At 41.0% G+C, this 115343-nt stretch carries 124 protein-coding genes and 5 pseudogenes (2 of these 129 running past the window's edge); 39 read left to right on the top strand and 90 right to left on the bottom strand.

From position 1 onward, the window contains the following. Positions 1-392 carry the 5' portion of a phage tail assembly chaperone gene (locus ACTJJQ_RS09020; RefSeq protein WP_008344099.1) on the bottom strand. 49 nt of this gene lie to the left of the window's left edge, so the window shows 392 of its 441 coding nt (coding positions 1-392); its start codon is at positions 390-392; its stop codon lies off the left edge, out of view. Between the two features lie 152 nt (positions 393-544). Here ACTJJQ_RS09020 and ACTJJQ_RS09015 point away from each other — a divergent pair, with 152 nt between their 5' ends. Further along, positions 545-634, top strand: a complete 90-nt coding sequence (locus tag ACTJJQ_RS09015; RefSeq protein WP_074041930.1) for a putative holin-like toxin — start codon at positions 545-547, stop codon at positions 632-634. 276 nt (positions 635-910) lie between these two features. Here the strand turns inward: ACTJJQ_RS09015 and ACTJJQ_RS09010 are convergent, their stop codons facing one another. From ACTJJQ_RS09010 to ACTJJQ_RS08925, 18 genes and pseudogenes are all read right to left on the bottom strand, one after another. After that, positions 911-1354 (bottom strand): phage tail tube protein, encoded by a 444-nt coding sequence (locus ACTJJQ_RS09010; RefSeq protein WP_003213309.1) that lies wholly within the window; start codon positions 1352-1354, stop codon positions 911-913. A 1-nt stretch (position 1355) separates the two neighbouring features. Beyond that, on the bottom strand, positions 1356-2702 hold the full coding sequence (locus tag ACTJJQ_RS09005; RefSeq protein WP_440600123.1) for a phage tail sheath family protein: 1347 nt from the start codon (positions 2700-2702) through the stop codon (positions 1356-1358). A 3-nt stretch (positions 2703-2705) separates the two neighbouring features. Next, positions 2706-2918, bottom strand: a complete 213-nt coding sequence (locus ACTJJQ_RS09000) for a hypothetical protein (protein ID WP_008344108.1) — start codon at positions 2916-2918, stop codon at positions 2706-2708. Further along, a complete protein-coding gene (locus ACTJJQ_RS08995; RefSeq protein ID WP_047946736.1) occupies positions 2905-3360 on the bottom strand; it encodes a phage tail terminator family protein in 456 nt (151 codons plus the stop codon). The genes ACTJJQ_RS09000 and ACTJJQ_RS08995 overlap by 14 nt, the downstream gene beginning before the upstream one ends. 4 nt (positions 3361-3364) lie before the next feature. After that, entirely contained in the window at positions 3365-3862 is a 498-nt protein-coding gene (locus ACTJJQ_RS08990; RefSeq protein ID WP_056702586.1) for an HK97 gp10 family phage protein, read from the bottom strand. Then, positions 3859-4215 (bottom strand): YqbH/XkdH family protein, encoded by a 357-nt coding sequence (locus tag ACTJJQ_RS08985; protein WP_056702588.1) that lies wholly within the window; start codon positions 4213-4215, stop codon positions 3859-3861. Before ACTJJQ_RS08985 ends, ACTJJQ_RS08990 begins: the two co-directional genes overlap by 4 nt. Beyond that, the gene (gene yqbG, locus ACTJJQ_RS08980) at positions 4212-4595 is read right to left on the bottom strand and encodes a protein YqbG (RefSeq protein WP_440600122.1); all 384 of its coding nucleotides are present in this window, start codon (positions 4593-4595) and stop codon (positions 4212-4214) included. The genes ACTJJQ_RS08985 and yqbG overlap by 4 nt, the downstream gene beginning before the upstream one ends. Before the next feature lie 13 nt (positions 4596-4608). Next, positions 4609-5532 (bottom strand): phage major capsid protein, encoded by a 924-nt coding sequence (locus tag ACTJJQ_RS08975; protein WP_008344119.1) that lies wholly within the window; start codon positions 5530-5532, stop codon positions 4609-4611. Positions 5533-5554: 22 nt separating this feature from the next. Continuing rightward, a complete protein-coding gene (locus ACTJJQ_RS08970; RefSeq protein WP_440600121.1) occupies positions 5555-6646 on the bottom strand; it encodes an XkdF-like putative serine protease domain-containing protein in 1092 nt (363 codons plus the stop codon). Between the two features lie 35 nt (positions 6647-6681). After that, a complete protein-coding gene (locus tag ACTJJQ_RS08965; RefSeq protein WP_440600120.1) occupies positions 6682-8139 on the bottom strand; it encodes a phage portal protein in 1458 nt (485 codons plus the stop codon). After that, positions 8136-9437: a PBSX family phage terminase large subunit gene (locus ACTJJQ_RS08960; protein ID WP_440600126.1), complete on the bottom strand. Its 1302-nt coding sequence runs from the start codon at positions 9435-9437 to the stop codon at positions 8136-8138. The genes ACTJJQ_RS08965 and ACTJJQ_RS08960 overlap by 4 nt, the downstream gene beginning before the upstream one ends. An 8-nt stretch (positions 9438-9445) precedes the next feature. Next, the gene (gene terS / locus ACTJJQ_RS08955) at positions 9446-10093 is read right to left on the bottom strand and encodes a phage terminase small subunit (protein WP_327862420.1); all 648 of its coding nucleotides are present in this window, start codon (positions 10091-10093) and stop codon (positions 9446-9448) included. A gap of 152 nt (positions 10094-10245) precedes the next feature. After that, positions 10246-10762 (bottom strand): annotated as a pseudogene (locus ACTJJQ_RS08950) (sigma-70 family RNA polymerase sigma factor). Between the two features lie 124 nt (positions 10763-10886). Continuing rightward, positions 10887-11072: an XtrA/YqaO family protein gene (locus tag ACTJJQ_RS08945; protein ID WP_370648332.1), complete on the bottom strand. Its 186-nt coding sequence runs from the start codon at positions 11070-11072 to the stop codon at positions 10887-10889. A gap of 17 nt (positions 11073-11089) precedes the next feature. Beyond that, positions 11090-11494, bottom strand: coding sequence for a hypothetical protein (locus ACTJJQ_RS08940; protein ID WP_017358980.1), 405 nt, complete (start codon positions 11492-11494; stop codon positions 11090-11092). A 102-nt stretch (positions 11495-11596) separates the two neighbouring features. Then, positions 11597-11791: a hypothetical protein gene (locus tag ACTJJQ_RS08935; RefSeq protein WP_226650593.1), complete on the bottom strand. Its 195-nt coding sequence runs from the start codon at positions 11789-11791 to the stop codon at positions 11597-11599. Then, complete coding sequence (locus ACTJJQ_RS08930; protein WP_017358977.1) at positions 11769-11921, bottom strand: hypothetical protein; 153 nt, start codon at positions 11919-11921, stop codon at positions 11769-11771. Before ACTJJQ_RS08930 ends, ACTJJQ_RS08935 begins: the two co-directional genes overlap by 23 nt. Positions 11922-11939: 18 nt before the next feature. After that, positions 11940-12179, bottom strand: coding sequence for a helix-turn-helix transcriptional regulator (locus ACTJJQ_RS08925; RefSeq protein WP_017358976.1), 240 nt, complete (start codon positions 12177-12179; stop codon positions 11940-11942). Between the two features lie 159 nt (positions 12180-12338). On the opposite strand from ACTJJQ_RS08925, the gene ACTJJQ_RS08920 reads away from it, so the two are divergent. The 3 genes from ACTJJQ_RS08920 (at position 12339) to bioB (ending at position 14454) form a co-directional block, all read left to right on the top strand. Next, positions 12339-12716 (top strand): helix-turn-helix domain-containing protein, encoded by a 378-nt coding sequence (locus ACTJJQ_RS08920; protein ID WP_007500560.1) that lies wholly within the window; start codon positions 12339-12341, stop codon positions 12714-12716. 243 nt (positions 12717-12959) lie between these two features. Next, on the top strand, positions 12960-13310 hold the full coding sequence (locus ACTJJQ_RS08915) for a hypothetical protein (RefSeq protein WP_003213146.1): 351 nt from the start codon (positions 12960-12962) through the stop codon (positions 13308-13310). 148 nt (positions 13311-13458) lie between these two features. After that, positions 13459-14454, top strand: a complete 996-nt coding sequence (gene bioB / locus ACTJJQ_RS08910; RefSeq protein ID WP_367637500.1) for a biotin synthase BioB — start codon at positions 13459-13461, stop codon at positions 14452-14454. A 40-nt stretch (positions 14455-14494) separates the two neighbouring features. Here bioB and ACTJJQ_RS08905 read toward each other — a convergent pair whose 3' ends face one another. The 4 genes from ACTJJQ_RS08905 to ACTJJQ_RS08890 form a co-directional block, all read right to left on the bottom strand. Further along, complete coding sequence (locus ACTJJQ_RS08905) at positions 14495-14968, bottom strand: hypothetical protein (protein WP_008344156.1); 474 nt, start codon at positions 14966-14968, stop codon at positions 14495-14497. A gap of 171 nt (positions 14969-15139) precedes the next feature. Next, entirely contained in the window at positions 15140-15973 is an 834-nt protein-coding gene (locus ACTJJQ_RS08900; RefSeq protein ID WP_024719699.1) for an undecaprenyl-diphosphate phosphatase, read from the bottom strand. A 127-nt stretch (positions 15974-16100) separates the two neighbouring features. Further along, complete coding sequence (locus ACTJJQ_RS08895; RefSeq protein WP_440600119.1) at positions 16101-17243, bottom strand: AI-2E family transporter; 1143 nt, start codon at positions 17241-17243, stop codon at positions 16101-16103. 65 nt (positions 17244-17308) lie between these two features. After that, positions 17309-17701, bottom strand: coding sequence for a DoxX family protein (locus ACTJJQ_RS08890; protein WP_041507688.1), 393 nt, complete (start codon positions 17699-17701; stop codon positions 17309-17311). Between the two features lie 200 nt (positions 17702-17901). Here ACTJJQ_RS08890 and ACTJJQ_RS08885 point away from each other — a divergent pair, with 200 nt between their 5' ends. Continuing rightward, the gene (locus tag ACTJJQ_RS08885) at positions 17902-18891 is read left to right on the top strand and encodes a Gfo/Idh/MocA family protein (RefSeq protein WP_019743561.1); all 990 of its coding nucleotides are present in this window, start codon (positions 17902-17904) and stop codon (positions 18889-18891) included. A 55-nt stretch (positions 18892-18946) separates the two neighbouring features. Here the strand turns inward: ACTJJQ_RS08885 and ACTJJQ_RS08880 are convergent, their stop codons facing one another. The 8 genes and pseudogenes from ACTJJQ_RS08880 to ACTJJQ_RS08845 all read right to left on the bottom strand — a co-directional run. Beyond that, positions 18947-19471, bottom strand: a complete 525-nt coding sequence (locus ACTJJQ_RS08880; protein WP_008344162.1) for a type 1 glutamine amidotransferase domain-containing protein — start codon at positions 19469-19471, stop codon at positions 18947-18949. 90 nt (positions 19472-19561) lie between these two features. Next, complete coding sequence (gene tlpB / locus ACTJJQ_RS08875; protein WP_025207884.1) at positions 19562-21550, bottom strand: methyl-accepting chemotaxis protein TlpB; 1989 nt, start codon at positions 21548-21550, stop codon at positions 19562-19564. A gap of 164 nt (positions 21551-21714) precedes the next feature. Beyond that, a complete protein-coding gene (locus tag ACTJJQ_RS08870) occupies positions 21715-22662 on the bottom strand; it encodes a methyl-accepting chemotaxis protein (RefSeq protein ID WP_407708023.1) in 948 nt (315 codons plus the stop codon). Continuing rightward, positions 22654-23550, bottom strand: a pseudogene (locus ACTJJQ_RS08865) (HAMP domain-containing protein); the annotation flags it as partial. The pseudogene ACTJJQ_RS08865 and the gene ACTJJQ_RS08870, both read right to left, overlap by 9 nt. Positions 23551-23867: 317 nt before the next feature. Further along, complete coding sequence (locus tag ACTJJQ_RS08860; protein WP_370529239.1) at positions 23868-24818, bottom strand: methyl-accepting chemotaxis protein; 951 nt, start codon at positions 24816-24818, stop codon at positions 23868-23870. After that, positions 24813-25700 (bottom strand): annotated as a pseudogene (locus ACTJJQ_RS08855) (HAMP domain-containing protein); the annotation flags it as partial. The gene ACTJJQ_RS08860 and the pseudogene ACTJJQ_RS08855, both read right to left, overlap by 6 nt. Positions 25701-25982: 282 nt before the next feature. Beyond that, positions 25983-26810, bottom strand: coding sequence for a methyl-accepting chemotaxis protein (locus tag ACTJJQ_RS08850; RefSeq protein WP_370539193.1), 828 nt, complete (start codon positions 26808-26810; stop codon positions 25983-25985). A gap of 114 nt (positions 26811-26924) precedes the next feature. After that, a pseudogene (locus ACTJJQ_RS08845) lies at positions 26925-27791 on the bottom strand (cache domain-containing protein); the annotation flags it as partial. Between the two features lie 339 nt (positions 27792-28130). On the opposite strand from ACTJJQ_RS08845, the gene ACTJJQ_RS08840 reads away from it, so the two are divergent. Next, entirely contained in the window at positions 28131-28871 is a 741-nt protein-coding gene (locus ACTJJQ_RS08840) for a protein-glutamine gamma-glutamyltransferase (RefSeq protein ID WP_008345763.1), read from the top strand. 21 nt (positions 28872-28892) lie between these two features. Here the strand turns inward: ACTJJQ_RS08840 and ACTJJQ_RS08835 are convergent, their stop codons facing one another. The 6 genes from ACTJJQ_RS08835 to ACTJJQ_RS08810 all read right to left on the bottom strand — a co-directional run bounded on the left by ACTJJQ_RS08835 (position 28893) and on the right by ACTJJQ_RS08810 (position 33070). Next, positions 28893-29141: a hypothetical protein gene (locus ACTJJQ_RS08835; RefSeq protein ID WP_035389233.1), complete on the bottom strand. Its 249-nt coding sequence runs from the start codon at positions 29139-29141 to the stop codon at positions 28893-28895. Between the two features lie 24 nt (positions 29142-29165). Continuing rightward, positions 29166-30197, bottom strand: a complete 1032-nt coding sequence (locus ACTJJQ_RS08830; protein WP_440600118.1) for an NAD(P)H-dependent flavin oxidoreductase — start codon at positions 30195-30197, stop codon at positions 29166-29168. 14 nt (positions 30198-30211) lie between these two features. Then, a complete protein-coding gene (locus ACTJJQ_RS08825) occupies positions 30212-30613 on the bottom strand; it encodes a secondary thiamine-phosphate synthase enzyme YjbQ (RefSeq protein ID WP_008345770.1) in 402 nt (133 codons plus the stop codon). 135 nt (positions 30614-30748) lie between these two features. After that, positions 30749-32041 carry a hemolysin family protein gene (locus ACTJJQ_RS08820; RefSeq protein WP_007500537.1) on the bottom strand — a complete coding sequence of 431 codons (1293 nt, stop codon included), beginning with the start codon at positions 32039-32041 and terminating at the stop codon, positions 30749-30751. A gap of 48 nt (positions 32042-32089) precedes the next feature. Next, positions 32090-32764: a zinc metallopeptidase gene (locus ACTJJQ_RS08815; protein WP_024719711.1), complete on the bottom strand. Its 675-nt coding sequence runs from the start codon at positions 32762-32764 to the stop codon at positions 32090-32092. An 81-nt stretch (positions 32765-32845) separates the two neighbouring features. Beyond that, complete coding sequence (locus tag ACTJJQ_RS08810) at positions 32846-33070, bottom strand: hypothetical protein (protein ID WP_008345775.1); 225 nt, start codon at positions 33068-33070, stop codon at positions 32846-32848. 126 nt (positions 33071-33196) lie between these two features. Here ACTJJQ_RS08810 and ACTJJQ_RS08805 point away from each other — a divergent pair, with 126 nt between their 5' ends. Then, entirely contained in the window at positions 33197-34183 is a 987-nt protein-coding gene (locus ACTJJQ_RS08805; protein WP_242730989.1) for a potassium channel family protein, read from the top strand. Here ACTJJQ_RS08805 and ACTJJQ_RS08800 read toward each other — a convergent pair. The 5 genes from ACTJJQ_RS08800 to ACTJJQ_RS08780 form a co-directional block, all read right to left on the bottom strand. Continuing rightward, positions 34180-34581, bottom strand: coding sequence for a YugN-like family protein (locus ACTJJQ_RS08800; RefSeq protein ID WP_008345780.1), 402 nt, complete (start codon positions 34579-34581; stop codon positions 34180-34182). The two genes, ACTJJQ_RS08805 and ACTJJQ_RS08800, sit on opposite strands and share 4 nt — an antisense overlap. 29 nt (positions 34582-34610) lie before the next feature. Continuing rightward, positions 34611-34829: a spore germination protein gene (locus ACTJJQ_RS08795; RefSeq protein ID WP_008345782.1), complete on the bottom strand. Its 219-nt coding sequence runs from the start codon at positions 34827-34829 to the stop codon at positions 34611-34613. A 115-nt stretch (positions 34830-34944) separates the two neighbouring features. Next, complete coding sequence (locus ACTJJQ_RS08790) at positions 34945-36300, bottom strand: glucose-6-phosphate isomerase (RefSeq protein WP_017367943.1); 1356 nt, start codon at positions 36298-36300, stop codon at positions 34945-34947. Between the two features lie 126 nt (positions 36301-36426). Further along, positions 36427-37599: an iron-containing alcohol dehydrogenase gene (locus ACTJJQ_RS08785; RefSeq protein ID WP_058213663.1), complete on the bottom strand. Its 1173-nt coding sequence runs from the start codon at positions 37597-37599 to the stop codon at positions 36427-36429. 119 nt (positions 37600-37718) lie between these two features. Beyond that, entirely contained in the window at positions 37719-38882 is a 1164-nt protein-coding gene (locus tag ACTJJQ_RS08780; protein WP_017358962.1) for an iron-containing alcohol dehydrogenase, read from the bottom strand. 144 nt (positions 38883-39026) lie between these two features. Here ACTJJQ_RS08780 and ACTJJQ_RS08775 point away from each other — a divergent pair, with 144 nt between their 5' ends. Beyond that, positions 39027-39263 (top strand): DUF378 domain-containing protein, encoded by a 237-nt coding sequence (locus tag ACTJJQ_RS08775; RefSeq protein ID WP_008345792.1) that lies wholly within the window; start codon positions 39027-39029, stop codon positions 39261-39263. A 66-nt stretch (positions 39264-39329) separates the two neighbouring features. Here the strand turns inward: ACTJJQ_RS08775 and yugI are convergent, their stop codons facing one another. The 3 genes from yugI to ACTJJQ_RS08760 form a co-directional block, all read right to left on the bottom strand. Then, positions 39330-39722, bottom strand: coding sequence for a S1 domain-containing post-transcriptional regulator GSP13 (yugI, locus tag ACTJJQ_RS08770; protein ID WP_007500519.1), 393 nt, complete (start codon positions 39720-39722; stop codon positions 39330-39332). A gap of 198 nt (positions 39723-39920) precedes the next feature. After that, positions 39921-41114 (bottom strand): aminotransferase, encoded by a 1194-nt coding sequence (locus tag ACTJJQ_RS08765; RefSeq protein ID WP_039169726.1) that lies wholly within the window; start codon positions 41112-41114, stop codon positions 39921-39923. After that, positions 41115-41615: an Lrp/AsnC family transcriptional regulator gene (locus tag ACTJJQ_RS08760; RefSeq protein ID WP_007500517.1), complete on the bottom strand. Its 501-nt coding sequence runs from the start codon at positions 41613-41615 to the stop codon at positions 41115-41117. Positions 41616-41793: 178 nt separating this feature from the next. On the opposite strand from ACTJJQ_RS08760, the gene ACTJJQ_RS08755 reads away from it, so the two are divergent. After that, entirely contained in the window at positions 41794-42618 is an 825-nt protein-coding gene (locus tag ACTJJQ_RS08755; protein WP_017358960.1) for an alpha/beta fold hydrolase, read from the top strand. On the opposite strand, the gene ACTJJQ_RS08750 is transcribed toward ACTJJQ_RS08755, so the two are convergent. Continuing rightward, on the bottom strand, positions 42615-42875 hold the full coding sequence (locus ACTJJQ_RS08750) for a YugE family protein (RefSeq protein ID WP_216896023.1): 261 nt from the start codon (positions 42873-42875) through the stop codon (positions 42615-42617). The genes ACTJJQ_RS08755 and ACTJJQ_RS08750 overlap by 4 nt on opposite strands. Before the next feature lie 83 nt (positions 42876-42958). Here ACTJJQ_RS08750 and ACTJJQ_RS08745 point away from each other — a divergent pair, with 83 nt between their 5' ends. Continuing rightward, complete coding sequence (locus ACTJJQ_RS08745) at positions 42959-44134, top strand: MalY/PatB family protein (protein ID WP_168948556.1); 1176 nt, start codon at positions 42959-42961, stop codon at positions 44132-44134. A 133-nt stretch (positions 44135-44267) separates the two neighbouring features. Then, positions 44268-45560 carry a sensor histidine kinase gene (locus ACTJJQ_RS08740; RefSeq protein ID WP_008345807.1) on the top strand — a complete coding sequence of 431 codons (1293 nt, stop codon included), beginning with the start codon at positions 44268-44270 and terminating at the stop codon, positions 45558-45560. Here the strand turns inward: ACTJJQ_RS08740 and ACTJJQ_RS08735 are convergent, their stop codons facing one another. Further along, a complete protein-coding gene (locus ACTJJQ_RS08735) occupies positions 45561-45737 on the bottom strand; it encodes a hypothetical protein (RefSeq protein ID WP_008345810.1) in 177 nt (58 codons plus the stop codon). 97 nt (positions 45738-45834) lie between these two features. Between ACTJJQ_RS08735 and ACTJJQ_RS08730 the strand changes: the two genes are divergently transcribed. After that, on the top strand, positions 45835-46227 hold the full coding sequence (locus ACTJJQ_RS08730; RefSeq protein ID WP_081114723.1) for a kinase-associated lipoprotein B: 393 nt from the start codon (positions 45835-45837) through the stop codon (positions 46225-46227). On the opposite strand, the gene kapD is transcribed toward ACTJJQ_RS08730, so the two are convergent. Further along, positions 46224-46841 carry a 3'-5' exonuclease KapD gene (gene kapD / locus ACTJJQ_RS08725; protein ID WP_008345814.1) on the bottom strand — a complete coding sequence of 206 codons (618 nt, stop codon included), beginning with the start codon at positions 46839-46841 and terminating at the stop codon, positions 46224-46226. The genes ACTJJQ_RS08730 and kapD overlap by 4 nt on opposite strands. A 218-nt stretch (positions 46842-47059) precedes the next feature. Here kapD and ACTJJQ_RS08720 point away from each other — a divergent pair, with 218 nt between their 5' ends. The 3 genes from ACTJJQ_RS08720 to ACTJJQ_RS08710 all read left to right on the top strand — a co-directional run bounded on the left by ACTJJQ_RS08720 (position 47060) and on the right by ACTJJQ_RS08710 (position 50678). Then, on the top strand, positions 47060-48238 hold the full coding sequence (locus ACTJJQ_RS08720; protein WP_241698631.1) for an MFS transporter: 1179 nt from the start codon (positions 47060-47062) through the stop codon (positions 48236-48238). A gap of 109 nt (positions 48239-48347) precedes the next feature. Further along, positions 48348-50249 (top strand): transglycosylase domain-containing protein, encoded by a 1902-nt coding sequence (locus tag ACTJJQ_RS08715; protein WP_440600117.1) that lies wholly within the window; start codon positions 48348-48350, stop codon positions 50247-50249. An 18-nt stretch (positions 50250-50267) separates the two neighbouring features. Continuing rightward, a complete protein-coding gene (locus ACTJJQ_RS08710) occupies positions 50268-50678 on the top strand; it encodes a thiol-disulfide oxidoreductase DCC family protein (protein ID WP_058336862.1) in 411 nt (136 codons plus the stop codon). Positions 50679-50721: 43 nt separating this feature from the next. Here the strand turns inward: ACTJJQ_RS08710 and ACTJJQ_RS08705 are convergent, their stop codons facing one another. Continuing rightward, entirely contained in the window at positions 50722-51279 is a 558-nt protein-coding gene (locus ACTJJQ_RS08705; protein WP_017367952.1) for a YufK family protein, read from the bottom strand. Between the two features lie 185 nt (positions 51280-51464). Between ACTJJQ_RS08705 and malK the strand changes: the two genes are divergently transcribed. From malK to ACTJJQ_RS08670, 7 genes are all read left to right on the top strand, one after another. Then, on the top strand, positions 51465-53066 hold the full coding sequence (gene malK / locus ACTJJQ_RS08700; RefSeq protein ID WP_017367953.1) for a malate sensor histidine kinase MalK: 1602 nt from the start codon (positions 51465-51467) through the stop codon (positions 53064-53066). Continuing rightward, positions 53059-53766 (top strand): response regulator, encoded by a 708-nt coding sequence (locus ACTJJQ_RS08695; protein WP_050826562.1) that lies wholly within the window; start codon positions 53059-53061, stop codon positions 53764-53766. The genes malK and ACTJJQ_RS08695 overlap by 8 nt, the downstream gene beginning before the upstream one ends. Positions 53767-54161: 395 nt before the next feature. Further along, the gene (locus ACTJJQ_RS08690) at positions 54162-55244 is read left to right on the top strand and encodes a BMP family lipoprotein (RefSeq protein WP_017358951.1); all 1083 of its coding nucleotides are present in this window, start codon (positions 54162-54164) and stop codon (positions 55242-55244) included. 159 nt (positions 55245-55403) lie between these two features. Continuing rightward, positions 55404-56939 (top strand): ABC transporter ATP-binding protein, encoded by a 1536-nt coding sequence (locus ACTJJQ_RS08685; RefSeq protein ID WP_017358950.1) that lies wholly within the window; start codon positions 55404-55406, stop codon positions 56937-56939. Further along, positions 56932-57978 carry an ABC transporter permease gene (locus ACTJJQ_RS08680; protein WP_440600116.1) on the top strand — a complete coding sequence of 349 codons (1047 nt, stop codon included), beginning with the start codon at positions 56932-56934 and terminating at the stop codon, positions 57976-57978. The genes ACTJJQ_RS08685 and ACTJJQ_RS08680 overlap by 8 nt, the downstream gene beginning before the upstream one ends. After that, positions 57979-58938, top strand: coding sequence for an ABC transporter permease (locus ACTJJQ_RS08675; RefSeq protein ID WP_008345835.1), 960 nt, complete (start codon positions 57979-57981; stop codon positions 58936-58938). A gap of 179 nt (positions 58939-59117) precedes the next feature. Beyond that, positions 59118-60455: a 2-hydroxycarboxylate transporter family protein gene (locus ACTJJQ_RS08670; protein WP_017367956.1), complete on the top strand. Its 1338-nt coding sequence runs from the start codon at positions 59118-59120 to the stop codon at positions 60453-60455. Positions 60456-60527: 72 nt separating this feature from the next. Here ACTJJQ_RS08670 and ACTJJQ_RS08665 read toward each other — a convergent pair whose 3' ends face one another. Beyond that, entirely contained in the window at positions 60528-60737 is a 210-nt protein-coding gene (locus ACTJJQ_RS08665) for a hypothetical protein (RefSeq protein WP_019744044.1), read from the bottom strand. A 219-nt stretch (positions 60738-60956) separates the two neighbouring features. On the opposite strand from ACTJJQ_RS08665, the gene ACTJJQ_RS08660 reads away from it, so the two are divergent. From ACTJJQ_RS08660 to mnhG, 7 genes are read left to right on the top strand one after another with little or no spacing between them, the layout of a single operon-like run. Continuing rightward, positions 60957-63368, top strand: coding sequence for a Na+/H+ antiporter subunit A (locus ACTJJQ_RS08660; RefSeq protein WP_440600115.1), 2412 nt, complete (start codon positions 60957-60959; stop codon positions 63366-63368). Next, positions 63365-63796 carry a Na(+)/H(+) antiporter subunit B gene (locus tag ACTJJQ_RS08655; RefSeq protein WP_008345843.1) on the top strand — a complete coding sequence of 144 codons (432 nt, stop codon included), beginning with the start codon at positions 63365-63367 and terminating at the stop codon, positions 63794-63796. Before ACTJJQ_RS08660 ends, ACTJJQ_RS08655 begins: the two co-directional genes overlap by 4 nt. Further along, a complete protein-coding gene (locus tag ACTJJQ_RS08650) occupies positions 63796-64137 on the top strand; it encodes a Na(+)/H(+) antiporter subunit C (protein ID WP_003213576.1) in 342 nt (113 codons plus the stop codon). Before ACTJJQ_RS08655 ends, ACTJJQ_RS08650 begins: the two co-directional genes overlap by 1 nt. Further along, on the top strand, positions 64130-65608 hold the full coding sequence (locus tag ACTJJQ_RS08645; protein WP_019744043.1) for a Na+/H+ antiporter subunit D: 1479 nt from the start codon (positions 64130-64132) through the stop codon (positions 65606-65608). Before ACTJJQ_RS08650 ends, ACTJJQ_RS08645 begins: the two co-directional genes overlap by 8 nt. Before the next feature lie 6 nt (positions 65609-65614). Next, positions 65615-66094: a Na+/H+ antiporter subunit E gene (locus ACTJJQ_RS08640; RefSeq protein ID WP_008345848.1), complete on the top strand. Its 480-nt coding sequence runs from the start codon at positions 65615-65617 to the stop codon at positions 66092-66094. Continuing rightward, entirely contained in the window at positions 66094-66375 is a 282-nt protein-coding gene (locus ACTJJQ_RS08635) for a Na(+)/H(+) antiporter subunit F1 (protein WP_008345849.1), read from the top strand. The genes ACTJJQ_RS08640 and ACTJJQ_RS08635 overlap by 1 nt, the downstream gene beginning before the upstream one ends. Next, positions 66359-66733 carry a monovalent cation/H(+) antiporter subunit G gene (mnhG, locus tag ACTJJQ_RS08630; protein WP_003213369.1) on the top strand — a complete coding sequence of 125 codons (375 nt, stop codon included), beginning with the start codon at positions 66359-66361 and terminating at the stop codon, positions 66731-66733. Before ACTJJQ_RS08635 ends, mnhG begins: the two co-directional genes overlap by 17 nt. Positions 66734-66823: 90 nt before the next feature. Here the strand turns inward: mnhG and ACTJJQ_RS08625 are convergent, their stop codons facing one another. The 6 genes from ACTJJQ_RS08625 to degQ form a co-directional block, all read right to left on the bottom strand. Further along, positions 66824-67213 carry a hotdog fold thioesterase gene (locus ACTJJQ_RS08625; RefSeq protein ID WP_017358943.1) on the bottom strand — a complete coding sequence of 130 codons (390 nt, stop codon included), beginning with the start codon at positions 67211-67213 and terminating at the stop codon, positions 66824-66826. A 23-nt stretch (positions 67214-67236) separates the two neighbouring features. Next, a complete protein-coding gene (locus ACTJJQ_RS08620; RefSeq protein WP_007500477.1) occupies positions 67237-67878 on the bottom strand; it encodes a response regulator transcription factor in 642 nt (213 codons plus the stop codon). 80 nt (positions 67879-67958) lie between these two features. Beyond that, positions 67959-70271: an ATP-binding protein gene (locus ACTJJQ_RS08615; protein ID WP_144626085.1), complete on the bottom strand. Its 2313-nt coding sequence runs from the start codon at positions 70269-70271 to the stop codon at positions 67959-67961. 53 nt (positions 70272-70324) lie between these two features. Then, positions 70325-70495 carry a competence pheromone ComX gene (comX, locus tag ACTJJQ_RS08610; RefSeq protein ID WP_074041927.1) on the bottom strand — a complete coding sequence of 57 codons (171 nt, stop codon included), beginning with the start codon at positions 70493-70495 and terminating at the stop codon, positions 70325-70327. Beyond that, positions 70492-71406: a polyprenyl synthetase family protein gene (locus ACTJJQ_RS08605; RefSeq protein ID WP_440600114.1), complete on the bottom strand. Its 915-nt coding sequence runs from the start codon at positions 71404-71406 to the stop codon at positions 70492-70494. The genes comX and ACTJJQ_RS08605 overlap by 4 nt, the downstream gene beginning before the upstream one ends. Before the next feature lie 151 nt (positions 71407-71557). After that, positions 71558-71698 (bottom strand): degradation enzyme regulation protein DegQ, encoded by a 141-nt coding sequence (degQ, locus tag ACTJJQ_RS08600; RefSeq protein WP_003213123.1) that lies wholly within the window; start codon positions 71696-71698, stop codon positions 71558-71560. A gap of 505 nt (positions 71699-72203) precedes the next feature. On the opposite strand from degQ, the gene ACTJJQ_RS08595 reads away from it, so the two are divergent. Beyond that, complete coding sequence (locus ACTJJQ_RS08595; protein WP_017367963.1) at positions 72204-72557, top strand: hypothetical protein; 354 nt, start codon at positions 72204-72206, stop codon at positions 72555-72557. A 36-nt stretch (positions 72558-72593) separates the two neighbouring features. Here ACTJJQ_RS08595 and ACTJJQ_RS08590 read toward each other — a convergent pair whose 3' ends face one another. The 9 genes from ACTJJQ_RS08590 to ACTJJQ_RS08550 form a co-directional block, all read right to left on the bottom strand. Next, complete coding sequence (locus ACTJJQ_RS08590) at positions 72594-73820, bottom strand: EAL and HDOD domain-containing protein (protein ID WP_035701209.1); 1227 nt, start codon at positions 73818-73820, stop codon at positions 72594-72596. Between the two features lie 140 nt (positions 73821-73960). Next, positions 73961-75430 (bottom strand): nicotinate phosphoribosyltransferase, encoded by a 1470-nt coding sequence (locus tag ACTJJQ_RS08585; protein ID WP_440600113.1) that lies wholly within the window; start codon positions 75428-75430, stop codon positions 73961-73963. Positions 75431-75447: 17 nt separating this feature from the next. Then, positions 75448-75999, bottom strand: coding sequence for a cysteine hydrolase family protein (locus tag ACTJJQ_RS08580; RefSeq protein WP_008345872.1), 552 nt, complete (start codon positions 75997-75999; stop codon positions 75448-75450). Between the two features lie 60 nt (positions 76000-76059). Next, positions 76060-76467 (bottom strand): YueI family protein, encoded by a 408-nt coding sequence (locus ACTJJQ_RS08575; protein WP_440600112.1) that lies wholly within the window; start codon positions 76465-76467, stop codon positions 76060-76062. 27 nt (positions 76468-76494) lie between these two features. Continuing rightward, entirely contained in the window at positions 76495-76743 is a 249-nt protein-coding gene (locus tag ACTJJQ_RS08570) for a YueH family protein (RefSeq protein WP_024719734.1), read from the bottom strand. A 95-nt stretch (positions 76744-76838) separates the two neighbouring features. Then, positions 76839-77060 carry a spore germination protein gene (locus ACTJJQ_RS08565; protein ID WP_008345878.1) on the bottom strand — a complete coding sequence of 74 codons (222 nt, stop codon included), beginning with the start codon at positions 77058-77060 and terminating at the stop codon, positions 76839-76841. 101 nt (positions 77061-77161) lie between these two features. Continuing rightward, positions 77162-77383, bottom strand: coding sequence for a spore germination protein (locus tag ACTJJQ_RS08560; protein ID WP_008345880.1), 222 nt, complete (start codon positions 77381-77383; stop codon positions 77162-77164). A gap of 68 nt (positions 77384-77451) precedes the next feature. Then, entirely contained in the window at positions 77452-78555 is a 1104-nt protein-coding gene (locus tag ACTJJQ_RS08555) for an AI-2E family transporter (RefSeq protein ID WP_050826566.1), read from the bottom strand. A gap of 184 nt (positions 78556-78739) precedes the next feature. Continuing rightward, positions 78740-78976 (bottom strand): YuzF family protein, encoded by a 237-nt coding sequence (locus ACTJJQ_RS08550; RefSeq protein ID WP_003213721.1) that lies wholly within the window; start codon positions 78974-78976, stop codon positions 78740-78742. 180 nt (positions 78977-79156) lie between these two features. On the opposite strand from ACTJJQ_RS08550, the gene ACTJJQ_RS08545 reads away from it, so the two are divergent. Next, positions 79157-80641 (top strand): esterase/lipase family protein, encoded by a 1485-nt coding sequence (locus tag ACTJJQ_RS08545; protein ID WP_440600111.1) that lies wholly within the window; start codon positions 79157-79159, stop codon positions 80639-80641. On the opposite strand, the gene ACTJJQ_RS08540 is transcribed toward ACTJJQ_RS08545, so the two are convergent. From ACTJJQ_RS08540 to ACTJJQ_RS08505, 8 genes are all read right to left on the bottom strand, one after another. Continuing rightward, positions 80638-81171: an HD domain-containing protein gene (locus ACTJJQ_RS08540; RefSeq protein ID WP_007500462.1), complete on the bottom strand. Its 534-nt coding sequence runs from the start codon at positions 81169-81171 to the stop codon at positions 80638-80640. The genes ACTJJQ_RS08545 and ACTJJQ_RS08540 overlap by 4 nt on opposite strands. Positions 81172-81315: 144 nt before the next feature. After that, the gene (locus ACTJJQ_RS08535) at positions 81316-82059 is read right to left on the bottom strand and encodes a (S)-benzoin forming benzil reductase (RefSeq protein WP_440600125.1); all 744 of its coding nucleotides are present in this window, start codon (positions 82057-82059) and stop codon (positions 81316-81318) included. A 99-nt stretch (positions 82060-82158) separates the two neighbouring features. Next, positions 82159-82656 (bottom strand): type VII secretion protein EssA, encoded by a 498-nt coding sequence (essA, locus tag ACTJJQ_RS08530; RefSeq protein ID WP_440600110.1) that lies wholly within the window; start codon positions 82654-82656, stop codon positions 82159-82161. Next, a complete protein-coding gene (gene esaA, locus ACTJJQ_RS08525; protein WP_440600109.1) occupies positions 82637-85534 on the bottom strand; it encodes a type VII secretion protein EsaA in 2898 nt (965 codons plus the stop codon). Before esaA ends, essA begins: the two co-directional genes overlap by 20 nt. After that, the gene (essC, locus tag ACTJJQ_RS08520) at positions 85531-90006 is read right to left on the bottom strand and encodes a type VII secretion protein EssC (protein ID WP_440600108.1); all 4476 of its coding nucleotides are present in this window, start codon (positions 90004-90006) and stop codon (positions 85531-85533) included. The genes esaA and essC overlap by 4 nt, the downstream gene beginning before the upstream one ends. Positions 90007-90057: 51 nt before the next feature. Then, positions 90058-91371, bottom strand: coding sequence for a type VII secretion protein EssB (essB, locus tag ACTJJQ_RS08515; protein ID WP_008345895.1), 1314 nt, complete (start codon positions 91369-91371; stop codon positions 90058-90060). 14 nt (positions 91372-91385) lie between these two features. After that, positions 91386-91625, bottom strand: coding sequence for an EsaB/YukD family protein (locus tag ACTJJQ_RS08510; RefSeq protein WP_008345897.1), 240 nt, complete (start codon positions 91623-91625; stop codon positions 91386-91388). A gap of 95 nt (positions 91626-91720) precedes the next feature. Then, positions 91721-92014: a WXG100 family type VII secretion target gene (locus ACTJJQ_RS08505; RefSeq protein WP_003213769.1), complete on the bottom strand. Its 294-nt coding sequence runs from the start codon at positions 92012-92014 to the stop codon at positions 91721-91723. A 407-nt stretch (positions 92015-92421) separates the two neighbouring features. Here ACTJJQ_RS08505 and ACTJJQ_RS08500 point away from each other — a divergent pair, with 407 nt between their 5' ends. From ACTJJQ_RS08500 to ACTJJQ_RS08490, 3 genes are all read left to right on the top strand, one after another. Then, entirely contained in the window at positions 92422-93651 is a 1230-nt protein-coding gene (locus tag ACTJJQ_RS08500; protein WP_008345900.1) for a PucR family transcriptional regulator, read from the top strand. Between the two features lie 110 nt (positions 93652-93761). Continuing rightward, positions 93762-94898 (top strand): alanine dehydrogenase, encoded by a 1137-nt coding sequence (gene ald / locus ACTJJQ_RS08495; protein ID WP_317327953.1) that lies wholly within the window; start codon positions 93762-93764, stop codon positions 94896-94898. A gap of 116 nt (positions 94899-95014) precedes the next feature. Then, positions 95015-95611 carry a biotin transporter BioY gene (locus tag ACTJJQ_RS08490; protein ID WP_008345905.1) on the top strand — a complete coding sequence of 199 codons (597 nt, stop codon included), beginning with the start codon at positions 95015-95017 and terminating at the stop codon, positions 95609-95611. Between the two features lie 47 nt (positions 95612-95658). Here ACTJJQ_RS08490 and ACTJJQ_RS08485 read toward each other — a convergent pair whose 3' ends face one another. Together ACTJJQ_RS08485 and ACTJJQ_RS08480 are read right to left on the bottom strand one after the other, a co-directional pair. Beyond that, positions 95659-96987: a Na+/H+ antiporter family protein gene (locus tag ACTJJQ_RS08485; protein WP_440600107.1), complete on the bottom strand. Its 1329-nt coding sequence runs from the start codon at positions 96985-96987 to the stop codon at positions 95659-95661. A 336-nt stretch (positions 96988-97323) separates the two neighbouring features. Then, entirely contained in the window at positions 97324-98814 is a 1491-nt protein-coding gene (locus ACTJJQ_RS08480) for a leucyl aminopeptidase (RefSeq protein WP_046344402.1), read from the bottom strand. Positions 98815-99140: 326 nt separating this feature from the next. Here ACTJJQ_RS08480 and ACTJJQ_RS08475 point away from each other — a divergent pair, with 326 nt between their 5' ends. After that, on the top strand, positions 99141-99617 hold the full coding sequence (locus tag ACTJJQ_RS08475) for a divergent PAP2 family protein (RefSeq protein ID WP_008346791.1): 477 nt from the start codon (positions 99141-99143) through the stop codon (positions 99615-99617). Between the two features lie 40 nt (positions 99618-99657). On the opposite strand, the gene ACTJJQ_RS08470 is transcribed toward ACTJJQ_RS08475, so the two are convergent. The 4 genes from ACTJJQ_RS08470 to ACTJJQ_RS08455 all read right to left on the bottom strand — a co-directional run bounded on the left by ACTJJQ_RS08470 (position 99658) and on the right by ACTJJQ_RS08455 (position 102283). Continuing rightward, positions 99658-100302, bottom strand: a complete 645-nt coding sequence (locus tag ACTJJQ_RS08470; protein ID WP_159145085.1) for a 3D domain-containing protein — start codon at positions 100300-100302, stop codon at positions 99658-99660. Positions 100303-100401: 99 nt separating this feature from the next. Beyond that, on the bottom strand, positions 100402-100722 hold the full coding sequence (locus ACTJJQ_RS08465; protein ID WP_003212933.1) for a YuiB family protein: 321 nt from the start codon (positions 100720-100722) through the stop codon (positions 100402-100404). A gap of 81 nt (positions 100723-100803) precedes the next feature. Continuing rightward, entirely contained in the window at positions 100804-100929 is a 126-nt protein-coding gene (locus ACTJJQ_RS08460) for a YuiA family protein (RefSeq protein WP_008346797.1), read from the bottom strand. 136 nt (positions 100930-101065) lie between these two features. Further along, positions 101066-102283, bottom strand: coding sequence for an NAD(P)/FAD-dependent oxidoreductase (locus ACTJJQ_RS08455; protein ID WP_160758061.1), 1218 nt, complete (start codon positions 102281-102283; stop codon positions 101066-101068). 390 nt (positions 102284-102673) lie between these two features. Here ACTJJQ_RS08455 and yumC point away from each other — a divergent pair, with 390 nt between their 5' ends. After that, the gene (yumC, locus tag ACTJJQ_RS08450; RefSeq protein ID WP_007500433.1) at positions 102674-103672 is read left to right on the top strand and encodes a ferredoxin--NADP reductase 2; all 999 of its coding nucleotides are present in this window, start codon (positions 102674-102676) and stop codon (positions 103670-103672) included. 46 nt (positions 103673-103718) lie between these two features. On the opposite strand, the gene ACTJJQ_RS08445 is transcribed toward yumC, so the two are convergent. Then, positions 103719-103925 carry a hypothetical protein gene (locus ACTJJQ_RS08445; RefSeq protein ID WP_008346803.1) on the bottom strand — a complete coding sequence of 69 codons (207 nt, stop codon included), beginning with the start codon at positions 103923-103925 and terminating at the stop codon, positions 103719-103721. Between the two features lie 210 nt (positions 103926-104135). Here ACTJJQ_RS08445 and ACTJJQ_RS08440 point away from each other — a divergent pair, with 210 nt between their 5' ends. Beyond that, positions 104136-104552, top strand: coding sequence for a hypothetical protein (locus ACTJJQ_RS08440; RefSeq protein ID WP_242731003.1), 417 nt, complete (start codon positions 104136-104138; stop codon positions 104550-104552). A 122-nt stretch (positions 104553-104674) separates the two neighbouring features. On the opposite strand, the gene erpA is transcribed toward ACTJJQ_RS08440, so the two are convergent. The 3 genes from erpA to ACTJJQ_RS08425 all read right to left on the bottom strand — a co-directional run bounded on the left by erpA (position 104675) and on the right by ACTJJQ_RS08425 (position 106472). Further along, positions 104675-105037, bottom strand: a complete 363-nt coding sequence (erpA, locus tag ACTJJQ_RS08435) for an iron-sulfur cluster insertion protein ErpA (protein WP_008357254.1) — start codon at positions 105035-105037, stop codon at positions 104675-104677. A gap of 73 nt (positions 105038-105110) precedes the next feature. Next, positions 105111-105965, bottom strand: a complete 855-nt coding sequence (dapF, locus tag ACTJJQ_RS08430) for a diaminopimelate epimerase (protein WP_041091838.1) — start codon at positions 105963-105965, stop codon at positions 105111-105113. 270 nt (positions 105966-106235) lie between these two features. Beyond that, positions 106236-106472 (bottom strand): YuzB family protein, encoded by a 237-nt coding sequence (locus tag ACTJJQ_RS08425; protein ID WP_008346813.1) that lies wholly within the window; start codon positions 106470-106472, stop codon positions 106236-106238. Between the two features lie 255 nt (positions 106473-106727). Between ACTJJQ_RS08425 and ACTJJQ_RS08420 the strand changes: the two genes are divergently transcribed. Then, on the top strand, positions 106728-107795 hold the full coding sequence (locus ACTJJQ_RS08420; RefSeq protein WP_047945358.1) for an NAD(P)/FAD-dependent oxidoreductase: 1068 nt from the start codon (positions 106728-106730) through the stop codon (positions 107793-107795). A 48-nt stretch (positions 107796-107843) separates the two neighbouring features. Here the strand turns inward: ACTJJQ_RS08420 and ACTJJQ_RS08415 are convergent, their stop codons facing one another. Both ACTJJQ_RS08415 and ACTJJQ_RS08410 read right to left on the bottom strand, forming a co-directional pair. Then, positions 107844-108074 (bottom strand): hypothetical protein, encoded by a 231-nt coding sequence (locus ACTJJQ_RS08415; RefSeq protein ID WP_008346816.1) that lies wholly within the window; start codon positions 108072-108074, stop codon positions 107844-107846. Positions 108075-108174: 100 nt separating this feature from the next. Continuing rightward, positions 108175-108504 carry a YuzD family protein gene (locus tag ACTJJQ_RS08410; protein WP_008346819.1) on the bottom strand — a complete coding sequence of 110 codons (330 nt, stop codon included), beginning with the start codon at positions 108502-108504 and terminating at the stop codon, positions 108175-108177. Positions 108505-108625: 121 nt separating this feature from the next. Between ACTJJQ_RS08410 and ACTJJQ_RS08405 the strand changes: the two are divergent. Further along, a pseudogene (locus ACTJJQ_RS08405) lies at positions 108626-108925 on the top strand (NifU family protein). Positions 108926-108969: 44 nt separating this feature from the next. On the opposite strand, the gene ACTJJQ_RS08400 reads toward ACTJJQ_RS08405, so the two are convergent. The 5 genes from ACTJJQ_RS08400 to ACTJJQ_RS08380 form a co-directional block, all read right to left on the bottom strand. After that, positions 108970-110943, bottom strand: coding sequence for a S9 family peptidase (locus ACTJJQ_RS08400; RefSeq protein ID WP_242731005.1), 1974 nt, complete (start codon positions 110941-110943; stop codon positions 108970-108972). Positions 110944-111045: 102 nt separating this feature from the next. Next, complete coding sequence (gene thrB / locus ACTJJQ_RS08395; protein ID WP_007500423.1) at positions 111046-111978, bottom strand: homoserine kinase; 933 nt, start codon at positions 111976-111978, stop codon at positions 111046-111048. Further along, positions 111975-113039, bottom strand: coding sequence for a threonine synthase (gene thrC, locus ACTJJQ_RS08390; protein WP_171465723.1), 1065 nt, complete (start codon positions 113037-113039; stop codon positions 111975-111977). The genes thrB and thrC overlap by 4 nt, the downstream gene beginning before the upstream one ends. Continuing rightward, positions 113039-114340: a homoserine dehydrogenase gene (locus ACTJJQ_RS08385; protein WP_017358915.1), complete on the bottom strand. Its 1302-nt coding sequence runs from the start codon at positions 114338-114340 to the stop codon at positions 113039-113041. The genes thrC and ACTJJQ_RS08385 overlap by 1 nt, the downstream gene beginning before the upstream one ends. A gap of 222 nt (positions 114341-114562) precedes the next feature. Continuing rightward, a protein-coding gene (locus tag ACTJJQ_RS08380) for a 2-hydroxyacid dehydrogenase (protein WP_017367983.1) crosses the window boundary here: on the bottom strand, positions 114563-115343 show its 3' portion. Its footprint extends 188 nt past the window's final position; 781 of the gene's 969 nt are visible here — the last part of the coding sequence; the start codon falls outside the window, past its right edge; it ends in the stop codon at positions 114563-114565.

Genomic DNA, 115343 nt, shown 5'->3' with positions numbered 1-115343 from the left:
TTGATTTCAATCGCTTTGTTTAACCAGTTTGCATATTCACCGCCGACAGATAAAACACGTTTTGCAACTTCAACTGGATCTTGTGTGCTGTAGGCTTCTCTTAATTCCTTTGAGCGGAAATCTGGATAAATCGTCGATTCAATGGCAATTCGTGCATAGAAGCGCTGGCTGTCTAAGTCTTTTACGCGGCCTCTGCCTTTGACATTTTTGAACGTGGTGTTTTCTTTTTCCAATTCATCAATACGTTCCGTGGTAATCGCTTTGAAGACAAAAGGAATGACATTCCCTTTTTTATCAACAAAACGCTTAGAAATTGGTACTTTGACCTCTTCTGCTTCTACTGTTTGTCCTGGCATAAAAAATGAAAGATCAAATGTTTGTTTTTCGCTCATGTTTAAAAACTCCCTTTTGTTTGTTTTTTTGAATACAAAAAAGCACATCCATTTTTTGAATGTGCTTTCCAATCTTTTCATGTATAATATAACTCGTACAATTGAACGGCTTGCTCAAGGGTGTCTGGCTCATCCCCGATAGGAAGGGGGTGATGCTCATGTCAACGTTCCAAGCGATTTCCCTAATGCTTTTATTCGGGATGTTTATCCTTGCTTTGTTGACGTATATAAACAAAAAATAGACTCCCCTTGAGCTTTGGTAGGTGAAAGGGAAAGTCTATCCTTAAAACTATCTAATTGATAAGCCAGCCCCTTGAAGGGCCTCATTGTACATTGCCGGGATGTTAGCGCATCCTGGCTTCTTTTTATTGTATGCAAATCTCTTTGCATGTAAACATAATTTTGTGTGTCATTTATTGCAATGTGCATTACAAATGCATTCATTTTTCATTACATTTGCATTATAGCATATTTGGTTTTTATTTAGCTAATTAATTAGCTAATTTCCTCCGCATTTCTTAGAAAGAATTCTTCAGCTTTTCAGGCAGATCAAAGTCTTCAAATGTAAATGGAACTTCTTCTTCAAGTGCCTCTGAATCGACATCTAGTCCAGCAATTTTAGCTGAATCAAAGTTGACATCGAATAATGTCACACGCTCTGTGCCTCGGCCTGATGATTTATCATCAATTACCGCTTGAAGAGTGAAATAAGGATCTTCCCCTTTTTTCACATAGTTGAGCATGAGTTGAACGAAACGTGACGTAACTTTATAGAATGTTGCCGTTCCTGTTCCGTTTGCCCCAGTTGTTTTATGGCCAGTCATTCGGCGGCCCATTACGTTCACTTCTGATTTATTTTTCTCCACGTTTGCTTCAAACGTTTTGATAAAGGCAAGTTCCTCACCTTCTAAGAAAAGACGACCTTCTTTACCTGAGATTGTATTTTGCGCTTTAAAAGCCATCTTACTTCACCTCCACATTGAAATAGAATTTTTCTGCTGCGTCTACTGGCTGTACTGCTAAATCGATGATAAATCCATCACGATCTTCATTGAGGCCAATGACGATGTCTGTTTCTGAGTTAAAGCCTGTAATACCGCTGCCATCTTGAAGTTGTGTGAGATACTGTGTAATCAGTGTTTTCACAAGCTGCACTCCATCATCAGATGCTGGAATGTCATTGCCATTGGCTTTGCGTAATTTAATCAAATTTTTCAGTTCAAATGTTAAATCATTGTTGATTGCATCTAGCACACGGATGATTTTGTTTTTCGCCATTTGCTGGTTCTTTTCAACCGTGAAGCTTGTCAAAGAGTTAATATCTTTTTCAACGCTCACCGTGCGGTCTCTTGCATCGAAAGTGAAAAGAAACTCTCCTTGTGATAAACGGTATTCTACTTGATCATTATCAAGACGCTCTAATGTATCGACTGCGCCTTCGTATTCAACAAAGGTCAGTGACTGATTAAAAGTCGCTCCTGCACTTGCTCCCGCGACCCAAGCTGTTGTTTGAGCAGGCGCGAGTTCTGTTCCGTCTTCTAAAAAAACACCGCTTGTGACATTGATGATACCTTCTTGATCAGCTGCATAGTTAGCCACAACGCCTTGCACCTTACGTCCTTGCTTATTACGTAAACGCTCAATAAATGACGCGAATGTTGCTTTTAATTGCTCACTATTATCGACTGGGAGTGCAATAACATCAAAGTATTCCGTTTCAGCTGCTTCTAGGAAAGCTGTATAATCTGCGACACTTGCCACACCGTTTTTCCCGCCGCTTAAAGCCGCTCCAGCAGTAATGACCGCTTCGCCTTCACCAGAAAATTGAACGTATTTGTTTTTCACAAGATCTTTGACATCTGTGACCACCTGTTTATCGACAATATCTGTTCCAAGATAGGTGATAACGTCACGTTTTGTGCTGTCGAGTACATTTTCTGCCACTTGAATGGTAATCTCATTTCCTTTTTGACCACCATAATTGGCTGTGACCACAAAGTTTTCTGTGATTTCCGCTTTGGCTGGCTCTCCTTCGTTTAGGCGGTAAAGCAAGACCGTTTGCGCTTTTTTCTTCGCTTCACGGAAAAGAAGAAGTGACTTATCATCAATGTTGAGCCCGACCTTTTTATTTAAGTCTTCCATATCGGAAACGGAAATAAAGGTTTTTGGTTCTCCCCAGCTCATGACAAGAGGAAGTGCAACTGTTCCTCGCTCGCCTAAAGTAATTCGCTGCTCTGCTGTTGTTTTAAAATTAAAGTAAATGCCAGGACGCTTTTTCTCTGTACCTGGTGTAAAAGTGCCTCCGTTCATCCTTTAAACCTCCTTGGACAAAAAAGCATCGATGTGCTTCTTTGCTTCTGTTTTTGTAATTGGTTGATGTTTGATATAAAAAAGAGCACCTTCAAGGATTTCTGGTTTTACCCCAAAAAGATCCTTACTGTGCTCTTTTAAGGCTTCAAATGAAAAGCCAAATTCTTTTTCTTCGCCCGCTGTTTGATCGAGCTGTGTTTTTTTAGTCTTGCTCACGTTTGATCACCCCATCTGAAAAATTGATATCTTCTAGGCTTGGCTGTTTATCTCGGTTGTACCAATAGCTGCTATCCCATGTCAGGACAATCGCTGCTACACCTTGATCTATGATTCTTGTTTCCACTCTTTTTATGCGGACATAATCATCAAGCACCTCTCCATCTTCACTGATCATCTGAATGATTTGACGATCAGCAAGCAATGCATCGACGACTGTTTCCGCCGCATCATGCGCTTTTTCTGTATCCATATGAAACACTTTCACTTGCAGCGAATAAGATTTCATAAAAGTAGACACTGTATCTGGACCACTAATGACAGTCACTGGCGGCACATAAACAGATGGCACTTGAAAACGCTCTGGCAGAAGACGATCATACATTTTCACTGGATAGCGTGTGTATATATAATGCATGATTGCCCCGACTTCTTGATTCATTCCATCACCTCCCAAAATGTCGATCGATCCAGCTTTGAAGCTTTCGATCCAGCGAGTGTTCAAACATTTGTTCATAGAGCATGACGGCATGATCCCAGTACCCATTTCCTTCAATCCATTGAGATGAAAGCATCATGCCAGTACTGGCATTCGGATCATATTCAAAGCGGTTGCCGTTCCATCTGCCAGGCACCCATCTTCGTTCTCCATTTGAAGAAATGGCATGTCCATCATTCACGTAAGAGGCATAATCGAGCTGTGTCCCTACTTCTAGCGTGAGCCCGCCTCGGGAAGTGAGAAAGTGATTCTCCTTGTCACCTTTTTGAAAGGAATTGAGGAGACGGCCTGTATCAACAGCCTTTTCTTTGATGATTTCATCTTGAATGATGTCTAAAAACTGTAAGCCCATTTCCTGTAACCACTCTTGATATTGCGCCGTTAAGCCGCCACTATTTGCCTGTTGGAGCTGGGATAGCAGCCGGTCAAGTCCATCAATTTTCATAGGTTTTCCTTTCTGACGGCCATCACTTCCATGTGATGATTTTTCACTCTTTTTGGCTGCTGCAATTTGAGTGAGATGCCGTTCCACACCATTTTGTCATGCAAGCGAATGTCGCTTGCTAAAGGGAAATGGACGAGATAGGACTGATAGATGACTGTATTCGGTTCTTCTTGCACGAGTGACTGGCTTTTTTCTACAACATAGCAAGACACATCTCTCATACTTGGTGTATCAGGATAAGAAATGTCCGTTTGCAGATCTCCTGCTGGTATACCAAATTTGCCGCGGACTGCCTCTTCATTCTCTAAGTGAAAAAGATCACAGCGATCCGTTAATAGAGAATCATAACTCATAATGATCTCACCTTTAAATTGGCGCTGCCGCCAGTTAGTGAAGGTTCAATATAATCAACAAGAAGGGCATACACATAAGGTCTGCCTTTCACTTTGTCCGCTGCCTTTGCATATGAATAATCACCCATTTTTTCTGAAGTCAATCCTTTTATCATGGATTCATCATCATTCAGCATGGCAAAATACTGGGCCATTTTTAATAAGGCGATCCTTGCTTTTTCAGGAATGGGCTGATATTTTTCATGTGTAAAATCGTGCCCGACCATTTGAAATACCGCTGCTTCTGCTTCAATAATATCTGCCGCTAGTCTCTCTACAGAACGATTTTTCACGCGATCAAATACAGAATAGGCTTGTAGTTCCTCAGCAGAAATGATCATAGCCTGCTGTCACCTACTCTTTCACTTTCATTACTTTGGCTACAGCATCCTCTTCCTCAAATTTGCTGTCGAGCTTCGCTGTCAGAACAATGATAAACTTACGGCTGCGAATATCTTTTTCTACTTCAATACGAATATTGCGAGAAAACCCTACGATAATGTTTTTCGGATGTGTCAGTAAAATATCTGATACGTCTGTTCCTTCTTCATCATATGGCTGCATATTGGCAAGACCTTTGACCGGAACACCGAATGCAGAAGAAAGTCCGCCTTGAATCGCCGCATCTCCGAGACCGGTCTGACGGTTTGCTACTTGGTCTTTCCACTCGACCTCTAAACTTGGGGATGTATAAAAACGGAAATCCTGAGGTACACGTAAATATTTTGACGGCATCGCTTTATAGGCTTGTTTGAACATTTGACGGCTAATTTCCGCTCCATTCGCATCGACAATATGAGAAACTGCCTGTTTTCGTACGCCATCCATTTGAGCTAAAAATGGATCTTGTGATGTTGTATCACCGTTGACGATCAGTTCTTCAATATCGACTGCCGCTCGTTCCGCCAGCATTTGCATAATGGTCTGCTGAATCCCGTCTTTTTCAATGTTGTTTTCAATGCTGTCGTACGTCATATGGATCTCAGCAATGACTTCTTTTGCATTGAGCTGGACAGTGCTTGTCGCTGGGACAACACGGTCTTTTGCATCAAGCGCTTTGCCTTCTTCTGCTGGGCGTAAAATGCGCTGACCGAAGCCGATTTTTTCGATTTTTTGTGAATCACTTTCCATTGGAATGATACGTGCATCATTTAAAACGGTTGGTGTATTTTGCATCATTCTAATGAATGTGTTGGATTGGGCTGCGTTCATGAGACCGCCTGTTTTTAAGCTGGCAAGTGTCATTTCAGCCTTGCGAATCAACTCTTGATTTCTCACACTTTTTCCTCCTTATTTAGGCTTATAGTAAGCCATCCCATATGGGCTTTGTCATATCATTTTGTGTATCGTGATTTGTTTGTTTAGAAATGCCCCGCGCTTTTTCAAGCATGTGTATCCGCTCTGAAATAGGCAGTAGCTGTTGCTGAAGCACTTCCTGAATCGCTGCTTTTTCTCTGCCTGCTGATTTCTCTAAGGAAGAGAGCTGATGACGAATTGGCGCAACCACTTGCTCCAGCACTTTTTGTACAGGTTCTTCTTCACCTGTTTGATCTGTCCCTTGTTTATCCGCTTGTTGTAAAACGTTGTCGATGGCCATTTTTGCTTTTTCTAGTTCGCGTACTTGATCAGTCGTTAATCCGGCATCTTGCTTTTGAACGGATGCTGGTCTTTCGCCAATCGTTTGGAGGACATCATTTGTTTTCAACACATCCTGCACAATTGGAATCAATTGTTCAAGTGCCGCTCTTACGCTAGACTCATCACCATCACTTGACTGCAACGTTTCCAGCAGATGATCTAAAACGCTCCAAAATTGTTGTGGCATATCTGCACCTTCCTCTTTCAAAAAGAAATTTTTCAGCAAAGAAAAAAGCCCTCTCTCGTTCGTTTCTTGAGATAGGAGCTGATCGTGTTCCTCTATTGCGATGATGTCTGCTGTTCCAGCCATTGAGTAGCCTGTAATATGGCCTTGCTGAATTTGGTCCCAAATATCTTGTGATGCCTTTGTCACAAGTACCCAAGATCCTTTTTGAATCAGCTCCCCGCCTACTTCAAAATCCGCTGGGGCAATGTATGATTCGACGACTTCGCCAACACCGTCTTGAAAATCATGCTGTTTATCAATGTGACGGGCATCTTTCATAAAACCGTGTGCTGCTCTTTCAACTTCTTTGGCCGACATAAAGTCTTGATGTGCATCAGGTGTATTTGGTTCATACACGACGCCATATACGAGGCGATGCGCATCCTCTGCCTTCGTCAGGACACTGACTTCTTTTTGAAAGTCAGGCTGCTTTTTCTTTGCTTTCATCAAGAAGAATTTCTTTTGGTTGGCGGCCTTGTCCACATAAGAAACATGTGTAATTTTTGCGTTTTTTAATTCCCTTGGCATATGTTCACCCCCTTTCAAAAAAAGCTCACGTCCTTTTATTTCTCCAGCTGGTTTGACTCGGATGGAGACAGCCCATCAGCTGTTTTTATGCGGCTTTCTAAAGGTCGGTGGTAGAATTCTTCCGGCCATTCCTCTAACGTCTTACCAAGAATACGCCCCGCAAGATCTCGTAAATCATTTGGCGATACTGCCCCAGCCTGAATAAATGGTGTCAGAACCTTCGCTATCTCTAATGGATCTCTAAAGTCAGGACCATTTAATAGAAAGCGGACATGCCATATATCTAAATCCGGGAGAAAAAGAGTATTGAGTTTCCCTGTAATAAGATGCCGCTCTGGCTGAAACACTTGCTCCTCCGTTGTTTTTCGTGCGGTATCTGCTGTAGCCTTGTTATAATCTTGTGACTCTCCTGTGTAAATAGGTGGCAGACGAAAAGCGGAGCGGATTTTGTTTCTCGTCTTTTCATCGTATTCTAAAAAGAGCGCATCCTCTTGCAGGATTTCCGCCAAGGATTTAAAGTTCACTTTGACATTTGATACATCTTCTTCCCCTGTTAATCCTTTTTCTGTCGGAAGTCCTTCTACTTCAAGCAATAAAAACTTATGCGCATGATCAGACCCTTCAATATCATCCATATAATCTTGTAGCTGCTGATAAGAAGTCTCTGACAGCATGCCGTTTTCAACAATGATGGCACCAGGTACATGCCTTCCTTGCTTAAAATAAAGATAATTCAGCTCTTCTGCTTTTCGTGCGCCATACATATTGACGATGTTGCCAATCCAGCGGGGAATCCCATACGTCCCACTGCCAATTTTAAAATGAATGACTTCTGTTGCTTGAAGTGGTTCTGGTGTAGCATCATCGTACTTGCCTGTTTCACAATTTAATATGCGCGGATCACCATACTCCTTGAAAAAGACTTTCTTCTCATTGATGACCTGTACATATTTTCGGAATCGTTTCTTGCGATTCATCGTCTTTAATTCGCCGTTTTCTGTGTAGCGGAATTCGACGTCGACTGGCTCACTCAGCTTGCAAATGCGGATATGGAGTGCATCCAAATACTCGATTCCTGCCGGCTTTCCTTGTCCATCCCGCAGCACCTCTAAAAAGCCATTTCCTGTTTTCTCCCGGTCTTCTAGGACATAACCAAGAATCACGTCAGCAGACTCATCATAGTTCATGTATTTCGTAAACTCTTCGAGTCTTGTCCATTCCTTCTCGGCTGTCTTCTTTTTGACCGGTTTCACATCTTCCGCATTAAAATCAAAGGCGTATTCCACCCCAAAGCCAAAGCCTAAAATGTTTGTTCGATACGCATCTATACATTGCTGAAGAATCGTTGAGTATTCTGCCATGCTTTTTAATTCATTGATATGGTAGGGCGGCGGGACAATGTCATCTGTTTCGTATGAAAATTCATCCTCATACATTTGTTTTGTATGATCAGATATGTTGGCCTTCATAATCGTTGCTTTTAATTGTTTCATTGTATGGACCTCCTCTCTCGGTTTGGACGGACACGCTCTGAAGCAGTCTGTTTCAAATCGGTCACCTCATAATCATCTAGCGCATACCAAATGGCGGATAATGTGTGTGGGTCGATTTGAAATTCATCTTCCTCTAAGCGGCCGTTCTTATCTGCCCTATAGGTTAGTGATTGAAGTTCATAGATGGTATAAGGGCAAGCATCAGAACAAATGATTTTCTTAAATCGTTTAATTTTCTTTGTATATTGCAAACGTGACCCTTGGAACTTATGCGCAGCGACCATTTGAAATCCGCGCTGCCGAAAATAGTGAATCGTTTTAGGTTCTGCTGCGTCTGCCTTAATCAGTTCCTTTGATTCAACAAATTCTTTCAGATCAACAGCTGTTTCATCATCCGTTTTCCCGCGGTCGTAATATTCCCAATAAATATATAAGTACTTTTTTTCATGATCGACAGCTAACCGAATGAGCGCATTGTAGGATTCGACAAATCCAAAATCCATCCCCGCTCGTTTCAGCGGTCTTTCAATCTGCCCGATCGCTTCTAATACGTCGGCATGCTGTCTGACCTCAAATTGTGGAAACACTTTTGTGCCATTGATACCGAAGTATCCTTTCCTTGCAATTCGATAAAGGTCTGGATCGTATTCTTTCAGCTCATCCAGCTGCTTGACATAGCTTTTAGGAAGAAATAGATTGTCTTCTGCTGTTGAGTGGTGATAGTACGTATCTTTTATCACGATGGTTCGCTGTTTGTATAAGGTTTCGTCATCAAGGACAAATCGTTTCAGCTGCTCATCTCGAAAGAAATGTCTGTACGTCCAATTATCCTGACCAACGGGATTCGTCGATAACATCATATAAAGAGGTAAAACCGGATGTCTCAGCCTTCCAAGCAGTTCTTTAAATCCTTCATAAGAAACCTCGGAACACTCCTCAATCCAAATCATTGAGATGTTGTTGATCGACTTCAATTTCTCAGGCTTGTCCAGTCCTTTAAATAAAATGCTGCTCCCATTGCGAAAAGTGAGAGCAAGTGGTGAACTGCGGCACTTTACTAGATGATCGATGCCAAGATCGCTGACGATTTCTTGTAAAAGAGAGTAGGTCGACTCCCGGTGCGTATCATACACTTCTCGAATGACAAGTGCTGTTCGTTTTTCCTCAAGCAGTTTTAAAATCAGCTTTAAAGCAATGTGATAGCTTTTGGAGGAGCCATAACCGCCTACTAAAAACTGAAACTTTTGATTCCAATCGAACAAAAAGTGTTCAAAGTGAGGATTGACTTCTTTTTCAATCAACGGCGTCATGAATCGCCCTCTTTTCTTTTGATCATGATATGAAGATCTTCTTCTTTTTCCTCACGAACTGCTTTTTTTGTTTTTTCGATTGTCAGCTCAATTTGCTTCAGCCTTAATCTTCGTTCATCTTTCGCATGAGCGAGCTCTTCAAACTGTTTAATCAGCCGTCTTAGTTCTCCCATTGCACGAGATTGGGCATTTAAAAAAGTAGCATGCCGATCCCATGAAAATTGAAACGAAAATTCCTCTGCCGTGATCTCTGGCTCTGGATGAATGCCTTCGCCTGTTTCTTCCTCTAATGAAGAAGGCAAGTACGTCGCCTTTTTCAGTTCTTTGATCATGTCATCTTGATCTGCTACATGCATGATGCGCTGCGCTCGAATAATGGCTGCGTATTGAATTTGAATTTGATCCCAGATGATATCAAGAGATGTGCGCCCATCCATTTTTTCCATGATTTCAATCGTTTCATCTGAAAGAAATTGATGAAAGATCGAGTGCGCCTGCTTTGACGGTGTTTTTTGTCTTTGCCAGCCGTATCGTCTTTTCCATGATTTAACGGTATGGATGGAGACGTTGTAATGATCGGCTAGTTGCTGGTACGTCATCCCTTTCATATAATCCTGCTTAGCCTCTATCCGTTTATCTTTCATTTACATTCACCTGCCGCCTCCTTTTAGTTCGAATGATTCCCTGATGAGAAATCATTTGTGCCGGGCTAGCAAACATTCGTTTGGTCTTTCTAACTATAGGTGGCAACTGTAAGACAAGCTTTTGAAGATTGATGTGATGAAAGAAAAAACGCCTATTCAGCAGCTCTGAATAGGCGTTCTTGTACTTTTGGACATTTTGGTCCGAGCTCTTTCCATATGTTTTTGGACTGTTCCTTTTTTTACATCTAGCATGATCGCAATCTCGCTAAATGACAGACCTTGCGTTGTGTGCATAAAAAATACGTCCTTCTCTCGATCTGTCAAAACGGATAAGGCTTCGTCAATTCGCCTTTTGTCCCGCTCACTTACCTCTCTTTCTTTCTCTTGAATGAGGGTGTATTCATGTGATAAAGCCTCTAATACCTCTTGATTAGCAAGAATGGTGCGCTGATACACAGACCGTCTATCTAACCCTCTGCGTGCGCCTGGCTCTCTACCGATTTGAAGCCATTCCACCACGTATTCTAAATCACTGACCATACTGGCGATCATTTTTTGATCATGTTTGTCCTGATCTGACATCTGTTTCTCTTCTTTGTCTTTCAATTGTTCATATCGTTTTCTGGCATCTTTTAAACTTCTTTTATATTCAATCAGTAAATCTTGCATCTATGCTCTCTCCCTTTTTTAAGAAAATAAAAAACGGACACCAATCAGCCCCTTTTTATAGGGTCTTGATCAGTGTCCGCAGGCTTTCCGTCTTGGACTTATTCAGTTGTTCTTGTTCATCAGACTAGCTGATTTTAAAACCAATCTCATGATCGACTCTTGCAAAATGTCCTTTTGCTGTTTGAATAATCGTTTTTCCATGCTCAGGTACATCCATCATATAAGCCGTTCCTACGTTTCCATCTAACACAATGACTTGAATCTTTCCTTTTTCCATTTCACCGACAAATGTCTGGTTTTCTTGAATCATGAGTTGTTTTGGCTCGTTCATATGCTTGTCTCCTTATTTGGTGGTGAGGATCTCATATCATCACCCATCGTATTTAAAATGATTTCCATTCGAGGACGCATGCTATAAAACTGTGAAACTCTTAATTCTACAATCTGTAAAGAGGCGTCATCGGTAACGGCATGAAGTGCTTCTTGTATATACTGCAAATTTGGTTGAAGAATGCAGATGTGTACCGGGCGTATCAAGCCTTTTTCTGCAGATGTACGCGTGTCTTGGCTGTTCGCTAGATCAATGGGCATATTGTAAAATGAGCGAATGTCGAGTGATAATGCGCCTTTTATTTTGCTTGTGCATTGCGCTTTAGCGGCTGTTTGAATTCTGTTTATCAATGTCTCTTTTGTACATAAATGTTCTTTTTCAATGATAAAATGAAGGACCATGCTACGATCTCCCGTCATCCTTCGCCCACTGCCGAATGTCTTGTTCGTTTTGACCCGCATTGAGCAAACATTTCAGGAATGTCATGATTTGCTTCAATCGATTCATGTCGCATTCATCCTTTCCTTCTTCTTGTCATCAACGGCTTTTTCTGCCATGAGGGTCATGTATGTGCGTTTTTCTTCTGCCGTGGGGAAAGCAAAAATCGGCTCTTTTTGATGAAAAGTGATCCAGCCGCCAGCTTGTACTAGGCAATGCTGGGCTTCTTTTCGGGCATCAAATGTCATCTGATGTCTCATCATCATCAAATCCTTTCTCACGGTCCTCGTCCTCTAATCGATAACCATTTCGGGACATTTCATATGGCCAGTAACGTTTTGGATAGCCGAAATCATTCATTTGTGTCACCATCGGATGTTCGATACTCATTCTGTTTGTCTCCCCTTTTTAAGAACGGTCTTCCTCAAGACTATTACTCTTTTTGTGTAACTTTTGACCAAAAAAAAGCTCTTGAACACCGATATTTAGCAAATCTGCAATATGCTTGGCTATTTCTAAGCTGGGCTTTGTTCGGCCCATTTCTATATTTGCATAGCCACTCGTGTACTTATATCCAAGTTTTTTCGCCATATACGTTTGTGTTTTTCCTTGTAATATTCGTTCTTCTCGTAAATTTTCAAGTTTCATGTTTCCACCTCTTACTCATTATGTGTAAGTTATATTCATTATGATAATATACACAAAACGAGTAAGTCAATCATATTTTTATTCTTTTTGTGTATTTATTTATCTTTTCCGTGTAATTCATGATAAAATTTACACATAATATGAAAAAAGGTGTTTCCGATGGATAATTTGACTGGAAAGATTCTAACTGAATTAAGAGAGAAACATGGATGGAGTAAGTCTACCGTTGCCAAAAAACTTGGATTAAAGGCGATGTCAACCTATGCTAACTGGGAATATGGATTGAGAAAGCCAGATGGTGAAATGATTGTGAAAATCGCCGAGTTATACGGTGTCTCAACAGATTATCTTCTCACAGGTAAAGACAAAAACGCCTCTGATGACGATCTTGCAGATGATCCTGATTTGCAAATTGCGTTTAAAGCTGCCTCCGATTTTTCTGAAGAAGCACGAAGACAAACCATCGACTTTATTAACTACATTAGAGAGAAAGAGAAACAAAAAGGCCGTCAGCCAAAACAGACAGACGACAAATAAAAGATCTCTTTTTATAAAGCATCACATAGCTGGGTAGATACCCAGCTTTTTTTATGTCTCTTTTTCCTCCTAAAAAAGAATGACATATGAATAAAAAATCATGTTTTTTTTGGGTAAAATCGTCTTCCCACACATAATATGTGACAATTTTCACCAAAAATACTCATTTTTCCACTTATTTTGATTGACATATAATTCTATTATTATTAATATATGTATATACCAAAAAAAGGAGTGTTACCGATGAAAAAATTAATGAAAGCTTGTACATTGTCTTTAGCTGCTTTAGGTGCTCTTACGTTCTTCCAAACTGAAGGTGCTCATGCAGCTGCACAGCCTAAAGAACCAGTTATAGCAAAAGCTCCTATTATGAATAAAGTGATTACAGTGAACCGCACACTTACTGTAGGTTCTTCAATTGCTGTCTCACTTCCAGCTAGCCAAATTTCTGTATCAGGCGCAACGTATGCCATTCAATTAGACCAAACTGCTCCAAATTTCACTTGGATCCGTGCTGTACAACGCGGTTCTGTTACAGTGTCTTACTATAATTCACTAGGTGAGCTCGTCATTAACTATATTACTGTTCGTTAAGCGATTTTTTTCATATGAAAAGGCGATGACTACATGTTCATCGCCTTTTTGTGTTTTTACTTTTAAGCTGCTTACCAGTGCTTGCCAATCTATATCTATTATGTTAACTTTTAATAAAAATAAGTTTACATATTGAGAGGGGCTTATGATGGGAAAAATAACGTCTTTGTCTTGGGAAACGATCGTGAAGAAAGCCATCAATCATGAACAGATTACGATGGAAGAAGGTCTAAAAATTCTTGGAGCAGACGACGCAGAGTTGCTGCCTATTATGCATGCAGCTTATCAGGTGAGATTTCATTTTTTTCAAAAAAAGGTGAAGTTAAATATGATCTTTAACGCCAAAAGCGGATATTGTCCTGAAAACTGCGGGTATTGTTCACAATCGGTGATTTCAACAGCTCCTGTTGAGAGGTATACAATGCTTGACCAAAAAACCATTGTGGCCGGTGCGCGTGAGGCGTTAAAAAGAAAAGCAGGGACTTATTGTATTGTAGCAAGCGGGAGAGCACCTTCGCACCGTGAATTAGATGAAGTCACCGCAGCAGTGAAGGAAATTACTGAGACAATGCCTTTGAAAGTTTGTGCATGCCTTGGGTTATTAAATGAAGAAAAAGCGAAGCGGCTGAAGGAAGCGGGTGTTCATCGGTATAATCATAATCTCAATACACATCAAGATCATCATGCTCAAATTACAACGACCCATACGTATGATGACCGCGTATCGACCATTGAGAAGGTCAAACAGTCAGGGATGTCACCATGTTCAGGGGTTATTATTGGGATGGGCGAAACCAATCAGCAAATTGTCGAAATGGCTTTTGCGCTTAGAGCCCTTGATGCGGATTCGATTCCCGTCAACTTTCTCCATGCAATTGAAGGAACGCCTCTTGAACATCAAGAACGCACACATCCGATCAAAGCGTTGAAGGTTTTGGCACTGATGCGATTTATCAACCCGGCTAAGGAAATTCGAGTATCTGGGGGAAGAGAGTTTAATTTACGAACGCTTCAGCCTCTCGCATTATATGCAGCGAACTCTATTTTCGTAGGCGATTATTTAACGACAAAAGGACAGCAAGTTCAAACCGATCATCACATCATTGAAGATTTAGGTTTTGAAATAGAAGAATGTGCGCTTTAAAAAAGTCTGCCGATGAATCGGCAGACTTTTGACGTTGAGATTAGAATCTTTTATGGAAATCGACAGTACCGCTTCCTTCTTCGCGGTCAAAGCTGCCAACAAAAGTCCAGTTAATATAGCCGCCGTCACCATTGTTGACAAACGTACCATCTTCAAATACCCAAATACCAAACGTAATGCCGTCATATTCAACACTATCATAATAGACAACATTGTTCAGTCCGCTAAAGTCATGATCTTGGCTTAAGTTTTGAACAACTACGTTGTAATTTTGACCTGCTTCATAAAATGCACTGTATGCCGCATTTTTTACAAATCCATCACGATTTTGAGATGATTTTACTGCTTGTTCAATTTTATCGGCAATGGCTACTGGATCAATCGAGACACTTCCATCGACACCTGTTGTCGTAGCAGCTTCAGCCTTTTGACCAAAAGTCGTAAGAGATAAAGGGACAGCAACCATTGACGTAGCAATCACAGAGCTAACAAAAAATTTACTTGTTTTCCTCATTATTTCTAACTCCTCCTTTAATTGGTATGTTTATGTACTACCCTTTTCTTTTTCACTTAAACACTAATTTAAGAAAAAACTTCTTTTTCTACCAATTAAGAGGCTGTTTTTACTGTTTAAAAGGGCAAAACAACAAAAAAACTACTCTTTTAAAAGAGTAGTTTTCCATCATTACATAAACAGGATAAATAAAATCAGACCTAGGATGATTCGGTAGATCGCAAAAGGCACAAGTTTGATTTTATTAATCAGTTTTAGGAAGAATCGAACAACAAAGAGAGCCACAATAAACGCACTCACAAAGCCCACAATAAAGAATGGAAGCATGTCTGTTGTTAAATATTCGGCATTTTTAACAAGTGTTAAGAGGCTTGCTCCCGCCATAATCGGCATGGCCATAATAAACGTAAAGTCAGCCGCCGCTCGGTGATTCAGTCCAAGAATAACACCACCTGCTATTGTAGAACCTGAACGCGAGAAGCCTGGCCATAGTGCTAAACATTGAAATAGCCCGATATACAGCGCTTGTCTGTACGTCATATTATCCACAGAGCTTGTTTCTGTTTTACGTTTATTGATCCAATCAGCGACAAGCATCAGCACAGCCCCTAAAATCAAACCGACAGCGACCGTTCTCACATCAAACAAATATTTATCAATATAATCTTCAAATAAGAATCCTAAAATGACGGCTGGGACGAGTCCAACAGCAATTTGAGCAATGGTCAGCTTATGTCCGCTGCGTTTTTGTTCTTCTGTGATATTTTTCTTTAAGCCTAATAAGTTCAAAATACGATCTTTGAACACGATCATGACAGCTAAAATAGAACCTAACTGAATCACGACTTTAAATGTGTTTGCAGCCTCTGGCGTAATGATGTCTTTTGATTTTAGCCAAAGATCATCAACAATGATCATATGCCCTGTAGACGAGACAGGTGCATACTCTGTTAATCCTTCGACAATTCCTAAAACCAGTGCCACGAATAAATCCCATAGATTCATGATTTTCTTTCCTTTCAATTCTGATCTTTTGAACTGGCCAAACATCTATGTCCACATAAAGACAAGCTTCCTTTTTCGAAAGCTCGTCTTTATGATACTATATTTTTTTCTAAAAAAGATTATGACATCAAACCTTTTCTTCTTTATACAAATTGGATCGCATTTTGAACCAATCAAACAGGTGGGTCGTGATCACTTTCAGAACGGCATACGTCGGAATCGCAACAATGATGCCGACGACACTGAACAATTTACCTGCTGTTAATAGAACAAAGATAATCGTGATCGGATGGATATGAAGGTTTTTCCCCATCACCTGAGGAGAAATGAATTTCCCTTCAATGAGCTGAACCACTGTCCAGACAATGATGAGTTTTAAAAGCATCACTGGTGATGTCACAAGCGCAATCACAATCGCTGGTGTAATCGCAATGGTTGGACCAAGGTATGGCACTACACTTGTACATGCCGCAATAATCGCCAGCAGCAGTGCATAGTCAAGTCCAATAATCATATAGCCAATTAAAAGAAGAATACCGATACAGAAGCTGACAATGATCTGCCCGCGTATATAAGAACTCAGACGATGGTTCATTTCGTGAAGCACGATATGAGTATGGTCTCTTAGCTTATTCGGAATAAATTTCAAGAAATAGTCAGGCAGTTTTTTGCCGTCTTTTAATAGATAAAACAGAATGAACGGAACCGTCACGATCGAGATGATAATTTCAGTAAGCGCCCCTAAGAAAGTGCCGACTCCAGTAAAAGTACTTTCCAAAATCTTCGTCGCTTGACTTGACGCTTTACTCACCAATTCAGAGACGTTAAAGTTCATCGTTTTTTGCGCCTGATTAATGAAGTTGCTTCCTGTTAGTTGTCGAATCTGTTCTTCTACTGTATCAACGTATTTTGGCAGATTATGAAACAGACTCATCGTTTGTGCTTGTAAAAAAGGAATAATAGATACAATGGTCACTGTAATGATCCCAATAATGACGATATATAAAAGCAAAATCGAAAAGATCCGTTTGACCTTAAATCTCTCTAATAAATTCACAATTGGATTTAATAAATAATACACAACCCCCGTTAAAATAATCGGTAAGGCAATGGTTTTGATGAGTACAATGAGCGGCGTGAAAATAAAAGATGCTTTCATGAAAACAAGGATATTCAACCCTATTAATAGCAGGATGAGTAAAAAGAGAACAAACTTGTTATCAAGAAAAAATTTTCTAAATCGACTGCTCCACATTTGCATAGAATTCATATCTTTCCTCCAAACACGGGCTATTTTATTAGTAAATTGTACACTACTTGATCATCATTTTGTGATCATTGTTTCAGTTTTTCTTCCAGTTTCGCAATGGACATGGCCCATCCAATCAAAATCGGTTGTCCGATTAATCTCATCCATAACAAGGCTTGTTCTGTGCTCTCTTGCCCTGGAAATGGAATCCCTTCTCTCGCAGCAAATAGGTTCGCAGGGAAAATGAGCACCAGATAGACAGCGATCATTTTTGCTGCCACAATCCTTACGTTTGGAAGAAGCAGTAAAACGGCCAGCAGCCATTCCAAGCATGCGGTGGCATAAATGATGCCATAGGGAAATGGCCATCCAGACATCATGCGGGCAAAGCCGCTTGGCTCTATCACATGAAAAACACCGGCTGCTATAAATAAAAGCGCGAATGCGTATGTACTTCCTATATGTAGGATGCGCTTCATGTTCGTTTCCTCCTCCCTCCTTCTCAAGTATTACCCGAATGAAGGAGGAAACTATCCACTTTTCGTACATTTATATTCTTTATGTAAGACGCATCAGCTAAGGTAAAGGTTTCATCCGCTTTTCAATAAAAAAGAAGATTCTTTCATACAAACGCTTTCAAAGCATGTATAATCAGAGAAAAGCAGAAGGAGGGAATGTGATGATTCGATTTGCTGTCATCGGAACGAATTGGATTACAGATCGATTCTTACAGGCTGGTGAAGGAGTGGCGGATTTTACATGTACGGCCGTCTATTCTCGGTCTGCTGAAAAAGGACAGGCATTTGCAGACAAGTATGGCATTGATACCGTCTTTACTAATTTACAACAAATGGCGGCAAGTGATGCGTTTGATGCTGTGTATATCGCAAGTCCAAACGCCCTTCACAAAGAGCAAGCGATGCTGATGATGGCGCATCAAAAACATGTATTATGTGAAAAACCATTGGCCTCTCACCGGAAAGAGGCTGAAGAAATGATTGCTGCTGCGAAAAAATATCAGGTGTGCTTAATGGAAGCGATGAAGACCACATTTCTGCCGAATTTTCTTCAAATCAAACAGCATCTTGATCAACTAGGCCCCATTCGGCAAGTGATCGCTCATTACTGTAAATATTCCTCAAGATACGATGCCTACCGAAACGGTGAGATTCCAAATGCTTTTAAGCCGGAATTATCCAATGGCTCCTTAATGGACATCGGCGTGTATCTTGTCTTTCCCATCATTTATTTATTCGGGCTGCCACATCAAATCACCGCGAGAGGCTATACACTTTCTTCTGGAGTAGATGGGAGCGGTTCATTACTTTTACAATATGAAGGACATCAAGCACTTCTTTTCCATTCAAAAATCTCAACATCTCATGTATCTGCTGAAATTCAAGGGGAGGATGCCACGATGGTCATTGATCAATTCCATCGCCCTTCTCGTATCATCATCCATGATCGGAATGGACAGCAAACCGATATTTCTATCAAAGATGATCAACCGGCTATGTATTATGAAATCGATCACTTCATTCAATGCATCAAGCAAAAAAAGGGACAGTCTCCAATCAATACATTTGCCTTATCCGTTCAAACCATGTCCGTCATGGACGAGGCGAGAAGACAAATGGGCATTATCTATCCAGCCGACAGACAAATGTAATGAGGCATTGAATGAACAAAGGGCGTTTTACAGCCCTTTGTTTGTTCGTGTGAAACTAGTTTGCCGCTAATACATCGGCAAATGCTTTCACATATGGCGGAAGGTCCGGCGGGCGTCTGCTTGATACAATATGACCATCTGTCACAACGGCTTCATCAAACCATTCCGCTCCAGCATTCGTCATATCATCTTTAATACCAGGTGTACTCGTTACTTTTTTACCTTTCAGGATACCAGCTGAAATGAGCACCCATCCGGCATGACAGATTTGTCCGATCGGTTTGCCCTTTGCATCAAACGTACGAACGATGTCTAATACTTCTGGATATCGGCGCAGTTTATCCGGTGCCCATCCCCCAGGAACGAGAACCGCATCATAATCATCTGCTTGAATGGAATAGAAGTCTGCATCTGATACAGCTGGCACTCCGTACTTCCCGATATATTCATGATCTGCTTTTTCGCCTACGAGATGGACAGTTGCCCCCTCTTCTCTTAATCGCAAAACGGGATACCATAGCTCTAAATCTTCAAAATCATCACTGACTAACGCAATGACCTTCTTATTTGATAAACGCATAACATCTCTCCTTTTCTTCGGATTTCCTCTATTGTACGAGATCATCTCTTAAAAAGAAAAGCGGTTCCCCTTGAGGAGAACCACTTTCCATTATTCACTGATCTTGAATTTTTTAATTAAGTCACGCAATTCTTCCGCCATTTGGGAAAGCGTCGTCGAAGAAGAACTAATCTCTTCCATTGATGCCAGCTGTTCTTCTGCTGATGCCGCGATATCTTGAATACTTGCTGAACTCTCTCTCGATACATCTGCAATTTCATTCACAGCTTTAGAAATTTGCTCAGATCCTTTTGAAAGCTCACGAACTGTCGTATTCATTTCATTGATTCTTGTCGCAATTTCTGCCGTTTGCTGATTGATTTGTGAGAAGCTTTCTTTTGTTTGGTCTGTAATTGATAGGCCATTTTTTACTTCTTCATTCACAGATTTGAACATATTTTGAGACGTTTCTATTTCAGAGACAATTTCTTTGACGAGTTTTTCAATCTCTTTTGCAGAATCTGATGATTGAACCGCCAGCTTACGGACTTCTTCTGCTACAACCGAGAAGCCTCTGCCTGACTCGCCCGCACGTGCTGCTTCAATGGCTGCATTCAGAGCCAGTAAATTCGTTTGATCTGCTATACCGTTAATCACACCTAAAATGTTGGTGATATCTTTTGATTTATGCTCTAATCCGTTGATCACACTTTCAGCTTCTTTCACTGAATGATCAATCGTTTTCATTTGGCCAACTGTCTGTTCAACAAGCTGTCCACCTGTTTCTGCGACTGTTTTTGATTGAACCGATGATTCTGTAATGACATCAGATGTTTGTGCAACTTCATTTAGCCCTTCGTTCATTTGTTTCAAGTGGGCTGCACTTTGTTCCACCATTTCACTTTGATTTTCGTTTCCATTCGAGAATGTTTCAATGGATGATGTAATATGTTCGGTTGCTTTTGTCGTTTGACCTGCACTTGCCGTCAGTTCTTCCGACGATGACGCCACGTTCTCAACAGATGTCTGTACAGCTTGAATGACATCTCTGAGTGACTCACTCATTTCATTAAAACTTGTACCGAGCTGACCAATTTCATCCTTTGATTTAACATCAATTTTTTCTGTTAAATCTCCTTCGCTGATCTTCTTAGAAGAGGAGACAAGCATGGAAAGTGGTTTTGTAATGGAACGGATGATAAAGAAGATGAGAATCCCGCCAATGATGAGCGCACCAGCTAATATAATGGCCGCCATGTTGAAGACTGGCTGCGCCGCTTCTTCTACTTCATTGACAAACATTGTACCGGCAATTTTCCAACCAGTCGCTTTGTTTGTTGTGAACTCCATTTGCTTTTCTTTTCCTTCAAACATATAACTCATTGAACCTTTGTCTTGTGTATAAAGCTTGTCTACCCAATCACCTGTTAATTCTGTTCCTGCTTTTTTTGTTGGGTGTGCCACGTATGTTCGATCTGGGCTGCCGATAAAAGCATGACCTTCTTTACCAATATTGATACTATTAGACTCTTTTACTAGATTCGCAATGTCCAGGTTCATGGCAATAACACCAGAACCATCCTCTAGTTTTTTAGAAATCGTCACAACAAGCGTACCAGTTGATGCGGTTGGATATGGAGCGGAAACAGACAGCTCACCGTTTTTCGCCCAGCCATCTTTGTACCAATCCCGCTCAGTTGCGACATAATCAGCAGGCATTTTTTGATTAGGATATCTTGAGAACACTTTTCCATCACTTGAAGCAACAAAGATGCCTTCTGTGTCATCATTCATGCTCATGAACTGCTCAAAGCGTCCTTGAATATCAGTCGTTCCTTTTTGCCCCAGCTTTTTCTCCGTAATCCATTTGCTAAAGAAATCGGCTGCGTCTGTTTTTACTTTTACAACCTTCGTAATGTTTTTGTCCAACTGTTCTACATTTTCCTTTGCACTTTGCATGATTTGATCATTTAAAGAGGTGCTCGCCGTATGATATGAAGAGAATGCCAATACGATAATTGGGCATAAAAGAATAAATAAGAAAGAGAAAACGAGCTTTTTTGATATCGATGGTTTTTTGAAATACTGTATGAAATTCATAAAAAAGAAAACTCCTTTTAGTAAGATAGTATATATATCGGAAGTACTACTAGGTTCTTTACTTTTTTAATTTATTAAAGTCTAGATAAGTCCAAAATACCCAAATTATGTGCAAAGAACGGAAAAACACCTGACGTCAAAACGTCAGGTGTTCCATATGACTCTTATATTTTAAATTGTTTGATGAGCTCTCTCAGTTCTTCTGCCATTTGAGATAAAGTGGCGGAAGATGAGCTGATCTCTTCCATTGATGCCAGTTGTTCTTCTGCTGAAGCCGCAATATCTTGGAAACCTGCGGAACTTTCACGTGAAAGCTCTTTGATTTGATTGACTGCTTGTGAAATATCGTTTGAGCCATGAGAAAGTTCTTGGGCTGACCCGTTCATTTGTTTCATTTGTTCTGTCATTTCTGATGTCTTATGGGTGATTTTCTCAAAACTCACTTTCGTTTCATCTGTAATGTTTAATCCAGATTGAACTTCACCTGCTACTTGTCTAAACATCTTCTGCGACTTTTCAATTTCATCTACGATTTCGTTCGTTAGGCTTTCAATTTCTTTTGAAGAGCTGCCTGATTGCTCTGCCAACTTGCGGACTTCTTCAGCGACCACAGAGAAGCCTCTTCCTGCCTCACCTGCACGTGCTGCTTCTATCGCTGCATTTAAAGCAAGGAGGTTCGTCTGATCTGCAATGCCATTGATAACTCCAAGAATGCTTGTAATGTTCTTAGATTTCTGTTCTAGCCCTGCAATCACAAGCTCTGCTTCTTTCACTGCTTGTTCAATCGTTTGCATTTGACCTGCTGTTTTTTGAACGAGCTCTCCACCAGCCTGAGCGGTTTTGCTAGACTCAATAGATGATTCCATCATATGAGAAGTCGTGTTGACCATATGTGATAAGCTTCGATCCATGTCGTTTAACTGGACAGAGCTTTTTTCGATCATCTCATTTTGATGTTCATTGCTGTTTGAGAACTGTTCAATAGATGAGGTAATATGCTCAGTCGCTTGGGCTGTCTGTCCTGCACTAGCCGTTAATTCTTCAGATGAGGCAGCAACATTTTCAATTGAATTCTGGACGGCTTGAATGACTTGTTTCAGCTTTGCCGACATATCGTTAAAGCTCTGTGCAAGCTTGCCGATTTCATCGTGAGTGCGCACCTCGATATGCTGGGTGAGATCCCCCTGACTGATTTTCTCAGCCGATTCAGAGAGCTCTATGAGTGGTTTTCGGATCGATTTAATAATAAAATAAATCGCGATTCCACCGATGACAATCGCAGCAGCTAGGATGATCATGGTTAAGTCAAGCACTGGCTGTGCGGCTTCCTTCACTTCGTTGACATACATTGTTCCCGCAAGCTTCCAGCCTGTCGCTTCATTTGTGTCATAAAACATTTGCTTCGGCTGTCCGTTGAATTCATATTCGAAACTGCCTTTTTTATTGTGATACATCTTTTCGATGAAATCGCCTGTCAGTTTCGTCCCGGCCTTTTCCGTTTTATGAGCAATGTAACGTTGGTCTGAGGTAGCGACAAACGCATAACCTTCTTGACCAATTTTGATGCTGTTTGTATCTTTCACAATCGTGTTCAATCGTACATTTATACCAATGACACCAGAACCATCTGCTAACTGTTCTGATATTGTGATGAGCAGGTCATCTGATGACTTGTCTGTAAAAGGATCTGAAATGATGAGTTTGTCATCTCCCATTGATTGTTGAAACCATGGTTCATTTTTTGCGCTTTTGGCACTGCCTTTATGAATCTCTGAATATTCAGTTAGTTTACCATTCTGATCTGCAACAAATACTTCTACGACATCGTCGTCTGTTTCCGATAGTTGCTCTAATTTCACCTTAAGTAAATCCTTATTTTTAGAGGCCAGTTCCTTTTTTTTCACCGATTTAGATAAATATGAAACAATATCAATTTTAGGCTGTACATCTTTATTGATCAATTCATTTAATTGATTCACACCATTTGCAGCGCTAGACATAATCTCATCATTGAGAGACTTAGACGCCACTTCATAGGAAAATGCGGCCAACACAAGAATGGGCACTAGGAGAATCGCTAAGAATGCAGTAATTAATTTCTTTGACATCGTAAAGTGCTTAAAAAAGTTGATTTTTTTCATGACTCTACTCCTTTTGGTTTATGATTTGGGATCATCCCCCTCTATTTTTAGGTAATACGGATTATTTTTCAAGGTGTAATGCTCGAAAACTCATCAAAATAAGCATATTTACCTATTTCTTTCGTTATATTCAGTTCAAAAAAGAACCCCCTAGCTGGAGGTTCTTTTCATTTTGTTTATTCGACTTTAAATTTGCTAATCAAATCACGTAATTCTTCTGCCATTGAAGATAGGGTGGCAGAGGATGAGCTGATCTCTTCCATTGATGCCAGCTGTTCTTCAGCTGAAGCGGCAATGTCTTGAATATTGGCGGAGCTTTCACGTGATACGTCTGCAATCTCACGGACAGCCTCAGAAACATGTGCAGATCCTTTTGACAGCTGGACAACTGTTCGATTCATTGTTTGGAGCTGATCTGAGATTTCTTTGGTCATGTCGAAAATATTGTGGAAGCTGACTTTCGTTTGTTCAGTAAAGCTTAAGCCTGATTGAACTTCTTGATTTACTGCTGTGAATACTTCTTGTGATACATCAATATCTTGAACGATTTCTTTGATTAAGTTTTCAATTTCTTTCGCTGAGTTGGCAGATTGAACAGCAAGTTTTCTTACTTCTTCTGCTACAACGGAGAAGCCTCGACCAGATTCGCCAGCTCTTGCTGCCTCAATCGCTGCATTCAGCGCAAGTAAATTCGTTTGATCTGCGATGCCATTAATGACACCAAGAATCTGGGTAATATCTTTTGATTTGCTTTCCAGCGCACTGATGACATTCTCTGCTTTTTTCACTGATTGATCAATCACGTTCATTTGAGAGGCGGTTTTTTCTACTAGCTGTCCGCCTTCTCCTGCAATCTCTGTTGATTTGATGGATGAAGCGGTAATCGATTCAGCCGACTCGTTCATGTGCTGAAGGCCTCTGTTCATTTCTTCTAACTCTTCTGAGCTTGATTCCACTTTATCATTCTGGCTTTCGTTACCAGTAGAGAATTGTTCAATGGCTAATGTAATATGCTCTGTTGCTTTACTTGTTTGTCCTGCGCTTGCGGTCAGTTCTTCTGATGAAGAAGCGACATTTTCAACGGAGGTTTGGACGGCACCAATGAGGGATCTTAATGAGTCAATCATCGTATTAAAGCCTTTACCAACTTGTCCTATTTCATCATCTGATTGAATCTGAAGTTTATCACGTAAATCACCATCGCTGACCTTTTTCGAGAAACGGGCAAGATTGGATAATCTACTTGAAATAGAGCGGACAATAAAGAAGATGAGGGTTCCTGCTACGATCAGTGTCACACTGAACACAATAATGGCTGTATTGAAAACGGGTTTAGCTGCATCCTCTACTTCTGATACGAGCATCGTTCCGCCGATTTTCCAGCCGGTTAGTTCATTGGTGACATACGCCACCTTTTTATCTGTTCCATTGAGTGTATAGCTGCCGTTTCCTTGTTTGTTTTTAAAAATAATGTTCGCCAAATTCTCACTGACTTTGCTTCCAGCCTTTTGGGTTGGATCTGCTAACACGGTTTTATCCTTCTCCATGATGAAAGCATATCCTTTTTGACCTATTTTGATTTCTTTTAGCTTTTGAATGAGGCTGTCAATTTCCATATCAAGACCAATTACCCCTGAGCCATCTTTCGTTTTTTGGGCAATGGTGATGACCATTTTACCTGTAGATGCTGCGACGTATGGCTTCGTGATGACTTGTTTACCATCAGCACTCATGGCCTCTTGATACCATGGACGCTCTCGCGGGTCATAGCCATCAGGCATTTTTTGAACTGGGTATTGCATGAACAAGCCCTTTTCTGAACCTGCATAAATGGCTGAGACATCTTTTTCATTAATTTTTCCGTATTGCTGCAATTCTTTAATGGTAGCTTTTCTATTTTTTTCTTGAAGATTAGCCGCTTTGAGATCATCTGTAAACAGGGTCACAGCCTCTGCCTTGTTCCCAATATTCTCATCGATTAAGGTATCAAATGCATTGACCTGACTCATCGCACTGCCCATAATCTGTTTGTCTAACTCTGTTTTTGATGTAAAAAATGCACTGATTGTGAGTGCGACGGTTGGCAGTATGAGGACTACCAAAAAGGCAATAACTAATTTTTTAGAAATGGATGGTTTTTTGAACCATTGGATCATTTTTCCCATTTTCTCTTTCCCCCTTTACTTCTCTAAAGTTATTATCGGATGAAAGGTTTATTTTTAGAGGGCTGGAAATGACGTTTAAAAATAAAAAAAATACCCAGACAATTCTGGATATTTTTTCATCGTTTTTTAATCAATTTTAAATTGACTTGTCAGCTCTTTTAGTTCCTCAGCCATATTGGCAAGTGTGACAGAAGAGGACGAAATTTCTTCCATAGATGCCAATTGTTCTTCAGCAGATGCCGCAATATCTTGAATGTTCGCCGCACTTTCTCTTGAAACTTGACGCATCTCCTGCATAGCTTGTGACACAAGTTTTGATCCGCTTGATAGGTCAACCGCTGTATCATTTAATTGAGTGAGCTTTTTCGACATACCTTCTGCCGCCTCATAGATGTTTTGGAAGCTTTCTTTTGCTTCTTCTGTCATCCCAAGTCCTGCATTTACTTCTCGGTTAACAGCTTTGAACATCTCTTGAGATTTGGAAATTTCCAACACAATTTCTTGGATCAGCTTTTCAATTTCTTTCGCTGAATCTGCGGATTGAACCGCTAGTTTTCTGACTTCCTCCGCTACGACAGAGAAGCCGCGCCCTGATTCACCTGCTCTTGCTGCTTCTATGGCTGCATTGAGTGCAAGTAAATTCGTTTGATCTGCAATGCCATTAATGACATTTAAAATGCTCGTAATATCTTTAGACTTGTATTCTAATTCTTTCATGACTTGTTCTGCTTCTTGTACAGATGTGTCGATATGTTTCATTTGATTCGCTGTGCTTTCAACGATACGTCCGCCTTGTCCAGCCGCTTCTGTCGATTGAATGGAGACAGCAGTCACTTCTGATGAAGTTTGTGACATACCTTGTAATCCTTCATTCATTGCGACAAGCTGATTCGTGCTAGATTCGACTTTCTCATTTTGTGCTTCATTCCCATTTGAGAATTGTTCAATCGACATTGTGATATGTTCTGTCGCCTGACTTGTTTGGCTGGCACTAGCAGTCAGCTCTTCTGAAGCTGAAGCCACATTGTCGACAGATTGCTGGACCGCTCGAATAACTTCACGCAAAGATTCACTCATCTTACTAAAGCTTCTTGTGAGGTCTCCTATTTCATCCTTCGATTTGGTTTCGAGGGTTTCCGTTAAATCCCCTTCACTCACCTTTTCTGAGAAATCAACAAGCCTTCTAAGTCCAATTGTGATGGAGCGAACGATAAAGAAGATAGCGATACCGCCAAGGATAAAAGAAGAAATTAAAAGAATAATGGCAGAATTCCAAACTGGCTGTGCTGCTTCTTCTGTTTCTGATACAAACATCGTTCCAGCAATTTTCCAACCTGTTAAATCATTTGTCACAAAAACGAGGCGTTTTTGCTCTCCTTTATTCTCATAAGTTGATGTTCCTTCTTTGCCGCTGTAAAGGATTGATGAAATATTTTCTGTAACTGCAGAGCCTGATTTTTCTTCTGGGTGAGCTACAATCTGTTTGTTTTTATTTGCAATAATTGGATATCCTTCTCGTCCAATTTTAATATCTTTGATTTTATCGACGATATCCTGAACATCAATATCAATCCCAATGGCTCCCGACCCGTCCTTCAGACGCTGAGCGATTGTGACAACCATGCCGTTTGTTGTGGCAGAGATGTATGGATTGGTGACCACAGGTTCGCCTTTTTCGTCCTGCATCGCCGCTTTATACCAATCACGAGTTGTTGGATCATAGCCTTTTGGCATGTCCACTTTAGGGAACTGAATAAAGTCACGATTTTTACTTGCTGCATAAAATCCAACTACATCATCTTCATTGATTTTACTGTATATCTCAAAATGCTCATACAGTTCGTCCTGGTTTTTCTTTTTAAAGTCTGCAGCACTGGATGTTTCGGTAAACAGTTTGACTGCGTTCTCCTTATTCAAAAGCTTTTGCTCGATCATGTCATTCAGCTCATTGACTCTTGCGTTGGCTCCGTACATGATTTCATGATCTAATTCTTCTTTGGCAATCTGATATGAAATCGTACTGAGTGTAATGATAGGCAAGACGAGAACAAGTGTGAATGAAATAATCAGCCTTTTAGAAATCGATGGTTTTTTCAACCATTTTATGATACTTTTCATGTTTTTCCTCCTTTTAAACGTTATGTTTTATATCGGACAGCTTCATATTATTTTCATGTTTTTCAAATAAAAAGGATGTCTTTTTGTTTATTTTCACAAATTGATTCCTTGCCCAAGCATCCCGCATACGCTAATACAAAAGGGGGCGCTTTTCATATGATTATCCTTTCAGGACAGCCAGTGACAAATGAGCAGCTGGCATCGTTTCAGCTAGAAGGACAAAAGCGGATCATTTTGATGCAATTACAAGCCTCAAATGATACGTTCCGTTATAGGCAGGCATCTGATTTGTTATTTGAGGTGACTTTACGATCGAATATCATGAATGCGGCAAGAGATTTGAACAAGAGCGGTGCCTCATTTGCTATCTTTCAAAGGTCCCGTGCGAATGACGCCTATTGGCGTGTATCAGAGGCCGGAGCGTTAGAACTGCGCTATCAAGTCGAGCCATCTACGGGGATTAAAGACATCTTTGAAAATGGCTCAAAATATGCCTTTGAATGTGCCACAGCGATTGTCATTGTGTTTTATATGGGAGTCCTGCAAACGGTAGGAGACGAGAAGTTCAATCGAAGACTTAGAAGTTTAACGCTGTATGACTGGCACTATGATACATTATCCATTTATACAGAGCGTGGAAATGATTTTATTTATGGGGATTGCCTATATTTCGAGAATCCAGAGTTTAGCTATCAACAGTCTCAATGGCGCGGAGAAAATGTGATTTACTTAGGGGAAGATCAATATTATGGGCATGGGCTTGGGATCTTAACAGCTGCAGAGATTATTGATAAATTAAATGCCAGAAGACGGCCAGGGGCGGTTCAGTCCGCTTATTTACTGCCGCAGACTACTAGGATGGATGTTATTTATCTCAGGCAAATGTTTGGCAGCTAAAAAAGGCCTCTTGTCTATAGGTTATGACAAGGGGCCTTTGTATGCCTTGCGTTTGCGGTAATCATGGAGCGTGCCAAGCATTTTGTTTGCTAGGATTTCCATTTCTTCTAGGTCGTTTCTTGTGACTGGAGGGTCGTGCTGATTCCATTTCACATAACGAACGAAATAGTAATGACGAATGGGGGTAAGGACGGCAGGGGAGTGCGGAAAATCATCAAATAGAAATTCAATTTGTCCTTTTTTCCGATATGAATGTTTTAAGATTTCCATCCTGTCACACCACCCATTATCAAATTATATCTGCGTGAGTTCATGCATGATTTCTTCAACGGTTAAAATGGAATGAATACGGCCAACCCCCTGACCTGCCCAAAGAGCCATTTGTTCTCGGTTTCCTGCAGCAGCTGCCGCTTTTCGCATCGGTGTTGTCCATACGTGCTGTATGGGATAGGGAAGAACCCGGTCTTCATTTCGTCTTTCTTCCTCCATCCACTGATTGACAATACCTCTTGCTTTTTTTCCAGAGAAAAGCCGTGTCATCGCTGTTTCACTGCCTTCTGCCTGTAACAGCGCCTTTTTGTACACATCTGCCGCAGCACTTTCTTGACTCGCTAAAAATCGTGTCCCTATTTGAACCGCATCTGCTCCAAGTGCTAGTGCTGCTTTCATAGTGGTCCGGTCTGTGATCCCTCCAGCGGCGATCAATGGGATATGACAGACAGACTTGACATCACTGATCAGGCAGAAAAGTCCCTGCAGAGCATCTCCCTTTGAAGGTAAGAAGGTGCCTCGGTGCCCTCCTGCTTCGCTTCCTTGAAGAACAATGGCATCCATTCCTTTTTCTTCTAAAAGCAGTGCTTCTTTTTTTGTTGTAGCTGTTCCGATGAGAAAGATCCCCTTTTGTTTCAGGTGATGAATTGTTTGTTCGTTTGGACAGGCAAATGTAAACGACACAGCTGGGACTTCTTCTTCTTGAAGAATCTTGATTTTTTGTTCATAGTCCTTCCATAATTCTTCTTCTCTAGGGATCATCTGTGCTTCTTGTATGACAGGCAGCCGGTCTGTCCAAAATGATACATCTTCTGTTTTCGTTTCTGAAATGGGTTCAGGAACAAACACATTCACTTGAAATGGACGAGATGTCAGCTGTTTGACCTGTCTGATTTGCTGCCTCATCTTTTCTGGCTGTACATAACCACTTGCTAAGCTACCGAGACCGCCATATTGTGAAACAGCGGCGACAAGCTGCGACGTCACCGCTCCTCCTGCCATTGGTGCTTGGATGATGCCATGTTCAATTTGAAGTAACGCTGTGAATTCTCCCATCTTCTCCCCGCTCCTTACTCGTTAGTTGACACCTGTATATAAAAGTGACGATGTCTCGGTCCGTCAAACTCACAAAAATAGATTCCCTGCCACGTTCCAAGCACAAGATCACCATGATGGACAAGAACGTGCTGAGATGCCCCCACATAACTAGCTTTCATGTGTGCTGCTGTGTTGCCTTCCATATGACGATCTTTTGGATGTTCCCACGGAAAGACTTCGTCAAGCCGGCGCAGCATATCTCGTTTGACGTCTGGGTCGGCATTTTCATTAATGGTGATTCCAGCCGTCGTATGTGGACAATAGACCATAACCGTTCCGTTTTGAATCCCAGTTTCCCGGACATATTGCTGAACTTCATGGGTAATGTCTATCATGTCATCGTGTTTGTCTGTTTGTACGTTGATTTTTTTCATTTCTCTGCTCCTTTTGATCATGTCTATAAAACCATACCCTTTTTATGTGAAACCAATCACTGCCGGTTGGCAGAAACAAATCTTCTTACCTAAAGTTTACCAAGCAAAAAAACCTCGTCAATAGCTCCGAGGTTTTTAGGAAAAGTGAACCTTTTTTACTTCTATGGTTCGAATATGATGATCTTCTGCATCGACAATTTTAAATTCACAGCCTTCTGCTTCAATGATATCTCCAATGTCAAAATCAATTTTATGCGTCATCATCCACCCTGCAATTGTATCAACATCATCATTTTCAATCGCTAAATCCAATAAATCATTTACTTCATCGATCAAGGCTTTCCCATCCATCACATAATGAAAGTCACCTTTTTTCACAATATGAGGGGTTTCATCTTGATCATATTCGTCCCGAATCTCCCCCACAATTTCTTCTAATATGTCTTCAACTGTGACGAGACCTGCTGTTCCGCCGTATTCATCTACAAGCACCGACATATGAATCCGTTCCTTTTGCATCAAAATCAGCAGTTCTTGAACCGGTGTACTTTCAATGACACGAATAACAGGGCGCATTAAGTCTTCAATGGACACCTCTTGATTGAGAAAACTTGCTTTAAATACGTCTTTGCTATTGATCACACCAATGACATGATCTTTATCTTCTTTAATGACAGGATAACGTGTATACCTTTCGTTCAGCATATAATGCGTCACGTCTTCCAAGCTCTGTTCAATTTCAATGGCAGAGATTTCTGTGCGCGGGATCATGATCTCTCTCGCCACTCGGTTATCAAATTCAAATATTTTATTGACATATTTGTATTCAGATTGGTTGATCTCGCCCTTTTCGTAGCTTTCAGACAGGATGAGACGCAATTCTTCCTCACTGATCGCCACTTCATGTTCTTTGACAGAATGAAAACCAAATAATTTCACAATGCCTCGTGCAGCCCCATTTAATGCTTTAATAAACGGATACATGACTTTATAGAAAAAAATAAGAGGTTTTGCCGTCACAAGACTGACGGCTTCTGCCTTTTGAATGGCAATCGTTTTGGGAGCAAGTTCCCCAACGACAACATGCAAAAACGTAATGATCACAAAGGCAATGATAAACGATATGATGTCTGTCAAAGCGGAATGAAGCCCTGCCTTTTCAAAAAGCGGATGCAGGAAATGTTCCACTGTCGGCTCCCCTAACCACCCTAAGCCTAATGCCGTGATGGTAATACCAAGCTGACAGGCAGATAAATATTCATCAAGGTTGGTTGTCAGTTTCTGAACATGAATGGCTCTCTTATCACCGCTTTCAATCAGCTGATTGATTTTTGAGCCTCTAATTTTCACAATCGCAAATTCAGTGACAACAAAAAATGCTGTCGCAGCAATGAGTAATAGGACTAAAAATACGTTTAAAATATACAAAAAAACCCTTACCTAACACGGGTAAGGGCTCACCTCCTCTGGCGTCAATTAATCATTACGGCCATTTAGGAAGATCATTACAAAACGGAGCAATTCAAACAGGGAGACAAGGGCCGCTGCTACGTACGTAAGAGCTGCGGCATTTAACACCTTGTTCACGCCTCTTTCTTCACTGCTTCTAATGATTCCTTCTGAAACAATGATATTCTTTGCACGAGAACTTGCGTTAAACTCAACAGGCAATGTCACTAGCTGAAAGAACACAGCAGCTGAGAACAAAACGATCCCAAGCCCGATTAAGTTAAGGCTGCCGAGCAATAATCCACCTAGGAAAAGAAGCGGGGCAACACCAGATGCAAAGTTCACGACAGGGAAAATCTTATGTCTCAAGACAAGCGCACCATAGGATTCCTGATGCTGCAAGGCATGTCCAACCTCGTGTGATGCGACTGAAATGGCCGAAATGGAATGGCCATAATACACTGGTTCAGATAAACGAACCACACGCTGCGTCGGGTCGTAATGATCAGTCAAAGTTCCTCTTACCGGTTCAACGGGTACGTCGTATAACCCGTTGCGATCTAAAATATATCGAGCGGTTTCAGCACCTGTTTTCATACTGGCAGCTTCAACCTTTGAATACTTTTCAAAATTATTCTTTACTTTAAATTGTGCCCAAAAAGACAATCCCAATGCGGCAAATGTTAAAAAATAAAAAAACAGCATGCTCATCAGCTTCCTTTTTATTTTATATATTTATTTACAATTTTAATGACTTTTATGTAACGTGTACAGCAAAAAGCACTAGGTCTTTTTAAGGGGAATCACTACACCAATGAAAAAGAAGAACATTCCGATGCATGCTGTATAAAATGTCACCGTTCCATATAGGTCTTGAAAAAAACGAAGCCACGAGAAATCATTCATAAAATGGTTTACCGCATTTAAATCAAACACGAGTAAAATCACCGCAGATGATAAAAAGTGTGCGCCGATAAAAAGAAGTACGGTCTTTTGAACAAACGACATTCGCATTCCCTCCTCCTTCTCTCTTATTTTAAGATATGGGTTCTGTTTCAATACATGACGATGATGAAAAATTGTTTCCTAATCGGGCATACTGACATTAGCAGTCTCCCTGAAAGGACGAGTTCGATGAAATCAAACCGTATCTTCATTGCCTGGCTAAGATGGCCTCTTTATGTTCGCATTGCGATCATCATCTGTTTCTTGCTTCTCTTTTTTGGACAATTAATCGTCATACTTGAACCAAAGCAGTATCATACGATCTTTGATGGGATCTGGTGGGCTCTCATTACAGTCGCGACGGTAGGCTATGGTGATTTTGTGCCGCAAACCATACCCGGACAAATCGCAGGTATGGCGCTGATTCTGATCGGGGCAAGCTTTGTAACGGCTTATTTTGCCACGCTTGCTGCCGCTGTATTTAGCAAACAGCACCATTATGTAGAGGGGAAGGTGGCTTTCAAGGGGAAGGGACATCTCATCATTGTCGGCTGGAATGAGAAAACGAACAAACTGCTTCAATCGTTTCAAACCATTGATCCCGCCATGCCGATTGTACTCATTGATGATTCCTTAAAGGAAGGACCTCTTTTAGAGAATGTCCATTTTATTAAAGGCCATGGTACAGAGGATGCCACACTTCGCAGAGCAAATATTATGAGTGCTGATACATTGATGATTACCGCCGACCAGCATGAAAATGAAGTGACGGCTGATATGCAGAGTGTCTTAACCTTGCTTGCGGCAAAAGGATTAAATCCTTCGTTATATTGTTTAATTGAAATTTTAACCGATCGCTATGTGAAAAATGCTGAGCGGGCTGGAGCCAATCAAGTCATCCACACTTCTGATGCAGTGAATCATCTATTGGTGGAGCATTTTCTTTTAAAAGAACAGCTCATGGCGTTAAAAATCAAAAGAAACATGACCCTCCATAAACAGATCACCATCATTCCAGTACCGGCTTCATTAGCTGGAGAGACATTCTTAACGGCACTTCATCACTTTCTAGAGCACCATGTCATCATTGTAGGCGTACAAAAAAAAGAAGGACCCATGATGAATCCTCCTTTTGGATATGAGCTTCATCCAGAGGATGAGCTGATCAGCTTTTAAAGCAGTGCATCTTCTAATTCTTTGACGAGTGAAAAGCCAATTTCGGCATAAGCCTTTGACACATCTCCGTCTTTCTCTTTCGGTTCTTGGAATTGGTTAAAAGATGCCCCTACATTTCCAACCATCGCATGGTCATCTAATTTATCTTGATAGACATGCTTTAAGAGAAATGGATGTCCCATTTTCACCACAACGCCTGGCTGATCCAGCTGTCCTTTCTCGGCTGTAAACGGAACTCTGAGAAAGGTATAGCCGTCACGGTTGTCAATTTTATAATCAAAATATCCATGATCATAATCCCAATTCCCATTAATGACATATCCGAGCGGCTTCATGTTTTCTTCTAAATGGTACAGTGAAAAGCTTTCACCAGTTAGCCTAGATGGTACATGAATCATACAGAACCCTCCTTTTTGTATAGGGTTCGTTAAAGAGAGGAATTCATACATTTGCCTTTCGTGATTTGCACATTGTTTGTAAATGCGGCATCAAATAAGGCCTGGCTGGATGATGCATTTGTCTCGTTCGCACTGCCCGCTCCTGATGTTTCTTTCGTAGCACTCATTGGACAAATCCGCCCAACATTCCCAAAATTAACGATGGCCTGCCCGGAAATGTCATGGATATAAATATGATTTGTTCTCATCGCTTCATCAACCTCCTCCATTGATTATTCTATGTACAGAGCTTAGGGAGGCTTGCACTGACACCATGAGAACATAAAAAAAGGCACACCTTATGAAAAGATGTGCCTTTTATTCTTATGATTGTTTGAGACGGCTCTCAAGTTCTGCCTTTTTCTCTTCGAAGCCCGGTTTTCCTAATAAAGCAAACATGTTCACTTTATACGCTTCTACTCCAGGTTGGTCGAATGGATTGACGCCTAGTAAATACCCAGACATCGCACATGCTTTTTCGAAGAAGTACACGAGATATCCGAATGTATAAGCATCCATTTCAGGAATCGTCACAATCAGGTTCGGTACTTTCCCATCAGTATGAGCAAGCATTGTGCCTTCAAATGCTTTTTTATTGACGAAATCAACCGTTTTTCCTGCAAGATAGTTTAACCCATCAAGGTCTTGTTCTTCTGCTTCGATGACAAGTTCATGTCGTGGCTTGTCTACATTCACGATGGTTTCAAACAAGTCTCTTCTTCCTTCTTGTACATATTGACCAAGTGAATGAAGATCCGTTGAGAAGTTGGCAGATGAAGGATAGATTCCTTTTTCATCTTTCCCCTCACTTTCACCGAATAACTGCTTCCACCATTCTGCAAAGTATTGTAATCCTGGCTCATAGTTAATCAGCATTTCAATTGTCCGTCCTTTATTGTAAAGAACATTACGAACAACCGCATATTGATAAGCCGCATTTTCTGAGAGCTCAGATGAAGCGAAGTCTTCACTTGCTTTCGCAGCACCTTCCATCATTTGATCAATGTCTGCACCGCTTACAGCGATTGGCAATAGACCAACTGCTGTTAAGACGGAATAGCGTCCGCCGACGTCATCAGGGATGATAAATGATTCATAGCCTTCTTCAGTTGCTAATGTTTTGAGTGCCCCGCGTGCCTTGTCAGTTGTCGCATAGATGCGTTTTTTCGCTTCTTCAGCACCATATTTTTCGATAAGGAGCTTTTTAAAGATACGGAACGCAATGGCTGGCTCTGTTGTTGTACCAGATTTTGAAATCACGTTAATGGAGAAATCGGCATCTTCTAGCAGATCCATTACATCTGTTAAATAAGAAGAACTGATGTTGTTTCCAATAAAGATGATTTGCGGTGTTTTGCGTTTGCCTTTTGGCAAAGTATTATAGAAAGAATGGTTTAAAAACTCAATGGCCGCACGTGCCCCAAGATAAGATCCACCAATTCCAACAACGAGTAATACATCAGAATCAGATTTAATCTTTTCAGCACTTTTTTGAATGCGGGCAAATTCTTCGCGATCATATTGCTTCGGTAAGTCAACCCAGCCTAAATAATCACTGCCAGCACCCGTTTGTTCATGAATATTATGATGGGCCACCTTCACAAAATCTTTTAAATATGTAAGCTCATGTTCTTGAAAGAAAGGTAACGCTTTCGAGTAGTCAAATTGAATATGTGTCATCGCTTGTAAGCCCTCCATTACGTTAGTTCTGTCCCTTTCACTTTAGCGGAACTAGCTATTGAAATCAAGTGATCGTCATTGATGCAGCAAAAAGCCGCTCCTCATGAAGAGAAGCGGCCATCCAAATTATAGAGAAGCTTTCAAAATCGCTAAAATGTCATCACGGCCAAGTTTCATAAAGTTACCAAAACCACCATATTCCATTTCTTTTGCTGCGATGTCAGCAATTTTGTCCAGTTGATCTTCACCAATATCATAATCCGCTAAACGGCTCGGTGCACCGAGGCTTGTCCAGAAGGCTGACAGCTTGTCGATTCCTTCTAATGCGATGTCACGATCCGATTTTCCTTCTGTCTCAATGTCAAACATGTTCAACATGAGGTTTTTAAAACGTTCGACATTATGATCAAGTGTATGACGCATCCAGTTTGGGAAGAGGATCGCAAGTCCACCCGCATGCGGAATGTCATAAACAGCTGATACTGCATGCTCAATCGTATGTGATGCCCAGTCGCCAAAATAGCCCATTTGCAGCGTGCCATTTAAAGCAATCGTTCCTGCATAAAGGATGGTTTCACGGTGCTCATAGTTTTGTAAGTCTTCAAGTAGCTTTGGCGCTGTCTCGATGACTGTTTGAAGAACAGCAAAACACATCCGATCTTGTAAAGGCGTGTTTTTGACATTATGGAAATATTGTTCAAATACATGGCTCATCATATCAACCATGCCATACACCGTTTGATTCTCTGGCACAGAATATGTGTGCTCAGGATCTAAAATTGAAAAAGCAGGGTGCGTGACTGAACTGCCCCACACGTACTTTTCATTTGTTTCCCAGTTCGTGATCACAGAATCCGGGTTCATTTCTGAGCCTGTCGCTGCAAGTGTCAATACTGTGCCAAATGGCAGTGCTTTTTGAGCGGTCGTTTTCTTTGAAATAATATCCCAAACATTCCCGTCATATTCAGCTCCAGCTGCAATGGCTTTTGTACAGTCGATGACACTTCCCCCACCAACTGCTAATAAGAAATCAATGTTCTCATTTTGGCAAATGTCGATCCCTTTTTGCACTGTAGTGAGGCGAGGGTTCGGTTCAACTCCTGACAGTTCAAATACGTCAGCCTCTGCTTCATTTAAAGTGCTGATGACCTTATCATAAAGACCATTTTTCTTAATACTGCCTCCACCATATACAAGAAGCACTCGCTTTCCATAACGAGCGAGTTCGCTTTTTAGTCCGTCTAGTTGTCCTTTTCCAAACATTAATTTCGTTGGATTATAGTAAATAAAGTTCTCCATCTGTTCTACATCTCCTTAAAACATATATATCCAAAAACATGAAAGACTACTGTAACATATGTACATGCAGAACTCAAAAAAGATAACTGCTTAAAAGCAGCTATCTTTTCCATGTTCGATTATAAAGAAGCGTTTAGAATAGCTAGAACATCTTCCTTGTTCAGCTTTTTAAATTGGCCAAATTCACCACGTGCCATTGCACGGTCTGCAATCAGATCAATTTTCTCATCGTTGATGTCATAGTCAGCTAAACGGTTTGGTGCTCCTAAACTTGTCCAGAAAGCAGAAAGTTTTTCGATTCCTTCTAAGCCAACTTCTTCGTCTGTTTTGCCCGCAGGGTCTACATCGAATACACGCACTGCTAATTGTTTGAAGCGACCTGGGTTTTCTTGAATGACATGTTTCATCCAGTTCGGGAACAAGATCGCAAGTCCGCCTGCATGAGGGATGTCATACACCGCGGATACCGCATGCTCAATATTGTGAGATGCCCAGTCTCCGCGTGCGCCCATTGAAAGCATTCCATTCAGTGCAATGGTGCCTGTGAATAAAATCGTTTCACGAAGCTCATAGTTTTCCAAATCATTGATCAGCTTTGGTGCTGTTTCAATGACCGTACGAAGAAGTCCTTCACACATACGATCTTGGTAAGGTGTATTCTCCGTGTGATGGAAATATTGTTCAAACACGTGAGACATCATGTCGACCATGCCATAAATCGTATGGTTTTTTGGCACAGTAAATGTATTGACTGGGTCAAGAATAGAGAATTTAGGGAAGACAGCTGGACTGCCCCATCCGTATTTCTCATTTGTTTCCCAGTTTGTGATGACTGAGCCAGAGTTCATTTCAGAACCTGTCGCGGCAAGTGTTAATACTGTACCAAATGGGATGGCTTCCATTGGGACATGCTTACGAGTGACGATATCCCAAGCATCTCCATCGTATTTCGCACCAGCTGCAATCGCTTTGGTTGCGTCAATGACACTACCGCCGCCGACTGCCAAAATAAAATCAATTTGGTTCTCTTTGCAAAGCTCAACCCCTTTTCTAACTGTTGTTAAGCGCGGGTTTGGCTCAACACCAGCAAGCTCAGTGATTGCAGCTCCTGATTCTTTTAAAATGCTGACAACTTGGTCATAAAGGCCATTTCGTTTAATGCTGCCTCCACCATATACAAGCAATACGTTTTTTCCGTAGTGTTTTAGTTCATCTGAAAGGGCTGATACTTCTCCCTTTCCAAAGATTAATTTCGTTGGGTTCCAATAAGTAAATCGATCCATGTGATCTCCTCCTCGCGCTACATTATGCGCCTCTTTCATTCCAAAAGTAAAGTAATTTGCTTTCATCCATTTTCTTACGCATAGTTTGGCTAAAAATCTGCAAAATATAAATGTATTGATACTGTAGCGAAAGGAGGAATCACGATGAGTGCTATTCAGCGTATTGCCCTCGTGCTCACGATTATCGGTGCTATTAACTGGGGACTAATCGGCTTTTTTCAATTTGACTTAGTAGCAGCGATCTTTGGCGGTCAAGGTGCTGCATTATCACGTATTATTTATGGTCTTGTTGGAATTGCAGGCCTTGTCAATCTTGGTCTGTTGTTCAAACCTAGTGAAGAAGCTGTCCGCCGTGACGAGCCAAATCCAGAGGTCCGCTAATGAAAAAGACATAAAAAAAGACTGCCTATGAGGCAGCCTAAGGCACCGTTTGAAGCGGTGCTTTTTTTATTTCTTGATAAGGTCTTTACGGTTAGATTGCTCAATCCACTCTTCAAGTTTATCTTTCAGTGTATTGAAACCTTGTGGTGCAGCAGCTTCTTCTTTCACTTGCTGTGGTCTTTGTTTCTTTGGTTTGCTTTCTTTTCTTTCTGGTGCATCTTGTGTCGCACGGATAGAAAGGCTGATTTTACCAGCATTTTCATCAACAGAAAGAACTTTTACTTGTACTTCGTCACCAATTGAAAGGTGCTCGTTGATGTCTTTTACAAAGCCATGTGTTACTTCAGAAATATGCACAAGTCCTTGAGTTTCTTCATCTAATGCAACAAACGCACCATACGCTTGTAATCCTGTTACTTTACCAGTGTAAACACTGCCTACTTCAAACTTTGTCGCCATGATAACAACTCCTAAATAAATGTTTTAATATTCGTTTATACGCAATTAAAAACTATATCACAGAACGGTCTTTTACGCAAAATATTTTTTAATTGGGTTTAGATCAGTTCAAAAGGGGGAATACCTGAAAACAAGAATGCTTTCTAGTATTCCCCCCTAATTTGAGAGGCATGAGTCCAGATGGATTGATGCCTTTTTTTATTTTAAGATAGCAGGTGCTTCTTCTTTCACTTGTCTATTCTGTAAAAAACGCTGGATTCTTGAAAGTGATTCCTGCAAGTGATCGAGTGACGACGCATATGAACAACGAATATGTCCTTCACCACTTGGACCGAATACATTTCCAGGGACAACCGCTACTTTCTCGCTAAGCAGCAGCTCCTCAGCAAATTGTTCTGAAGTCATGCCTGTGCTTTTAATGGACGGGAAAGCGTAAAACGCTCCGTTTGGCTGGTGGCAAGTGAGTCCAAGTTCATTGAGAGAGCCGACAAACAAATTACGGCGCCTTCTGTAGCTTTTCTTCATTTTCTCCACATCTTCAAGTCCATTTTTTAATGCTTCTTCTGCGGCATATTGTGCCATAGCTGGTGCACACATCATAGAATATTGATGTATTTTCAGCATGGCATCACGGAGGACTGGCGGTGCTGCCACATAGCCTAAGCGCCAGCCCGTCATAGCGAATCCTTTTGAAAAACCTGAAATCAAAATCGTTCTTTCCTTCATATCTTGAATCGCCGCCACACTCGTAAAAGCTTCATCGTACGTCAGCTCTGCATAAATCTCATCTGTGATGATTAAAAGATCATGCTCCTTTGCAAACTGAGCAATATCTTCAAGCTCTTCTTTCGAGTAAACAGACCCTGTTGGGTTTGATGGAGAGCATAGCAAGATGGCTTTTGTTTTCGGCGTCAGCTTCGTACGAAGATCAGCAGAATCGGCTTTAAAATCTTTTTCAGCCGATGTACTTAAATAAACCGGTACACCGCCCGCAAGTGTCGTAAGAGCCCCATATGCGACGAAACAAGGCTCTGGGATGATTACTTCGTCCCCGTTGTTTAAAATGGCGCGAAAGGCCAAATCAAGCGCCTGGCTGCCGCCAACGGTAATAATGAGTTCTTCTTCAGGACTGTACTCAATGTGAAACCGCTTATATAAATAATGGCTCAATTCTTTTCGCAAAGAGAGCAACCCAGCATTTGCTGTATAAGAGGTCAGTCCTTGCTCTAAAGACATAATACTGGCTTCTCTCACATTCCAAGCTGTCACGAAATCCGGTTCGCCGACCCCGAGGGAAATAACCCCTTCCATTGTGGCTGCCAAATCAAAGAATTTCCGAATACCTGACGGCTGAATGCTTTGTACCGTTTCAGATAAATAAGACTTTTTCATTTAAGGAGACACCACGATTCTTTTGTCATCGTCCCCTGTTTCAAAGACTTTCCCATCATGCTTATATCTTTTCAAAATAAAGTGGGTAGTGGTTGAAACAACAGAATCAAGTGTCGATAATTTTTCAGATACGAAGCGGGCGATATCAGACATGGATCTTCCTCTGATCACAACAGATAAATCATACACGCCTGACATTAAATACACGGACTCCACTTCTTGGAACCTGTAAATGCGTTCAGCAATTTCATCAAAACCGACGCCTCTTTTTGGGGTCACTTTCACATCAATCATCGCTGTAACGCCTTCGTGTCCGTCTACTTTTCGCCAGTCAATCATAGTCGAATAATCAATAATGACTTTTTGATCTTCCAGCTTTTGAATAATGGCTTCTGCTTCTTCTGATGTCACACCTGCCATTTTTGCAATTGTATTTAAATCGGCGCGGCTGTTTTCATCTAAAATCTCTAATATTTCAGTTTCTTTTTCGGTTAGTTTCATCGATTTCACACCTCTGATTGTAAAAAGCTAGTTTTAAAAAATCTTCTGAACATTATAGCACGTTTTTCCCATTATGCTAAGCAGGGAAAAGATTCTAATCGTAGCTTAAAATCCACTTTTTAGGGTACAATACAGTCACCTAACAGAGAGTGAGTATCAAATATCGGAGTTGATGAGTGTGGACATTGTACAGCCATCCTATATGAAAAGTAAATTCGGTTTAGATATCTATTACGAACACTATCCAAATGAAGGTAAGAAGACATTGATTTTGATTCACGGCCTTTTCTCATCTACCTTCAGCTATCGAAAGCTCATCCCGCTTCTGAAACAAGACTTCAATTTAATTGCGATTGATCTGCCTCCATTCGGGCAGTCCGAAAAATCAAATACGTTCATTTACAGCTATCGCAACATGGCAAAAATCATCATTGAACTAGCTGGTTATTTGCAGATTCAGCATGCGATCCTCGTGGGGCATTCCATGGGGGGACAAATTGCTTTATATGCTGCCTCTGAGCGTCCCGACCTATTTGAAAAAGCCGTTCTTTTATGCAGTTCAGGGTATATGAATAAGTCCAAAAAGTCGCTAGTTTACAGCACATATATTCCTTATTTTTATCTCTATTTAAAAAGAAAGTTGTTCAAGCAAGGTATTATGAAAAATTTAACCGCTGTTGTGCATGATCATTCGATTATTGATCAAGAGATGGTGGACGGATATTTAAAGCCTTTTTCAGATGACCAAATTTTTAGAGGTATTTTTCGTTTGATTCGGCACAGGGAAGGAGATTTAGCGTCAGATGTCTTAAAGAAAATGGAGACACCTGTCCTGCTGATTTGGGGGGAGGAAGACCGGATCGTTCCTATTCAAATTGGCGAAAGACTGCACAAGGATCTGCCGCATTCAACCTTTCACGCATTAAAAAAAACCGGGCACCTCATCCCTGAGGAAAATCCGGTCTTTGTGTCTGATCAAATTGGTCATTTCAGCCTGTCTTAAAACGAGCAGGAGCTACCTTCTCTTATGACAAAAAGCTGATTTGCGATATGCTGGCAGCTTTCCATCGGAAGAAGCTGATCAAATGAGTGATGGTAAATGGCTTGAATGTCTTTCGCGAAAGATAACGGGTCTTCTGCGTCGTATAAGGCACTGATGACGTCAGCAGGCTCCGTTTCGTAAAAGTCCTCTCCATACTGAAAAGGGTCCCATGCCTTAATGATTTGAATCATCTCTTCCACAACTTGACTATCTTTCATGGGGATCACCGCTTATAATAAATTTTGTGATGTTTATTTTAGCACAACCAAGAGTGGTTGAAAAACGGCTAGAGGTGGGTTTCATGAATTTCGACGAACAGATCATACGTAAAGGTTCAAAATCAGTCAAATGGGATCAAGCAGAGTCTTTGTTCCTGACAACAGATGCGCTGCCAATGTGGGTCGCAGATATGGATTTTAAAGCGCCCCAAGTCGTGCTTGATGCTTTAAAAGAACGATTAGATCACGGTGTATTCGGCTATGCATTTCAGGATCAGGAAACGCAGCAAGCAGTAGCTGACTGGCTCAAAAGAAGACACAGTTGGACGATACAAACAGATGCCGTCACCTTCACACCAGGTATCGTGACAGCACTTAGTTTTGCGGTACAAGCCTTTACAGCTCCGAATGATGAAGTGGTCATTCAGTCACCGGTGTATACGCCCTTCTACCAAATGATTGAAAGAAATGGACGTATCGTCTCAACCAATCCTTTAAAAATAGAAAACAACCGTTACATGATGGATTTTGATGATTTAGAGAAAAAATTAAGCAGACCAGAAGCAAAGCTGATGTTTCTTTGTCATCCGCATAATCCTTCAGGGAGAGCTTGGTCAAAAGAGGAATTAAAGCGTGTAGGAGATCTATGTGTACAGTACGGTGTCACCGTCGTGTCAGATGAAATTCATTCCGATCTGATGCTTTACGGACAGCCGCATGTGCCTTTTGCCAGCCTTTCTGATGAGATAGCTAACATCACGGTAACGTGTATTGCACCGAGTAAAACATTTAATTTAGCTGGTCTTCAGGCATCTGCCATTATCATTTCTGATGAAGAAAAAAGAACCCTTTTCACCAATGAATTGCAAAGAAATGGATTGTCTAAACTGAATGCCTTTGCGATTCCTGCCATGGAGGCGGCCTATCGCCACGGAGATGAGTGGCTTGATTCACTTGTTCTTTATCTCGAAAATAATATGAAGATCGCAATGGATTATATTGATGAATATCTGCCGAGCATGCGTTATATGAAACCAGATGCTTCTTATCTATTATGGCTGGATATTCGTGATTATGAGCTCACTCAAGCAGAATTGAAACGTAATCTGCTGAAAAAGGGCAAGGTCATACTAGAGCTCGGAAACGTATATGGGCACGAAGGAGACGGCTTTATTCGAATGAATCTAGGCTGTCCTGCCGGAACAGTGAAAGAAGGTCTGAAGCGCCTTCATCAAGCATTCACTCTATCATCCGAATAAAACCATTTCTATCAAAAGAACATCCTAGCGGGTGTTCTTTTTAAAGAAAAAAACCCTCCTATTATCATATCTACTTTGTACATGAAATGATATAATGAGAGGAATTACAATTATTTACGAGGAGAGCATTTAAATGGAAATGTTCAAGGATTTTCTGCTCCATGTATCTTTTATTCTATTTCCAATCTTTTTATATCATGCACTATGGCTAAGCCGGACCCCTGCTCATTTCCCTAAAACGAATAAACTGCTCATCACCATATTTGCATCCATTTCATCAGCACTATGTATTATGTATCCAGTTGGTTCGATTTTAGATTTGCAGACTGGGCTTCAATCGATTCCCCTTGTACTGGCTATTTTATACGGGGGATATACCGCCGGAATCGTCGCTATCTTGGTTAGTTCAACCGTAAAGTTCGTGATGTATGGCTCTTTTTTATGGGTTGGATTGATTGTTGTACCGATTTACTTTTTCATTCCTTTCCTGCTTTACCGGAAATGGCGCCAATATTCTAAGCAGAGAAAGCTGTTATACGGAGTCCTGATTGCGTTATCAAAAGGGATGTTTATTTACATTGGACTGCTTGTGGTCAGCTTAATAGAGTACAGCCCTGCATTCATTATGCAGCAAAAGCTGCTCGAATTATTTTTCTCAACTCTTTACTACATATTCTTTCTTGTGCTGAGTATTTATTCCATTGAGTTTGTGAAAGAGAATGCGCAAATGAGAACACAGCTTGTCCAATCAGAGAAACTGACGATTGTGAGTGAACTTGCAGCAAGTGTCGCCCATGAAGTTCGCAATCCACTGACGGTGGTGAGAGGATTTATCCAACTGCTCTTTTCAAGTGACAATACGAAAGAGCCGTCAACCAATAAAGATTATAAAAATCTCGTTTTATCTGAACTTGACCGTGCGCAGGATATTATTACGAGCTATCTTGATATTGCGAAACAAAATTATTATCAAATTGAGTCTCTCAATTTATCTAAATTACTTGAAGAGTGTGCATCGCTGATGACATCCTATGCGAATTTTAAGTCGGTCACGATTCATCAATCGATTGAACCAGACTTATACATCCAAGGTGATGAAACGAAAATCAAACAAGTCATGATTAATTTAATCAAAAATGCAATTGAAGCAGCGCCCGAACACGAAGGTAAAATCGAACTGTTTGCTTCAAAAGAAAATCATCGAATCTGCCTTTATTTCGTTGATAACGGTGTAGGCATGTCAGAAAGCCAAATGAAAAAGCTTGGTGAACCCTATTACACATTGAAAAATAAAGGAACAGGGCTTGGGCTGACAGTAACATTTTCCATCATTGAAAATCATCATGGAACCATTCGTTTCAAAAGCTCATTGCAGTCTGGTACAACAGTCACCGTGAAGTTTCCTGAAGATACAAGAAGAAAATGATCAATCCATTTTTTTTGTCCTTTTTTCATCGATCTGCTCCTGCTTCTTAGAAGCACGAACGATCAGACGAAAGCAAATAAATGCAGCAGCAAAGAAAAGCACCGTCGTGATTGCCGCAGGGATATACTCCCTTTTATCTTCAGGAAAATACAGTAGAAAGAATATGATGAACGACATGATTCGCTCTTCCCCCTTTTGCTCGTTTACTTCACTATATTGGCTAAAAGAAAGGAAATACCTTCTTATGCGAACGAAGGAAATGGAGGAATTTCATATGACAGACATTCAGATTGGACAAATCGTGAAAGGTTTTTACAAAACAGGTGTTTACATTGGGGAAGTGACAGCCATTAAACCATCTACTTATCTCGTTCAAGTAAAAGCGGTTTTAACACACCCCACTCAAGGTGACCTGCATCATCCAAAAGAAGCGGACGTACCTTTTTTTCAGGAAAGACGGGCTTTGGCCTTTAGGGAACAGACGAATATCCCTCATCATATGGTCAAGCCTTATGATGGCGACATACCTAATTATCAAGTATCGCTGAAAGATGCCGTAGACAAATTGAAAAAAGGGCTCAGTGCGGATGATTCCAAGTGGGCTGAAAAATCAAGAGCGTGCCTCTCTTCTCTTGAAAAAGATTATTTTCCAGAAGACGCCCGCTAATCTGCCGAATCAAAAAAGTGAGAGAAGTCAATGAGTTCACCAATTTTGGTTGTTTGCGGATTTTCCACATAGGATCGATCTTTTTCAAAAAGGGTGAACAGCTGATAAGTGGTCATGGCATCATCGAGTGCTTTATGATGCTTACCAGCTCCTTCACTGCCGTACTCCTTAGCTGCTTTCCGAAGTCCTGTGAGTGTTCTATCCCCAAAAAAGGTTTTATATTCAAAAGCCAGATCCCTTTGATTCCCCTTAAAAGGAAAACCAATATGATTGAGCATACAGTTTTGCTTCAGTACCTTCATGTCCATATTTCCCCATGTGATAATCTCACAGTCTTCTCCCCCATCGAGTGACACGAGCTTCTCGATAAACGCCTCAAAAGAAATCCCGCTTTCTACATCCTGCTGCGTAATGCCAAGGAACGATTTACAGCGCTTTGTCAGCTTCGGGAACTTTTTCGGTTTGACATAGCTTGAGAATGTGTCTATGATCGTTTCATTTGATGCTTTGACGACACCGGCCTCAATGATTTCCGGGAAAAAATTTTGCGGATGATATTTCCCATCAGGCATCGTAAATTCAAAATCGACCACAAGCAGCGTCTTCTGTTCCATCAGTCTCACCCCACTTTCTCGTCTGTTTTCCATCCTGCTACTATTATATTAAGACGGACTTTGAAATCACTTCATTTTCGTGAAAATAATGCAGATTCACTATGCCCAACCTATTCATCAGATGAAAGATCGTTTATTTTCCTTTATAATTATTAAGGAACACGAAATAAATAAAGAAGGTGGTCTTTATCACAAACAGGAAGAAAAACTTGTACATCATGTGGTTTGTGAACTTTTTTGTATCTGCCAGCATTACAATGATCGTCCCTTTTTTATCACTTTACATAGAGTCTCTTGATAGCAGTTATTCGAATGAATTTGTTCAAAGATGGAGCGGCTATGTCTTTGGGGTTACGTTTTTAACAGCCTTTCTCATTTCTCCAATTTGGGGACGGATTGGTGACCGGCATGGCTATAAAAAGATTTTGCTCATTAACGGCATTGGGATTGCAACAAGCATTTTATTAATGGGGCTTGTTCAAACCGTTTATCAACTATTTGCGTTAAGGCTTTTCATGGGGCTTGTGACAGGCTTTATTTCGACTTCGATGGCACTGATTTCTGCACAGACCGAAAAGGCAACAGCCGGTAAGACCCTTGGTACGATGCAGATGAGTAATGTCGCCGGAGGGTTATTCGGTCCATTAATGGGTGGATTTATGGCAGACAGTGTCGGATTCATTTATACATTTTTCTTAACAGCTGCTGTCATATATGTGTCAGCGATTGTCATTATCTTCGGTGTGAAAGAACAGCCGATCCGTTCAAAAGAAGCAAAACGGGTTTCTTACTCACGGAAGGATGTCCTTGTCCATATTTTCAAACAGCCTTTACTTGTCGTCACCATGCTGCTCACATTTATTACGCAAGTCGGGAACTTTAGTATTCAGCCGCTTTTAGCCTTGTACATTCATGATTTACACGGCCCAGTCAACCTTGCCTTTTATGCAGGACTGGCGTTTTCTGCAACGGGGCTTGGCAATTTGCTGTTTACACGGAAATGGGGAGACCTTGGAGATCGAATTGGTCACGATAAGGTGCTGCTAGCCCTTCTCATCCTCTCCTCCATTTTATTCATCCCGCAAGCGATGGCGGATTCCTACGGGATGTTAGTGATCTTCCGTTTCTTATACGGGATGGCACTAGGCGGCATCATTCCTTGTACGACGGCCTATATTCGCATCAAAGCGCCTGCCTCTATGCAAGGGGAAGTGCTTGGTTACAATGTCAGCTTCCGCTTTCTTGGAAATGTCGTCGGACCCGTCATAGGTGGCATTGTGGCGAGTCATTACGGAATTCCAGCTGTCTTTTATGTCACCGCCGGCATTTTCCTTTTCGGGGCATTATTTTTATGGGCGGTCCGCTCACAATCAAAGTCAAAAGAGAGGAGTGTCTGATCCATCATCAGATACTCTTTTCTTTCTGTCTAAATGCCTTGTTTACTAGACTTCACGTCTATTCTTTTCTAAAAATAACCTTCTCGTAATCGCAAAAGAATGGTACGATATGGCTAGAAATCCGAAGAAAGTGAGTGACCTCATGTTTCGTGCAATCATTGGATGGTTATTACTTGTTGCCCTCATTCCATTATTTGTTCTGACTTTTTATCTATCAAAGGAAGAAGCCGCAAGTGTAAAACCTGTTAACGAAGTGCTTGATCAAAAAATCAAGCTGGAAAAGGTAGACTTTTCCCAAAACAGTTATATGTATGATCGAGATGGTTCTCTTATCTCTGAGATCGTATCAAACGATGAGAACCGTGTTTTCGTGAAGTACGATAAAATTCCTGATTCCGTCAAGGAGCTGTTCCTCCGATCAGAGGACCGCAACTTTTATGACCATAAAGGCATTGACTTTATGGGCGTGATTCGTGCCCTTGCCGCAAATGTGAAAAACCATGGCATTAGCCAAGGCGCTAGCACCATCACACAACAGTTATCCCGTAATTTATATTTAAGTCATGAACGTTCATTCAGCCGAAAGTTTACAGAACTGCTCTATTCCTATGAGCTCGAGCGAAAATTTACAAAAGAGGAAATTCTCGAAAGCTATTTAAATACGATTTATTTCAGTAACGGGGTTTACGGTGTCGGTTCTGCGGCTAATTACTATTTTGATAAGCCGCTTAGTTCTTTGACGCTTGCACAGATGGCATTTATTTCTGCGATTCCTAACAACCCTACGCTGTATGACCCATTGAAACAATTCAAACATACAAAAAAACGCCAGGAACGGCTGCTTGGTATTTTAGAAAAAGATGGTGTCATTACTAAGAAGCAATACAAAAAAGCAGTGAAAGAAAAAATCAGCTTGTCCTTAAGTGAAAAGAAAAATCTTTACCCTGACTATGTGACATACGCCAATGAAGAATTTACCGATCTGGTGTCTGATCAGGAAGGCTTTACAAAACGATTGAAAAAAGCCAAAACACCTGGCGCAAAAAAGGCAATTCAAAAAGAATTATCAGAAAAGGTTAGTGCATTGCTTCAAGATGGTGTGAAGATTTATACAGCACTAGACCCTTCCTTACAACAAAGAGCGGTTTATCAGCTCAATGCACAATTGCCTTATCAAGGTGTGGAAGGCGGTTCAGCAGTCATTAACCACCAAACCCATCAAATCGTCGCACTTGCTGGCGGGAAGAATTATAAAAAATTTGATTTCAACTACGCCTATCAAGCGCAAAGACAACCAGGTTCCGCCATTAAGCCGCTGTTAGATTATGGCCCTTATATTGATCAAACCGGTGCCACGGCATCAAGCAAAATCAGTGCCGGCAAGTTTTGCAGTAGCGGATATTGCCCGCAAAACTATAATCATAAAACGTATGGAACTGTAACACTTGAAACAGCCTTTAAGAACTCTTACAATACACCAGCGATTCGTATGCTTGATACAGTCGGTGTCAAAAAAGGCTTCAGCTATTTAGAAAAGTTTTCATTCGAACATATTGTCGCAGATGATTACCGTCTCCCTTCTGCACTTGGAGGATTTACAAAAGGCTTCTCGCCGCTAGAAATAACCGATGCATATACCGTGTTTGGCAATCAAGGTGCCTATACGCGAAATCACTCCATTACAAAGGTCACAGACTTAAACGGCAAAACCCTTTACAAGTGGAAAGAGTCGCCGAAGCAAATCTATTCTCAGCGTACAAATGAAACAATGCGCAAGCTGCTTGCCTCTGTTGTGAAAAGTGGAACAGGGAAAAAGGCGAATTTCAATTCTCCTTATATTGGGGGAAAAACAGGGACATCCAATGACTACAAAGACATTTGGTTTGTTGGCCTGACAGATCAATACACAATGGGTGTATGGGTAGGAAGAGATAGAGGAACCGTTGAATCTATTTATAGTTCAAGCCCGCACTTACGTATTTGGAAACAAACTATGCAATACGCTAGATAAACAGGAGGTTTGATTGCGATGCATTCAACACAACCCTCTCACTTCATTTTATTTGACGGTGTCTGCAACGTGTGCAGTGGTGCTGTTCAGTTTATCATCAAGCGCGATCCGAATGAGCGGATGATGTTTGCTTCTTTACAATCAGATACAGGGCAGCGTGTTTTAAAAGAAAACGGCTTGCCTTTAGATGAGTTCAATTCATTCATTTATATTGAAAATGGGACCCTTTATATGAAGTCAACAGGCATCTTAAAAGCAGCGCGGCATTTAAAAGGGATATACAGATGGAGCTATTTACTCCTCGCGATCCCTCGTCCAATCCGTGACTGGTTTTATCAACTCATTGCAAAGAATCGCTACAAATGGTTTGGTCAAAAAACATCCTGCATGATGCCTACACCTGATATTCAGAAGCGGTTTCTTCCATAAAAAAAGCATCCTCCATCATCGGAGGATGCTTTCTTTCGTCTGATTAAGCTGGCAGACTCGCCATCACACTGTTATAAAGCTTAATAAATAAGTACAAAATGCCGATCAAAAATGTGGCCCAAAACAGCAGATTAAACATCATAAACCCAATTAAATTCAGCATAGAAAGTGATTGATAAATGCGTACCACAACCCAGATAAAATAGACGAGACTTGCTAAAACAAAAAGTCCAACAAGCAAAATGAGCTGCTGCGTCAATAGAAATGCAAGTAAGCTGGCAAACAAATAGACAACCGATGCAATCCGAATTTTCTTTAAGTTCTCCCCTTCAGGGTCCTTTGCAAAAAAGAGCAGCGCCAACTCTAACACCGTATCTGCAATGAGTTTTAAAGCAGATAAAATCATAAAATAAACAAGTGCAAATGCGGCAAATAAAGCAAGACGAATGCCCTGTTCAGAGAAAAATTCCAGCATTCCTTTTAAAATTCCTGCTTGGGTCAAGAAGTCAGTCGTGATACCTACTGTAAAAATAGAAAAGGCAGAGCTGAATAGCAAAATTGAAATCAGCGGAAAATATCCAGTCAAATATGTATTTTTCATAAATAGATCCTTTCTCATAAGCTCATTTTTATTATGGCTCACTTAAAACGGATTGACAAGATGCTTTCCAAGTAAACTGGAATCTAAATCAAATTTGTGATTTTGCACGTACATTCCTTCACAAACTTACATTTTCCCGTTAAAGTATTACTATTACGAAAAAATTGCGCGTTAGGGGTATACTCGTGAAAAAAACTTTAAGACTGCAAACACGGCTGACGATCTTTGTCTGTATTGTTGTCCTGATCTCCCTCTGTATCACATTCTTTACGATCTGGTCAGAAACAGCCAAGAATATTCATCAGCAGGAACGTGATATCGCCCTCTCCACTGCCAAAATGGTCGCAGAGGCTCCGATCACAGCAAAATCATTGGAAAAAGATCAATCATATACAGCACTGCGAAAATATACAACAAGTGTTCAGCGTATTACCAAAACCGAATTCGTTGTCGTCATGGATATGAACGGTATCCGCAAAACACATCCGAATCCGCAAAAGATTGGGAAGCGGTTTGCTGGCGGTGATGAAAAACCGGCATTACAGGGTAAAGAACATATTAGTACCGCATCTGGAACACTTGGCAAGTCCATGCGTGCCTTTGTTCCTGTTTATAACCAAGATGGCAAGCAGCTCGGGGCTGTGGCAGTTGGTATTACATTAAAGGAAATTGATTTAATTATTCATCAAAGCCTGCTCCCGCTCTACTTTGTCACATCGCTAAGCCTTTTATCTGGCATTATCGGTGCACTCATTGTGGCACGTAAAGTAAAGAAGATTATGTTTGGACTAGAGCCAGATGAAATTGCCACATTATTAAAAGAACGAAGCGCTATGCTAGAATCAACAAAAGAAGGCATTCTTGCCGTCGATCAGCACGGTAAAATAAAGCTGGCAAATGCAGAAGCTAAACGTCTTTTTCATAATATGGGCATTATGGTTGACCCTAGAGAACAAGATGTACAGGCCCTTCTTCCTTCAAGCGGCTTAAAGCAAGTAATCGAAACACGGAAACCGCTGCTTGATCGCGATGTCAGAATGAACGGACTGGAGCTTGTCTTTAATGAGGTGCCGATTACGGTAAAAGGGGAAATTGTCGGAGCGATCGCAACCTTCCGTGACAAAACAGAAGTCAAACACCTGGCTGAGCAGCTGAGCGGGGTGAAGATGTATGCCAATGCACTTCGTGCCCAGTCACACGAATTTATGAACAAGCTTCATGTCATTTTAGGATTGGTACAGCTAAAGAACTATGATGACCTTGGCACCTATATTAAAGATATTGCGATTTATCAGCAGACAGAAACAAATGAAATCATCAACCATGTGAAAAACTCAGTCTTAGCCGGGTTTTTACTAGGAAAACAAAGCTACATCAGAGAACAAGGCGCAGCTTTAGAAGTCAATTGCAGTACACAGGTACCAAACTCGGAGGACCCAGCAGTCACGCATGACCTTATTACGGTCATCGGTAATCTGTTAAATAACGCACTCGATGCCGTTTCCCATACAGAGAACAAAAATATCTCCATCTCATTCAGATATGTCCAAGAGCAGCTTCATATTGAAATTACAGACACAGGGGTCGGTCTGACAAAAGAAGAACAGGACATTATGTTTGATCAAGGCTTTTCAACAAAAGGAGAAGACAGAGGATTTGGCCTTTATTTTGTTGACCAAAGCATCAAAAAACTGAACGGACATATGATCGTCACTAGCGAAAAAGGAGAAGGAACGACCTTTAGTCTCCGTATTCCATATAAACAAAAGGAGGATTCACATGATTAATGTGTTGATCGTAGAAGATGACCCAATGGTCGGGGAGCTGAATAAACGCTACTTGACCCAAATAGAAGGATTTGAATTAAAAGGGATTGCCACCTCATTTCAGAAGGCACTAGACATCTTAAAATCAGAAATCATTCACCTTGTATTGCTTGATATTTATATGCCTGGACAAAATGGGCTCGCCCTATTATCAGAAATTCGTCAGCAAAATCATTCCGTTGACGTCATCGTCATTTCAGCTGCAAATGAAGTGGATGTCGTACAGCAAACGATGCGAAACGGAGCTGTCGACTATTTAATCAAACCTTTTGAGTTTGAACGCTTCCAATCAGCACTGGCAGAATATAAAAGAAAACATGCCCTATACCAAACGATGAACAGCATCTCTCAAAATGATTTAGACGCGAAGCTTTTTCATAAAAAAGCAGAGGCGGAAAAAGTCCTGCTGCCAAAAGGCCTGACGAAGAGCACACTCAAACTCATCTGGACAAGCATCCAATCATTCGGTCAGCAGGCTTTCACGACCGAAGACCTAGCCAATCATACTGAAATCTCCCAAGTTTCGATTAGAAAATATTTGAAATTTCTTGAGGATATCGAAGTGGTTGATGTGGAGATGGCATACGGGACAATCGGCCGCCCTGTTTTCCAATATAAACTGAATACAAGCAACATGAATTTGATTCAGCAATATCTTTAATTTGACACATCTGACCTTTCACAAAGGCCAGATGTTTTTTTATGGCATACGATGTCACAAACCCCTTGATATCAGTGGTTCCACTGTAGTAGAGCACATCATAAAAGCGGCATTATATCATATTTCAGCACATAAAAAGACATCGAATTTAGCCTTTTAACATTTTTTTAAAAATAAAACAAATTTCTATTTATTTATTCGATGGGAAATGATAAATTATGATTGATTAGTTCAACGAGATATAAGTCTGATGTCTTACATCTTCTCTCCTGTTTCCATCAATTTTAAAAGAATGCAGGATAAAATACCCTTTTCACAAGGATAGGGGAAGGCAAGAGTCGGTCTTTTTTCGCGAGACTTTTCTGAAACTTTTAAATTTTATAGGGGGTTATGTTTTGAAGAAGCGCAAAATTGGACTTGCATTGTCCTTAGTCGTAGCAGCAGGAACCATCCTTGGAGCATGCGGCAACTCTGGCTCAAACAGCGGTGAAAACAAAAAAGATAAAGATCAATTCACTGTTGCAATGGTAACTGATGTCGGTGGTGTCGATGACAAATCGTTTAACCAATCTGCTTGGGAAGGTTTACAAGCATTTGGGAAAGACAACAATTTAACAAAAGGTAAAAACGGCTTTGATTACTTACAATCCAAAACGGATGCAGATTATCCAACAAATTTAAATACACTTGTTAGACAAAAATTTAACCTGATTTATGGTATCGGCTATAAAATGGAGAGTGCCATTTCTAAAATAGCTGATCAGCGAAAAGATTCCAAATTTGCAATTGTGGATGCAGTTGTTGATAAGAAGAACGTAGCTAGTATTACATTTAACGAAAACGAAGGGTCATTCCTTGTAGGTGTTGCAGCGGCTCTTTCTACAAAATCAAACAAAATTGGTTTTGTTGGCGGCGTTGATTCTGAATTAATCAGAAAATTCGAAGTTGGTTTCCGTGCAGGCGTTGAAGCAGCTAATCCAAAAGCAAAAGTTGAAGTGAAATATGCTGGTGCATTTGATAAAGCAGACATCGGTAAAGCAACAGCTGAAAGTATGTACAAATCTGGCGTTGACATTATTTATCATGCAGCTGGAGGTACTGGAACGGGTGTCTTTACAGAAGCAACCAATTTAAAAAAGGCAGATCCAAATCGAAATGTTTGGGTCATTGGTGTTGATAAAGACCAGTATGACGAAGGTAAAGTACCTGGAACAAAACAAAGTGTCACTCTTACTTCTATGATTAAGAAAGTAGACACAGCGGTACAAGACTTAACAACAAAAGCAAAAGAAGGTAAATTCCCTGGTGGCGAAGTCATCACGTACGGTCTGAAAGAAGGCGGCGTTGACATCTCTCCATCTCAAGAGAATCTTGATAAAGATGTATTGAAGAAAATCGAAGAATGGAAACAAAAAATCATCAAGGGTGAAGTGAAAATCCCTGCAACACGTGATGAACTAAAAGATTTTAAAGCTTAATTTGTGCATCGGGATAAGCGCGTCTTATCCCCTTGCCTCTCCTTTACCTCCTCTTTATTCGTAAAAGGTGGTAAAAGAAAAGCTGCAGCCTTGTTTTGCAGCTTTTCTTTTGCTAGTTTTTATCTTCATCAGCACCCTAAAAAAGGAGCGGTTAAACCTGTGGATTATGTCATTGAAATGTTGAATATACGCAAAGAATTCCCTGGCATTGTAGCAAATGATAACATTACGCTACAGCTAAAAAAGGGCGAAATTCATGCGCTGCTTGGTGAAAACGGCGCTGGAAAATCAACGCTTATGAACGTGCTTTTCGGACTGTATCAGCCTGAAAAAGGTGAAATCAAGGTACACGGAAAACCGGTTACAATCTCAAGTCCAAATGATGCAAGTGATTTAGGCATTGGAATGGTCCATCAGCATTTTATGCTAGTTGATACATTTACTGTGGCTGAAAACATCATTTTAGGAAAAGAACCAAAGAAATTTGGAAAGATTGACAAAGAACAAGCCATTCAGCAAGTGCAGGAACTTTCTGACCGTTATGGACTGAAAATAGATCCTGCCGCTAAAGTATCTGACATCTCAGTCGGTATGCAGCAGCGAGCAGAAATCTTAAAAACACTATACCGCGGCGCTGACATCTTGATCTTCGACGAACCAACAGCCGTCTTAACACCTCAAGAAATAAAAGAACTCATACAAATTATGAAAAACTTAATCAATGAAGGCAAATCCATTATTTTAATTACCCACAAGCTAAAAGAAATTATGGATGCCTGTCATCGCGTGACCATTATCCGAAAAGGGCAAGGTATTCGTACACTTGATGTGGAACACACAAACAAAGACGAGCTTGCCAGCTTAATGGTCGGCCGCGAAGTCTCATTTAAAACAGACAAAAAAGCAGCCTCCCCTGCTGAAGAAGTCTTGCAAATTCAAGATCTCACTGTCAAAGATACGCGAGGAATTGAAGCCGTGAAACAACTCAATTTATCAGTGAAAGCTGGTGAGATTGTCGGAATTGCGGGTGTAGACGGAAATGGTCAATCTGAATTAATTGAAGCCATTACAGGTCTGAAAAAATCCGAATCTGGCACGATCATGCTAAACGGGAAAGCCATTCAAAATCTCCCGCCTCGTAAGGTCACAGAATCTGGTATCGGACACATTCCTCAAGACCGTCATAAGCACGGACTTGTCCTTGATTTTTCAATTGGAGAAAATATTTCCTTACAAACGTATTATCAGCGTCCATATTCGAAGTTTGGCTTGATGAATATGAAAAATATTTATCAAAAAGCAAAACAAATCATTGCTGAATACGACGTACGGACACCTAGTGAATATACAGAAGCACGTGCGCTATCAGGGGGTAACCAGCAAAAAGCCATTATTGGCCGTGAAGTGGACCGAAATCCTGATTTATTAATTGCCGCACAGCCGACACGCGGACTTGACGTCGGAGCCATTGAGTTTGTTCATAAGCGTCTGATTGAACAAAGGGATGCAGGCAAAGCCGTTCTGCTCATCTCCTTTGAGCTTGATGAAATTATCAATGTCAGTGATAAGATTGCCGTTATTTTCGAAGGCAGCATTATTGCCATTGTTGATCCAAAAGAAACAACAGAGCAAGAACTTGGTCTGTTAATGGCTGGAAGTACGCAACAGGAAGTGGGGAAAGAAGCAAATGTCTAATCGCTTAACAAATCTGCTGATTCCGCTTATAGCCATTTTACTTGGTCTTTTCGTTGGGGCCATCATTATGCTGGCAAGCGGTTATAGTGTCATCGAAGGTTATAGCGCCCTTTGGAATGGCGTATTCGGTGAAACGTATTATATGGGAGAAACCATCCGACAAGTCACGCCTTATATTTTATCAGGACTTGCTGTTGCCTTTGCATTTCGGACAGGCCTCTTTAATATCGGGGTAGAAGGTCAACTTCTCATTGGCTGGATTGCATCTGTATGGATAGGAACAACCGTCCATGCACCTGCGTATATCCACCTGCCTCTTGCACTGATCACTGCAGCTGCTGCTGGTGCATTATGGGGCTTTATTCCTGGGTTTTTAAAAGCACGTTTTTATGTTCATGAAGTGATTGTCACTATTATGATGAACTACATTGCACTTCATGTGACTAATTTTATTATTACAAATGTTCTTACAGATCATAAAGATAAAACAGATAATATTAATTCGACTGCCTCATTACACTCTGATTTTTTTGAAAAAATCACTGATTTTTCAAGCATGCATAACGGAATCATTGTAGCTGTCCTATCTGCCGTTATTATGTGGATCATTATCCAAAAAACCTCTAAAGGGTTTGAATTGCGTGCTGTTGGTATGAATCAGCACGCATCCCAATATGCTGGAATGAATGTGAGAAAAAACATTATATATTCCATGCTCATTTCTGGTGCCTTTGCAGGTCTTGCAGGTGCGATGGAAGGGCTCGGAACCTTTGAATATGCATCAATAAAAGATGCCTTCACTGGCGTTGGTTTTGACGGAATCGCTGTTGCCTTATTAGGCGGAAATACAGCTATTGGTGTCGTCTTAGCTGCATTATTGCTTGGTGGATTAAAAGTCGGTGCTTTAAACATGCCGCTTGAATCTGGCGTACCGACTGAGGTCGTTGATATTGTGATTGCGATCATTATTCTTTTCGTTGCCTCAAGCTATATCATCCGTCTTGTCATTCAACAATTGAAGAAAAAGGGGGGAAAATAAGTGGGATTTCTGCAAATTCTTGAAATCATCGTCCCGGCTACACTCGTTTATGCTGCACCACTTATTTTAACCGCTCTTGGAGGCGTCTTTTCAGAAAGATCAGGTGTCGTCAATATCGGTCTTGAAGGTTTGATGGTCGTCGGAGCATTTTCTAGTATTATCTTTAACTTAATGTTTGCTGATACGTTTGGTGCCTTGACCCCGTGGCTCGGTCTACTTGTTGGTATGGCCATTGGCGGCGTGTTCTCACTCATTCACGCTGTTGCCACTATTACGTTCAGAGCAGATCAAACGGTCAGTGGTGTTGCGATTAACATGCTTGCCCTTGGTGCTACGCTGTTTGTTGTCAAACTGATTTATGGAAAAGCACAAACGGATAAAATTACAGAACCTTTCTATAAAGGAGATATTCCCCTTTTAAGTGACATTCCAATCATTGGTGATATTTTCTTTAAAGATGTGTATTATACGTCCATTCTCGCATTAGTTCTTGCGGTTGTCGCTTGGTTTGTTTTATTTAAAATGCCGTTTGGCTTACGACTTCGTGCAGTCGGAGAGCATCCAATGGCAGCTGATACAATGGGAATCAAGGTATATCGGATGCGCTATATCGGCGTCTTCATTAGTGGTCTATTTGGCGGTCTTGGTGGAGCCGTGTATGCATCGACCATCGCTCTTGACTTCTCACACGCCACCATTACAGGACAAGGCTTCATTGCGTTAGCCGCCCTTGTTTTCGGGAAATGGCACCCATTTGGCGCTATGGGCGCTGCTTTATTCTTTGGATTTGCACAAAGCTTAAGCATCATTGGCTCTCTGCTTCCGCTGTTTCAAGATATCCCGAACGTGTACATGCTCATTGCACCATATGTGCTGACGATCCTAGCTCTTACTGGCTTCATTGGACGAGCAGACGCACCAAAAGCACTTGGTACCCCTTATTTAAAAGGAAAACGATAAATAAATACCATGTATGTTCAATCCCCTGAAGGACAAACTATCTTCAGGGGATTTTTGTATGATAAAAACGACAAAACCCCCGTTTATTTTACTTTTATTACACTTAATTTAGTTTAATAAATAGATGAGTGTCACAGAATCTTCTACAATTGAGACAAATAGCATTTGGGGGTGTTTATGTGGCTAATACACAACAATTGAAATCGATTACAAACGATTCTGACAATAATAAAAGCGTTTTCCGAAAAATTCTTTCTTGGAAAATTGGTGTTATTGATCTACCTGTGTATATAGTACTTGCAGCGATTATTTTAACTGCCGCTTATTTCAATAAAATTCCAGCAAATATGCTTGGTGGTTTCGCTGTTATTATGATTTTGGGGATTTTCCTAGGAGATGTAGGACAACGTATTCCAATCTTAAAAGATATTGGTGGACCGGCGATTCTTTCTTTATTCGTACCATCGTTCCTGGTCTTTTTTCATGTTCTGAATCCAAACTCGTTGGAAGCGGTTACGTCTCTGATGAAAACGTCGAACTTCCTATACTTCTATATATCTGCTCTTGTAGTAGGTAGTATTCTTGGGATGCAACGAACTGTTTTAGTACAAGGCCTTATTCGTATGTTTGTTCCTCTTGTTGCAGGTACAATTACAGCTGTAGCTGCTGGAATTCTAGTGGGTCTTCTAGTTGGTTACACACCGCATCATTCGTTCTTCTTTATCATTGTACCGATTATTGCCGGTGGTGTCGGTGAAGGAATATTGCCATTATCAATTGCTTATTCACAAATTCTTGGTGTATCAGCAGAGTCATTAATTTCTCAATTAATTCCGGCTGCTGTCATTGGGAACGTCATTGCCATCATTTGTGCTGGCGCAATGAAAAAGCTTGGTGAAAAACGTCCTGAACTAAACGGGAATGGACGACTTGTTAAATCAAAAGAAGCAAATGAAATCTTTGAACAGCCTGACATGGATACTAAAGTTGACTTCAGCTTAATGGGTGCAGGTGTACTTGTTGCTTGTACAACCTTTATCTTTGGCGGCTTATTAGAAAGTTTTGTTCATATTCCAGGACCAATCTTAATGATTGTTCTTGCTGCATTAATCAAATACTTAAACGTGATGCCTCAGCATTTGCAAAACGGCTCACAGCAGTTCTACAAGTTTGTATCGAAAAGCTTTACATGGCCTCTAATGGTTGGTTTAGGAATTCTATACATTCCACTTGATGATGTGGCCACTGTTATTTCGATTCCTTTCGTATGTGTATGTATTGCTGTTGTTCTAGGCATGGTTGGTTCTGGTTACTTTGTTGGTAAATTCATGAACATGTATCCAGTTGAATCTGCCATTGTGACTGGCTGTCACAGTGGATTAGGCGGTACTGGTGACGTTGCGATTCTTTCAGCTTCTGGAAGAATGGGCCTTATGCCTTTCGCTCAAGTCTCTACACGTCTTGGCGGAGCAGCAACTGTTATTTGCGCAACAATCTTACTCAGAATGTTTACTTAAAAAAGAAACAAAAAGCATGTCCTTTTCATAAGGGACATGCTTTTTTTTATATTTCTTTTCTCCCATACATCCTCATTCATCAGCTAATACAATTCGTATATACTCCCGAGGCTGAAAAGGATACTGTTTCGCCTGCGGATAGGTCATATGGAGGAGTTGTTCAGAAAATAGCGGCCATTCACTCCCGGCTTGCCACCTTTTTTGATCATTTCGTTCAATCAAGAATGCTCCTCCTAAAATCGTGCAGAATATGCTTAAGCTGATGGCGATCTTTCGTTTCATTTGATCAGCTCCTTTAAGAAAAGCATGTACGAAATACAAAACAATATACAACGAGTTTCATTTTTGATAAAATATTTTTTGTGGTCAAAAGAACTCAAAACAAATTCAATTTGTCGTAAATCAGTTCAAACCAATGCACTATGTCTGTATTTACGCTATAATTTTAATTACCAGTTCTTTAGAACGTGAATTTATATTGATCAAAGGAGGTTCATTTTCTTGCAGCTTATTCACTTCGCCATCCTATCACCTTTTTTACTTGCCTTTGTCGTCCCTTTTCTTTTTAAATACGTAAGGCGTATACATACAGGATGGTTTGTTCTCATCTTGCCTATTCTTTTATTTACCTATTTCATCCAAATGCTCCAGATCACCTCGAATGGACGAACGTTGTTCTCACAAGCTGAATGGATTCCCTCTCTAGGGATGAATTTCACTGTGTATGTAGATGGTCTCAGCCTGTTATTTGCTTTACTCATCACAGGTATTGGTGCACTTGTGGTACTGTACAGTATTTTCTACTTATCAAAGGAAAAAGAACAGCTTGGCTCTTTCTATACGTATTTATTAATGTTTATGACCGCTATGCTCGGTGTTGTCCTCTCTGATAACATGGTCGTACTTTATTTGTTCTGGGAGCTAACAAGTATCTCTTCCTTCCTCTTAATTGGGTATTGGTATAAGCGTGAGCGTTCTCGTTACGGAGCAACCAAATCACTGCTTATTACTGTGTTTGGCGGATTATCTATGCTTGGCGGCTTCATCCTCATTTACCTGATCACTGATTCATTCAGTATTCGCGAAGCAGTCAATCAGCTTCAGCTCATTATGGCATCACCTTATTTCATCCCTGCGATGGTTCTCATTTTACTAGGGGCCTTCACGAAATCAGCGCAGTTCCCATTTTATATTTGGCTGCCTGATGCTATGGAAGCACCAACCCCTGTAAGCAGTTATCTGCATTCTGCTACTATGGTCAAAGCCGGTATTTATCTGGTTGCCCGCTTTAGTCCGATTTTTGCTATATCAGAGGTGTGGTTTTGGACCATTTCGATTGTCGGACTTATCACACTATTCTGGGGATCTTTCCACGCCGTTCGGCAAAATGATTTGAAAGCCATTCTGGCCTTCTCGACAGTGAGTCAACTCGGTATGATTATGCTCATGCTAGGAGTAGGCGCAGCTGCCATTCATGAAAACAACCCTGCCTTTTTTGGCGCAGCCGTTCTTGCTGCTATTTTTCATCTCATTAACCACGCGACTTTTAAAGGAAGTCTCTTTATGGCAGCAGGGATTATCGATCACGAAACAGGTACACGTGATATTCGCAAATTAGGTGGATTAATGACCATCATGCCAATTACCTTTACAATTACGTTAATTGGTACATTCTCGATGGCTGGACTCCCGCCTTTTAATGGATTTTTAAGTAAAGAGCTATTTTTCACAAGTATGATTCGGATTTCTGACATCAGCTTTACGGATGTTTCAACATGGGGGGCTGTCTTCCCTGCTATCGCTTGGCTCGCTAGTGTGTTTACGTTCATCTACAGTATGATGATCGTCTTCAAAACATTTAGAGGCCGTCTGAATGTCGATCAATTGGAGAAAAAACCGCATGAAGCACCGATTGGTATGCTGATCCCGCCAATTATTTTAGCTGCACTTGTGGTCACGTTTTTCTTTTTCCCTAATATTCTTGCCTATTCTGTCATTGAACCTGCCATTCAAGCGATCATTCCAGAAGCCATTCAAACAGGAAGCCGCTTTGCCGTAAAAATTGAAGCGTGGCATGGATTCCAGCCAGAGCTTTACATGACAATTGGTGTAGTTGCGCTCGGTACCATTGGCTATTTAACGCTGTCAAAATGGCGCCCAATGTACAACATATTTAAGGAAAAATGGTCATTTAACGCTTTGTATGATCGTTCACTTATAGGTGTAGAAAAAGGGTCATACCGCCTAACAAACAGCTATATGACAGGATTCCTTCGTGACTATCTTGTCTATGTATTTGGGTTTATGATTATCGTGCTTGGCAGCGTGATGTTCTACAAGCAAGCCTTCTCATTTCAAACTGAGCACGCTGCATCAATCGGCACGTACGAAGTCATCCTTTCACTTGTGATGGTCGCAGCGACAGTCACGACTGTATTTGCTCGTTCACGCTTAACAGCTATTATTGCGCTAGGTGTTATGGGCTACACGCTGTCACTATTCTTCGTGATTTTCAGAGCACCTGACCTTGCGCTGACACAGCTTATTATTGAAACCATTTCTGTCGCGCTGTTTTTACTTTGCTTCTATCATTTGCCAAAGCTGAGTCTGAAGCAAAAAACACGAAGATTTAAATTAACAAATTTGATCATCTCATTAGGTGTTGGAGTCGTTGTCACCTGTCTTGCTTTCGCTTCAACAAGCCAGCAGTCTCTTGACACGATTTCAACGTACTTCATTGAAAACAGCTACAAACTGGCTGGCGGAGACAATATTGTCAATGTCATTCTTGTCGATTTCAGGGGCTTTGATACACTCTTTGAGATTACAGTGCTGGCCATTGCGGCACTCGGTATTTATGGATTATTGAAGGTAAAAGCACAAGGAAAACGGAAGAGAGGCGTACGGCGATGAGAAAGATTGATACGAATGATATGCTCTTACAAGTCACTACTAAAATTACAGCATTCATCATCTTGCTTTTCTCACTTCACCTATTTCTTGCAGGACATAATAATCCTGGCGGAGGATTCATTGGCGGCTTGATGAGTGCTGGTGCTGTCGTCCTTCTGCTTTTAGCCTATGACCTTAAAACAGTGAGACGCATTTTACCATTTGACTTTATTTATGTGGCTGGTGTCGGTTTGCTCGTTGCCATCCTAACAGGCATGGGATCTTTTCTGTTCGGAGCACCTTTCCTATCCCATGCATTTGATTATTTCCAACTGCCGTTTCTAGGGAAAACAGAACTGGCGACAGCAGTCCTGTTTGATATCGGTGTGTATTTAGTTGTTGTTGGTGTCACCATGACCATTATTCAAACGATTGGAGAGAAGGAATAATGGAATTTCTAATGTCTATTATCGTCGGAATCATTTTTATGGCAGCGACCTATTTAATGCTTTCAAAAAGCCTTCTGCGGGTCATCGTCGGTACTGCCGTTTTAAGTCACGGCGTCCATTTGCTTCTATTAACAATGGGCGGTTTAAAAAAGGGAGCACCTCCTATTTTGAAAGAGGGGCTCACATCCTATGTAGATCCATTGCCACAAGCATTAATTTTAACAGCCATTGTCATTGCTTTTGGTGTAACATCCTTTTTGCTCGTGATGGCCTTCCGTGCCTTCCAAGAGCTGAGAACAGATGACATGGATCAAATGAGAGGAAATGATCAGCATGAATAATCTCGTGATCCTGCCTATATTAATACCATTACTAGCTGCTACATTATTGATTTTTATGAATAAAAACACCATGCTGTCGAGAGGCTTTAGTGTATTTGCATCTCTTTTAGCCATTATCTGTAATGTCTATTTGGTCCAAACGATTTTCACAAACGGCATACAAACCCTTTATTTGGGTGGCTGGAAAGCACCGTTTGGCATTGCCCTTGTGGCCGATCAGTTTGCTGCACTTCTTGTGCTGACCGCTTCCATTGTTGGACTTGTCACAGTTCTTTTTTCCTTTCAAACGATTGGGAAAGAAAGAGAGCGGCTGTTCTATTATTCTGGTGTCCAATTCTTGTTGGCTGGCGTCAGTGGTGCCTTTTTAACAGGAGATATTTTCAACCTGTTTGTCTTCTTTGAATTGTTGCTGATGGCATCTTATATGCTCATTGTTCTGGGTGGTTCAAAGCCTCAACTTCGTGAATCACTGAAATACATTGTGTTTAATATTATCTCATCGGCATTATTTATTGTTGGCGTAGCGTGTTTATATGCAGTCACAGGCACACTGAACATGGCTGATTTAAGTGTGAAAATAGCTGAATCTGGGCAAACAGGGTTAATCACCGTGATTGCCATTCTGTTCCTGATTGTATTTGGCTTAAAAGCTGGGGTCTTCCCGCTTTATTTCTGGCTGCCAGGGTCTTATCATGCACCGCCGGCAGCGATTTCAGCTTTGTTTGGTGCACTGCTGACAAAGGTCGGGCTATATGCGATTGCCAGAGTCTTTACGCTCATCTTTATACATGATACAGGTTTTACACATACAATTATGGCCTGGCTAGCCGCTCTAACGGTTATATTCGGTGTCATTGGCTCTATCGCCTATTCTGATGTGCAAAAAATTGTGATTTATAACATTGTCACAGCTGTTGGTGTCATTTTGTTTGGGATTGCGGCCAATACACCGGCATCACTTCAAGGCGCCATTTATTATCTCATTCACGATATGGTGATCAAAGGAGCTCTATTTATGCTCGCAGGGGCACTGTTTGTGTATGCTGGAACCAATCATCTGAAAAAAATGGGTGGGCTGATTCAATCCCAGCCTCTACTCGGCTGGATGTTCTTCATATCGGCTTTATCACTTGCGGGTATTCCTCCGCTAAGTGGATTTGTTGGCAAGCTGAAAATTGTTGAAGGTGGGTTTTCTGCTGGGTACATGACGTTCTCTATCCTTGTTTTACTGTCCAGTCTTCTTGTCCTTTATTCTGTTATGAGGATTTTCATGCTCGCGTTTTGGGGAGAGGAACAGGATATGCGAAGAAGAAAGCCATCCATTAGAGGAATGGTGTATCCTGGGGTACTGCTTGTTATCTTATCGCTTGCGATTGGATTAGGCACAGAATTCATTGCACCTTATATCAATCAAGCTGCGGAAATGCTTTCAACACCAGAAAAATATATTCAAGCTGTGCTGAAGGAGTAGATGAACATGGCCTTTCAAATATTATTAAACGCTCTCCTCGCCTTTACATGGATGTTTATGAATGATACATACAGAGCTGCAGACTTTGTATCAGGCTTTGCACTAGGGATGATCGCCATTTTTATGCTACGGCGATTCTTCCCTCAACGTTTTTACGGCTATGCCCTTTATGCGATTTTCAAGCTCGTCATCATTTTTATCAGAGAGCTGCTTCTTGCTAATTTGAGTGTACTCAAGACGGTGTTATCTCCAAAGCTGAAAATCAAGCCTGGTATTTTCGCCTTTCGTACAGATTTAAAAACAGATTGGGAAATCACCATACTGGCCAATATGATTACATTAACACCTGGTACACTGGTCATCGATATTTCCGATGATCGTTCGATTTTATACATTCATGCGATGGATATTGAAGATGCTGAAAAAGCCATCCACGATATTCGGGTATCATTTGAAAAAGCGATTCAGGAGGTGAGCGGTAAGTAATGGAACTGATCTTGCAAATGTCACTTGGAATTCTTGCGCTGTCTACTTTGCTTTTTGTCATACGGGTCATCAAAGGACCTTCTATCCCAGATCGCGTTAGTGCGCTTGATGCGATAGGAATCAATTTAATTGGGATGACAGCCATCGTGTCTATCTTACTGAAAACCACTACGTTCTTTGAAATTATTTTACTGCTCGGTATTCTTGCCTTTATCGGCACTGTCGCTTTTTCCAAATTCCTTGAGAAAGGGGAAGTGATTGAAAATGATCGTCATCGCTAAAGCGATCGTGATTTTCTTTATTCTGCTTGGCGCCATCCTCTGTTTGATTTCAGCCATTGGTGTCCTTCGCCTGCCGGATGTTTACACACGTATGCATGCTGCATCAAAAGCATCGACACTTGGTGTTGTTCTCATTTTAGTTGGTGTGTTCTTTCATGAATGGTTTCTTGCAGGGATCATCTCTGCGAAAATCCTGCTTGGGATTGTCTTTATCTTTCTGACCGCACCAGTCGGCGCTCATTTGATCGGAAGAGCCGCTTACAACACTGGTGTGAAAATGGACAAACGAAGTGTCCAAGATGATTATGGCGGTTTCCGTAACTTTGTCATTAAACGAAAAGAAGACTCTTATTTATAAATGAAGAATATGACATTCAGGTCTTGTTCACTTTACCTGCATGTTCATAAAAGGGTATTAAAAAAAGCTTCCGCTGCACCGGGAGCTTTTTTATATGCGATCAATGACAGCAAGTGTACATCTTGACGTACAGATATGACGGTCTCGATCATCTTTTATATCGATTTGGAATACCATTGTACGCCGTCCTACATGTACAGGAACAGCTGTAGCTGTCACCACTCCATCACGTACAGATTTTAAATGATTGGCATTGATTTCAATACCTGAACAAACCTGCTTCGTTAAATCCAAATGAGCAGCAGCACCCATGCTTGCCACTGTTTCTGCTAGAGCAGCTGATGCTCCTCCATGCAGTAATCCAAATGGCTGTTTTGTTCGGTGATCGACTGGCATTGTCGCCACGCATCGTGACGTATTGCATTCCACAATCTCAATCCCCAGTGCCTCAAGCAGTGTATTTGAACCACTCACATCCATCAAGGCCCTCTCCCTTCACACGTTTACAGCACACTTTCCGATTTTGCAATTAACACCGCTTCCGTTCGAGATCCAACATTCAGCTTATTAAAGATGGAGGTCAAACTGTATTCAATCGAGCGTTTGCTCAAATGAAGCACATCGGCGATCTCTTGGTTTGTGTACCCTTTTTCCACTTCTCTTAAGATTAAACATTCACGCTCTGTTAACAGCTCATGATCCGTCTGCTGCGCCTGTTCTGGCTTCTCTTGCTGCTGTGAAATTAATTTCTTTAAATAGGATAGCTGAATGACAACTTCTCCTTGCAATGTGCGGTGTATGTATTCAATGATTTTGTCTTTTGTCTCTGTTTTACTTATTGCACCATGCAATCCAGCTCGAATGGCCTCTTCGAAATAATCATCTACTTCATATCCTGTATAAATGATAATTTTCACTTGTTGATTCGTTTCTAGAATTTGTTTGGCAATGTCCATTCCATTGATATCCCCGAGATTTAAATCCATCAAGATCACATCATAGATGGAAAAGTCATGCGTCTTTAAAAAGGCGCCTTCTGCATCAGGACTTAAACAATCGACTGATAGCTGCTGATCTGATTCTAATATGCTTTTTGTCCCTTCCATGACAGCCGGATGATCATCAATGACCAATATCTTCTTCATGTCTTCCTCCCTTTAAATCACTCACTTCCATTTTATATAAAAGACTTGGCAGATGCCAAGTCTTATTCCTTAAGAAATCGTTACAATTCCATTTCAATTTTCACCTTGAGCCCTTTTTCAGGTGCTGTGTGAATTTGAAGCTTTCCATTTAGAGCTTTGACTCGTTCCCTTATGCCAGAAAGACCCATGCTCATCGTGTGCTGATCAAGCTGGCTTGCATCAAATCCGACTCCATCGTCCTCATAATGGAGAACAACTTGATCTTTAATACAAATGAGCATCACTAAGACTTGGCTGGCCTTAGAATGCTTCAACGCATTGGATAACAGTTCCTGCACTATCCGGTAAATATTCAGCTGTGAGTCAATATCAATGTCCAATTCTTTATCAAATCGGGTTGTATTCAGCCTAATATGAAATGGCGCTTCCTCTTGAATTTGCGAAGTCAGCTTCGAAATTGCCTTCACTAACCCCAAATCATAGAGGAGCTGCGGCCGAAGTTCATGACATGTTTCTCTCGTGGTTTGAATCACCTTAGACATTTGTTCATTCCATGAGATCAATGAATTTTCAATAGATGTTGGGCATTGGTTGTTTTGGAAATTGGTTAAGAACATCTCGGACTGTCTCTTCAGTGAAATCAAATCCTGCAGCACAGAATCATGAAGATCCCTCGCTAAATCTGAGCGCTGCTTCTCTTCCATGGCGAACATGACTTTCTTCAGCCAGGCGGGATTGGCTTCCCGCTGTTTCAAATCCTCAAGATGTTCCATCAGTTCTTCGATCTTGACGACATTTTCTAAACTGACACTTGTGTAAAATGCCAATGTTTTCAGCCATGAGATTTCATCGCGGGTCAATTTCGGCGTCTGTATATTGGATAAGCAGCAAATCATAAACGAGTGACCGCCCCGCTCTCCAATTTTCATCATAAACCCTTTATCAAGCTCGATGATTTTCCCAACTTCACCTAAAATATCTTGAAATTGATCCACGTATTCTTTCCATAACTTACTATCATTTGTTGATTCATCAATTTCAATCATTTCTCCATTAGCCTTCACCTCTAGCACAAAGGCTTTATTCACAACGAGCACTTCTAAAATGGTGTATTTCAAATGATACAGTACTTGATGAAGTGATGATGCCTCACGAATAAGCTGCGTAAATTTAAACACGCTGTCTTGGTAATTATACTTCTCTGAAAAACGTTTCAAACGAAAACGGAAATCTAAAATTTCTTTAAAATAAAAAACAGCCAACATGAGTGTATATGTGATGAATGCAAGCTTCAGTGTGTACTTTAAATCTTCTGGTTTTTGCAGAATATAAAACGTGACAACAACTAAAATGGTCGGTGTAATGGCAATAAATCCATAGTATTTAAGTCTACTAATCAAGAAATCCATATTGTAAAGTTTGTTCGTCATGAATTGATACACGAGTGAAAAAGGAATGAGCAATACAAAAGAAGTTAAGAAAAAGGGATCTACAACATAAATACGAAACAAAACATATGGAATTGCAAATAAAAAAATAAACGGACAAAATGCTATGATATTAATCATGACAAAAAACTTTAAAACAGACCCCTGCTCTGTCTCTTTATATTTCTGCATTCCATTAATAATGACTTTGAATGACATGATAATAGAAGCAAAAAAGAATAAAAGATTTAAACTCGGCATGTATCTGGCTATCGCCGAATCAATTGGAACAAACAGCTCTATTACTAGATTAGTTATAGGAAGACTATATAAAATATAAATTGTTTTTCGAGTCGTTATATGCAGGTCAAACTCTTTGAAATATTGATAAATGAAATGAATATAAAAGATAAATACACTTGATAAACAAAATGTGATGACATAATGGCTAAATCTATCACCAATACCCGAAGTACCTGCACTAAGATATCCGATACAAATCGTTAATAAAAATAAAACTAAAAGAAATGCTGATTTTCGTTGGATCTCTTTGTTAATACGAATGATAAAGAAGATACAAAATAAACATATTGAATACAGGATGAGAGGAATTATATAGACAAATAAACTTTCTTGACCAATCAATGTCTTATTTTTTAGGGTGATCATTTGGTTGCCTCTTTGAATATCAATTCTTTGCACATTCCTAAGCTCACCATTGATCAAATGATCTTTATTGTTAGCAGATTCTCCATTGATTTTAAGTATAATATCTCCTTCTTCTAATCCTGATGTGTAGGCTAAAGAAAGATATTCGACTTTGACAACTTCTGCTTGACCATTCTTGTTCTCCGCAACACGTGCTCCATTAAAAATATCAAATACATAAATATATGAAACATAGATCACAAATAAAAAAGACAGAAAAACCAAAAAAGCAGATAGTTTCGTATAAGTTATCTTCATGTATAAAACATCCTTAACTGGAGAACTTTTAAATCATTTTTAAATGAATAGTATCATTTATAGTACCATATATAATCTGCAGACATTTGCCCTTTTTTTATGCCTTGAATGATTGCTTTCATCGTTTCCTCATCTGTGTGAATTAAACTTGCATTCCCTAAGTCCAATTCATTCACAACACTAGGATTTTTCACTAAATATGCAATAACATTTTGAATGTTCAATCATTGCCCTCCTTTGTCATATATGCATATAATTGTTCCTTTTTCGTTTTAGGCAAATCAAGTTGTGCAATTCCTTGCTTCATTTTTAACAGCATAATCTCTCTCATCGATACCATGTACTGAGTCAAACCAGCTTCAAGTAACTTTTGCTTCAGTTGAAACGGCTTTTGCTCTGACTCATCCAGCCGGTTAGAAAAGAAGGAAAGAAGCTCTAGACTGACATCGTTAAAATGTCTTTGTAAATAACTAAATGCCAGCGTTTGTTTTTTTTGAAAATCTCCGTTTGCTTTTGAAAATAACGCAAAAAAATCGTTACTGATTTGTCCAGCAACACCATAATATATCGAATAAGATTCTACAGTGGCATTCATTTTTCTTGTCGCTAAATAAACACCCAGTACGCTAGAAAGAGCTGTTAAAGATCCAGATTTTTTCCTTAAAACCTCTACACACTCTTCTTCTGTTCCATACAAATGACTCAAATCCTCATGCTGCCCTTCCATAGACATTTTGATGAAGTGGAACAGTTTCTCTATTAGTTGAGAATTATTTTCACAAATTGATGTGATGAATTGGATACTCACCGTATACAAATACGTAGAAGCATTGATGGCCACTCCTTGGTTTACGTTCATCCAAGGATACGAATCATTATCCTGATCTTCAATATCATCTAATATATCGGCAGATAAGATGAGAAGTTCAATCCCTGCTGCCAGTTTTGTAATCGCTTGCTTGTCTTGTCCGCCAAATGCCTCATAATGTTGGTAAGCTAATTGCCCAAAAGGAAATTCATTCTTTATATCTGTAAATTCGAGAAGCAGCTTTTGTAAATCATTTTGCCTGACTGCATGTTGAATAAAATCAGACATTTTCTGCTTGATTTTTGTATTCTCTAGATAGTTTAGCATACTCGATCTTGATCCTCACCCTCTCGCCTCTTATTTTACTAAAAAGAAATAAGCAAATGTCCACTGACATCACTATTTAACAATTATATAATAATATATCCTTTTTTTGTATGTATTTGGATAAAAAAAAGACTTGATGGTTATCAAGTCTTTAAGAAATTTTCACATATTCATATTTGTCGTATTGATCAATGCTTTTGTTAATGTTATGAAGAGAAGCCGTTGTTTCTCTAATTTCGTTTTCAAGTTTCCATAATAGTTGTTTAAGTTCTTCGATTTCATACTTTTCCATCGATTCCACTCTCCTTTTTTGGAAGATCAATGTATTTGTGTATGTTGATTGGGTCATAAGTATTTGATCTGTTACTAACAGTGTAAATGCTATTGAGTATTTTTTCACCGAAAAGTATGCACAAAATGTGTGCGTGATACCGCAAAATTCAATAGGTCTTTTTTCATCATTTTCAGACTTTTCAAATGATACTTTTATCTCAATTTCAAAGGAAATACGTCATTTTTGCGACATGAACAGGCATCATTCGTCACAATTCTCACGATACAGAACGTACGATCCCCTCTGTTTCCTCGGTTTTTCATGTTATAGGTCAGACGACAGGCTCTACTGTAGACACCGCAATTTTTTGGCGACATTCACCGAAATTGACCGCAAAAGTACCTATTTTTATGATGAATATGCAAAGGTAGAAAGATCATTTTGATTCTTTATTCGGATTTTCTTCATACATTTAGAACAGATATCCGTCCAAATTCACTTCAATGAGAGAAGAGGTGACCATGTGTTTTACTATGTTCCTTATCCGCCTTTGCAGGTTCCCGCAATAGGGAACGCATACCCGCGAACACCAATGACTTTTCCTCCAGTAGATGCTCATGCGTTTCAAAAGGCTGCAAAGGAATCAACCCGTCTCGTGGCTGATGCATCCCTCATTACACAGCAGATTTCCGGTTCGCTTTCGTTTGGACAGCGAATCATGGAAGCTGCTGAACGTGCTGACACCGCAAGTGTGATTCGAATGCTGAAGCAGATTGGGGTGAAAAGCAATATCGATATCCGCTTTAGTCCAGAAGGCATCCGTATCTACTTATCCCTCTCTTCCAGCAGGCTTTTTCTACTTTTACAGTGGGGATAACAAAGAAAGAAGCCGCTCTAGTGTGAGCGGCTTTTCTTAAGATTCAAACATTTTATGACACCATTCAATGGCTTCTATATAACAGCCGTAGGCTTCCTGCTTAGGGAGACTTCCACCTAACATCTCATCATCCCATTCATTTCGTTCAATACGTTTGGCAACGTCTAACACAAGGAAATAGTCATTTTCATAGCCAAGCAGTGCCTCACCTACTTCATCCGAAAGAGGCAGTTCTTTCACAAGTTCAGTAATGTCCGCCCTGACAAGCGTATCAATGAGTGAAAACATACCTGTTAGCATATAAGAAGCGGGATGCTCTCGTTCAGTCCGACTAGCAATGAGTTCACACGTTTTGGCACGAATGAACGACATTTTGATGATTTCCTTTTGGCTTGAGTTGGCTTGGACATTCAGTTCTTTAAATGAAAGGATAAAGATCCATCGCCGTATTTCATTAAACCCAAGCAGAATAATCGCCTGACGAATGCTCTTGATTTGATAAAGACGTCTCATGCCGCCAGAATTCAGCATTTTTAATAATTGATATGAAAGGGAAAGATCACTTTCTATAAAGTGCGTCACGGTCTGAATATTCGGCTGCTCCTTGCTCAGCTCATTCAATAGCTGATGGTATGCGTGGAAGCTAGTCGATAAGGCTCGTCCCGAAATGACGTGCGGCTCACTAAAGAAATATCCTTGAAACAAATGGAAGCCAGCTTCTAACGCTTCTTCATATTCTTTTCGCGTTTCTACCTTTTCAGCAAGGAATCGAAGTCGATACTTTTTATATGTATGTAAAATGTCTCTTCGTTCTTCACATGTTGTTTTCAGAAAATCAATTTTTAAAATATCAATGCAATAGAGGAGTTCATCGAGTAACTTGTCATGAAAATGTGTTCCGCTCAGAAAGAAATCATCGAGCGCAATCGTGTATCCCCACTTTTTTAATTGCTTACATCTCATAATAAGTGCCGGGGTAATCGGTACATTTTCTAATATTTCGATCACAAGCTGATGTGGATCAAAATAAGTGAGCAGATCAGACGAAAGCAAGCTTTCGGTGAAATTGATGTAGCATCGTTTTCCTTCTGTCAGTGTTTCGATGCCAATGTTTAAAAAACTATTGATAATGAGGTCCGTTGTCGCTTGATCACCATCTTCAGCGCTATATGTATTGGTTTCACTATCTCTATAAAGCAGCTCGTATGATACGACTTGTTCTTTTCTGTTAAAAATAGGCTGCCTTGCAACAAACACCCTCAACTGCTCCATTCCTCCTTTATGCAATGACAAACAAGATGTGCTTTCAGTATACCAAATGATTGCCCATAAGGTTCATTTTGAATCGTCTAACATGAAAAAAAAGAGACCATCTGGCTTGATGATCTCCTTTCCCTGGGTAATCAGCTTTCATAAAGCTCTTTTTTGATTTTATTTTTCACATCATGGATAAACTGCATCTTATTATCCCAGCATTTTTGACTCAAATCGACTGGGTATTCTTCTGGTTTGCTGATTCGTTTGTATTCCTCCCAGAAGAGTCCGAGACTGTCCTGCACATATGCTTGAATCGTTTGGATATCTGGATTATCATACACCAGCTTCCCTTGGTCAAAAATTGGGACATGAAGGTCCTTTGCCACAAAATTTGTCACAAATTTACTGATAAATGTATGAACTGGATGGAACATTTTCAGCTTATCTTCACTTTGAACATCTTCTTCTTCAAGGGCAATGTAGTCTCCCTCAGAGTGATGATTCAATTGATTGATAATGCGATACACTCGTTTACGGCCTGGTGTTGTCACTTTCTCTGGATTAGAAGAAATTTTGATCGTGTCATTCATCTGACCGTTTTCTTCAATCGATACAAGCTTATATACAGCACCAAGAGCTGGCTGATCGAACGCGGTAATCAGTTTCGTTCCAACACCCCATACATCAATTTTTGCACCTTGTGCTTTTAAGTTCATAATGGTGTGTTCATCAAGATCGCTTGATGCAATGACTTTGGCGTCATGGAATCCAGCTTCATCCAGCATCGTTCTCGCCTTTTTAGACAAGTAGGCAAGGTCTCCGCTATCAAGTCTGACCCCAATAAAGTTGATTTTATCACCGAATTCTTTCGCTACCTTAATCGCATTTGGAATGCCTGATCTGACCGTATCATATGTATCCACTAAAAAGACACAGTCTGTATGTGTTTCGGCATATTTTCTAAATGCAGTATATTCGTCACGATATGCTTGTACAAGGGCATGGGCATGTGTGCCTGATACGGGAATATTGAAGCGTTTCCCTGCACGGACATTACTTGTTGCCTGAAATCCGCCGATCAGTGCTGCTCTTGCTCCCCACATGGCTGCATCCATTTCATGCGCACGTCTTGTTCCGAATTCTAATGCTGTCTCATCTTCAATGATTCCTTTAATACGAGCCGCCTTTGTTGCAATTAGCGTCTGGAAGTTCACGATGTTGAGCAGTGCCGTTTCAATTAGCTGCGCTTCAACAAGTGTTGCCTCGATGCGCATAATAGGTTCATTCGCAAAGACAATTTCTCCTTCTCGCATTGAATGAAGTGTCCCTGTAAAAGACAATCCGCTTAAGTATTCAATGAAATCGCTTTTATAACCGAGTTCATCTTTTAAATATGCAAGGTCGCTCTCGGTGAAGGAGAAGTCCGATAAATATTCAATCGCTTTCTCTAAACCAGCAAATACAGCGAAGCCGTTGTCAAATGGAAGCTTTCTAAAGAAGAGTTCGAAGACTGCCTTCTTCTCATGAATGCCGTCTCTCCAATACGTTTCTGCCATGTTAATTTGATAAAGATCTGTATGTAGTGATAAACTGTCGTCAATAAACCGATGCTCCAACTTCCATTCTCCTTCCCTTACTTAACCACTTTCGCACCAAGCGTATGCTCAAAGTGAGAAAGTGCCCACTCGTGCCCCGCTTCATTAAAACTCGCTACGGCATTCTCATGAATCACAAGTTCAAAGCCTTTATTGTACGCATCAACAGCTGTATGAAGTACACAAATATCGGTACACACTCCGGCTAGGTGAAGTTCAGTGATGCCACGCTCGCGCAGTTTCATTTCTAATTGAGTGCCTGCAAAAGCAGAGTATCTTGTTTTTTCCATATAATAGACATGATTTAAATGTGTTGACGTGTGAAATAGTGAACTTAGTTTTCCGTAAAGTTCAATTCCTTCTGTCCCGCGAATATTATGGGGCGGAAATAACTTTGTCTCTGGATGATATGGATCTTGCTCTTCATGATGATCGACGGCAAAAACAACAAAGTGTCCTTCATCAATAAATGAAGAAGTGATCTCTGTGATCTTCGACTCAATCGCCTGTCCAGGCTTTCCGCACGTCAGTTTTCCATCGTCTGCAACAAAATCAACTGTATAATCAATACAAATCAATGCTTTGCCCATCCGCATCTCTCCCATATGCTCTTTTGAATCATTATAGCTTATTCATTTCACTAGGGAAACCTATTCAACAGATTCACGAGAAAAAGCTTTTTGAAAAAGCTCATCTTCTATATAGATGTGCTCTTGATTGATCGCATGCGGCACCTCTATCACAAGCCCAAAAGGTGAATGTGACTCGTGATGGTTGACCACTTTAAAAGAACAACCAGCGGCATTTGCCATTTTCACATATGGAGAATAAGAAGCATATGACAATTCACCATTTAAAAGAACAGTGGCCTCTTGGTTTGCCTTCAATACTTGCTCTACCTCTTGATACGATTTATGTCTCGATACTTGCCCTTTTGTCAGAGCGAGAAGAGCACGTTCTCTTAATGAGCCGAGAAACATTCTTCGTTCATCTGGTTTTGTTTCAGCATGTCCAAATATCCCTTGCTGCAAATAAAAGTCTACGGATTCTTCTTTCATTGCTGTGTTCACTCCTGGTTTCTGAATTTACATTTCTGTGACCCAGTGCACAATTTTTTGTGCAAGTTCACGGGCTTCGTCTATTTCTACTCTTTTGTTTAAAGATTGTTCTAGTGCTTGCTCAAGCTGCGTTTTTTCGTCTTCATACGCAATAGAAATACTCCATTCTATGTCAGGTACAGCGACAAGCGTTTTATATTCTTTTTTATTTTCATGTAAATATACATTGTAGGTTGTTGGTTGCCCGCTTGTCAGATGCGCTTTTCTTATTTTCATTTGATGTGTTTTACCCCCCTTTTTCTTCTTCCTTCTTCTATCCATTGTACCATAAAAAAAGACAGCTTCTGAAAAGGAGACCCTTTCAAAGCTGGCTATGCGTTAAAGCTCTTTTGCTGGCTGATCAGGTTTGAATCCCAAACAAATGTGACGTTCGGATTGTTGAAAAATTGAACAAAGTCTCCTGCATTATAGGTACCTGAACCACCAGCGGAATGATCCACACTTTTTGGCGAAATGGCAAACACATCGCCGAAATGTGCAGAGCCGTTTCCTATCACACGGTCAATATGAATGGGTCCAACAATTGCTGGCATCTTTCCACCACCTTTACTACCCTCATCATATGCCTAGCGGAACAATACGTGTCTATCCAACATAAAAAAGACAGCTGATATGTCCTATGATCAGCTGTCTTTTATGCATTAAATGATTGAGGCTGGCCAAACAGTGTAAAGTCCCAAAGCATGGTGGCATTCGGATCGCTTGTCAGGGACATATAATCACCTGAATTAAAAGCTCCCGCTCCACCGGTCGAGTGATCTACAGCCAAAGGGGCAATGGCGAGAACGTCACCAAAAGTAGCCGAGCCGTTTCCGCCTAAAGACTCAATATGGATGGGTCCAACAATCGCAGGCATCTTCCTTCTCCTCCCTATTCGCTTATGTGAGTTATGTTATGCAAAAAGGGAAAAGTTGTGCATCTGCCCTAAACGTTTAAATGCTGTTCTTTTCGAGAGCGCTGACGCAGCTGAACCAATCTGACAATATTGAGTGTGATGGCTTTCAGCAGCGCATAGACAGGGACGGCAAAAATCATGCCAAGGATTCCGCCAAAACTTCCTGCCCCAATTAATAGCAAGATAATTGTTAACGGATGTGTGTTGAGACGTTTTCCAATGATCAATGGAGAAATGACGTTTCCATCGACCTGCTGAACAACAAGAATGACAATAACAGTCACAACCGCTTTTCCAGGCGAATCAAGAAAAGCAATGAGCACAGCTGGTGCCGCACCAAGATATGGCCCAAGATATGGAATGACGTTTGTCACCGCAATAATGATGCCGAGAATGAGCGCATATTTCACACCAATTAATAAGTATCCGATAAAACAAGCAACTCCGACAAATAAACAAACAACGATTTGCCCTTGTATGTAAGCAGCAAGCGTATCGTTTAATTCTTTAAAAATCTTCAATCCTTCCTTACGATAAGGCATTGGCAAAAATTGAACGAGCTTGTCCGGAAACTTATGCCCGTCTTTTAGCATGTAAAATAAAATGAATGGAACGGTAATGACAGCGAGGGCAATATTCGCAATCACGCCAAACACCGCCGACATACTGGAAGCAATATTTTCCGGTAAATCTTTTAATGTCGAAACGATCGACTGTTCAAACTTCGAAACAGACACATAATCTTGGTTCATCATCCACGTAAATGTTTTAGAATGCGAGAAATCGTTGATAAATTTCTGCATGTCCGTGACATACCCCGGGAAGCTTTTGACAAGTCCACCCACCTGCGTGACAATGACAGGTCCAGCAGCATTGACAATAAACGTGATAAGCCCGATGAATAGGAGATAAATAATCAGAATGGCGAGCGTCCTAGGTATCTTCTTCGACAAAAATCGAACAATCGGATTAAAGATGAAAAAGAGAATACCTGCCAGTAAAATAGGAACAAACAACGTTGAAGCAAATAAAATGATCGGCTGAAATAAAAACGAAACTTTTGTTGATACGTACACAATTAGTAAAACCAGTAATATTTGGAATGTCCAAAAATGAACTTTAGATTTTAACAAAGATGCTCCTCCTGTTACATATTGACCTTATTAAAAAACTACTATTCAACCCACCTTCTGTCAACTGCTTCTTGTTTTAGAACCATATTTTTTGAAAAAAAAAGAACAATTGGTATATCATGCACTTTTTCCAGATATACATTCTGTAAGCATTGAAAAAAGCAGACACCTGTGCGTCTGCTTGTTACACTCTTTCACTGTGATCAGGCATCACCGACACGATTTGCTGGATCCGCACATAAAACACTGATTTTGCCCCCGCCTCAATCACAATATGATCCGGCATCACTTCCTTCAACTTTCCACGTACTGTATCTTTCACTGTTTGAACAATCAATCTCATACCGACTACTTTCTGCAATGTTTGATAAACATATGGATCAACTAATGAAACAAGCTGTGGACTTCCTTGTTGTGCCATGCTACCTGCCCCTTTACTTGTGTATTTACCCACAGCGTATGCAATGACCCATGTGAGTGTCACTCAGCAAACCCACAACATTATTACCGTATTTTTACATTTCATATTTTTTTACAATTTTTAGAAGTATAATAGATTGGTGCTGCCAACATCTTAAATTATTTGAAGAGGTGAATGATCTTGAAAAAATTAATCTGTATCGTTGCTGTCATGCTCTTACTATCCTCTGCAAGTTATGCGCACGCAGGCACAATTGGAGATGCACCTGGTACACCAGGGAAGTGGTTTAAAGGAGAAGAACCGGTACAAAAAGACCTGTCAAAACCCCCACTTGTTTTTGTTCATGGCATAAACAGTTCTTCCTCCACATGGTCTGATCGAAACGATATGGCAAAACAAGCTGTTCTGAACGGATACGAAAGCGCGTTCATAGATTTATATCCAGATCAGGACATGAAAAAGAATGGGAAACTATTAGCAGAAAAGTTAAAAGAAATCTATGAATTTTTCGGCAGAAAACTGATCATAATCGGTCATAGTAAAGGCGGAGTGGATACGCAGGCTGCACTCGTGTATTACAACGCTCATCCATATGTAGAGAAAGTCATCACACTTGGCTCTCCACATTATGGGACGCAACTTGCGGATTTAGCCTATAGCAAAGGCGGAAGCTGGCTTGCGCAAATCCTTGGACAAAAGAGCGACGCGCTCTATTCTCTGCAAACCGGGATGATGGCAGCTTTTCGAAGTGAAACCGACCGGTTGGAGACGTTTCCTCATAAATATGTGACCTATTCTGGTTCAGAATGGGGAACCTTTGGCGGAGTGCTTTATTTAGGCGGCATGTATTTAAAAAGCTTTGGGGCAAACGATGGCGCTGTGACGGTCAGCAGCACAAAGCTAGCATATGCAAACAATATTTTAACAGGAAAGTGGGATCACTTTTCGATCAAAAACGGCACAAGCATGTTCCCCGTATTTCAGGCACAGCTGCGTGCAAGTACCGCAAGCGCTGAAAGTGAAGACGAACAAGAGCAAGAACCAGTCTCTTCGGAGCTAAATACAAACGTTTATGTGAAAGGTGGAGAAAGTGAAAAGGATAAAACAGAAGCGTTCTATGTAGAGGAAGGAACGAATGGCCTATCGATTCAGTGGTTAAATGAAAGACAGGAAGCCAATCCGGAAATCGTTGCGCCAAATGGAGATGTCTTAACCAATTTGACGACATCCGAAGCATCATTCCCATATGAAGGCGCCTATTCACACCATGTGCAAATCAATAAACCCGTTCCAGGAAAATGGACGATTCGATCAAATTCAGGAAAAAAGGATCCTTATTTGCTACTTGTATCCTTTGATTCACCATTGAATGAAGAAATTAAAATCGTTGCAGCGAAATCAGGAGATGCATCGACACATTCGAGCAAGCTGATTAAACGATTAAGCAAAACTGTAGAGACCACATATTTTAAAGATGCCGAGAAGGATCATCCACTGAAAACGAGCTCTTCATCAGCCGTTCAATTGAAAAAAGAAGGTGCTTATTCCGTCACGGTCCATTACTCAGGCCTCACTGCATCAGGAACATCGGCATTTAACCGTACTGTGATCCGAACATTGTATGTGGATCAGCACGGAACGATTCATGGAGATATTCCATATTAAACAGAGCGTTTCATGGGCTGAAGCGCCTGCTGCACCTTCTCATCCAAATCAGCAATTTTTTTGAGCGCAAGTGATTCATCTATTTGTCTGTAATGATGGTGTCCACCAGGCTCTTCGTCCATTTCATCTGCTTTCTTCACAATTTGCTGGAGTGTGTCCTTATGCAGGTCGCCCTCTGGCAAATATGAATCTGTGTGAAGCAAAATCGCAAGGGCAATCTCTTTGGCTGCTTTTGGTTCCTCGCCGAGCCGTATGAGCAGTTTATGTGCCCGCTCTGCCCCTTTAATGGCATGAATATCATTCCGTCTATATGTCTCGTAATCCCATTCTCCGCCTGCTGTATACCATTCATAGTGGCCGATGTCATGCAAGAGTGCTGCTTTCACAGCAAGATCCGGGTTAATCCCCGCCTGCATCGCCAGTTTGAATGCGTGATAAGCACAAGCAATAGCGTGGGCTTTTCCTGAACGATTTAAATATTTTTGAGCGACTGGATGGGTGTAAACATCCATTAATGTAACCTTTCTCATGGAAACCCCTCCTTATCTATATTTTTAGCATCCTAACATATTCTGAAAAGAAATTCAAATGTTCTGTCATATTTCCGATGAGTCTCAAGTTTAGCTTATGCTCGATAAGCTGTCTTTGCTTGTACAATACGAAAAAAGCAGCCGTTATGACTGCTTTTTTTCATACTCACGGGCATCATATACACAACCACCAGCTGGGTCATCTGCTAGAAGGTCGAGTAAAATACCGGTCACTTCATCTGGGCTCTTTAGCGTACCTGTTTCATGTAATTGCTGAAACCGCTCAATTTGTTCAAAGTCCTGTTTGGAGGATTTCCGAATCTCTCCCTGCATATCCGTATCAATCGTACCGGGTGAAAAGGAAAACGTGATGACAGGATAAGCTTCGTCCTGCTGTTCCTCATGTAAAGTCCTCATAAACATATCAAGCCCTGCTTTTGAACTGCAATAGGCACTCCATCCTTTGTACGGGTTTTTAGCTGCCCCAGAAGAAAGATGCACGATGGTTTTCTTCCCTTCAAGAGATTGTGTCTCCCTCACAAACACATGGCTGAGCAAAACAGGGATGACAAGGTTCAGCGTATAATGCTGATGAAGCGTATCCTCTCCGCCTTGCCCTGCACGTTTGATAGGAGTCACCATTCCTGCATTATTGACAAGCAAGATGTCATCAGCGTCTGCGAGAGTTTGCGAGGACAAGATGCCCTGAAGCCACTTTGCAGCCGATTCCTCATCAGTGAGATCGACCTGTGAATGCGTGAGGTGTGGATGGGATAGTGGCGACTCACTTCTTGCAGCGGTATACACGTTATCCCCGCGTGAAAGTAGCTGTTTGACAAGTGCTAAACCAAATCCTTTTGATCCGCCTGTGACGATTGAAATTCGAATGACAATCTCCTCCCTTGATAACACTATTTTAAATAGTGAATCGGTATCACATCAAGCAATCTGCATAAAGAAAAGCCTGCCCCTTTTTAAAGAGGCAGGCTATTTCTTTTCCGTCTTCACATTCACCTTTGGAATCAGAATGATCATGACAATGATGCCAAAGGCGATCAAGATGCCAAAAATGATTGGCAGAAGCGCCGATCTCTGCTTTTCATGATCATCGCCAGAAGGAGTTGATACAGCCGAATCGCTGAAAGAGATATTCATCTCTTTCATCATACGAGCTGGCGTTTTAGGCGGATTGTCTTTCAGATCACTAAAAATTTGCGGCGAAAGTTGACCATCAGAGGTCTTAGGCGGGTCAGCAAAGTGAATGTCCGTTTTGACTTTAGATGTTGTTTTGCTTTGTTCGTATTTCGTTTGATCCCTCAATATACTCGAATTAATATTGAGGTTCTTTTCTTGATATTCATTCGGCTTGACATTCGTATCCGTATCTTCACCTGTAGCAGCAAAAGCAGCAGGACTGAGGAGAAAAAGGGATATGACACCAAGTGCCATCCCTTTGACGAATAGATTAAGCCTCATGAGTGACATCACGTTCCTCTGTTTTGTCTTTCCATAGCTTCTTCACTAGTGGAATGACCATGAACAATATCGTTAAAATCAGTAGCCCTGTGATGCCCATACCGAAGTTGTCTCCATTTCCATATTGGATGGACAGATACACGTCTATCACTGGATTTGTAAAATGGAAGTTTGGCATGACCAAATCAATTAACGGTGCAACAAAGAAGAAAATAAGCGCCGTTGCTGCCATCCATCCGGCAATTGAACCGAAAAGGAAAGCTGTGCGAATAAAGGCAGAGCATGCCACTAGCAGCAAAATCGTAAAGATCGACCATTGAATGGCTTGGTCATCAGCTAGTTTGTAAATGTTGAGTCCAAACAGGCTGATCATGAGCCCGACTAGCAGATTTAAAATACCAAACAGTGCACCTTTGACCAGCATTGGCGCTGACGCATAGTACGAGCTAAAAAAGCCAATCAACAAACTGCTGATCATCACAATAACCAAAATGACTACTGGCGGTACAGTCTGCGTTTTTTCTTCTGGCACATCGCCGCTAATTTTCAGCGGATTGGCTAAATGGTTATACACATAGTTGCTGTTGCCTTGATCGTCTAAAGTGTTGCCTAAAATACCCTTTAAATCTTGTTGAACAAGCTTCGTAGAATTGACATTCTTACTCCAGTTTTCGTTCAACGTATCTGCTTTTTCTTGAACGGTTGTGACACTTTCTTCAATATTATTCGTATAATCCGCCACCCCTTTTTGGCGGTCAGTTAACGAACTCATATTTTCAGAAAGACGAAGCACTTCCTGACCAATTGAATCCTGTGCACTCACAACAATCGAACTGCCCGCAAGGTCTGCCGTATACACAGCATCTCCTTGATCAGCCATTTGTTCAGCTACTGTGTCCGCACTTTCAGAAATGGCATTTAACTCCTGTTCCATGCTTGCCTGCTGAGTCGAAATGTATTCTGCGTAGCCATCTGAGAATTTTTGCATCTCATCAATAAAGGTAGACACATCATCATTTGACGTCAGCATTTGATTTTTGAGTGTATCCCAGTTTTCCGTTTCTTCTTTTTTGATGGAAAGGATGGACTGGATTTCATCTCCTTTTGTGTCTAGTAGAGATGAGTTGTTTGTTGGTTGATATAGATTCCCAAGCATCATCTCTAGCTGAGACAGTTGATTGGAGTATTCCATTAACTTTTTGGTGCTTGTTGAATTTGTTTTAAACTCTTGATCAAATATTTTCGTATTCACAGTGTTGCCAATCGGCGAGTTTACTCGTTTCAGCTCTTGCACTTTGTTTAAAATAGAGGATTCCTGATTTTTGATTTCATTCGGAATGACGTTATATCGATCTTGTAACCTTAGAATCATCTTTTCAAGCTTCTCTACTTTTTTCGTGAGGCTTTCAAGCTCCTTACTCATTTGACTTACTTTGTCTTTCAATTGGTCGTTATGAGCGGCCGATTTTTCTTGAATCTTCTTTTTCACTTCTTCTAAACGATTAGACAGTGCTTTTAGGTCATCTTTTGATTGATTCGTGCCGCTGTTATCTGGCTGAACAGCATCCTGACCATTTTCACTCTCTTTCTCATCTTCATTAGTAGGAGGTGCAGTCTGATCTTCTAATTGATCAGCTAGATCGTTCATTTCCGATGAAATTTGCGAGAGTTCATTTGTTTCATCATCTAAGTTAATGCCAATCTCTTCTGGGTTCTCGTTATCTTGATCTGATTGCCCGTCATCATCAGGATCAGCTGGCTGCTCGGGTGCGTTCATTAGCTCTTGCCTTTTTGCTTCTAGCTTATTCTGCAAGGCGATGATCTTACTTTTATAGGCCTCTAAGTATTGACCTTCATAATTCTTCAAAAGTTCTTCTTGAGACGCCTTCACAAGGTCCGTTAATCCCGACGATTGCTTAGGAATTGCGTCTTCTCTTGCCTTTTGAACAGATTGAATTGCGCTGTCCGTTGTTTTAAGCTGACTTTGGACCCCATTGATATCGGTTTTGAGTCCGCCCATTTGATCGCTAAAGCTGCGGGCATTTTGGTTTTGAATCTCCGCAAGCTGTTTGAGTCCTTGCTGGATTTGTTTTTTACTTGTAGATTGCGCTTTGATCAAGAGATCCTTTTGTTTGTCTTGATACTGCTGATATTGATCGACTACTTTTACGAAATCCTTCAGCTGACTTTTCGCTTCTTCTGTTGTACTTAAACCGTCTTTATACTGTTTTTGTGAATTGGCCATCGCATTTTTTAGTTCTTCTATTTGTTTCTTCTGCTGCTGGACGGCATCAGATAGTTTGTTTGAATTTGGCTTATAGAAGTTGTACATCGTGTTTTGGAATTCGACCTCTTTGCCAACAATATGCTCAAACTCTTCTCTGACATTGCCGATTTCCTGTGATACAAAACTCCAATATAAAGTCGACATTTGTTCATTCATTTTCTTTTGAGCATTTTCTAGCTCTCTTTGTACTTTTTCTTTATTCACTGCATTGAGCTGATCTTGGATTGAGAATTGGATAGATGCCTTCTCAGGATGATCCTTATCATAGCTCAGCACATTTTTAGAGAAGTCAGATGGAATATAAAGAACTGCATCGTACTTTCTATTTTTCAGGCCATTTTCTGCCGCACTTCGATTGACGACTGTCCATGTGTAATCTGGACGCTCTGATAATGCCGCCACCACATCCTGTCCGAAACGAGCGGTATTTTCACTTTCGCTCGCCCCCATATCCTCATTGACCACGGCAATGTTACGTGTGGCATTCTTTTTCTGTTTTGCCGGATCATCCCCAATGAGATGGAAAAATAGAACCGGCAAGACGAGAATCAGTATCATGGTCGACACGATTTTGATGGAGCTTTTTTGCTGCTCTGTCATTGAACACTCTTCCTTTCTACCGCACATAAAGGAACCTGGATTTTCTTCTCTTTCCCGTTTTCAACCAAATATCCGAATCCTGGCTGAATCTCTGGTTCTTGTCTTGCATACGGAAGCGGTATGATGTTTTGCTCTGATTTTTTCATCAGTAACATGGCATGACGAACCTGTTTGATTTCGTTTGTGAGTGCATCATAGCCTTTACTGAATTCGGTATGATTTCCTGACGCGATCAGGCTGAAGCCTAAGTGTGCATATGACTTCATGAAATCAGCCAATTGATCTTGAAGACGCGGGTCGATTGTCTGCTGAAAACGCGTAATGCCATCAATCACAAGCACAATTTGAGAGAACGACAACTGATCAGTCTCTCCTCGGCGCACAGCTTCGACGTACATCTCTTCACGCACCTTGAATAAACGATCTATTTCCTCTGCCCATTCTGTGATATCATCCTTTGTTTCAAGGTAATCAATGTTCTCTTCTTTTGCATAATGAGAGAGCCCCCGATCAATCGAATCAAAGACGGCCAGCTTCTCAGGTTTTGCTACTAATAGCTGATCAAGCATTAGTTTGGTCACATTTGTTTTCCCTCGCTGCGTTTGACCGATGATGAGGCAGTGTTTATTCTTCTTCAAGTCAAAGTAAACAGGTGCAACAGATTCCTCATCTAGTCCGACTGGAATCTCATACGGCTGTTTTTGTCCTTCTAAGCGACTCTCTAGCTCCCAAATGGTCAGCTTATCAGGAAGCATTGGTACAGGTTTTGGTTTTTCAGCTGATTCAAAGCGAGCATCTAGAAGCTGGATCTCTTGTTTTAAATGCTCAAACAATTCGAGATCGTTCTCTCCTTCAACTGGCAGGAACATTTGTGCAAAGTAAAGCTCTTCTTTGTTGATAATGACTCGTCCTGGAATTGGCTCTAAGCTGAATTTCGGTCTGCCAATAATGGAGTATGCTTCTCCTTGATCCATTAAGTAATGGACAATCTTTGTTTTCAAATTGTTCATAAGCGATTGACGGACTGCGTTGACACGAGTCGCTGTGATTAAGAAATAAATGCCTAACGATTGTCCATCACGGCTTAACTGAATAAATTCAGATTCGAGTTCATGCATTTCGTCTTTCACAATGTCAAAGTTGTCAATCACGATAAATATGAATGGAAGCTTTTTCTCATTCAGCGCATTGTACATTTTGATATGACTCATTTCCTGCTGTCTAAATAAACGCTTGCGATATTCAACCTCTTCACGAAGACGCTTCATCGACTTTTGAATCTTTCTCATTTGATCCATTAAGAAATAATCAGCCGTATGCGGAAGTTTGGCAAGCGGTAGCAAGGTGCCGTTACCGAAGTCATAAATATATGCATGCCATTCTTCAGGTGAATATCTTTCTGCGAAGCTCATAAGCAGTGTGGTTGCAGCAAGTGATTTGCCGTAGCCGGATGAACCGAAGATGCCAATATTTCCATCCTCCATCATTTGATAAGAAAGTGGATGCTGGCTTTGCTGATCTGGCTCATCGACAAGAGCGAAATGGAAGACGTGCTCTTCACTTGATGCATAACGTGTTTTTGGAATCCGTTCTTCGAGCGGTGGAAGCCATGGACTCGGAAGCTTTTCAATTCCAAGCTCCTGCTGCATACGTTCAATTTCATCCACAACAGCGGAAATTTCCGTCACTGTCTCTTTTTTCACAGCCGGCTCTGTACTTACCCCTGATAATGGGATCAGTCCAGTGTCCGTTACAATGGCGATGTCATCTTCTGATCCGTAGCCATCTTCCATATACGGTGCACCGCTCCAAGCCGACTGGAATAATTCATAGATTTCATTGTTCCCCACTTGTAAATATCCACGACCTGTCACGGTAATCGACGCTGCATCACTATTTTTCAAAATTTCCTTACTGTCTGATGCATCTTGTACCTTTAATGCGACTTTAAAGCGGGAGTTACTCCAAATTTGATCATCAATGACCCCGCCGGGCTTTTGTGTCGCCAAAATGAGATGGACACCGAGACTTCGTCCAATCCGCGCGGCACTGACAAGCTCTCTAATAAAATCTGGCTCTTCACTTTTTAATTCAGCAAACTCATCAGAGATTAAGAACAAATGAGGCATCGCCTGTTCCGCCTTTTTCTCTTTATAGAGTTTCGTATAGTCATTGATATGATTCACATGATACTGATCAAACAAGCGCTGTCTTTTCTTCAGTTCACTTTTAATAGAGGCAAGCGCTCTTTCACTAAAGTTTTTGCTGCCTTCAATGTTTGTGATCGTACCAAGTAAGTGCGGAATATTTCGGAACGGCTGCGCCATTCCGCCTCCTTTGTAATCAATGAGCAGGAACGCCACTTCATGCGGGTGAAAGTGTACAGCCAAGGATAAAATATACGTCTGTAAAAACTCACTTTTTCCTGATCCCGTTGTTCCCGCTAATAGACCATGTGGGCCATGTGCTTTTTCATGCAGATTCAGATCGACAATATCGTTTTTTCCTTTATAACCGATAGGCACAGATAATGACTTTGCTGTTTCAGATGTCAGCCATTTTTCGCGAATGCCAATGTCATCTACCTGTTTGGCATGAAACAGATCAAGGAAGGAAACCGTTTCTGGAATTGAGTTGGTCATCCCGACTTGATGATCTAATGTTCTTAAGGTTCTGGCAAACAGCTCATTGTCCGCTCGCTCATGTGCATCCAGCTGAAATGGAATTCGTACGGCCTTCTTATGCTGAATGAGAATATCTCCTTCTTCTTCGTTAATGTAACGAACAAGCGTTGAAATATTTTCAGCCAAGCTTTCCTTTGTTTCTGCCGCAAAGATAATTGAAATGCCTAAATCCGTCCGGCTGCCTTCTAGGTATTCTAAAATCACATGTTCCGCAATGAGTTCATGGTTTGTCACGATAAACACAAAGTGAGGCGTAAAGATTTTTTTCTCTTTTTCCTCTTCCAGATCACGCTCTCGTAAAATTTCATAAATAGAAGACAAGAGCTGATCACGTGTTTGTTCGTTATATATAAACCCTTTCCCGTATGTATGAGGAAGTTGGAAGTGCGGCAGCCATTTCATCCATTCCCAGTTCTCATACTCCTGTTCATTAAAGATAAAAACAAATCTCAAATCATGATAGCTGTGCGAGAAAGCAAGCTGGCCGACAAGCTGGTGAAGCTCATTTTTGACAATTGCCGGTTTTCCTATTAATCCGGTTGGACCGTCCGCAAGACCGAACGTAATCGGTACATCTTTTACCTCGCGATAGACGTTTTGCATATGCTGGGTTTGTTCCATTAAGTCATCGATGTCACGATTGGCCATATCGCCGCCGCTCGTCGATAATTCATAACTTGAAGGAACTGCACCTGTCCCTAGACGCAGCTGTAAAAAATCATCACTGACAAGCGTCTTTTCCCAAATACGCCCGCTGATTTCTGACGTCAAATATTTCATTTGTTCAAAAGACGGGTAATGATACGTTAAAATAAATTGTTGACGGTCATACAGCTCTTGCAGCTCTTTCCGCTTATTTTCTAAGTAAAGAGAGTAAACGCGTTGCCGCTTCTCTTCTCGTCTTTTGCGCTGTGATTTCTCTTTAAAATATTGAACGGACGAAGTAATTAACGTCATAATAAACATCGCCATTGACACGACAATAAAGATGCCTCGCGGCTGTACAAGGGCCACGATCCCCATGACAATCAGCATGACAAGCGGCGGAAGAACTACGAGCCAAAGTCCTCTGCCATTATTTTCACTCTCCTGTGAAGGAAAGCTGAAAGACACCCGGTCATCTGGCAGATCGTAAATCAAACGTGGTGTTCGTCTATATAAAGGATATTTTTGTTTCGTTTCGGTACTCGGCGGCCTCGTTTTTTCTAAACGTGTTTGAAATGGTTCAAATGCTGTTACTTGCAATAAATCATCATCTTTCAATGACAGCGTCAAAAAGTTCCAAAACAGCTCATCTCCAGCAAGAAGCTGCTGTGGACCGTGCAACTGTTTCCCGTTCACATAGATCGTTTCATCTTGGGGAATGACATACCAAGTGCCTTCTATTTTTTCCAACGTGAAGGATTTGGCATCTTGAAACATTGAATGAGCTTGTTCCTTCCACACATCCGCTTCATCTATTTCTTCACTTGAAATAGTCACTTCGACTCTATTTCCTAGGTAATAAATGGATTGATCATGATGTGAATCCATCAACATGAGTGTGAGTGAACCAACCTGATATGGTTCATGTGGAAGTAAGTGACCTTTCTTTTTTTCGCCCTGATAAAGAGAAAAGCCGTCATTCGTTTCATCTGGAGATAAACGAATCAACCCTTCATCAAACGAAAGGGAAGGAATCGTTACCGTATGCTCTATTTCAGGTCCAATCACAGCTTCTCGGTTGAACTGCTCATCTAAACGGACGGTTTGATAATCTTCCTCATAAAAAACCCATAGAAGACTCAAACGCTCCACCTCCTCATCGGACAGCACCAACTGTCAGTTGTATCGAAAGAATTATTTTTTCTCATCTTTTTTCGTCTGAGAGGTTTTCTTTTTTGCATCAGATTCTTTCTCTTTTTTCTCCTGATCGGCTTTTGACTGCTCTTTTTGTTCAGCTGTTTCATCTGTTTGGCTTGCATCTGAGGAGTCATTGGTGCTCGTCTCCGTTGTTTCTTTTTCTTCATACTTCGCCATTTCCTTAATGATTGGATCTAGCTGTTTTTGTTTTTCTTCAGCAGATAGGCTGTCGTCATTTTGAATTTCATTGCGGTAGGCGACGAGTGCTGTGAATATGTATCGGTCGTCCCCGAGCACCCTTGCAATATCCAGAGCTTCCTTGCTATTGCCTTGTCCAATATGAATCCAGAACAGGAAGTATTGCGGGTCTGTCTGCAATGTGTACGTATCCGTGATTTCTTTTTTGTGCTGGTCAAGCAATAGATTCCCTTGATTCGTTTGCACATACGAAATGGCCAGTTCATATTGAAGAGAGACTGGCATTTGATCGGCTTTGTATTTTTCGAGCGTATCCACCACTTGGCTGTACTGTTTGTTGAGATAATACTTGTTCGCTTCCACATACGCTTCTTGTTTCGGCATGGCGAAAAAGAACGTGTAAATGGTATACACCAATGCAGGAATCAAAAGAACAAGGAGACCAAGTCCAATGTATCGTTCGATCTTCCATTTCTTTTTTGGAATGGTTAAGAGCGTCTTTTCTTTTGCTTCGATGGCTTCTATTTTTTGTTGAATCAAAGCAGACAATTCTTCCAGTGACTGTGTATCACTTATTTCCTTTGCCAGCTCAGATAATTTCAACGTATCATGATAAGCCAAATATTCTTGAAACTGATATTCATGGTCCACCACTCGAAGAATGACGGCTTTGACCTCTTTTAACAGACGATGTTGGTCGGTTTCATATGGCGGGATGCTTTCTTTAACCCCGTAATGCAAAAATGCAGGCGCTAAGCCTTGATGAAAAACAATGTTTTCAGGAGAAACAATAGGATGCAGCCGCTTCACGTCGTGTTTGCACACTGCATCGACAAGCTGGTATGAAAAAATCCATTTGCTTTTTTCATCCTTTGCATGGATGAAACGAAATTCCTGATAGGCAGGAGGCGGTTGAATCGAAATGATGACCTCACCTTCGGTTAATTGGATCTCTTTTTTAAATGAAGGATTGATGTCTTTAATCGGTGCCGCTTCTAAACCGTCTAAGAGTTTAATTGTCTCTCTTTGAAAAATGAAGGTGTAAGTGCCTTCCTCTTTTTTCATGACTGCTTCTAATTGTTCTTCTAAATAGGAACTCTTTTTATCTGCCATTTACAAAAGTCCTTTCATAGTATTTCCAGCCTGTCTCCTGTGGTGATTCCACAGTCTGACAGCTTATATTCGCCTGAAAACACAGCTTTCTTATTGACTACACGCACCCATCCGCCATCTCGTTTAGGTAGTGAGATTTGTTTTGCCTGCCAGGCGATATGGATGACTTGTTTAATATGTAAATAATTTGATAGTCTCAAATCAAACACACTGCCATCATAGTTTTTTAAGTCGATGGTAATATCGATATACACAAATTTCCACCTCACAAAATAGAAAGAGCGCCGGCATCAACTGACAGACTCGGCGCTTTTTCTGCTTTTCACACTTAGAAAGGAAATCCCTTTGATTAGCCGCGGATTTGGCTAGCGATGTCTTGGTCAGTGCTTTCAAGTGTATTTGCAGTTTGATCAAGCTGATTGCTGACATCTGTTAATAGATCAGACATTTTGATGAATGAAGGTTTAAGCTGTTCGTATTGATCAGCGAATGCTTCACTAGAAGCACCTTCCCACATTCCTTTTAGGTCAGAGATCATTCTATTTAGACGATCAACTTGGTTTAACACTTCTTGACTTTCAACACCATATTGCTTAGCGGTCGCTCTTAGTTCTTCTGGGGTTACGCGAATAATTCCTGACATATTCCTCATTACCTCCCGTGCATAGCCGCCATATAATGGGCTAATCCACTTATTTTTTGACGTTATTATTATAAAAACAGAAATGATACACAGTCAAACAAATCTGTTTTTATTTTACAAAATGAGTCTATGGAATTACTGTTTTTTCGCTCTTTATCTAGTATTTAACAGTTTTTTGGTCATATATTCTTAATAAAAGGGCGTGCACTTCCATGAATCTTTCCGCCTATTGATTTTTTACTACATTATTATTGTACTATTTCTTTTTGTGATCAACGCATGACCAATGTGCTCATTTTTCAAGCTTTTTGTTTTTTTAATGATTATGGCATTTTTTTGTTGATTTACGTACCTGATTCTCTTCATAATGTAAGTACGTGAAATATTCGAAAAAGCAGGGGTTTTTTATGACAAAAAAGACAGATCCATTTAAGTATAGCCTTGATCGTTTAGAGGATGTGGCAGACCAAATTAGTGATGTGCTCAATTGCCCTATTACTATAGAAGATACTCATCATCGATTATTAGCCTATAGCACACATAATGATTTCACTGATCCCGCCAGAACTTCAACCATTATCTCCCGCCGTGTACCGGAAAAAGTCATTAATCGGCTTTGGAAAGACGGTATCATTCCTACACTCCTTAAAACAGATGAACCGCTTCGCGTACCTCAAATTGCAGAAGTCGGTCTATCCAGCAGGGTTGCCATTTCCATATGGAAAGACAAAGAGGTGCTCGGCTTTATCTGGGCAATTGAATCCACGCAGCCTTTTTCAGATGAAGAAATGGACCTTCTCAAGATGGCAGCACATGCCGTGAAAAACAAATTACTCAATTTACAAATTCGAAAAACGAAAACAGAAGAACGCAATCAGGAGCTATTTTGGAAGATGCTCACAGGACATATTCATGAAAAGGATGAGATGCTTGATCTCTTCTTGAGACTTGGGATGAGGTGTCCAGACACGTATGCCATTATTATCTTTCGCCTTCGTGATGAACTGACAGAAGATACGGAAAAGAAGCTCTCCTATCTACTTGAAACAACGCAGCAAGTGCAGGTGCTTTTAACGACTGTTGATTTTAACGAATTCATTATTCTTGTCTCGCCAAAAACAGAACATCCGCTTCAAGATATTAAACAATTCACAAGCGGCATGCTAAAGCAGTTGTCTGATCGGTATCAGCTCCATGACGTTCAAGCGGCCATTGGTGGAATTTACGATCACATTACTCATATTCAGCCATCCTATAAAGAAGCACTGGCCGTCTTAAAAACAAAAGAACGCTTTCCTGTGGAAACAGAACAATTGAACAGCTTTTCTGAACTGGGTATTTATCAATACTTAGATGTGCTTGCTGAAAAACGAAAGGGATCGTCTTATTCCAGTTACTCTTTATCAAAGCTTGAGGATTACGACCTCAGGCATCATTCCAACCTCGTCGAGACCCTTGAACGATTTATTGATTGTGACAGCAACGCCAATATCGCCGCAAAGCAGTTAAATATTCATATCAACACACTGAATTACAGACTGAAACGGATTACGGACATTGCAGAAATTGATTTAAAAAACATGAATGAGAAGATGACTATTTATCTTGATATGAAGCTAAAAAACGTCCCTTTGTGAAATTTCACAAAGAGGCGTTTTTTAATTTTTTCATTCAACCGAAGAATTTTCTAAACTTTCAGGATACACTAGACATACAATATCAATAGATAAGCATAGGAGGAATTGATATGATCATCGGCATTCCGAAAGAGATTAAGAACAATGAAAACCGGGTCGCATTAACACCAGGAGCAGCATCTCAATTGCTTTCAGCTGGACACCAGATTTTAATTGAAACGAACGCTGGTTTTGGAAGCGGATTCACTGATGACGATTATGTATCTGTTGGTGCAGAGATTCTTGATCAAGCGAAAGATGTGTGGGTATCTTCTGATATGATTATGAAGGTAAAAGAACCATTACCAGAAGAATATTCATATTTCAGAGAAGGTCTGATCTTATTTACGTACCTGCATCTTGCAGCAGAGCCCTCCTTGGCTGAAGCATTAAAACAAAAAGGTGTGACAGCCATTGCTTATGAAACGGTAACGGACGGAAAATCACTCCCTCTATTAACGCCAATGTCTGAAGTTGCAGGTAGAATGGCTGCTCAAATTGGTGCTCAATTTTTAGAAAAGCCAAAAGGCGGAAAAGGCATTCTGCTCGCAGGCGTGCCAGGAGTATCGAGAGGGAAAGTCACCATTATTGGCGGCGGTGTCGTTGGAACAAATGCAGCGAAAATGGCGATCGGACTTGGCGCAGATGTCACCCTTATTGATGTAAATGCGGAACGATTACGTCAGCTGGACGATCAGTTTGGTCATCAAATGAAAACGTTAATGTCTAATCCTGTTAACATTGCAGATTCAGTGAGCGAGGCAGACCTGCTTATTTGTGCGGTTCTCATCCCAGGTGCCAAAGCTCCAACCCTTGTCACAGAAGAAATGGTGAAACAAATGAAGCCTGGTTCTGTCATTGTCGATGTAGCCATTGACCAAGGCGGGATTGTGGAAACAATCGATCATATCACAACACATGATCAGCCTACTTATGAAAAGCACGGCATTTTACATTATGCTGTTGCCAATATGCCAGGAGCGGTTCCGAGAACATCGACAGTTGCTTTAACAAATGTCACGGTCCCATACGCACTGCAGATTGCAAATAAGGGCGCTGCAAAAGCGATCAAAGAAAACAAGGCGATTGCTGAAGGCGTCAATGTGATGAACGGACATATCACCTATGAAGCTGTCGCTCGTGATCTCGGCTATGATTATGTGCCTGTTAGTAAAGCCCTTGAAACCTCTTCCATGACCGAAGCTTAATATCTAACCCGCCCTTTTCAGGGGCGGGTTTTATTGTTAACCTAAAATAAAAATAAGTTGACAAAAGAACCTCTTCCCCTTAATCTATTTGTACAGATAAGACAGGGGGAAATATCATGCAAAAGAAGACAAGAACAGCTGACTTTGTGCTCGTCGGGATGTTTGCTGCACTCATGGCTATCGGAGCCAATATCACATCCATTGTGCCATTTTTACAGGTCGGCGGAATCCCACTTACGATGCAGCCGTTTTTTTGTGTGCTTGCTGGTCTTTTGTTGGGCAGACGACTTGGCGCATTGGCCATGATTGTCTATGCTCTTGTTGGGATCGCTGGTGCACCTGTATTCGCACAGTTCTCGGCGGGTCTCGGCGTTATTTTAGGAAAAAGCGGTGGCTTTGTGTTATCATACATTCCTGCTGCTTGGCTTGCCGGATTCATTCTTGAAAAAAGACAAAACCCTGGTTTTGGCCGCTTTTTATTTGCAGCCATTGCAGGAACGACCGTGATGTATGTGATCGGGACAACTTATACATACATCGCATTAAATGTATGGCTGAACGCACCAATCTCTTATCAAACTACATGGTTCTTCATGATTTGGTTTATGGTAAAAGACTATGCGCTGACCATCCTCCTTGCGATGCTGGCACCTAAAATTTATCGATCAGTTTCAAAAGCCACATCCTTTCGAAAAGAACAAACAGCTTCCTAATATCAGAAAAGGTTCCTTTACTCTATGAGTAAGGAACCTTTTTTCATTTATAGCATAATTGCCGCAAGCCAGCCGAACAAGACGAGCGGGATATTATAAAAAGCGAATGTTGGGACACATGTACCCCAAATGTGGTGATGCTGTCCATCCATATTCAGTCCAGATGTTGGTCCGAGTGTACTGTCGCTTGCAGGTGAACCTGCATCTCCTACCGCCGCAGCTGAACCAATAATCGCAATAGTCGCCATCGGGCTGAATCCTAAGTGTAAACAAAGCGGGACAAAGATCGTCGTAATAATCGGAATCGTTGCAAATGATGAGCCAATGCCCATTGTCACTAGCAGACCCACCAGTAGCATTAAAACAGCCGCTAAGCTTTGGCTGTTTCCGATAAATTGAGAAGACGCCTTGACGAGAGATTCAATATCTCCTGTTTTCGTTAAAACATTGGCAAATCCAGCTGCAACAAGCATGACAAATCCGATAAATGCCATCATGTTCATGCCAGATGTAATCAGCGCATCTGCTTCATCGCGTTTCATCATTCCCGTTACAAACAAGACAAGCAAGCCTGCAAGCGCACCGAAGATCATCCCTTCGACTCCAAGGCTTTGAGAGAGATATAACTGAACAATAAGTGATACAAGGATCGCAAGTCCAGCAAAGAATAAGCTCTTTTTTGTATATGCTGATTTTTCTACATCCGTAATGTCACGATTCTCATATGTTTTTGGCTTACGATAGACAAAGAGTGAAACGATCAAGCCAAGAACCATGCCGCCTACAGGAATCAGCATCGCATACGGAATGTCTGCTAAATTCACTGTTAAACCTGCATCTTTCATGTTGTCACGAAGCATTCCGTGAAAAATCTGTCCAAAACCGACCGGAAGCAAAATATATGGTGCAGTAAGTCCGAAAGTCATCACACATGCTAGCAGTCTGCGGTCAATTTGAAGCTCGTTAAACACCTTTAATAATGGCGGGATTAAGACCGGAATAAAGGCAATATGAACAGGAACAACGTTTTGAGAAAAACAAGATACGATCAAAATGACCAGAATAATGAGCACTTTTGATAATGTTTTTCTTCTTGAATCGCCTTCTTTTCCAAGAAGCTTCACAGCTCCTTCGACCATGGCATCAGGAAGACCCGTTTTCGTCAGTGCGGCTGCGAATGCACCTAATAGTGCGTAACTAATCGCCACTGTCGCATTTCCGCCAAGACCGTCAGTGAACGCTTGAACTGTTCCCCCTAGACCTAATCCACCTGCAAGTCCGCCCGCTAAAGCGCCAAGTGCCAGCGCAATCACGACATTGACCCGCAGCAAGCTTAATATCAACATTAAAACAACCGCTAAAACAACTGCATTCATGGTGAAACCTCCGAAATCCTTTAGTTTACTAATGTAGTAGATAATTAAAGTACCAACGTATGTTACCATAGAAAATTTACTTCGTCAAATGGCGTATGTCCTACATAAAAAGCTCTGCCAGTTGGCAGAGCTCAGATTGTTGACAAAGGGCTAAAATGAATTTTATTTTAGCCCTTTGTCTTCTTTTCAGCGTGATAGAAAACCTTTGCAGTCTAGGAAGGACGAGCATCGGCGCGGAGCGAATTTGACATTCGTGAGCACCGAAGCGCAGGACTGACACCGAATGCGAGGGTTTGTCTACACGCTGAGCTCTGCCAGTTGGCAGAGCTTCCGTCGTTATTTCTTCGGTTCAAATCGTTCCACAAATGTCGCTAATGATCTGACCATCACACCTGTTGCTCCTGTTGGTCCAAAGCATGAAGGCTTTTCTGTCGTAGCTGTTCCTGCAATATCTAAGTGTACCCAAGGGGTGTCTTCAGCGAATTCTCCGATAAATGCACCTGCCATGATCGCATGGCCATCACGGCCTGGTGAGTTATTCAGATCAGCCATTTTGCTGTTTCTTACTCGTTTTTTATCTTTTTCGGTGATTGGCAGCTGCCAAATCATTTCCCCACATTCTTCTGATGCCTCTTTAAACTGGGCATACAGTTCATCGTTATTTGTCATCACGCCTGTTGTCTCATTCCCAAGTGCCACAATGACACCGCCTGTTAATGTCGCAACATCCACAAGCACAGAGGCACCATGCTGCTTCGCATAGGTCACACCATCTGCTAAAACAAGACGGCCTTCTGCATCCGTGTTAAGCACTTCGATTGTTTTGCCGCTTAGTGAGACAATGACGTCATCTGGCTTCATCGCATCTGCTGAGACCATATTATCTGTTGAGGCGATGACCGCAATGACATTCTGCTCTGGACGAAGTTCACCGATGATTTCCATTGCGCCTAAAACAGAGGCTGAGCCGCCCATATCAGTTTTCATCCCCACCATACTTGCTCTTGGCTTTAAGGAATACCCACCTGTATCATACGTAATACCTTTACCGACAAGGCCGATGACGTCTGTCCATTCTTCCTTGCCTTGATATTTCAATACAATCAGCTTCGGTGGTTCTGTTGAGCCTCTATTAACGGCTAGAATAGCGCCCATTCCGAGCTCTTCCATTTGTTCTTTATCTAAAATTTCAATCTCGAATTCATATTTATAAGCAAGCTCTGCCGCATAGGATGCAAGATCAGAGGACGTGAGCATGTTCGGCGGCATATTCACAAGTGTACGAGCCGAATTGACCGATTGTCCGTAGACTTCGCCCACTTTCAGACTTGCCTGAATTTCGGCAGCATCATGATCCGTTGTTGCATAAACAAATTCGATAAAGCGATCCGGTTCATTCGTTTTATGTTTAAAATCTTGTAATTCATATGTAGCTAAAAGGCAGCTTTCAGAAAGGGCATGGGCTGCATCTTGAACAGGCAGATCCTTTCCTGTAAATGTATCAAGCAAAACCGAAACTGCTTGCTTTTTATCTTGATGAAGCTTTTTAAATAAATGCGCAAACACTTCCTTTGCCTCTTCAAACGTGTAATCTGACTCCTTCCCAAGCCCGACAAAATAAATGCGTTTAATGCCGGTTTCAGGGGATGGGAAAAATTTCGAAAGCTGATTTCGCTTAGACGAAATATCGCCTTCTTTTAATAATTCAGTGATTCTTCCTCCATGTAACTCATCCATTTCTTTTGCTTTTCCTGATAATTGGCTCTTTTGAAAAAGTCCGATGGCCAGTGTATCTTTATGTTGCAACTCATTTGTCGAGAAAAACATATTTATCACACGCTCCTTCAATGAACTCCATATTTCACATTGGAACTTCTATTATATCAAAATTTATGTGCTGATACGATCATTGCCAGCCTGTCTTCCCTTGAAGAACATTTATATTTTGGCACGCGGAAGGGTATCATGAAAAAGCGGCAGCGATCTATAGCAGCCTGTCCATGGTCTCCTCGTTCCACATCTACTTTCTTTAATGTTATAATGAACATGGACTTGGCAACAGTTCTTACTGCCATCATTTTTTTATCTTACTAGGGTAAATACTTTATCATTTCGCACGTTATTTTTTCTTAAAGAGAGGATGTTTCTTGTTCATGAGCGTACTGACGAATTTTCCGCTGCTTGCCAGCCTTGCAGCCATCTTTTTTGCACAATTTGTAAAAGTACCGATTCAATTTATCATTTCTAGACGACTAGATTGGTCGCTCATTACAAGCACAGGCGGAATGCCAAGTTCACACTCCGCAGCAGTAACAGCACTCTCAACAGCAGTTGCTTTAGAGCACGGGCTAGGAACATCTATTTTTGCCATTTCCGCCATCTTTGCCATTATTACAATGTTTGATGCGACAGGTGTTCGCAGACAGGCAGGAGAACAGGCAACTGTCCTGAACAAACTGGTCACAGATTTTAACCGGTTTGTTGCCGAGGCAAAGAACTTCCCAAATGCGGAAGAAAAAGAGAAGCAAAAGAAATTGAAAGAGCTTCTTGGGCATAAGCCGATTGAAGTCTTCTTCGGCGGCTTAACAGGAATTTTGCTCACACTCATCTTAGATTATTACTTCATGTAGAAACGAAAAAGCTTTGGACCTTTTGAGATCCAAAGCTTTTTTATTCTTTATTGGCTTGAAACTGCTGCCGGAACACTTGCATCGATTCTGCTTCATTCAACTGATTTAAGTCTTTTTCTGTCAGCGTTCCTTCACCCTTTTTAATCACATAAACGTCCAGCACTTTTTTACCCCATTCTCTATACACATCATCAACCGTTTCATAATATAAATCAAGCTTATGACCTTTAATCGCTTTCCCAGTATCTGCGACTACACCATAACCATAATTGGGGATAAACAGGACAGTTCCTATCGGAAAGACAGATGGGTCCGCTGCCACGGTTGAATATAAATCACGTTTTACTTTGACGCCTGAATATGTAATGCCATATGCATGATGTTCTTTCGTCTTACCTGTTGATTCTACACCTGCTGTATAACCTGTGGCGACAACCTTTTGCTTCGGATAATCGTTCCAATTAAATGCTTCTTCGAGAGAAACAGCACGCAATTCGTCACTTTTCACCGCCATCGTCTGCCTTTTTGGATGCTTTAAAAAAGAAGATACGTGCTTACCGGCATCAGTCTCTTTCACCCATGCAGCTAAATCACTTGGTTCTACGCCAGATATGCCCGTAAAGCTTGTCATCAAGGCAAGCATAAACAGAGCTGTCATGAACAATCGTTTCATCCATGTTTTCATTTCTATTTGTCACTCCTCTACCCATCTATTTGTTTCCAAACAAAATGGAAACTATGCAAAGGAGAAACAAAAAAACCCACTTGCGTATAGACAAGTGAGTTAAAACATTTGATAGCCTCTTTTACGAAGAGCATTGATGACAAAACCTGAGGCAATGGCACCAATCAGACCACTTAATAAAATAATGATATCTGCCGCAGCAAGAGAGACGATGCGGTCTCCTATCCCGGAAAAAGCAATGCCTGGTTCTCTTACATAAGCGATCATCTTTTGATTATTGATAATGAAAAGGCATACAATTGGATATAAAATTGCCATAATCCATGACATTCTCAGCAGCATATTCAGCAAAAAGCCAATGCCGAAGAATAACACGAAAAATAAAATAACTGAAATGATAACGACTGGTAAACTGATCACTTCATCTCCACCCCCAAATATCCCATCATTAGTTTAACTTGGAAATAGAGATGAAGTCAATCAATGGAAAAAGCCGTAAGATTAATGCTTCTTTCCTGTCCCTTTACATTCCTCACATGTTTCTGATCCGCCGAGCAATAACTGAAAATATCCTTTTCCTGAACAATACTGACAAGTTGACTTTTTTTCTTTCGTTTGTGCATTCATATTGCTCACTCCTTAATCTAAATTTTCTGATAATTCATCATAACATATTTTTCTGTCCAGTACCAAGTGAGAAAATATTCCGTAAAACATAAAAAAAACGTGTACCACAAGGATACACGTTTTTGTCTATATCGGTTTAGAAGAACTTGAATTTTCCTTTTTTCAGAACAAGTCCTGGTCCCCCAACCATGAATAATGAACGGTTGTCGATGATTTTTTTCATTGCAGAAGCTTTTGTTCCTTGAAGTTTTTTACCAAACGCAACACCTACAGCGTCGTGTTCACCAAGAGAAGCAACTGTTCCTTTGATGTCTGGCTTAAAGCTTTCAAGCGTGCCACCTTTTACTAGTGCTGCAAGGTTTTTCGCTACTGTTTCACCTTGCTGCATCGCAATTTGTGCAGTAGGTGGGTATGGACGATTAATTTCTTCATTGATGATTAATGAGCAGTCACCGATGATGAATACATCTTCATTTTCTGGTACACGAAGATCTGGAGACACTTTTACGCGGCCGCGCATGTTTTCAAATCCAGCTTCTTCAACGATTGGGTTACCACGTACACCAGCAGCCCAAACAACTGTTTCTGCTTTGATTTCTTCTGTATCATCGTCTTTTCCAACAATGATGCCTTCAGGCGTACATTCTTTGATCGCTGTACCGATTTTGAACTCAACACCTTTACCTTGAAGGTAGTTCATCGCATAGTCGATCAATTCAGGATCAAATCCTGGAAGAGCTGTTGGTGCAGCTTCTACACAGATAATACGCACGTCTTTTTGATCAATATCATACTCTTTGCAAAGCTCAGGTACACGGTTTCCAAGCTCACCAAGGAACTCAATACCTGTGAAGCCTGCACCGCCGACAACGATTGTCAGACGCTCTGGACGCTTTTCAGCTTCCGTATTATATGTCGCAAATTGAAGTTCAATGTGCTCACGAAGCTGACGAGCAGAGTTGATGTTAGAGATTGAGAATGCATATTCTTTCAGTCCTGCAATACCAAATGTTTCAGGAACAGCACCAAGCGCAACAACAAGGTAGTCATAAGAAAGTTCGCCATCTGATGTCACAACTTTCTTCTCTTCCTTATTAATGCTTTCAACTGTTGCTTGTACAAAGTTGACACGGGAACTGTTAATCACATCTTTGATTTGATAACGACAACGGTCATGATGAAGAGTACCTGCACTTGCTTCATGTAACCATGTTGTTTCGTAATGATAATTATGCTTGTTCACAAGAGTAATGTCCGCATCATTTGTGCCAAGCTGTTTTGTTAATCTTGTTACAGTCATTAATCCGCCATAACCTGCACCTAATACAACGATTTTCGGTTTATTCACTGGAATCACATCCACCTTTTTTAAATTTGCTGTAAAACGGATAAAGAATTACATATCGTTATTCTCAACCGCTTTGCGGCATTTTATGAAATTTAAACAAAAAAATAAGTATGTGAAAATCTGAACTTTCACCTACAAAAAACGAAAGCATTTGACCGTATCCGACAAAAATTCATAAAAAATTAATATTTAGTTCCCTTAACAATAATAGCGAGTTCTGCTCCTTTTTTCAAGGCTTTAAACTGAAAATCCTTAGGATAAACGGTCTTTCTCTCTTTTTTCCCCTTTTCACAGCATCGGCATCAAAAAACGACAAGTTTTTCAAAACAAGTCAAACGACGATATGTGGTATGATATGATATAGTGATAACAATTTTCATTTGGGAGGATTAAGGAATGCAAGAAGATTCTAAGGTATATGACATTACCGTTATCGGGGGCGGCCCAGTCGGATTGTTTACTGCGTTTTACGGAGGCATGAGACAGGCAAGTGTGAAAATCATTGAAAGCCTTCCTCAGCTCGGCGGTCAACTATCCGCTCTTTACCCTGAAAAATACATTTATGATGTGGCTGGTTTCCCAAAAATCCGCGCACAAGAATTAATTGATAATCTAAAGGAACAAATGGATAAATTTGATCAAACCATTTGCTTAGAGCAAGCTGTGGAAACGGTTGAAAAACAAGCAGACGGTATCTTCAAACTCGTTACGAATCAAGAAGTTCATTATTCAAAAACGATCATCATTACAGCTGGTAACGGTGCATTCCAACCGAGAAAGCTTGAGCTAGATGCAGCAGAATCATTTGAAGGAAGCAACCTGCATTACTTCATCAATGACCTGAACCAATTCGCTGGCAGACGTGTTGCTGTTCTTGGCGGCGGAGACTCTGCGGTTGACTGGGCACTGATGCTTGAGCCAATCGCAAAAGAAGTGTCGATTATTCACCGTCGTGATAAATTCCGTGCACATGAGCACAGTGTAGAAAACTTGCACAACTCGAAAGTCAATGTGCTGACACCATTTGTGCCAACTGAGCTCATTGGGGAAGACCGCATTGAACAAATTGTGCTTGAAGAAGTGAAAGGTGATAAAAAACAAGTACTAGATGTGGACGACGTGATCGTCAACTTCGGTTTTGTTTCCTCCCTTGGACCAATCAAACAATGGGGCCTTGAAATCGAAAAGAACTCTATCGTGGTCAAATCCACGATGGAAACAAACATCGAAGGCTTCTATGCGGCAGGAGACATCTGTACGTATGAAGGAAAAGTCAAATTAATCGCAAGCGGATTTGGTGAAGCACCAACTGCTGTGAACAACGCCAAAGCTTACATGGACCCGAAAGCTCGTGTACAGCCGCTTCATTCCACAAGCTTATTTGAAAATAAATAAGAACGGATCAAAAAAAGGAGTTCCATCTGCGGAACTCCTTTTTTGTTTATTTAAAAATCCCAATATAGGCATTCGCCATTCCAAGTACCATTGCAGCAAGTAACACCACAACAATTCCTGCCACAACCAAAATCACCCGATCCTTCACACGTTCCTTTTTCGGAAGCGGCTTGTCTATCCCGCAAGATGGACATGTTTTTGAACGATACGGAATCAGTTCATGACAGTTCCTGCAATTGATTTGTTCACTCAAACCTCAGCAACCTCTTTTCTGATGACAGTTTATGTTTGGTTCTCATGATACTCTTTTCGAGTGGAAATAGCCAGTTGTGAGGACAAGCTGTAACAAAATTGAGCGATTTATGAATTGTTTGAGAAGAAATGGAATCAATGAAGGTTTGATTGGTTCAGCCGATATAAGAAGGAGAAGATCGTCATGAAGTCATGAAGGATAGGTGGAAAGATGATAAAACGTTTCATGATTAGTTTGAGCTTGTTACTGATGATTGGTGGTTCAGTTGAAGTGTTTGCAAAAGACTATAACAAACACTATGCTCAATTCGCTGCCGGATTGAATATGGATGTTGATCAGCTAGAACCTTTTTTAACACATGTGTCTACTTCGATTTTAGATGCTGGTTTGAGTGATCAAGAAATCAAACAGATACTCACCAACGTTCAAAAAATGAATAAAAACAATGAAACAAAAAGAATGGGCACTTTTGAAGTGGTGTACCATGAAAAAACAGCAAAGATTAAAATTGAAATTGAAGTCCATGTGGAAGATGGCAATAAAGAAGTGGTGATCTATATGTTTAGCACCCAAGAGTTGGTGGATGTCTTGGATAAAGAACTTTTGAAAATAGAAGAAGCTATATAAAAAGAGATGCGGAATGAGTGTCTTTTTTGGTCACCTTTCCTCTTCAAACAAAAAGCCTCCTCATTCGTGTTGTTTACAATAACAAACGAACAAGGAGGCTTATTATTATCCATGATAAGTTGTTAACACTCTTCCGGCGTACCGGTATTCGTAGCTGTTCTGAACGAAGAACCGCATCCGCATGACGCAATCGCGTTCGGATTGTCAATCGTGAAACCGCCGCCCATTAGTGATTGTTTGAAATCAATGATGGTGCCGTTCATGATGTCAAGGCTTTCGGAGTCGACAAGAACCTTGATGCCGTGCTGTTCGAACTGCGTGTCTTTTTCTGAGACTTCATGGTCAAAGCCCATTCCGTATGAAAGACCGCTGCAGCCGCCGCCTTTTACGCCCACTCGTAGGAACGCATTTTCTTCTTCATGTTCTTTCATCATATCTTTAATCTGCAATGCAGCAGCTTCTGTAATCGTTACTGGTGTACTCACGATCATCCCTCCTTTTGACTGGATGTTTCTTTTCAATTATAAACGTGATGTTGCCTTTTCTCAAATAAATGGTTTAGAGATAGAATGTGCCGTCACAAATTGTTTCAGCAGGTCCTGTCATCAGCACATGGTCATTGTCTTTCCAGCGAATGATGAGGTCTCCGCCAGCTAGATGAACGGTCATATCCGTTTCTTTTTTCGCATGTCCATTGACAATCGTTGATACAGCCGCAGCACATGCTCCTGTTCCGCACGCTTGCGTAATCCCTGATCCTCTTTCCCACACGCGGAAATGCAGTTCCGTTTCACTGACTCGTTCCACAAATTCTACATTGACGCCTTCTGGAAACATGTCATGCTTTTCAATGATTGGCCCAAGCGAATCGAGCGGCGCCTGTTCAATGTCTTCTAAATAGAAAACGATATGGGGATTCCCCATTGAAACAGCTGTTCCATTTAAGGTCGTCGTGCCAAAATCAAGCGGTTCATTAATCGTTGTACTGGCCGGTTCACCAAGCATTGGCATCGCTTCTTTTTCAAAACGAGGTTTACCCATATCTACTGTCACTAACTGAACGTGACCATCCTGCACATGAACGGTCGCCTCAACGAGTCCTGACAATGTCTCAATCTGGAACGTTGTGTCTGTTACGATTTGATGCTCATACACATATTTTGCAACGCAACGCAGACCGTTACCGCAGTTTTTCCCCTCTGATCCATCATTGTTGAAAATGCGCATCTTCACAGGTGCAACATCTGATGGGCAAATGAGGATCATTCCGTCTGAACCGATACCTGTATAAACAGAAGAAACCTGAATTGCTATCTCTGACAGCTGCTCTTCTGGAAGCTGTTCCTTCATCTGATTGACGTATATATAATTATTTCCTAGTCCGTGCATTTTCGTGAATTGAAATGATGTCATGAGCGTCCTCCAAAAATGTTGTTTCTTTATAGTATAAAAGGAGTCGATTCAGGAGACAATCTTATCATCCCCCGTTTTTCATACATAGAAGCTCTTTGCTGCCATGGCAAAGGGCTTTTATTATGCATATGTCTCTTTTTCTCTCGTGTGATGCTTCATTTTGATGATATTTTATTAGCATAACATATTGGATGCGCTTTCTACATTTTCCCCTAAAAAACGGAAACTGAATATATGAAAAAAATGCACCTCATGACCCATGTGGTGCATTTAAAACATGTCGTTTTCCTCTATAAAAGCATAAATACGCTCGACTAGCTGCTCTGCATTTTCTCCAGAAACAAATTCTCCATTCACAAGGGCAAATGGGGAGTCCATACATTTGCCGCAATAGCTTAAACAACCGTATTCCATTACATCTAAGTTTGGGTCTTTTTCAAGTTTCTCTTTTGCTTCTTGAGACCCTTGTGCAAGATTACTTACACAAAATTCGATCAGTGGAAACACTGTGCTTCACCTCACATTTGCCTTACTATCCTACCGAAATTCCTTCTATTAGTCAAAACATGAGCTTCAATAAATCGTTACGCCTATTCCCCGTAAAATGTTTTACTATTTAGGACTAAGTAATGAATATGTAGGTTATTTTGAAACAATTATTGTGGTTTCACAGTAAATTCGATATAATTTTATTTGGTATTTTAACTTAAAGTTTTTTAGTATAAGTGTTTTTCAATGTCTAGGGGGAAAAGGAGAATCGTCATGAAAAATTTAGTCTTGATCGGCGGAGGTTACGGGAATATGCGGGTTCTCCACCGCTTATTGCCAAATCAATTACCTGATGATGTTACTATCACATTAATTGATCGAAATCCTTACCACTGTTTAAAAACAGAATATTATGCACTTGCTGCTGGAACGATCTCTGATCATCACATTCGAGTATCTTTTCCAGAGCATCCGAAGCTGGATATTCAATACGGGGAAGTAGAAAAAATTGATATTGAAAACAAACAGATCTTATTTAGCGACCGTGAGCCGATTCCATATGATGATACGGTAATCGGACTCGGCTGTGAGGACAAGTATCACAATGTCCCTGGTGCGAAAGAACATACATACAGCATTCAAACCATTGATCAGTCAAGACATACGTATAACAAATTAAACAATTTGAGTGCAGGTGCAACGGTTGGTATCGTCGGTGCTGGACTTAGCGGGGTAGAGCTGGCCAGTGAACTGCGTGAAAGCCGTTCTGATTTAAACATTATTCTTTTTGATCGCGGAGAACTGATTCTTTCCAGTTTCCCAAAAAGATTAAGTTTATATGTACAAAAATGGTTTGAAGAAAATGATGTAAAGATCATTAATTGCGCCAATATTACGAAGGTTGAAGAAGGAGTTGTGTACAACCATGACGATGCCATTGAAGCAGATGTCATCGTGTGGACAGCAGGAATTCAGCCAAGTAAAGTCGTGCGAGATATGGATGTTGAAAAAGACGCCCAAGGCCGTGTCGTCTTAACTCCTCATCACAATCTCCCTGGAGATGAGCATGTCTATGTCGTAGGTGACTGCGCAAGCTTGCCGCACGCACCAAGTGCACAGCTTGCCGAGGCACAGGCAGAGCAAATTGTGCAATCTCTACAGAAACGCTGGAAGAACGAGCCGCTTCCTGAGACTTACCCGCAGTTTAAGTTAAAAGGCGTACTCGGCTCTTTAGGGAAAAAAGCCGGCTTTGGCTTAGTAGCGGATCGCCCGCTTGTTGGTCGTGTTCCAAGACTCTTAAAATCTGGACTTCTTTGGATGTACAAGCATCACAATGGATAAAATGATGTGAATTTTTTCTCAAAGCTCCTTCTAATGAAGGAGCTTTTATTATGAAACGGCATGTGCCGATGGATGGTTCACTTTGATAGGAGCAAGCGCAAGGATGCAGTCTTTACGAAACGTTCTGATCGTCTTCTTCGATAAACAATACGCTTGTATGAACTGTTCAGTTTGACGATGTACAATGATTTTTCGTTTCGAGCACTCTCCATTTTTCTTCATATAAATCATATCAATCGGTATTTGTTGATGAAGAGATTGTTTTAGTAAATAATTCATGATGCTCACGCTCCTTTCATCTCATTATACGCGAACAAACGTTCTAAATCAACCTAAAAAGGAACGTTTGTTCGATTTATTTTTCTAAAAAAAGAACAGCTCATTCACTGCTCTCTTCGTACCCGTATTTCTCCATTTCTTGATAAATATCTTTTAATTTCGGATTGCCCTCTCCTACAATTTGATCCTCAACAAGGACAAGCGGATAAAAGAATTCATCATCAAGAATTCGTTCAGATAATTCTTTTTGGCGTTCGTTTTCAGGCGGGTGCTCAATATCGATATATGTGATGCGAAACGGCTGATTTGGATATTTTCGTTTTAATGCTGCATCTAGCCACTCAAATGTATCTTTTGAAGAAGGCAGATTCACGCAACTAGCGCACAGGACATCTCTTCCATATACATAAAGGTCAACGGTTTTGTTCATTTGACAAGCCCCCCATTCTTTCTTTATTTTAGCTGAATTTTCTGTATGAAAAAAGTCAAAATCACTTTTTGTTTCAAGATGAGATTGTGCTATAATGAGAAGGAAACTTTGAAACCAATCAATAGATTTTTATCGTCCAGATGAATATAATGGTGATATGTTGTGAAAGGAGCGATTATATCTAATGACTGAAGTCGAAATGAAAGACCAAGTACAGGAAGTACTGGACAAACTTCGTCCATTTCTATTACGTGATGGTGGAGACTGTGAGCTTGTAGACATTGAAGATGGCATTGTGAAATTACGCCTTCTTGGTGCATGCGGCAGTTGCCCAAGTTCAACCATTACATTGAAAGCCGGTATTGAGCGCGCATTATTAGAAGAAGTACCTGGCGTTGTAGAAGTTGAACAGGTTTTCTAATTCATATATGACATGAAAACGACCCTTACTGGGTCGTTTTTTAATTAGGATAACTTCTCTCTAAACCATTCTTGAATAAAGGTCAGTCTTTGAATACGCTGCCCAGGGTGGCCGCTTCTCGACAAATCATGAGAAGCCTTCGGGAATTTGACTAATCTCGTGTCTTTTCCAAGCTCCTTTAATGCCACAAAAAGCTGTTCTCCTTGATCGACTGGGCAGCGGTAGTCTTCATCACTGTGCAGGATGAGAAGCGGTGTATTCACCTGTTTTACATACTTTAGCGGCGAACGATCCCATAGCTTATCAACAGAGTCATAAATATCCCCATCAATCTGCCATTTTGTAAAGAAATAACCGATATCACTGATGCCATAAAAGCTAATCCAGTTCGAGATGGAACGCTGTGTAACAGCTGCACGGAAACGGTCTGTCTGTCCGACAATCCAGTTGGTCATAAAACCGCCATAGCTGCCGCCTGTTACGCCAAGCCTTGTTTCATCAAGAAAGTCATAGGCTTCGAGCACATGATCAACAGCCAGCATGACATCCTCATAATCAACGTCACCATAGCTGCCTCTTACACGGTCCGTAAACATCTGTCCATACCCATGACTGCCATGAGGATTGATGTACACAATCGCATACCCTTCAGCGGCAAGCATTTGAAATTCATGAAAATACGTATGACCGTACATCGCATGCGGTCCGCCATGAATTTCTAAGATTAGTGGATATGTCTTCCCCTCTTCCATCTGAGCAGGCTTCATCAACCAGCCATGTACAACGTCTCCTTCTTTTGACTGGTAAGAAATTGGTTCAGGTTCGGATATGACATGTTCCTTTAGAAAGTCATCATGCTCAAACGTGATTTGCTTGAGTGAGGATTCCCCTAAAGTCAGCTCGTACAGCTCACTAGGCGAGACAGGTGAAAGACGGCTGATCAGCATTTTTGATTCGTCTGGATGAAGACTGAAATTCGTCACATGTTCTGCCTCTAAACGAACGGGATAGGCTAAACCTTCAATAGAGAAATAATAAATTCCGGTACTCCCTTGATCAGAAACAAGCGCATAAAACCCCTGACTATCCTTCGTCCATTGCGGAAGCTGATTGGCTTCACCTATGACACTATCCCCTGCCATACAGTTACCAACATACATATCGAGCATTTCTGACAGTTGAACGGTCTTTTTCTCCTTCAGATCATGCAGCCACAATGATGGGAAGGTTGCATTCTGAAATTCACGCTCGTGTCCAATGTACAACAGGCTTTCTCCATTTGGAGAAAATGATACGGTCGAGTAAGCGCCTGTTGATTGGGTGATTTTCTTGGATGTACCACCGTCCTCTAATGACAGGAGACAGATATCACTTATGTAAAACGTCTGCGGGTTGGATTGAATATAGGCGAGCCACTTCCCGCAAGGAGAGACGACATGATTCACATGATGATGCGACTCACTCGTAACCATCTCTACCTCGCCGGAACGGACATCGATTTTTACAATTTGCGTCAGACGCCCATCTAAAAAGCCTCTGCCATCTGCTTTATAAGTCAAATCATCATATACGGCCGGAGCAAAGTCATCACGCTCTTCTTTTTTTTCATCATGAACAGATTCTTCTTGTTTTAATGAGACCGATGCATAAATAAAAGCTCCATCCGGTGAAAATACAGGATGAGATACGCCGTAAGGAATATTCGTTAAGGTACGTATGCCGCCGCCATCGCTCTGAATGAGTGCGAGCTGAGGGACTTCCTTTGGCTTCTGCAAAATAAACGCAAGCTGCTTTCCGTCTTTTGACCATGCTGGTTGATGATGCTTTCCATCATCAAATGTCCATTGAGACAGCTCCCCTGTCTCTTCATCTCGAACCCATAAATGAATATTGTAATCATCCTTTTTTTCATTCACCGTTACTTTTGTAAAAACAGCCTTTTTTCCATCTGGTGAATAAACTGGATGAGAAACAGACACGATTTGTGTTAAATCCTCTGCTGTTATCAATTTCTTCATCAATAGATCTCCCCCTTTTATGTATCAAAAATAGTTCGCTTCTCTAAATAATAATCCCTGCTTTTGTTATGAAAAACAAGGATAAAAAAAGAACGTGCGTCTTCACAGCACGTTCTTCATTTGATTCACAGAATGATGCTCGACGACGACACCTTCTACTGGCACCGTCAACACATCCACTTCACAATGCGGGAAATTTTGGGCAAGCTGCTTTTTCAGCGCTTCTCCCTTCCCTTTTTCCACTAAGGTCAAAATAGTCGGCCCAGCACCGCTTAATGCTGTTCCATACGCGCCTTTTAATGAAGCAACGTGCTCCACCTTTGATAGCTCTGGGACAAGCATCGTGCGGTATGGCTGATGAAATAAATCTTTATTCATCATTTCCCCTACAAGCGGCCAGTTCTGTGTCATTAAGGCGGCAACAAGGACGTTACTCACTGCACTCGCACTCACGGCCTGTTTATAGGAAAAATCCTCTGGCAGGACATCACGGGCATCCTTTGTGAGCACTTCATAAAAAGGAATCACGACGACGACATCTACATCCACATGCTGCACTTTAACGGCATGTGTCTTGTCTTCTTCATGAAGACCGATGAGTAAACCACCGAATAAAGAGGCACCCGCATTATCTGGATGACCTTCTACCTCACTTGCAAAAAAGAGCTTCTGATCATCGGTCATCTTTAATTCAAGCAGCTGATTAGCGAGCTCAATAGCGGCGACAATGGCAGCAGCGCTGCTGCCCAGCCCCCTTGCTAATGGAATATCACTCCACACTTTGACATGAACAGGCGGGAGTGTTTTTCCAAAGTCATCTGCGACCTTTTTAGCTGTTTGGTAGATCAGATTATCGGTGCCTGATGGAATGCCAGACACAACATCTGTTTCTGCTTCAAACAGCCAGCTATCATGGTCATAGACCGATAGCTTTAAATAGCGGCTGAGCGCCATTCCGACTGAGTCAAAGCCTGGTCCTAAGTTGGCAGTGCTTCCCGGTACTGTGATTGAAAAAAGCATGGAGGCGTTACTCATACGCGTGCGGCCTTTTCTAAATGTTCCAGAATTTGATCTTCATCTGCATCCAGTGTGACCGGTTTGATGTGCGAAATATCAATCGCCGTATTCGGATCTTTTAATCCGTTTCCTGTCAGTACTGCGACAACTTTACTGCCTGGCTTAATTTCTCCAGATTTCACTTGTTTGAGTACACCTGCAATTGATGCACAAGAGCCTGGCTCTGCAAAGACACCTTCTTCACGTGCGATCAATTGATAGGCATGAAGAATTTCTTCATCTGTCACTTCATCAATTTTCCCGTTCGATTCATCTGCCGCTGCTACAGCTTGCTTCCAGCTTGCAGGGTTTCCGATGCGAATGGCTGTTGCGACTGTTTCTGGCTGCTCAATGACTTCATTTCGAACGATGGCTGCAGCACCTTCTGCTTCAAAACCACGCATGACTGGCAGTGCAGTGCCTTTTTTCTCATGATATTCTTTGAAACCTTTCCAGTACGCTGTAATATTCCCCGCATTTCCAACAGGAATCGCCAGTACGTCCGGCGCAGCGCCGCCTAGCTGCTCACAGATTTCAAATGCCGCTGTTTTTTGTCCTTCAATTCGGTATGGATTGACGGAGTTAACAAGTGCGATCGGTGCTTTTTCACAGATGCTGCGGACAATTTTCAGTGCATCATCAAAGTTGCCGTCAATGGCAATGATCTCTGCTCCGTACATGACAGCCTGCGCCAGCTTACCGAAGGCAATTTTTCCATCTGGAATGATGACAATACATTTCATATCAGCGCGCGCCGCATAAGCTGCTGCTGCTGCAGACGTATTCCCTGTCGATGCACACATGATCGTATCATTGCCTTCTTCTTTTGCCTTTGCGACGGCCATGACCATCCCGCGATCCTTAAAAGAACCTGTAGGGTTGACGCCTTCTGTTTTCACATGAAGTTCAATCCCCAGTTTTTCGGAAAGCTTTGCGAGATGAATCAGCGGTGTGTTTCCTTCATTTAATGTTAGTTTAGGTGTTTGTTCGTTTACTGGTAAGAATTCTTGAAATTCTTCAATGAGTCCATTCCACTTCATCAGCTTAAACCGTTCCCTTCTACTCGGTACGTGCTCTTCACTTGAACCACCACGTCGAGATCGTTTAATGTTTGCAGGATATTTGAGAAATCTTCTTCTGATGTTTGATGTGTAATAATCACAATTTCAGCAAGCTCATCATGCCCTTTGACAGGAAGCTGAAGGATCTTTTCAAAGCTGATGCCTCTTTCAGAAAAAATCGATGTAATGCGGGAGAAAGCTCCGACTTGATCTCTCACATGTATTCTTAAAAATTGCTGAGCAAATACTTCGGATGATGATTTGATTTTCTTCTCAAATTGCGGTGCAATAAATCCACTGCCATTCACACCAAGACGCATGTTTTTCATAACAGCGACTAAATCAGAGACAACAGCAGTTGCCGTTGGCAGGCTGCCTGCTCCAGGTCCGTAAAACATCGTTTCTCCGACAGCACTTCCGTAAACATAGACAGCATTAAATTCATTGTTGACGGAAGATAACGGGTGATGATCAGGAAGTAAAGTTGGCTGTACGCTGACCTCCACTTTTTCTCCGTCCCTTTGGGCAATTCCAATCAGCTTCATTGTATAGCCAAAACGTTTACTGAAATTAATGTCCTCATCCGAGATGTCAGAGATGCCTTTCACTTTCACATCCTCTAAGTCTACATTCATGGAAAAGCCGAGTCTTGCCAGGATGGCCATCTTTCTTGCCGCATCTAGTCCTTCTACGTCCGCCGTCGGATCTGCTTCTGCAAAGCCAAGATCCTGCGCTTCTTTTAATACATCTTCATACGCACTTTTATCGACATTCATTTTTGTTAAAATAAAGTTCGTTGTCCCGTTCACGATTCCCATCATTTTTGTGATGCGGTCAGAGGCTAAACCTTCCTCTAGTGTACGCAAAATCGGAATCCCACCTGCGACACTCGCTTCATAGTAAAGGTCACAGCCGTTTTCTTTTGCTACATGTAAAAGCTCTGTGCCATATAGCGCCATTAAATCCTTATTGGCTGTAATGACATGCTTCTTCTCATTTAGTGCATCTATTAAATATTGTTTTGTCTCTTCAATGCCGCCCATCACTTCAATAATGACGTCGACCTCTGGATCTCGAATCACATCGTATACTTCAGTTGTGAAGACCTCTCTTGCCACATCCACATCTCTTTTTTTATCGGGATTGCTCACAAGCACTTTTTGTATTAATACCGGACAGCCGATCTGGTGCATTAATTTATCCTGATGATCTTGAATAATCTTAACGACACCGCTCCCCACTGTTCCTAATCCTAGTAGTCCAACTCGAATTGCCTTCACCTGAAATTCCACCTTTCTCCGTAAATGTCCTCTCTAAAAAGACATTTGTTAACCTAACACAGACATTCAATGTACACACATTATAAAGGGGTATCCTCATTTTGACAAGGTAATAAAATAAGAGAATATGAGAATGAAACCGCTTAACAGCTATTTATATCAAGATTCTATATTTTCAAAATATTTTTGTGAGAAAAGCTCCCGAAGCCGGGAAGCTTGAGATTACGCCTGAACTGGCGTTTTGGCTTGCTGATCTTGCAGGACAAGCGCAATATTTTCAGCACATAAATGCATCATGTTTTTTCTCGTTTCAACACTTGCACTTCCGATATGAGGAAGCACTGTCACATTTGGTAATGTCGTTAATGGGTGATCTGGGCTGACTGGTTCCTTGCTAAATACATCCAGACCTGCTCCTGCAATTTTCCCTGTCGTGACAGCATCATATAAAGCATCTTCGTCTACCGTCTGCCCTCTGGAAACGTTGATGAAGTAAGCCGTGTTCTTCATCTGCTCAAATGCTTTCTTATTAAACATTTCTTTCGTTTCAGGCGTTAAAGGCGTCAAACAAACGATGAAATCAGACTGCGTAAGCAGCTCATCAAATGCGGCATAGGTCACACCTAGCTGCGCTTCTGCTTCTGGCTTTCTTGAACGATTATGATACAGAACATTCATATCAAAACCTTTTGCCCGCTTGGCCAGTGCGGTTCCAATACTGCCCATTCCGACAATCCCTAACGTTTTATGATGAACATCCGCACCGGCTAGAAGAAGCGGTCCCCAGCCTGTCCAATTCCCATCCTTAATCCAATCACTCGCTTCGACAATTCGTCTTGCTGACGCCATCAAAAGCGCAAAGGCTAAATCAGCCGTCGATTCTGTTAAGACGTCCGGTGTATGACATACCGTGATCCCGTGCTTTTTAGCTGCCTTTAGATCAATATTGTCATAGCCGACCGCGAGATTCGCGACCACTTTTAGATTTGGAGCATTTGATAAA

The organism is Bacillus sp. 22483, assembly GCF_052044605.1.
Classification (GTDB): Bacteria; Bacillota; Bacilli; order Bacillales; family Bacillaceae; genus Bacillus; species Bacillus altitudinis.
This window is presented reverse-complemented; position numbering and strand designations above follow the sequence as displayed.

Excerpts from the sequence above, each read along its gene's own strand:
- ACTJJQ_RS09015 (WP_074041930.1), top strand. The coding sequence starts at position 545 with ATGCTCATGTCAACGTTCCAAGCGATTTCCCTAATGCTTTTATTCGGG.
- ACTJJQ_RS09010 (WP_003213309.1), bottom strand. The coding sequence starts at position 1,354 with ATGGCTTTTAAAGCGCAAAATACAATCTCAGGTAAAGAAGGTCGTCTT.
- ACTJJQ_RS09005 (WP_440600123.1), bottom strand. The coding sequence starts at position 2,702 with ATGAACGGAGGCACTTTTACACCAGGTACAGAGAAAAAGCGTCCTGGC.
- ACTJJQ_RS08995 (WP_047946736.1), bottom strand. The coding sequence starts at position 3,360 with ATGAATCAAGAAGTCGGGGCAATCATGCATTATATATACACACGCTAT.
- ACTJJQ_RS08990 (WP_056702586.1), bottom strand. The coding sequence starts at position 3,862 with ATGAAAATTGATGGACTTGACCGGCTGCTATCCCAGCTCCAACAGGCA.
- ACTJJQ_RS08985 (WP_056702588.1), bottom strand. The coding sequence starts at position 4,215 with ATGAGTTATGATTCTCTATTAACGGATCGCTGTGATCTTTTTCACTTA.
- yqbG (WP_440600122.1), bottom strand. The coding sequence starts at position 4,595 with ATGATCATTTCTGCTGAGGAACTACAAGCCTATTCTGTATTTGATCGC.
- ACTJJQ_RS08970 (WP_440600121.1), bottom strand. The coding sequence starts at position 6,646 with ATGCCAAGGGAATTAAAAAACGCAAAAATTACACATGTTTCTTATGTG.
- ACTJJQ_RS08965 (WP_440600120.1), bottom strand. The coding sequence starts at position 8,139 with ATGAAACAATTAAAAGCAACGATTATGAAGGCCAACATATCTGATCAT.
- terS (WP_327862420.1), bottom strand. The coding sequence starts at position 10,093 with ATGAAAGATAAACGGATAGAGGCTAAGCAGGATTATATGAAAGGGATG.
- ACTJJQ_RS08945 (WP_370648332.1), bottom strand. The coding sequence starts at position 11,072 with ATGATTCAAGAAAACCAGACATTTGTCGGTGAAATGGAAAAAGGAAAG.
- ACTJJQ_RS08940 (WP_017358980.1), bottom strand. The coding sequence starts at position 11,494 with ATGGTCCTTCATTTTATCATTGAAAAAGAACATTTATGTACAAAAGAG.
- ACTJJQ_RS08935 (WP_226650593.1), bottom strand. The coding sequence starts at position 11,791 with ATGAGACATCAGATGACATTTGATGCCCGAAAAGAAGCCCAGCATTGC.
- ACTJJQ_RS08930 (WP_017358977.1), bottom strand. The coding sequence starts at position 11,921 with ATGAGTATCGAACATCCGATGGTGACACAAATGAATGATTTCGGCTAT.
- ACTJJQ_RS08925 (WP_017358976.1), bottom strand. The coding sequence starts at position 12,179 with ATGAAACTTGAAAATTTACGAGAAGAACGAATATTACAAGGAAAAACA.
- ACTJJQ_RS08920 (WP_007500560.1), top strand. The coding sequence starts at position 12,339 with ATGGATAATTTGACTGGAAAGATTCTAACTGAATTAAGAGAGAAACAT.
- ACTJJQ_RS08915 (WP_003213146.1), top strand. The coding sequence starts at position 12,960 with ATGAAAAAATTAATGAAAGCTTGTACATTGTCTTTAGCTGCTTTAGGT.
- bioB (WP_367637500.1), top strand. The coding sequence starts at position 13,459 with ATGGGAAAAATAACGTCTTTGTCTTGGGAAACGATCGTGAAGAAAGCC.
- ACTJJQ_RS08905 (WP_008344156.1), bottom strand. The coding sequence starts at position 14,968 with ATGAGGAAAACAAGTAAATTTTTTGTTAGCTCTGTGATTGCTACGTCA.
- ACTJJQ_RS08900 (WP_024719699.1), bottom strand. The coding sequence starts at position 15,973 with ATGAATCTATGGGATTTATTCGTGGCACTGGTTTTAGGAATTGTCGAA.
- ACTJJQ_RS08895 (WP_440600119.1), bottom strand. The coding sequence starts at position 17,243 with ATGAATTCTATGCAAATGTGGAGCAGTCGATTTAGAAAATTTTTTCTT.
- ACTJJQ_RS08890 (WP_041507688.1), bottom strand. The coding sequence starts at position 17,701 with ATGAAGCGCATCCTACATATAGGAAGTACATACGCATTCGCGCTTTTA.
- ACTJJQ_RS08885 (WP_019743561.1), top strand. The coding sequence starts at position 17,902 with ATGATTCGATTTGCTGTCATCGGAACGAATTGGATTACAGATCGATTC.
- ACTJJQ_RS08880 (WP_008344162.1), bottom strand. The coding sequence starts at position 19,471 with ATGCGTTTATCAAATAAGAAGGTCATTGCGTTAGTCAGTGATGATTTT.
- tlpB (WP_025207884.1), bottom strand. The coding sequence starts at position 21,550 with ATGAATTTCATACAGTATTTCAAAAAACCATCGATATCAAAAAAGCTC.
- ACTJJQ_RS08870 (WP_407708023.1), bottom strand. The coding sequence starts at position 22,662 with ATGTCGGCAAAGCTGAAACAAGTCATTCAAGCCGTCCAGAATTCAATT.
- ACTJJQ_RS08860 (WP_370529239.1), bottom strand. The coding sequence starts at position 24,818 with ATGATTGACTCATTAAGATCCCTCATTGGTGCCGTCCAAACCTCCGTT.
- ACTJJQ_RS08850 (WP_370539193.1), bottom strand. The coding sequence starts at position 26,810 with ATGTCGATTGAACAATTCTCAAATGGGAATGAAGCACAAAATGAGAAA.
- ACTJJQ_RS08840 (WP_008345763.1), top strand. The coding sequence starts at position 28,131 with ATGATTATCCTTTCAGGACAGCCAGTGACAAATGAGCAGCTGGCATCG.
- ACTJJQ_RS08835 (WP_035389233.1), bottom strand. The coding sequence starts at position 29,141 with ATGGAAATCTTAAAACATTCATATCGGAAAAAAGGACAAATTGAATTT.
- ACTJJQ_RS08830 (WP_440600118.1), bottom strand. The coding sequence starts at position 30,197 with ATGGGAGAATTCACAGCGTTACTTCAAATTGAACATGGCATCATCCAA.
- ACTJJQ_RS08825 (WP_008345770.1), bottom strand. The coding sequence starts at position 30,613 with ATGAAAAAAATCAACGTACAAACAGACAAACACGATGACATGATAGAC.
- ACTJJQ_RS08810 (WP_008345775.1), bottom strand. The coding sequence starts at position 33,070 with ATGTCGTTTGTTCAAAAGACCGTACTTCTTTTTATCGGCGCACACTTT.
- ACTJJQ_RS08805 (WP_242730989.1), top strand. The coding sequence starts at position 33,197 with ATGAAATCAAACCGTATCTTCATTGCCTGGCTAAGATGGCCTCTTTAT.
- ACTJJQ_RS08800 (WP_008345780.1), bottom strand. The coding sequence starts at position 34,581 with ATGATTCATGTACCATCTAGGCTAACTGGTGAAAGCTTTTCACTGTAC.
- ACTJJQ_RS08795 (WP_008345782.1), bottom strand. The coding sequence starts at position 34,829 with ATGAGAACAAATCATATTTATATCCATGACATTTCCGGGCAGGCCATC.
- ACTJJQ_RS08790 (WP_017367943.1), bottom strand. The coding sequence starts at position 36,300 with ATGACACATATTCAATTTGACTACTCGAAAGCGTTACCTTTCTTTCAA.
- ACTJJQ_RS08785 (WP_058213663.1), bottom strand. The coding sequence starts at position 37,599 with ATGGAGAACTTTATTTACTATAATCCAACGAAATTAATGTTTGGAAAA.
- ACTJJQ_RS08780 (WP_017358962.1), bottom strand. The coding sequence starts at position 38,882 with ATGGATCGATTTACTTATTGGAACCCAACGAAATTAATCTTTGGAAAG.
- ACTJJQ_RS08775 (WP_008345792.1), top strand. The coding sequence starts at position 39,027 with ATGAGTGCTATTCAGCGTATTGCCCTCGTGCTCACGATTATCGGTGCT.
- yugI (WP_007500519.1), bottom strand. The coding sequence starts at position 39,722 with ATGGCGACAAAGTTTGAAGTAGGCAGTGTTTACACTGGTAAAGTAACA.
- ACTJJQ_RS08765 (WP_039169726.1), bottom strand. The coding sequence starts at position 41,114 with ATGAAAAAGTCTTATTTATCTGAAACGGTACAAAGCATTCAGCCGTCA.
- ACTJJQ_RS08760 (WP_007500517.1), bottom strand. The coding sequence starts at position 41,615 with ATGAAACTAACCGAAAAAGAAACTGAAATATTAGAGATTTTAGATGAA.
- ACTJJQ_RS08750 (WP_216896023.1), bottom strand. The coding sequence starts at position 42,875 with ATGAAAGATAGTCAAGTTGTGGAAGAGATGATTCAAATCATTAAGGCA.
- ACTJJQ_RS08745 (WP_168948556.1), top strand. The coding sequence starts at position 42,959 with ATGAATTTCGACGAACAGATCATACGTAAAGGTTCAAAATCAGTCAAA.
- ACTJJQ_RS08740 (WP_008345807.1), top strand. The coding sequence starts at position 44,268 with ATGGAAATGTTCAAGGATTTTCTGCTCCATGTATCTTTTATTCTATTT.
- ACTJJQ_RS08735 (WP_008345810.1), bottom strand. The coding sequence starts at position 45,737 with ATGTCGTTCATCATATTCTTTCTACTGTATTTTCCTGAAGATAAAAGG.
- ACTJJQ_RS08730 (WP_081114723.1), top strand. The coding sequence starts at position 45,835 with ATGACAGACATTCAGATTGGACAAATCGTGAAAGGTTTTTACAAAACA.
- kapD (WP_008345814.1), bottom strand. The coding sequence starts at position 46,841 with ATGGAACAGAAGACGCTGCTTGTGGTCGATTTTGAATTTACGATGCCT.
- ACTJJQ_RS08720 (WP_241698631.1), top strand. The coding sequence starts at position 47,060 with ATGTGGTTTGTGAACTTTTTTGTATCTGCCAGCATTACAATGATCGTC.
- ACTJJQ_RS08715 (WP_440600117.1), top strand. The coding sequence starts at position 48,348 with ATGGCTAGAAATCCGAAGAAAGTGAGTGACCTCATGTTTCGTGCAATC.
- ACTJJQ_RS08710 (WP_058336862.1), top strand. The coding sequence starts at position 50,268 with ATGCATTCAACACAACCCTCTCACTTCATTTTATTTGACGGTGTCTGC.
- ACTJJQ_RS08705 (WP_017367952.1), bottom strand. The coding sequence starts at position 51,279 with ATGAAAAATACATATTTGACTGGATATTTTCCGCTGATTTCAATTTTG.
- ACTJJQ_RS08695 (WP_050826562.1), top strand. The coding sequence starts at position 53,059 with ATGATTAATGTGTTGATCGTAGAAGATGACCCAATGGTCGGGGAGCTG.
- ACTJJQ_RS08680 (WP_440600116.1), top strand. The coding sequence starts at position 56,932 with ATGTCTAATCGCTTAACAAATCTGCTGATTCCGCTTATAGCCATTTTA.
- ACTJJQ_RS08665 (WP_019744044.1), bottom strand. The coding sequence starts at position 60,737 with ATGAAACGAAAGATCGCCATCAGCTTAAGCATATTCTGCACGATTTTA.
- ACTJJQ_RS08655 (WP_008345843.1), top strand. The coding sequence starts at position 63,365 with ATGAGAAAGATTGATACGAATGATATGCTCTTACAAGTCACTACTAAA.
- ACTJJQ_RS08650 (WP_003213576.1), top strand. The coding sequence starts at position 63,796 with ATGGAATTTCTAATGTCTATTATCGTCGGAATCATTTTTATGGCAGCG.
- ACTJJQ_RS08645 (WP_019744043.1), top strand. The coding sequence starts at position 64,130 with ATGAATAATCTCGTGATCCTGCCTATATTAATACCATTACTAGCTGCT.
- ACTJJQ_RS08640 (WP_008345848.1), top strand. The coding sequence starts at position 65,615 with ATGGCCTTTCAAATATTATTAAACGCTCTCCTCGCCTTTACATGGATG.
- ACTJJQ_RS08635 (WP_008345849.1), top strand. The coding sequence starts at position 66,094 with ATGGAACTGATCTTGCAAATGTCACTTGGAATTCTTGCGCTGTCTACT.
- mnhG (WP_003213369.1), top strand. The coding sequence starts at position 66,359 with ATGATCGTCATCGCTAAAGCGATCGTGATTTTCTTTATTCTGCTTGGC.
- ACTJJQ_RS08625 (WP_017358943.1), bottom strand. The coding sequence starts at position 67,213 with ATGGATGTGAGTGGTTCAAATACACTGCTTGAGGCACTGGGGATTGAG.
- ACTJJQ_RS08620 (WP_007500477.1), bottom strand. The coding sequence starts at position 67,878 with ATGAAGAAGATATTGGTCATTGATGATCATCCGGCTGTCATGGAAGGG.
- ACTJJQ_RS08615 (WP_144626085.1), bottom strand. The coding sequence starts at position 70,271 with ATGAAGATAACTTATACGAAACTATCTGCTTTTTTGGTTTTTCTGTCT.
- ACTJJQ_RS08605 (WP_440600114.1), bottom strand. The coding sequence starts at position 71,406 with ATGCTAAACTATCTAGAGAATACAAAAATCAAGCAGAAAATGTCTGAT.
- degQ (WP_003213123.1), bottom strand. The coding sequence starts at position 71,698 with ATGGAAAAGTATGAAATCGAAGAACTTAAACAACTATTATGGAAACTT.
- ACTJJQ_RS08580 (WP_008345872.1), bottom strand. The coding sequence starts at position 75,999 with ATGGGCAAAGCATTGATTTGTATTGATTATACAGTTGATTTTGTTGCA.
- ACTJJQ_RS08575 (WP_440600112.1), bottom strand. The coding sequence starts at position 76,467 with ATGAAAGAAGAATCCGTAGACTTTTATTTGCAGCAAGGGATATTTGGA.
- ACTJJQ_RS08570 (WP_024719734.1), bottom strand. The coding sequence starts at position 76,743 with ATGAAAATAAGAAAAGCGCATCTGACAAGCGGGCAACCAACAACCTAC.
- ACTJJQ_RS08565 (WP_008345878.1), bottom strand. The coding sequence starts at position 77,060 with ATGCCAGCAATTGTTGGACCCATTCATATTGACCGTGTGATAGGAAAC.
- ACTJJQ_RS08560 (WP_008345880.1), bottom strand. The coding sequence starts at position 77,383 with ATGCCTGCGATTGTTGGACCCATCCATATTGAGTCTTTAGGCGGAAAC.
- ACTJJQ_RS08550 (WP_003213721.1), bottom strand. The coding sequence starts at position 78,976 with ATGGCACAACAAGGAAGTCCACAGCTTGTTTCATTAGTTGATCCATAT.
- ACTJJQ_RS08540 (WP_007500462.1), bottom strand. The coding sequence starts at position 81,171 with ATGAGAAAGGTTACATTAATGGATGTTTACACCCATCCAGTCGCTCAA.
- essA (WP_440600110.1), bottom strand. The coding sequence starts at position 82,656 with ATGTCACTCATGAGGCTTAATCTATTCGTCAAAGGGATGGCACTTGGT.
- esaA (WP_440600109.1), bottom strand. The coding sequence starts at position 85,534 with ATGACAGAGCAGCAAAAAAGCTCCATCAAAATCGTGTCGACCATGATA.
- essB (WP_008345895.1), bottom strand. The coding sequence starts at position 91,371 with ATGGCAGATAAAAAGAGTTCCTATTTAGAAGAACAATTAGAAGCAGTC.
- ACTJJQ_RS08505 (WP_003213769.1), bottom strand. The coding sequence starts at position 92,014 with ATGTCAGGAATTATTCGCGTAACCCCAGAAGAACTAAGAGCGACCGCT.
- ACTJJQ_RS08500 (WP_008345900.1), top strand. The coding sequence starts at position 92,422 with ATGACAAAAAAGACAGATCCATTTAAGTATAGCCTTGATCGTTTAGAG.
- ald (WP_317327953.1), top strand. The coding sequence starts at position 93,762 with ATGATCATCGGCATTCCGAAAGAGATTAAGAACAATGAAAACCGGGTC.
- ACTJJQ_RS08490 (WP_008345905.1), top strand. The coding sequence starts at position 95,015 with ATGCAAAAGAAGACAAGAACAGCTGACTTTGTGCTCGTCGGGATGTTT.
- ACTJJQ_RS08485 (WP_440600107.1), bottom strand. The coding sequence starts at position 96,987 with ATGAATGCAGTTGTTTTAGCGGTTGTTTTAATGTTGATATTAAGCTTG.
- ACTJJQ_RS08480 (WP_046344402.1), bottom strand. The coding sequence starts at position 98,814 with ATGTTTTTCTCGACAAATGAGTTGCAACATAAAGATACACTGGCCATC.
- ACTJJQ_RS08475 (WP_008346791.1), top strand. The coding sequence starts at position 99,141 with ATGAGCGTACTGACGAATTTTCCGCTGCTTGCCAGCCTTGCAGCCATC.
- ACTJJQ_RS08470 (WP_159145085.1), bottom strand. The coding sequence starts at position 100,302 with ATGAAAACATGGATGAAACGATTGTTCATGACAGCTCTGTTTATGCTT.
- ACTJJQ_RS08460 (WP_008346797.1), bottom strand. The coding sequence starts at position 100,929 with ATGAATGCACAAACGAAAGAAAAAAAGTCAACTTGTCAGTATTGTTCA.
- yumC (WP_007500433.1), top strand. The coding sequence starts at position 102,674 with ATGCAAGAAGATTCTAAGGTATATGACATTACCGTTATCGGGGGCGGC.
- ACTJJQ_RS08440 (WP_242731003.1), top strand. The coding sequence starts at position 104,136 with ATGATAAAACGTTTCATGATTAGTTTGAGCTTGTTACTGATGATTGGT.
- dapF (WP_041091838.1), bottom strand. The coding sequence starts at position 105,965 with ATGACATCATTTCAATTCACGAAAATGCACGGACTAGGAAATAATTAT.
- ACTJJQ_RS08420 (WP_047945358.1), top strand. The coding sequence starts at position 106,728 with ATGAAAAATTTAGTCTTGATCGGCGGAGGTTACGGGAATATGCGGGTT.
- ACTJJQ_RS08415 (WP_008346816.1), bottom strand. The coding sequence starts at position 108,074 with ATGAATTATTTACTAAAACAATCTCTTCATCAACAAATACCGATTGAT.
- ACTJJQ_RS08410 (WP_008346819.1), bottom strand. The coding sequence starts at position 108,504 with ATGAACAAAACCGTTGACCTTTATGTATATGGAAGAGATGTCCTGTGC.
- ACTJJQ_RS08400 (WP_242731005.1), bottom strand. The coding sequence starts at position 110,943 with ATGAAGAAATTGATAACAGCAGAGGATTTAACACAAATCGTGTCTGTT.
- thrB (WP_007500423.1), bottom strand. The coding sequence starts at position 111,978 with ATGAGTAACGCCTCCATGCTTTTTTCAATCACAGTACCGGGAAGCACT.
- thrC (WP_171465723.1), bottom strand. The coding sequence starts at position 113,039 with ATGAAGTGGAATGGACTCATTGAAGAATTTCAAGAATTCTTACCAGTA.